Annotated in this window: 99 protein-coding genes; 52 read left to right on the top strand and 47 right to left on the bottom strand. The window is 73.5% G+C overall.

Annotated features, from left to right (window positions below):
* Positions 1–108: 108 nt before the first annotated feature.
* On the bottom strand, positions 109–657 hold the full coding sequence (locus tag ABZ716_RS04965) for a flavin reductase family protein (protein WP_358956567.1): 549 nt from the start codon (positions 655–657) through the stop codon (positions 109–111).
* A gap of 134 nt (positions 658–791) precedes the next feature.
* A complete protein-coding gene (locus ABZ716_RS04960) occupies positions 792–1139 on the bottom strand; it encodes a thioredoxin family protein (protein WP_358956564.1) in 348 nt (115 codons plus the stop codon).
* A gap of 239 nt (positions 1140–1378) precedes the next feature.
* Between ABZ716_RS04960 and ABZ716_RS04955 the strand changes: the two genes are divergently transcribed.
* Positions 1379–2101: a lysophospholipid acyltransferase family protein gene (locus ABZ716_RS04955; RefSeq protein WP_358811653.1), complete on the top strand. Its 723-nt coding sequence runs from the start codon at positions 1379–1381 to the stop codon at positions 2099–2101.
* 10 nt (positions 2102–2111) lie between these two features.
* Here ABZ716_RS04955 and ABZ716_RS04950 read toward each other — a convergent pair whose 3' ends face one another.
* From ABZ716_RS04950 to ABZ716_RS04930, 5 genes are all read right to left on the bottom strand, one after another.
* Positions 2112–2711 carry a transglutaminase family protein gene (locus ABZ716_RS04950; protein ID WP_358956562.1) on the bottom strand — a complete coding sequence of 200 codons (600 nt, stop codon included), beginning with the start codon at positions 2709–2711 and terminating at the stop codon, positions 2112–2114.
* A gap of 101 nt (positions 2712–2812) precedes the next feature.
* Entirely contained in the window at positions 2813–3889 is a 1077-nt protein-coding gene (locus tag ABZ716_RS04945) for a low specificity L-threonine aldolase (RefSeq protein ID WP_358811655.1), read from the bottom strand.
* On the bottom strand, positions 3886–4641 hold the full coding sequence (locus ABZ716_RS04940; protein ID WP_351883808.1) for an SDR family NAD(P)-dependent oxidoreductase: 756 nt from the start codon (positions 4639–4641) through the stop codon (positions 3886–3888). The genes ABZ716_RS04945 and ABZ716_RS04940 overlap by 4 nt, the downstream gene beginning before the upstream one ends.
* Positions 4642–4667: 26 nt before the next feature.
* Positions 4668–6074: a DUF6421 family protein gene (locus tag ABZ716_RS04935; protein WP_358956559.1), complete on the bottom strand. Its 1407-nt coding sequence runs from the start codon at positions 6072–6074 to the stop codon at positions 4668–4670.
* Between the two features lie 149 nt (positions 6075–6223).
* Positions 6224–7351 carry an LLM class flavin-dependent oxidoreductase gene (locus ABZ716_RS04930; protein WP_358956557.1) on the bottom strand — a complete coding sequence of 376 codons (1128 nt, stop codon included), beginning with the start codon at positions 7349–7351 and terminating at the stop codon, positions 6224–6226.
* A gap of 49 nt (positions 7352–7400) precedes the next feature.
* On the opposite strand from ABZ716_RS04930, the gene ABZ716_RS04925 reads away from it, so the two are divergent.
* Both ABZ716_RS04925 and ABZ716_RS04920 read left to right on the top strand, forming a co-directional pair.
* Positions 7401–8039, top strand: a complete 639-nt coding sequence (locus tag ABZ716_RS04925; RefSeq protein WP_358956554.1) for a PadR family transcriptional regulator — start codon at positions 7401–7403, stop codon at positions 8037–8039.
* Positions 8040–8229: 190 nt separating this feature from the next.
* Positions 8230–8922, top strand: coding sequence for a glycerophosphodiester phosphodiesterase family protein (locus ABZ716_RS04920; protein WP_358811659.1), 693 nt, complete (start codon positions 8230–8232; stop codon positions 8920–8922).
* A gap of 51 nt (positions 8923–8973) precedes the next feature.
* Here the strand turns inward: ABZ716_RS04920 and ABZ716_RS04915 are convergent, their stop codons facing one another.
* Complete coding sequence (locus tag ABZ716_RS04915; RefSeq protein ID WP_358811660.1) at positions 8974–9513, bottom strand: N-acetyltransferase; 540 nt, start codon at positions 9511–9513, stop codon at positions 8974–8976.
* Positions 9514–9655: 142 nt separating this feature from the next.
* Here ABZ716_RS04915 and ABZ716_RS04910 point away from each other — a divergent pair, with 142 nt between their 5' ends.
* From ABZ716_RS04910 to ABZ716_RS04900, 3 genes are all read left to right on the top strand, one after another.
* A complete protein-coding gene (locus ABZ716_RS04910; RefSeq protein WP_358956551.1) occupies positions 9656–10213 on the top strand; it encodes a DUF5134 domain-containing protein in 558 nt (185 codons plus the stop codon).
* 111 nt (positions 10214–10324) lie between these two features.
* On the top strand, positions 10325–11260 hold the full coding sequence (locus ABZ716_RS04905) for a M56 family metallopeptidase (protein WP_358956549.1): 936 nt from the start codon (positions 10325–10327) through the stop codon (positions 11258–11260).
* 109 nt (positions 11261–11369) lie between these two features.
* Positions 11370–11993, top strand: coding sequence for a helix-turn-helix domain-containing protein (locus ABZ716_RS04900; protein ID WP_358956547.1), 624 nt, complete (start codon positions 11370–11372; stop codon positions 11991–11993).
* A gap of 35 nt (positions 11994–12028) precedes the next feature.
* Here the strand turns inward: ABZ716_RS04900 and ABZ716_RS04895 are convergent, their stop codons facing one another.
* On the bottom strand, positions 12029–13516 hold the full coding sequence (locus tag ABZ716_RS04895) for a hypothetical protein (protein ID WP_358956544.1): 1488 nt from the start codon (positions 13514–13516) through the stop codon (positions 12029–12031).
* A gap of 79 nt (positions 13517–13595) precedes the next feature.
* Between ABZ716_RS04895 and ABZ716_RS04890 the strand changes: the two genes are divergently transcribed.
* On the top strand, positions 13596–14252 hold the full coding sequence (locus ABZ716_RS04890) for a DUF305 domain-containing protein (RefSeq protein ID WP_358956542.1): 657 nt from the start codon (positions 13596–13598) through the stop codon (positions 14250–14252).
* 54 nt (positions 14253–14306) lie between these two features.
* Positions 14307–15674, top strand: a complete 1368-nt coding sequence (locus ABZ716_RS04885; RefSeq protein WP_358956540.1) for an FAD-dependent oxidoreductase — start codon at positions 14307–14309, stop codon at positions 15672–15674.
* Positions 15675–15676: 2 nt separating this feature from the next.
* Here ABZ716_RS04885 and ABZ716_RS04880 read toward each other — a convergent pair whose 3' ends face one another.
* The gene (locus ABZ716_RS04880) at positions 15677–16033 is read right to left on the bottom strand and encodes a helix-turn-helix domain-containing protein (RefSeq protein ID WP_358811667.1); all 357 of its coding nucleotides are present in this window, start codon (positions 16031–16033) and stop codon (positions 15677–15679) included.
* 125 nt (positions 16034–16158) lie between these two features.
* The gene (locus tag ABZ716_RS04875) at positions 16159–17259 is read right to left on the bottom strand and encodes an NADH:flavin oxidoreductase/NADH oxidase (protein ID WP_358956537.1); all 1101 of its coding nucleotides are present in this window, start codon (positions 17257–17259) and stop codon (positions 16159–16161) included.
* A gap of 226 nt (positions 17260–17485) precedes the next feature.
* Between ABZ716_RS04875 and ABZ716_RS04870 the strand changes: the two genes are divergently transcribed.
* The 6 genes from ABZ716_RS04870 to ABZ716_RS04845 all read left to right on the top strand — a co-directional run bounded on the left by ABZ716_RS04870 (position 17486) and on the right by ABZ716_RS04845 (position 24131).
* Complete coding sequence (locus ABZ716_RS04870) at positions 17486–18574, top strand: exo-alpha-sialidase (RefSeq protein ID WP_358956534.1); 1089 nt, start codon at positions 17486–17488, stop codon at positions 18572–18574.
* Between the two features lie 47 nt (positions 18575–18621).
* Positions 18622–19173, top strand: coding sequence for a GNAT family N-acetyltransferase (locus ABZ716_RS04865; protein ID WP_358956531.1), 552 nt, complete (start codon positions 18622–18624; stop codon positions 19171–19173).
* Between the two features lie 82 nt (positions 19174–19255).
* Positions 19256–20794 (top strand): Y4yA family PLP-dependent enzyme, encoded by a 1539-nt coding sequence (locus tag ABZ716_RS04860; RefSeq protein ID WP_358956528.1) that lies wholly within the window; start codon positions 19256–19258, stop codon positions 20792–20794.
* Positions 20791–22110 carry a pyridoxal-phosphate dependent enzyme gene (locus tag ABZ716_RS04855; RefSeq protein WP_358956525.1) on the top strand — a complete coding sequence of 440 codons (1320 nt, stop codon included), beginning with the start codon at positions 20791–20793 and terminating at the stop codon, positions 22108–22110. Before ABZ716_RS04860 ends, ABZ716_RS04855 begins: the two co-directional genes overlap by 4 nt.
* Entirely contained in the window at positions 22111–23310 is a 1200-nt protein-coding gene (locus ABZ716_RS04850) for an aminotransferase class V-fold PLP-dependent enzyme (protein ID WP_358811673.1), read from the top strand. It abuts the gene before it with no gap.
* A 47-nt stretch (positions 23311–23357) separates the two neighbouring features.
* Positions 23358–24131: a class I SAM-dependent methyltransferase gene (locus tag ABZ716_RS04845; RefSeq protein WP_351883773.1), complete on the top strand. Its 774-nt coding sequence runs from the start codon at positions 23358–23360 to the stop codon at positions 24129–24131.
* Between the two features lie 34 nt (positions 24132–24165).
* On the opposite strand, the gene ABZ716_RS04840 is transcribed toward ABZ716_RS04845, so the two are convergent.
* Positions 24166–24816, bottom strand: a complete 651-nt coding sequence (locus ABZ716_RS04840; protein ID WP_358956522.1) for a hypothetical protein — start codon at positions 24814–24816, stop codon at positions 24166–24168.
* A gap of 70 nt (positions 24817–24886) precedes the next feature.
* Positions 24887–25564: a uracil-DNA glycosylase gene (locus ABZ716_RS04835; RefSeq protein ID WP_358956520.1), complete on the bottom strand. Its 678-nt coding sequence runs from the start codon at positions 25562–25564 to the stop codon at positions 24887–24889.
* Between the two features lie 186 nt (positions 25565–25750).
* Here ABZ716_RS04835 and ABZ716_RS04830 point away from each other — a divergent pair, with 186 nt between their 5' ends.
* On the top strand, positions 25751–26671 hold the full coding sequence (locus tag ABZ716_RS04830) for a hypothetical protein (RefSeq protein ID WP_358811676.1): 921 nt from the start codon (positions 25751–25753) through the stop codon (positions 26669–26671).
* A gap of 77 nt (positions 26672–26748) precedes the next feature.
* On the opposite strand, the gene ABZ716_RS04825 is transcribed toward ABZ716_RS04830, so the two are convergent.
* The 7 genes from ABZ716_RS04825 to ABZ716_RS04795 all read right to left on the bottom strand — a co-directional run bounded on the left by ABZ716_RS04825 (position 26749) and on the right by ABZ716_RS04795 (position 35136).
* A complete protein-coding gene (locus ABZ716_RS04825) occupies positions 26749–27837 on the bottom strand; it encodes a lactonase family protein (protein ID WP_358811677.1) in 1089 nt (362 codons plus the stop codon).
* A gap of 57 nt (positions 27838–27894) precedes the next feature.
* Positions 27895–29034, bottom strand: a complete 1140-nt coding sequence (locus ABZ716_RS04820) for a nitric oxide synthase oxygenase (protein ID WP_358811678.1) — start codon at positions 29032–29034, stop codon at positions 27895–27897.
* A 215-nt stretch (positions 29035–29249) separates the two neighbouring features.
* The gene (locus tag ABZ716_RS04815) at positions 29250–30758 is read right to left on the bottom strand and encodes an FUSC family protein (protein ID WP_358811679.1); all 1509 of its coding nucleotides are present in this window, start codon (positions 30756–30758) and stop codon (positions 29250–29252) included.
* Between the two features lie 276 nt (positions 30759–31034).
* A complete protein-coding gene (locus ABZ716_RS04810) occupies positions 31035–31457 on the bottom strand; it encodes a universal stress protein (protein WP_351883759.1) in 423 nt (140 codons plus the stop codon).
* Positions 31458–31473: 16 nt separating this feature from the next.
* On the bottom strand, positions 31474–33030 hold the full coding sequence (locus ABZ716_RS04805) for an APC family permease (RefSeq protein ID WP_358956518.1): 1557 nt from the start codon (positions 33028–33030) through the stop codon (positions 31474–31476).
* Positions 33031–33105: 75 nt separating this feature from the next.
* Entirely contained in the window at positions 33106–33699 is a 594-nt protein-coding gene (locus tag ABZ716_RS04800) for a histidine phosphatase family protein (RefSeq protein ID WP_358811681.1), read from the bottom strand.
* 9 nt (positions 33700–33708) lie between these two features.
* Positions 33709–35136: a deoxyribodipyrimidine photo-lyase gene (locus ABZ716_RS04795; RefSeq protein WP_358956516.1), complete on the bottom strand. Its 1428-nt coding sequence runs from the start codon at positions 35134–35136 to the stop codon at positions 33709–33711.
* Positions 35137–35214: 78 nt separating this feature from the next.
* Here ABZ716_RS04795 and ABZ716_RS04790 point away from each other — a divergent pair, with 78 nt between their 5' ends.
* Positions 35215–35694, top strand: a complete 480-nt coding sequence (locus ABZ716_RS04790) for an Lrp/AsnC family transcriptional regulator (protein WP_351883751.1) — start codon at positions 35215–35217, stop codon at positions 35692–35694.
* 156 nt (positions 35695–35850) lie between these two features.
* Here the strand turns inward: ABZ716_RS04790 and ABZ716_RS04785 are convergent, their stop codons facing one another.
* Positions 35851–37254 carry an MFS transporter gene (locus ABZ716_RS04785; RefSeq protein ID WP_358957070.1) on the bottom strand — a complete coding sequence of 468 codons (1404 nt, stop codon included), beginning with the start codon at positions 37252–37254 and terminating at the stop codon, positions 35851–35853.
* A 164-nt stretch (positions 37255–37418) separates the two neighbouring features.
* Between ABZ716_RS04785 and ABZ716_RS04780 the strand changes: the two genes are divergently transcribed.
* Positions 37419–38273, top strand: a complete 855-nt coding sequence (locus tag ABZ716_RS04780) for a helix-turn-helix transcriptional regulator (RefSeq protein WP_358956513.1) — start codon at positions 37419–37421, stop codon at positions 38271–38273.
* A gap of 57 nt (positions 38274–38330) precedes the next feature.
* Positions 38331–39440 (top strand): NAD(P)-binding domain-containing protein, encoded by a 1110-nt coding sequence (locus tag ABZ716_RS04775; RefSeq protein WP_358957068.1) that lies wholly within the window; start codon positions 38331–38333, stop codon positions 39438–39440.
* Here the strand turns inward: ABZ716_RS04775 and mltG are convergent.
* Both mltG and ABZ716_RS04765 read right to left on the bottom strand, forming a co-directional pair.
* Positions 39426–40358, bottom strand: coding sequence for an endolytic transglycosylase MltG (mltG, locus tag ABZ716_RS04770; protein ID WP_358956511.1), 933 nt, complete (start codon positions 40356–40358; stop codon positions 39426–39428). The two genes, ABZ716_RS04775 and mltG, sit on opposite strands and share 15 nt — an antisense overlap.
* Positions 40359–40419: 61 nt before the next feature.
* A complete protein-coding gene (locus tag ABZ716_RS04765) occupies positions 40420–42330 on the bottom strand; it encodes an ABC transporter ATP-binding protein (RefSeq protein WP_358956508.1) in 1911 nt (636 codons plus the stop codon).
* Positions 42331–42416: 86 nt separating this feature from the next.
* Between ABZ716_RS04765 and ABZ716_RS04760 the strand changes: the two genes are divergently transcribed.
* From ABZ716_RS04760 to ABZ716_RS04750, 3 genes are all read left to right on the top strand, one after another.
* Positions 42417–42887: a MarR family transcriptional regulator gene (locus ABZ716_RS04760; protein WP_358811686.1), complete on the top strand. Its 471-nt coding sequence runs from the start codon at positions 42417–42419 to the stop codon at positions 42885–42887.
* A 91-nt stretch (positions 42888–42978) separates the two neighbouring features.
* Positions 42979–44808 carry an ABC transporter ATP-binding protein gene (locus ABZ716_RS04755; RefSeq protein WP_358956506.1) on the top strand — a complete coding sequence of 610 codons (1830 nt, stop codon included), beginning with the start codon at positions 42979–42981 and terminating at the stop codon, positions 44806–44808.
* Positions 44805–46586 (top strand): ABC transporter ATP-binding protein, encoded by a 1782-nt coding sequence (locus ABZ716_RS04750; protein ID WP_358956503.1) that lies wholly within the window; start codon positions 44805–44807, stop codon positions 46584–46586. The genes ABZ716_RS04755 and ABZ716_RS04750 overlap by 4 nt, the downstream gene beginning before the upstream one ends.
* 56 nt (positions 46587–46642) lie before the next feature.
* Here the strand turns inward: ABZ716_RS04750 and ABZ716_RS04745 are convergent, their stop codons facing one another.
* Positions 46643–47434 (bottom strand): metal-dependent hydrolase, encoded by a 792-nt coding sequence (locus tag ABZ716_RS04745; protein ID WP_358956501.1) that lies wholly within the window; start codon positions 47432–47434, stop codon positions 46643–46645.
* Positions 47435–47519: 85 nt separating this feature from the next.
* Here ABZ716_RS04745 and ABZ716_RS04740 point away from each other — a divergent pair, with 85 nt between their 5' ends.
* The 3 genes from ABZ716_RS04740 to ABZ716_RS04730 all read left to right on the top strand — a co-directional run bounded on the left by ABZ716_RS04740 (position 47520) and on the right by ABZ716_RS04730 (position 51644).
* Positions 47520–50102, top strand: coding sequence for a DUF3516 domain-containing protein (locus tag ABZ716_RS04740; RefSeq protein ID WP_358811688.1), 2583 nt, complete (start codon positions 47520–47522; stop codon positions 50100–50102).
* A gap of 97 nt (positions 50103–50199) precedes the next feature.
* Positions 50200–51102: an acyl-CoA thioesterase II gene (locus ABZ716_RS04735; protein ID WP_351883731.1), complete on the top strand. Its 903-nt coding sequence runs from the start codon at positions 50200–50202 to the stop codon at positions 51100–51102.
* A 140-nt stretch (positions 51103–51242) separates the two neighbouring features.
* Entirely contained in the window at positions 51243–51644 is a 402-nt protein-coding gene (locus ABZ716_RS04730; protein WP_358956498.1) for a YchJ family protein, read from the top strand.
* Here the strand turns inward: ABZ716_RS04730 and ABZ716_RS04725 are convergent.
* Together ABZ716_RS04725 and ABZ716_RS04720 are read right to left on the bottom strand one after the other, a co-directional pair.
* The gene (locus tag ABZ716_RS04725) at positions 51608–52444 is read right to left on the bottom strand and encodes a DUF6397 family protein (RefSeq protein WP_358956494.1); all 837 of its coding nucleotides are present in this window, start codon (positions 52442–52444) and stop codon (positions 51608–51610) included. The genes ABZ716_RS04730 and ABZ716_RS04725 overlap by 37 nt on opposite strands.
* Before the next feature lie 97 nt (positions 52445–52541).
* Positions 52542–52940 carry a roadblock/LC7 domain-containing protein gene (locus ABZ716_RS04720; protein WP_351883725.1) on the bottom strand — a complete coding sequence of 133 codons (399 nt, stop codon included), beginning with the start codon at positions 52938–52940 and terminating at the stop codon, positions 52542–52544.
* A 341-nt stretch (positions 52941–53281) separates the two neighbouring features.
* Between ABZ716_RS04720 and ABZ716_RS04715 the strand changes: the two genes are divergently transcribed.
* Positions 53282–53881: a methyltransferase domain-containing protein gene (locus tag ABZ716_RS04715; protein ID WP_358811740.1), complete on the top strand. Its 600-nt coding sequence runs from the start codon at positions 53282–53284 to the stop codon at positions 53879–53881.
* A 55-nt stretch (positions 53882–53936) separates the two neighbouring features.
* Here ABZ716_RS04715 and ABZ716_RS04710 read toward each other — a convergent pair whose 3' ends face one another.
* Complete coding sequence (locus ABZ716_RS04710) at positions 53937–54851, bottom strand: oxygenase MpaB family protein (protein WP_358956492.1); 915 nt, start codon at positions 54849–54851, stop codon at positions 53937–53939.
* 134 nt (positions 54852–54985) lie between these two features.
* Here ABZ716_RS04710 and ABZ716_RS04705 point away from each other — a divergent pair, with 134 nt between their 5' ends.
* Positions 54986–55774: a hypothetical protein gene (locus tag ABZ716_RS04705; protein ID WP_358811692.1), complete on the top strand. Its 789-nt coding sequence runs from the start codon at positions 54986–54988 to the stop codon at positions 55772–55774.
* Positions 55775–55924: 150 nt separating this feature from the next.
* Here ABZ716_RS04705 and ABZ716_RS04700 read toward each other — a convergent pair whose 3' ends face one another.
* The gene (locus tag ABZ716_RS04700) at positions 55925–56482 is read right to left on the bottom strand and encodes an MOSC domain-containing protein (RefSeq protein ID WP_358956490.1); all 558 of its coding nucleotides are present in this window, start codon (positions 56480–56482) and stop codon (positions 55925–55927) included.
* Between the two features lie 223 nt (positions 56483–56705).
* Between ABZ716_RS04700 and ABZ716_RS04695 the strand changes: the two genes are divergently transcribed.
* Together ABZ716_RS04695 and ABZ716_RS04690 are read left to right on the top strand one after the other, a co-directional pair.
* Positions 56706–58031, top strand: a complete 1326-nt coding sequence (locus ABZ716_RS04695; protein ID WP_358811694.1) for a GAF domain-containing protein — start codon at positions 56706–56708, stop codon at positions 58029–58031.
* A gap of 56 nt (positions 58032–58087) precedes the next feature.
* Positions 58088–59611 (top strand): aldehyde dehydrogenase family protein, encoded by a 1524-nt coding sequence (locus ABZ716_RS04690; protein ID WP_358811695.1) that lies wholly within the window; start codon positions 58088–58090, stop codon positions 59609–59611.
* 29 nt (positions 59612–59640) lie between these two features.
* On the opposite strand, the gene ABZ716_RS04685 is transcribed toward ABZ716_RS04690, so the two are convergent.
* Positions 59641–60576, bottom strand: coding sequence for a helix-turn-helix domain-containing protein (locus ABZ716_RS04685; RefSeq protein WP_358956488.1), 936 nt, complete (start codon positions 60574–60576; stop codon positions 59641–59643).
* A 127-nt stretch (positions 60577–60703) separates the two neighbouring features.
* Between ABZ716_RS04685 and ABZ716_RS04680 the strand changes: the two genes are divergently transcribed.
* The 3 genes from ABZ716_RS04680 (at position 60704) to ABZ716_RS04670 (ending at position 63177) form a co-directional block, all read left to right on the top strand.
* The gene (locus ABZ716_RS04680) at positions 60704–61738 is read left to right on the top strand and encodes a saccharopine dehydrogenase NADP-binding domain-containing protein (RefSeq protein ID WP_358956485.1); all 1035 of its coding nucleotides are present in this window, start codon (positions 60704–60706) and stop codon (positions 61736–61738) included.
* 145 nt (positions 61739–61883) lie between these two features.
* The gene (locus tag ABZ716_RS04675) at positions 61884–62714 is read left to right on the top strand and encodes an alpha/beta fold hydrolase (protein WP_358956483.1); all 831 of its coding nucleotides are present in this window, start codon (positions 61884–61886) and stop codon (positions 62712–62714) included.
* Between the two features lie 58 nt (positions 62715–62772).
* Positions 62773–63177, top strand: coding sequence for an FKBP-type peptidyl-prolyl cis-trans isomerase (locus ABZ716_RS04670; protein WP_358811699.1), 405 nt, complete (start codon positions 62773–62775; stop codon positions 63175–63177).
* 103 nt (positions 63178–63280) lie between these two features.
* On the opposite strand, the gene xdhC is transcribed toward ABZ716_RS04670, so the two are convergent.
* Genes xdhC through ABZ716_RS04655 form a run of 3 tightly spaced genes read right to left on the bottom strand, consistent with a single transcriptional unit; the run spans position 63281 to position 67945 of the window.
* Positions 63281–64099 (bottom strand): xanthine dehydrogenase accessory protein XdhC, encoded by an 819-nt coding sequence (gene xdhC / locus ABZ716_RS04665; protein ID WP_358956480.1) that lies wholly within the window; start codon positions 64097–64099, stop codon positions 63281–63283.
* Complete coding sequence (gene xdhB, locus ABZ716_RS04660) at positions 64092–66467, bottom strand: xanthine dehydrogenase molybdopterin binding subunit (RefSeq protein WP_358956478.1); 2376 nt, start codon at positions 66465–66467, stop codon at positions 64092–64094. Before xdhB ends, xdhC begins: the two co-directional genes overlap by 8 nt.
* Entirely contained in the window at positions 66464–67945 is a 1482-nt protein-coding gene (locus tag ABZ716_RS04655) for an FAD binding domain-containing protein (protein WP_358811702.1), read from the bottom strand. Before ABZ716_RS04655 ends, xdhB begins: the two co-directional genes overlap by 4 nt.
* A 482-nt stretch (positions 67946–68427) precedes the next feature.
* On the opposite strand from ABZ716_RS04655, the gene ABZ716_RS04650 reads away from it, so the two are divergent.
* Positions 68428–69501, top strand: coding sequence for a BTAD domain-containing putative transcriptional regulator (locus ABZ716_RS04650; protein WP_358956475.1), 1074 nt, complete (start codon positions 68428–68430; stop codon positions 69499–69501).
* Positions 69502–69526: 25 nt separating this feature from the next.
* On the opposite strand, the gene ABZ716_RS04645 is transcribed toward ABZ716_RS04650, so the two are convergent.
* From ABZ716_RS04645 to ABZ716_RS04625, 5 genes are all read right to left on the bottom strand, one after another.
* Positions 69527–70180, bottom strand: coding sequence for a cutinase family protein (locus ABZ716_RS04645; protein ID WP_351883692.1), 654 nt, complete (start codon positions 70178–70180; stop codon positions 69527–69529).
* 85 nt (positions 70181–70265) lie between these two features.
* A complete protein-coding gene (locus ABZ716_RS04640; protein ID WP_358956472.1) occupies positions 70266–71867 on the bottom strand; it encodes an alpha/beta hydrolase in 1602 nt (533 codons plus the stop codon).
* Positions 71868–71879: 12 nt separating this feature from the next.
* Positions 71880–73397 (bottom strand): alpha/beta fold hydrolase, encoded by a 1518-nt coding sequence (locus ABZ716_RS04635; RefSeq protein WP_358956470.1) that lies wholly within the window; start codon positions 73395–73397, stop codon positions 71880–71882.
* A 256-nt stretch (positions 73398–73653) separates the two neighbouring features.
* Positions 73654–75372: an acyl-CoA dehydrogenase family protein gene (locus ABZ716_RS04630; protein WP_358956467.1), complete on the bottom strand. Its 1719-nt coding sequence runs from the start codon at positions 75370–75372 to the stop codon at positions 73654–73656.
* Between the two features lie 51 nt (positions 75373–75423).
* Positions 75424–75993, bottom strand: coding sequence for a PadR family transcriptional regulator (locus ABZ716_RS04625; RefSeq protein WP_358956464.1), 570 nt, complete (start codon positions 75991–75993; stop codon positions 75424–75426).
* Between the two features lie 137 nt (positions 75994–76130).
* On the opposite strand from ABZ716_RS04625, the gene ABZ716_RS04620 reads away from it, so the two are divergent.
* The 5 genes from ABZ716_RS04620 to ABZ716_RS04600 all read left to right on the top strand — a co-directional run bounded on the left by ABZ716_RS04620 (position 76131) and on the right by ABZ716_RS04600 (position 80063).
* Entirely contained in the window at positions 76131–76655 is a 525-nt protein-coding gene (locus tag ABZ716_RS04620) for a GNAT family N-acetyltransferase (protein ID WP_358811707.1), read from the top strand.
* A 139-nt stretch (positions 76656–76794) separates the two neighbouring features.
* Positions 76795–77511, top strand: a complete 717-nt coding sequence (locus ABZ716_RS04615) for a TetR/AcrR family transcriptional regulator (RefSeq protein ID WP_358956461.1) — start codon at positions 76795–76797, stop codon at positions 77509–77511.
* A 42-nt stretch (positions 77512–77553) separates the two neighbouring features.
* Complete coding sequence (locus ABZ716_RS04610; protein WP_358811709.1) at positions 77554–78714, top strand: MAB_1171c family putative transporter; 1161 nt, start codon at positions 77554–77556, stop codon at positions 78712–78714.
* A gap of 303 nt (positions 78715–79017) precedes the next feature.
* On the top strand, positions 79018–79494 hold the full coding sequence (locus ABZ716_RS04605; RefSeq protein WP_358811710.1) for a helix-turn-helix domain-containing protein: 477 nt from the start codon (positions 79018–79020) through the stop codon (positions 79492–79494).
* Complete coding sequence (locus tag ABZ716_RS04600) at positions 79491–80063, top strand: toxin (protein WP_358811711.1); 573 nt, start codon at positions 79491–79493, stop codon at positions 80061–80063. The genes ABZ716_RS04605 and ABZ716_RS04600 overlap by 4 nt, the downstream gene beginning before the upstream one ends.
* 10 nt (positions 80064–80073) lie before the next feature.
* On the opposite strand, the gene ABZ716_RS04595 is transcribed toward ABZ716_RS04600, so the two are convergent.
* Together ABZ716_RS04595 and ABZ716_RS04590 are read right to left on the bottom strand one after the other, a co-directional pair.
* The gene (locus tag ABZ716_RS04595) at positions 80074–83415 is read right to left on the bottom strand and encodes an aminotransferase class I/II-fold pyridoxal phosphate-dependent enzyme (protein ID WP_358956459.1); all 3342 of its coding nucleotides are present in this window, start codon (positions 83413–83415) and stop codon (positions 80074–80076) included.
* Positions 83416–83444: 29 nt separating this feature from the next.
* Positions 83445–84386 (bottom strand): NAD-dependent epimerase/dehydratase family protein, encoded by a 942-nt coding sequence (locus ABZ716_RS04590; RefSeq protein ID WP_358811713.1) that lies wholly within the window; start codon positions 84384–84386, stop codon positions 83445–83447.
* A gap of 265 nt (positions 84387–84651) precedes the next feature.
* Here ABZ716_RS04590 and ABZ716_RS04585 point away from each other — a divergent pair, with 265 nt between their 5' ends.
* The 5 genes from ABZ716_RS04585 (at position 84652) to ABZ716_RS04565 (ending at position 92388) form a co-directional block, all read left to right on the top strand.
* Positions 84652–86160: a peptidoglycan DD-metalloendopeptidase family protein gene (locus ABZ716_RS04585; protein ID WP_358957066.1), complete on the top strand. Its 1509-nt coding sequence runs from the start codon at positions 84652–84654 to the stop codon at positions 86158–86160.
* Positions 86161–86213: 53 nt separating this feature from the next.
* Positions 86214–87641 carry a hypothetical protein gene (locus ABZ716_RS04580; RefSeq protein ID WP_358957063.1) on the top strand — a complete coding sequence of 476 codons (1428 nt, stop codon included), beginning with the start codon at positions 86214–86216 and terminating at the stop codon, positions 87639–87641.
* 132 nt (positions 87642–87773) lie between these two features.
* Positions 87774–88526: a serine/threonine protein kinase gene (locus tag ABZ716_RS04575; RefSeq protein ID WP_358811714.1), complete on the top strand. Its 753-nt coding sequence runs from the start codon at positions 87774–87776 to the stop codon at positions 88524–88526.
* Between the two features lie 5 nt (positions 88527–88531).
* Positions 88532–89944: a serine/threonine-protein kinase gene (locus tag ABZ716_RS04570; RefSeq protein WP_358956456.1), complete on the top strand. Its 1413-nt coding sequence runs from the start codon at positions 88532–88534 to the stop codon at positions 89942–89944.
* A 68-nt stretch (positions 89945–90012) separates the two neighbouring features.
* Positions 90013–92388, top strand: coding sequence for an excinuclease ABC subunit UvrA (locus ABZ716_RS04565; protein ID WP_358956453.1), 2376 nt, complete (start codon positions 90013–90015; stop codon positions 92386–92388).
* Between the two features lie 54 nt (positions 92389–92442).
* Here ABZ716_RS04565 and recQ read toward each other — a convergent pair whose 3' ends face one another.
* Together recQ and ABZ716_RS04555 are read right to left on the bottom strand one after the other, a co-directional pair.
* On the bottom strand, positions 92443–94479 hold the full coding sequence (recQ, locus tag ABZ716_RS04560; RefSeq protein WP_358956451.1) for a DNA helicase RecQ: 2037 nt from the start codon (positions 94477–94479) through the stop codon (positions 92443–92445).
* A gap of 123 nt (positions 94480–94602) precedes the next feature.
* Positions 94603–95028, bottom strand: coding sequence for a transcriptional repressor (locus tag ABZ716_RS04555; RefSeq protein WP_358811718.1), 426 nt, complete (start codon positions 95026–95028; stop codon positions 94603–94605).
* A 155-nt stretch (positions 95029–95183) separates the two neighbouring features.
* On the opposite strand from ABZ716_RS04555, the gene katG reads away from it, so the two are divergent.
* Positions 95184–97415: a catalase/peroxidase HPI gene (gene katG, locus ABZ716_RS04550; protein ID WP_358956449.1), complete on the top strand. Its 2232-nt coding sequence runs from the start codon at positions 95184–95186 to the stop codon at positions 97413–97415.
* Positions 97416–97523: 108 nt separating this feature from the next.
* Here the strand turns inward: katG and ABZ716_RS04545 are convergent, their stop codons facing one another.
* Both ABZ716_RS04545 and ABZ716_RS04540 read right to left on the bottom strand, forming a co-directional pair.
* Positions 97524–97805 carry a metal-sensitive transcriptional regulator gene (locus tag ABZ716_RS04545; protein ID WP_351883656.1) on the bottom strand — a complete coding sequence of 94 codons (282 nt, stop codon included), beginning with the start codon at positions 97803–97805 and terminating at the stop codon, positions 97524–97526.
* 87 nt (positions 97806–97892) lie between these two features.
* Complete coding sequence (locus ABZ716_RS04540) at positions 97893–98861, bottom strand: hypothetical protein (RefSeq protein ID WP_358956447.1); 969 nt, start codon at positions 98859–98861, stop codon at positions 97893–97895.
* Between the two features lie 186 nt (positions 98862–99047).
* Here ABZ716_RS04540 and ABZ716_RS04535 point away from each other — a divergent pair, with 186 nt between their 5' ends.
* From ABZ716_RS04535 to ABZ716_RS04500, 8 genes are all read left to right on the top strand, one after another.
* Positions 99048–99335, top strand: a complete 288-nt coding sequence (locus ABZ716_RS04535) for a cation transporter (protein WP_355965889.1) — start codon at positions 99048–99050, stop codon at positions 99333–99335.
* Positions 99336–99429: 94 nt separating this feature from the next.
* Positions 99430–101691 (top strand): heavy metal translocating P-type ATPase, encoded by a 2262-nt coding sequence (locus tag ABZ716_RS04530; RefSeq protein WP_358811721.1) that lies wholly within the window; start codon positions 99430–99432, stop codon positions 101689–101691.
* A 161-nt stretch (positions 101692–101852) separates the two neighbouring features.
* A complete protein-coding gene (locus ABZ716_RS04525; RefSeq protein ID WP_358811722.1) occupies positions 101853–102248 on the top strand; it encodes a BlaI/MecI/CopY family transcriptional regulator in 396 nt (131 codons plus the stop codon).
* A complete protein-coding gene (locus tag ABZ716_RS04520) occupies positions 102245–103153 on the top strand; it encodes a M56 family metallopeptidase (protein ID WP_358811723.1) in 909 nt (302 codons plus the stop codon). Before ABZ716_RS04525 ends, ABZ716_RS04520 begins: the two co-directional genes overlap by 4 nt.
* 130 nt (positions 103154–103283) lie before the next feature.
* Positions 103284–103763 carry a GNAT family N-acetyltransferase gene (locus tag ABZ716_RS04515; RefSeq protein WP_358956445.1) on the top strand — a complete coding sequence of 160 codons (480 nt, stop codon included), beginning with the start codon at positions 103284–103286 and terminating at the stop codon, positions 103761–103763.
* A 192-nt stretch (positions 103764–103955) separates the two neighbouring features.
* Positions 103956–104861 (top strand): class I SAM-dependent methyltransferase, encoded by a 906-nt coding sequence (locus tag ABZ716_RS04510; RefSeq protein WP_358956443.1) that lies wholly within the window; start codon positions 103956–103958, stop codon positions 104859–104861.
* A 110-nt stretch (positions 104862–104971) separates the two neighbouring features.
* On the top strand, positions 104972–105415 hold the full coding sequence (locus ABZ716_RS04505) for a transcriptional repressor (RefSeq protein ID WP_358956440.1): 444 nt from the start codon (positions 104972–104974) through the stop codon (positions 105413–105415).
* 149 nt (positions 105416–105564) lie between these two features.
* Entirely contained in the window at positions 105565–106617 is a 1053-nt protein-coding gene (locus ABZ716_RS04500) for a LuxR C-terminal-related transcriptional regulator (protein WP_351883639.1), read from the top strand.
* A 322-nt stretch (positions 106618–106939) separates the two neighbouring features.
* Here the strand turns inward: ABZ716_RS04500 and mshA are convergent, their stop codons facing one another.
* Positions 106940–108280: a D-inositol-3-phosphate glycosyltransferase gene (gene mshA / locus ABZ716_RS04495; RefSeq protein ID WP_358956436.1), complete on the bottom strand. Its 1341-nt coding sequence runs from the start codon at positions 108278–108280 to the stop codon at positions 106940–106942.
* Positions 108281–108423: 143 nt separating this feature from the next.
* Positions 108424–109998, bottom strand: a complete 1575-nt coding sequence (locus ABZ716_RS04490) for a class I tRNA ligase family protein (RefSeq protein ID WP_358811729.1) — start codon at positions 109996–109998, stop codon at positions 108424–108426.
* Between the two features lie 311 nt (positions 109999–110309).
* On the opposite strand from ABZ716_RS04490, the gene ABZ716_RS04485 reads away from it, so the two are divergent.
* Complete coding sequence (locus tag ABZ716_RS04485; RefSeq protein ID WP_351883633.1) at positions 110310–111056, top strand: PIG-L deacetylase family protein; 747 nt, start codon at positions 110310–110312, stop codon at positions 111054–111056.
* Between the two features lie 42 nt (positions 111057–111098).
* Here the strand turns inward: ABZ716_RS04485 and ABZ716_RS04480 are convergent, their stop codons facing one another.
* Both ABZ716_RS04480 and ABZ716_RS04475 read right to left on the bottom strand, forming a co-directional pair.
* On the bottom strand, positions 111099–111788 hold the full coding sequence (locus tag ABZ716_RS04480; RefSeq protein WP_358956433.1) for a maleylpyruvate isomerase family mycothiol-dependent enzyme: 690 nt from the start codon (positions 111786–111788) through the stop codon (positions 111099–111101).
* A gap of 14 nt (positions 111789–111802) precedes the next feature.
* A partial coding sequence (locus ABZ716_RS04475; RefSeq protein ID WP_351857368.1) for an adenosylhomocysteinase occupies positions 111803–111896 on the bottom strand: 94 nt, incomplete at its 5' end.

Below are 111896 nucleotides of genomic sequence, written 5' to 3'. Positions count from 1 at the left end.
CTCCGAAAGGAATGTTACTCGTCAGTACACAGTGGGTCTTCCCCGGTGGCAAGGCCGCTGAACTGTGATCTGGCCAACGCCACCCGAACCCGCCCCAGCAGGGACGATTCAGTCGCGCAACGCGTTGAAGCGACCCTGGTGGTACAGCAGGGGCCGGCCCTCTCCGGCCGGGTCCCCGGCCACCGCCTCCGCGATGATCACACGGTGCGCCCCCGCGGGCACCCTCGCCACCACCCGGCACACCAGCCACGCCTGCACCCCGCCGAGCAGCGGCACCCCGTGCGGACCCGGCGCCCAGTCGGTGCCCGGGCCGAAGCGGTCGGCCCCGCTGCGCGCGAAGAGCCCGGCCAGGTCCCGCTGGTGCTCCCCGAGTATGTGGACGCCGAGGTGCTCGCTGTCGCGGACCGCCGGCCAGCTGGAGGCCCCGGTGGCGATGGTGAACGAGAGCAGGGGCGGGTCGGCGGAGACGGAGTTGAGCGAGGTCGCGGTGAAGCCCGCCGGCCGGCCGCCGCTCTCCGCCGTGATCACCGCGACCCCGGCGGCATGCCGGCGGAAGACCGCGCGCAGCAGCTCCGGCGAGCCGGGCAGCGGGGCGCGGCCGGAATCACCGGCGGCGGCGGGGGTGAGTGATGCGGGCGAGGCCGTCGTGGCCGTCATGAGGGGGCCTTCCTTCTGCCGCGGGGATCGCGGGATGCCGCCAGCCTGGCGATCTCCCGTGTACACAGTCAAGCCGCAGCGGTCAGATGTCAGGCGCGTCACGCTGCGTGCGGGTGCGCGCACCGGCGCACCGGTCACACCGCCGCCCCGAGGGCGGCGATCACATCGGCCTTGCGCGGCATCCCGGCGGCCCGCCGCACGATCCGCCCCGCTCCGTCCAGGACGAACACGGTCGGGGTCTTCTCCACGCCCAGGGCCCGTACGAGGGGAAGGTTGCGTTCGGCGTCGATCTCGACGTGGACGACGCCGTCGACCATGCCGGCGACCTCGGCGAGGATCCTGCGGGTGGCCCGGCAGGGCTGGCAGAAAGCGCTGGAGAACTGCACCAGGGTGGCCCGCTCCCCCGGCTCCCGGCCCAGTTCGGCCGCGCCGAGGCGCCCCTGCGCGGCCGCACCCGCGGCGGCCTCCTCGTGCTGCGGCACGCCCTCTCCTGTCTACGCTGTCCCCATGTACGCACCACCCCGGCCGGGGCCGTCGGGCTCTCCCTGTCCGAGCGCCGAAGTCACCCCCGGCATTCCCCGCGTGACGAGGATCTCCTCGTCAGTGGCCCTCTGGGCTGGTCAGCGCGCCGTGTTTCGGGCACGATCCCCAAGGTCGCGTACCTACGTTTCCGTAACTTCCGGCCGGGAGCACTTCCCCAGGCAGAAAGCGGGGTCTTCCCATGGCTGAGCTCGTCTACCCCCCTGTGATCGGCGCCGCGCACACGCTGTTCCGCGCGCTGGACATCCGTATCGACATGAAGGGCACCGAGAACATCCCGCGCAAGGGCGGGGCGGTCCTGGTGTCGAACCACATCGGTTACCTCGACTTCATCTTCGCCGGCCTGGCCGCGCGGCCGCAGAAGCGCCTGGTGCGCTTCATGGCCAAGGAGTCCGTGTTCCGGCACAAGGTGTCGGGTCCGCTGATGCGTGCCATGAAGCACATCCCGGTGGACCGGCAGCAGGGCGAGACCGCCTACGAGCACGCCCTCACCTCGCTGCGGTCGGGCGAGATCATCGGTGTGTTCCCGGAGGCGACGATCTCCCAGTCGTTCACCCTCAAGAGCTTCAAGTCGGGCGCCGCGCGCATGGCGCAGGAGGCCGGGGTACCGCTGATCCCGGTGGCGCTGTGGGGCACCCAGCGGCTGTGGACCAAGGGCCGGCCGAAGAACCTCAAGCGCAGCCACATCCCGGTGACCATGCGGGTCGGCGAGCCCATCGAGGCGGCGAAGGACCAGTACGCGGGGGCCATCACCCGCCGGCTGCGCGAGCGCGTGCAGGAGCTGCTGGAGGCGGCGCAGGCGGCCTACCCGGCCAAGCCGCAGGGTACGGAGGACTCCTGGTGGCTTCCGGCGCACCTCGGCGGCACCGCGCCCACGGCGGCCCAGGTCAAGGAAGCGGGCTGACCCACCACGCTCACAGGGAGTCCGGCAGGTTCCGCCACAGCTCCGGCCGGTCGGCGGACTCCCGCAGGGCCTTGAGCGGGGCGGGGTGCGGGGCGGCGTACACCTCGGCGTAGTCCACCTCGCCCAGCTCAGGGCGTACGGGGAAGGCCAGCCGCTCCCGCTCCAGGCTGAACCGGGCGTCGACCCCGGGCTTGTTGCCGCGCGGATCCACCCGGGCCCACTGCCCGCTGCCGGGCAGCTTCAGCGCGACGAGGCCGTGGACGGCGGCGCCGGAGCCGTCGTCCTCGGTGAGCCGCTGGTAGCACAGCCCCGCGGGGACGCCCCGGGCGCGCAGCAGGGCGACGAGGGCGTGGGACTTGGCGTAGCAGATGCCGTTGCGGGTGGCGAGGACGTCGGAGGCGCGCCAGGAGACCCGCGTATCGCCGGAGTCGGCGGAGTGCGGGATGGTGTCGCGGACGAACGCGTAGGCCGCCTCGGCGTATGAATATGCATCGCCGCTGGCGGTCCAGAGGGCGTCGGAGGTCTCCTGCACCAGGGGGTGCCCATGGTCGATGACCTCGTCGGCGGCCAAGTAGGCGTGGATATCTGTGCTTTCCTGGAGAAGTAGCATGCGCGGCAGCATAGACATGCCCCTGACCGCAGATCAATAGATTTGCGGTCAGGGGCATGAATATTCAGCCCTTCGCGTGCTTCACGAGGATTGGGCGCTCCTCAGCGGGCCAGCTCCTCCTTGAGCGCCTGGAGGAAGCCGTCGACGTCCTCCTCCTGGGTGTCGAAGCTGCACATCCAGCGCACGTCGCCGGCCGCCTCGTCCCAGAAGTAGAAGCGGTAGCGCTCCTGGAGACGGCGCGTCACCTCGTGCGGCAGCCGCGCGAACACCGCGTTGGCCTGCACCGGGTAGAGGATCTCCACCCCGTCGGTCTCGCGCACGCCCGCGGCGAGCCGCTGCGCCATCGCGTTGCCGTGGCGGGCGTTGCGCAGCCACAGGTCCTTGGCCAGCAGGGCTTCGAACTGCACCGAGACGAAGCGCATCTTGGAGGCCAGCTGCATCGACATCTTGCGGATGTGCTTCATCTGCCGGACCGCGTCCGGGTTGAGCACCACTACGGCCTCGCCGAACATCATGCCGTTCTTGGTGCCGCCGTACGACAGCACGTCCACCCCGACCGTGTTGGTGAAGGTGCGCATCGGCACGTCGAGCGAGGCCGCGGCGTTGGCTATCCGGGCGCCGTCGAGGTGCACCTTCATGCCCAGGGAGTGGGCGTGCTCGCAGATGGCCCTGATCTCGTCCGGGGTGTAGACCGTGCCGAGCTCGGTGTTCTGGGTGATCGAGACGACCTGGGGCATGGCCCGGTGCTCGTCCTCGAAGCCCCACGCCTCCTGGTCGATCAGCTCGGGGGTGAGCTTCCCGTCCGGAGTGGGCACGGTCAGCAGCTTGATGCCGGCCATGCGCTCGGGCGCGCCGCCCTCGTCCACGTTGATGTGGGCGGTCTTGGCGCAGATCACCGCGCCCCACCGGTCGGTCATGGCCTGGAGGGCGACGACGTTGGCGCCCGTGCCGTTGAAGACCGGGAAGACTTCGGCGTACGGCCCGAAGTGGCTGCGGAAGACCTTCTGGAGGTGCTCGGTGTACTCGTCGTCGCCGTAGGAGACCTGGTGGCCTTCGTTGGCGAGGGCGATCGCCGCGAGCACCTCCGGGTGGATCCCGGCGTAGTTGTCGCTGGCGAAACCGCGCACGGCCGGGTCGTGGTGGCGGCGGGCGTCGGTCCTGCCGTTGTCGGTCCTCACGGTTGCGGAGTGAGCCACAGACGCTGTCCGTTCACATCGGAGGCGGGCCGCTCCCAGACGCCGGCGATGGCATCGGCCAGCTCCGTGACGTCGGTGAAGCCCGCGAACTTCGCATTGGGACGCTCGGCGCGCATCGCGTCGTGCACCAGTGCCTTGATCACCAGGATCGCAGCTCCGGCGGCCGGACCGTCCTCGCCCCCGATCTTGCGGAAGGAGTCCGCCATGGCCAGGGTCCACGCCTCGGCGGCCGCCTTGCCCGCGTTGTACGCGGCGTTGTTGGCGACCGGCTTGTGCGCGCCGGACTGGCTGATCAGGACGTAGCGTCCGCGGCCACTGCGCACCAGGCCGTCGTGGAAGGCGAGCGACGTGTGCTGGACGGTGCGGACCAGGAGCTTCTCCAGCAGGTCCCAGTCCGCGAGGTCCACGTCGGTGAAGGTCTTGCTGCCGCGCCAGCCGCCGACGAGGTGGACCAGGCCGTCGACCCGGCCGAACTCCTTCTCGGTGCGGTCGGCCCAGGCTCGGGTGGCCTCCAGGTCGAGCAGGTCGACGGTGTCACCGGTGACGGTGGCGCCGCCGTGGGCGTAGCGGGCGGCGTCCACGGACTCCGCGAGGCGTGCCGCGTCGGCGTCGGCCGCCACCACGGTGGCGCCCGCTTCGGCCAGGCGGAGCAGGGCGGCGCGGCCGGCGGGCCCGCCGGCCCCGGCCACCGCCACCACCGCTCCCTGGAGCGGGGCGTTCCCGGAGCCGTTCATCTGTGCAGCCTCCTGAGGGCGAGTGCTCACGCGGCGGTCCGCGAGGCGTCGTCGGCGTTGCGGGGGGTGATGCCCTTGGTCGAGGCGATCACGCCCTTGAGCTTCTTGGCGAGGGCCTCGTAGAACATGCTGAGCGGAAACTCGTCCGGAAGCACGTCGTCCACGAGCTTGCGCGGAGGCTGCGTGAGGTCGAGGGCGTCGGGACCCTTGGCCCACTTCGAGCCCGGGTGCGGGGCGAGGTAGGTGGAGACCAGCTCGTACGCCTTGAACCAGTGGACCAGCTTGGGGCGGTCGATGCCCGCGCGGTACAGGTCCTCGATCTCGGCGCAGAGCTGGTTGGTGACCTGCGGGGCGCGCATCCAGTCGATCTTCAGCTTGTTGTCCGTCCAGCGCACGACGTCGTGCTTGTGGAGGTAGGCGAAGAGCAGCTGGCCGCCGAGCCCGTCGTAGTTGCGGGTGCGGTCGCCGGAGACCGGGAAGCGGAACATCCGGTCGAAGAGGACGGCGTACTGCACGTCACGACCGTGCTCGTTGCCCTCGGACTCCAGCTTCACGGCCTCCTTGAAGGCGGTGAGGTCGCAGCGCAGCTCCTCCAGGCCGTACATCCAGAACGGCTGGCGCTGCTTGATCATGAAGGGGTCGAACGGCAGGTCGCCGTGGCTGTGGGTGCGGTCGTGGACCATGTCCCACAGGACGAACGCCTTCTCGCAGCGCTCCTGGTCCTCGACCATGCGGGCGATGTCCTCGGGCAGCTCGATGCCCAGGATGTCGACGGCGGCCTCGGTGACCTTGCGGTAGCGGGCGGCCTCGCGGTCGCAGAAGATCCCGCCCCAGGTGAAGCGCTCGGGGGCCTCGCGGACGGCGATGGTCTCCGGGAAGAGCACGGCGGAGTTGGTGTCGTAGCCCGGGGTGAAGTCCTCGAAGGTGATGCCGAGGAACAGCGGGTTGTCGTACCGCGTGCGCTCCAGCTCGGCGAGCCACTCGGGCCACACCATCTTCAGCACGACGGCCTCGAAGTTGCGGTCGAGGTTGCCGTTCTGGGTGTACATCGGGAAGACGACGAGGTGCTGGAGGCCGTCCTCGCGCTGCGCGGCCGGGTGGAAGGCCATCAGCGAGTCGAGGAAGTCCGGGACCCCGAAGCCCTGCGCGACCCACTTGCGCAGGTCGGCGACGAGCGCCCGGTGGTACTCGGCGGCGTGCGGCAGCAGCGGAGACAGGGCCTCGACCCCGGCCACGGCACGCTCGACGGCGGCCTCGACCTGGGCGACCGTGGGGGCACCCTCGGCCTCGAAGTCGATCGAACCGTCCTTGGCCTGCCAGGGGCGGATCTCCTCCACGGCGGCCTTGAGCTCGGGCCACGCCGGGTGGTCGACCACCCGCGCCCCGGCGGTTATCACGGCTCCGCCGATGCCCGGCACAAGAGTTTCCGTCATGTCACTTCCTCCACAGGAGAACCTCGCGTCAAGACAGCGTATGTGGCCAAGGCTCTCCTGCTCAAGTGGAAACTCGGGAAATTTTTCTGTAACACCCCCCACTCCACCGAAAGTCTTCCCGTTACTCACGGTGGAATCCACCACTCCGCCTAGTAACCGCTCCCCCGGAAGTGTGGGATGACCTTCTCGCCCCACTGGCGCAGCGTCTCCATGCACACCTCCTGCGGCACGGTGCCCATCTGGACCAGGCACATCACCTCGTCCGCGCCGGCCTGCCGCAGCCGCTCCACGTACGCGATGGCCTCCTCGGCGCTGCCGTAGGCGTGGTCGGCGTGGAAGGTGGCGGTGGAGGTGGGGCGTACGGGGATGTCCTGCTCGTGCAGCCGGGCCACCACCTGCTCGGCGGCCCGGCGCAGCTCCGCCGCCTCGTCGGCACCCGCCACCACCGCCTCGTCCGGGACGCCGGCGCCGCCGTACCAGTACCCGATGGCCTGCGCGAAGAACCGCTGTCCCCGCAGGCCGATCCGGCGGGCCTCCCCGGGGTCGTCGAGCACGATGGTCGGGCAGAGCACGCTGAAGTGGTCGTTGACGACGCGGGACACGAACCGCCCGCCGTCCCGCCCGGCGCGCGCCGCGTCGTAGGCGGCCCGCATCCCCGCGATGGACTCCGGCCCGGCGAATCCCATGACCAGCGCCCCGATGCCCAGCTCGGCGGCCTTCACCAGGGTCTCGCCCCGGCTGCACGCCAGGAACAGCGGCGGGTGCGGGGCCTGCGCCGGGCGGGGAAGGATCGGGTGCGGGTCGATGTCGATCAGCTCGCCGTGGTACTCCAGCTCCTCCTCCTGCCAGGCCCGGCCGATGATCCGCAACGCCTCTTCCACCTCGGCCTCGGTCCGGTCGCGGTCGACCCCGCACAGGGAGGTCTCCTGGAGCGTGCCGCCGCGTCCGGCGCCCAGGTCCAGGCGGCCGCCGGAGAGCAGGTCGAGCATGGCCGCGCGTTCGGCCACGCGTACCGGGTGGTTGAAGCCGAAGGGCATGCACACGACGCCGTGCCCGATGCGTATGGTGTGCGTCCTGGCCGCGACGTAGCTCAGGAAGACCTCCGGTGCGCTCATGTGGGCGTACCACTTCAGCGAGTGGTGCTCGACGGCCCAGATCCGGTCGAATCCCATGCGCTCGGCGAACACCGCCTGCTCGACGCAGTCGCGGACGAGCTGGTGCTCCCGCTCGACGGTGGGGTCGGCCAGCTGAGCTTCGAAGATCACGGAGAATTGCACGATGCCTCCAGAGATGCGTCCCGTGCCCGGTCATGTTTCGATTCGGAGTATGACTAGTAGTCATATCGCGAAGAAGCAAGACCTTCCGCCGACCGCGTGGGCCGTTCTCGGCCTGCTGTCGTTCCCCGGCGAGCGCACCGGGTACGAGCTGAAGAAGTGGGCGGACTCCTCCCTCCGCTTCTTCTACTGGTCACCCGCCATCAGCCAGATCTACGCGGAACTGCGGCGGCTGGAGGAGCTCGGGTACGCCTCCTCCGCCCGGTCCGGGCCGGAGGAGGCCCGCGCCAAGCGCCGGTACACCATCACGGAGGCGGGCCGGACGGCCCTCGCGGGCTGGGCGGCGGACACCGCCGAGGCGGGCCCCCCGGTGCTCAAGCACGGACTGCTGCTGCGGATCTGGCTCGGGCACCTCTCGGAGCCGGAGCTGCTGCGCGCGTTGGTGGCGGACCACCTGGAGCGCACGCGGGACGAACTGGCCGCCGTACGGGAGGCCATGGCGCACGCGGCGGACGTCGCGGAATGGGCGTTCCCCGCGCTCGCCCTGCGCTGGAGCGAACGCCAGCACCTGGCCGAACTGGAGCTGGGGGAGGCATTGCTGGACGACCTCGCGCAGGCGGCCGCGCCGCCCTCGCCCCCGCTGCCGGAGCCCCGGCGTCAAGCCGGCGGGGACGCGCCCACCCCCGGGTGACGCGGCGGGGCCGTCCGGGGCCGCGGCCGGGCCCACGGCCCTGACGGGAAGCGGGCGGAAGGCTTCCGCACGCCCCTGCACGCCCGGTCCCAACGCGCGCGGTCCGCACTAGCATGCGTCCTCACCGGGCGCGGCCGGTCGGGACACCGCGACCGCGCCGGGAGCCGCCGTCGACGGAAGCGAGAGAACCTTGACTTTCCTCACCATCGGTCACCGCGGGGTCATGGGTGTGGAACCGGAGAACACCCTTCGGTCGTTCATCCGGGCGGAACGCTGCGGGATGGACGCCATCGCGCTGGACGTACGCCTCAGCAAGGACGGCGCCCTCGTCGTCCTGCACGACGCCGAGGTGGACCGCACCACGGACGGCGCGGGCGCCGTCGCCGACCTGACCCTCGCCGAACTGCGCGAGCTGGACGCTGGCCAGGGGGAACGGGTACCGGTCCTGGAGGAGGTCCTGGACGCGGTCCGGGTGCCGCTCCAGGTGTCGGTCCAGGACCCGGCCACGGCCGGGGCCCTCGTGGAGCTGCTGCTGCGCGGCGATCTGACCGCCCGGGTGGAGGTGGCCTCCGCCGACGCGCAACTGCTCGCCGAGGTCGCGCGGCGGATCCCCGGCCTGCGCGGCACGCTGCGCGTGGAGCGGCCGGGGGCCGACCCCGCCGAGCTGGTGGCGCTCGCCCGGTCGGCGGGGGCCGCCGCGGTCGCGGCCGACGTGCGCCGGCTCAGCCTGGAGGCGGTGGAGGCGGCGCACGCGGCCGGACTGCGGGTGACGGGCTGGGCGGTCAACAGCCTGGAGCTGCTGCGGCTGGCGCGCGCCCTCCAGCTGGACGGCGCGGCCACGGACTTCCCGGAGGTCCGCAGCACCGGCCGGTTCACGGCCTGAGCGCCTCCCGCCACGCTCCGGCGGTCGTGGCCGCTGCCGGCGCTCCGGCCGTCAGACCGTCTTGACCAGCAGTTCGAAGGCCAGGTCCGAGCGGAGCGGGACGCCGAAGCGCTCGTCACCGTAGGGGAAGGGGCTCAGCTCGCCGGTGCGGCGGTAGCCGCGGCGCTCGTAGTAGGCGATGAGCTCCTCCCGTACGTTCACCACGGTCATCCGCATCTCCGTGACCTTCCAGTCCTCGCGGACCCGGCGCTCGGCCTCGGCCATGACCTCCTTGCCGAGGCCGGCGCCCTGGAGCCCGGGCCGTACGGCGAACATGCCGAAGTAGGCGTGGTCCCCCCGGTGTTCGAGCTGGCAGCAGGCAACGAGCTCGCCCGCGCGCTCGACGACGAGAAGCGTGCTGTCGGGATCCGCGATGATCGCGGCGACCCCGTCCGGGTCGGTGCGCTGGCCGTCCAGGAAGTCGGCCTCCGTCGTCCAGCCGGCCCGGCTCGCGTCCCCGCGGTAGGCGGACTCGACGAGGGCCACCAGGGCCGGCACGTCCTCCTCCACGGCACTGCGGAAGCTCAGGGCTGCGGGCTGGGCGGTGGACATCGGGCGCTCCGTTCGATGCGGCGGCAGATCAGCGGCATATGACATGCCGCCGGACTCGCAGAGAGCCTAACCCGGTCCCGCGTGAAGGGGGTGTGAGCAGGGCATCCCTTCCCCTGACGCCGACGAACCGGGAGGTTCCGCCGTGCACGGATCCGCCACGCCGCTCTCCGCCTCTTCCGCCTCCGCCTGGCTCCTGGTCCTGCTCAGCGCCGTGAGCGGCGCGTACTGCCTGCTGCGGGTACGCAGAGCCGGCCGGCGGACGCGGGGGATGGCCGCCGGTGAGGCCGTGATGGGCTTCGGGATGGCGGCGATGGCCGTGCCCTCGGGGACCGGTCCGTGGGGCCCGCAGATCCTCGTCGCCGTGTGCTGCGGGGCCTCGGTGCACGCGCTGTGGCTGCTGCGCGGCGGGGTGCACCACGCGCACCATCTGGTGGGCACGCTGGCGATGGTGTACATGGCGCTGTCGATGACCGCCGGGCACGGGCACGGCCGGGCCGGGCTTCCGGTGGTGACCGGGGCGCTGCTCCTCTACTACGCCGGGTACGTGCTCCTGGGCGGGGCCCGGCTGGTGACCGCCGGCGGTCCGCTCTCCGTGCCGGCGGGCGAGGCGGGGCCGGGGCCCTCGGGGGCCGGGGAACTCGTCCGGGCCTGCCGACTCGCCATGGGGACGGGGATGTTGGCGATGCTGCTGAGCATGTGACGGGTCCGCCGGGCCGGTGTGTCCGGCGCCCGGCGGCGGCGGAACGTGTCCTGCGTCACCAATGCCTCCGGCCCTACCCGTAGGTAGTGCGGCGCTCATAGGCTGGCGGACATGATGGTCCCCGCCGCCCTTCTGCTGCTCGGCGCCCTGACCGCGTTCCTCGCGCCCCGGCTGCTGGCCCGCGCCCGGTGGCCGGAGCGGGAACCCGTGGTCGCCCTGTGGGTGTGGCAGTGCGTGGTGGCCGCGACCCTGCTGTGCCTGGGGCTGTCGATGCTGCTGAGCGCGGCCGCGGCCTGGCAGGCGGTGCGCGGGCGCCTCTTCGCCGCCGCCCCGCACGGGGTGGTGGACGCGTACGGGCTGGGCGCCGAGGGCGGGGTCTGGGCCGCCGGCACCGCCCTGGCCCTGGCCTGCGGGGGGCTGTGGACCGGGGCCATGCTGACGCGGGAAATCCTGCGGGCGCGCGCCCGGCGGCGCGCCCGGGGGGCCGAACTGCGGCTGCGCGCCCCGCTGCTGCCCGGGGAGGACCCGTCGGCGGCGCGGCTGGTGGTACTGGAGGACCCGCGTCCGCAGGCGTGGTGGCAGCCGGGGCCGTCGCCGCGTCTGGTGGTGACGACGGCGGCGCTGGGCCGGCTCAAGGGCAGCCAGCTGGACGCGGTGCTGGCGCACGAGCAGGGGCACGTCGCGGCCCGGCACGACTGGCTGCTGCACTGCTCACGGGCGCTGGCGCGGGGGTTCCCGCAGGTGCCGGTGTTCGCGGCGTTCGAGGCGGAGATGGACCGGCTGGTGGAACTGGCCGCCGACGACGTGGCCTCCCGCCGCTACGGGCGGCTGACGGTCGCGCTGGCGCTGGTCGGTCTGAACGAGGACCGGGGGGTCTTCGGCCCCGCCTCCGCCCAGGCGCATGTCCCGGACCGGGTACGGCGCCTGCTGTCCGCCACGCCGAGGCTGCCGGCCGGCCGCCGGCTGAGGCTCACGGCGCTGGCCACCCTGCTGCCGGCGGTCCCGCTGGCGGTGGCCTTCGTCCCGGGTCTCAGCGCGCTGGCGTAGTCGTGCAGGGGAGCGGGCGCGTCTGCTCGAGGCGATCCCCCGCGTCGCCCCGAGCAGACGGTTTCGCGCTGAGTATATTGGCTCGAAGCCAGTCAACGCAGGAGTAAGCATGTCCCCGCGCAGCGCATCGGTCAATGAAGAATTGCGCAGACGTTCCCGGGAGCGCCTGCTGCAGGCCACGGTCGAACTGGTCGCCGAGCGCGGCTACGAGGCCACCAAGCTCGCGGACATCGCCGACCGGGCCGGCGCGGCCCGCGGCCTGGTCTCGTACTACTTCCCCGGCAAACGCCAGCTCCTCCAGTCCGCGGTGCACCGGCTGATGCACCTGACCCTGGAGGAGGCCCTGGAGCGCGAGCCCCGTACGGACGACGGCCGGGAGCTGCTGGCGCGGGCGGTGGACGCGATCCTGGGGCTGGCCCATGACCAGCCCCGGCTGATGCGCACGCACATGGCGGGGATCCTCCAGGCGGAGGGCTTCATCCAGTGCCCGGAGCAGCAGCGGCTGGCGCAGCTGCTGCGGGACACCGTCATCCGGTACGGCTCGGCGGACGTGGACACCGACTACCCGATGCTGCGGGCGCTGCTGATGGGCGCGGTGGTGGCGGTCCTGCTGCCGGGGGCGCCGATGCCCGCCGCCCGGCTGCGGGCGGAGCTGTTCCAGCGGTACGGGCTGGAGTGGGAGCGGGGGTTCCCGCCGGACGGCGGACCGCCCGGCGGGACGCTTCCCCTGTGAGCGGGGCCCCCGTGAGGACGGCCCCGTGACGGCGGTCAGTGGTACTCGGGCTGGCTCTGGACGTTGAGCCGGTCCATGCGCACCCGCTTGGCGCCGTCGGTGCGCCGGTCGTCGAGCCTGAGCACGTCCAGGCCCTTGACGATGTCGTTCGAGTAGATGTGCCCGTTGTAGTAGTACGCGGACCAGGAGCCGCCCAGGCCGAGCCGGTCGGTGGTCAGCGGGCCGCGCTCGAAGTAGCCGATCTCCTGGGGGTGGGCCGAGTCGGTGAAGTCCCAGACCGAGACCCCGCCCTGGTACCAGGCTTGGACCATGATGTCGCGGCCGTTGCCGACCGGGACCAGCGAGCCGTTGTGCGCCACGCAGTTCTCGGTGTCGGCCTGGTGGCGCGGGATCTTGAAGTAGCCCCGGAAGACGAGCCTGCGCTGGTCCCCGCGGCCGGTGATGTCGTAGATGCCGTCGGCGCCCCGGTTCGGGCCGGTGGCCTCGTTGCAGGTGGCGGCGCCGCCCCCGCCGAGCTCGTCGGTGAACACCACCTTGTCGGCGCGCTCGTTGAAGGTGGCCGAGTGCCAGAACGCGAAGTTCACGTTGTCCTGGACCCGGTCGATGACCCGGGGGTGCTCGGGCTCGCTGATGTCGAAGAGGATGCCGTCCCCCATGCAGGCGCCGGCGGCCAGGTCCCGGGAGGGCAGCACGGTGATGTCATGGCAGCCGGTGGTCTTGGAGACCCCGGGGTGCTCGGGCGCGCCGGGGTTGCCGCCGTCCGGGAAGAGCACCGGGAAGCCGACCACGGCGGCCCGGGTCGGGTCCTTCCTCGGGACCTTGACCACGGAGATGCCGTCGTGCGGGGGCTGGCAGTCGGGGAACGCCTCGCTGGGCGAGTACGAGGAGACGTAGAGGTAGATGTCGCGGCCGCCCGGGACCAGGGTGTGGGTGTGCGAACCGCAGGCCGTCTCGACGGACTTGATGTACTTGGGGTTCTTCTTGTCCTTGATGTCGAAGACCTTGATGCCCTCCCAGGAGGACTTCTCCGTGGCGGGCTGCGAGACGCTGTTGCAGGAGTCGTCGCTGCGCGAGGAGTCGGTGGACAGGAAGAGCAGGTCTCCGGAGACCGAGACGTCGTTCTGGCCGCCGGGGCACAGGACCTGGGTGACGATCCTGGGCGCCTTGGGGTCGGCGATGTCGTAGATGGTGAAGCCGTCGTAGTTCCCGGCGTAGGCGTAGTCGCCCTGGAACGCCAGGTCCGAGTTGATGCCCTTGAGGCCGGCGTCGGGGATGTTGGCCAGGGGTGTGACGTTGGCGCTGTGCACGATCTCGTCCTGGCCGGGGATCTCCCCGGGGGCGAGTGAGCGACCGGGCGCGAGGTCCGCGCTCTGCCGGGAGCCGGCGCCCGGGGACGCGTCGCCGGGGTCGGGGGTGGCGGCCGCCGGTCCGGCGGCGGCGAGGAGCGTGGTGAGGAGCCCGGCGGCCGCGAGGGCCGCTCCCAGACTCCGGTGGCGCGCTCTGACGGTGTGCAGCAAGGTCACTGTGCCTCCCGTGGGGGCCCGTCGCTCCGTTCCCGGAGGGGGGAAGCGGAACCTGGACCCCGGCAGTATCTTCCTTTCCATGGACATGGCAAATGCGTTACTCGGCCGATTCCTGGGGGCGGCGCTGGCCGCCTCACTCCTCCTCCCCCTCAGCGGCTGCGCCGGCGGCGACGAGCCCCCGCGGAGCTCCACGGACGGCTCGCCGGTGGTCATCGCCCCCGGCAAGCCGGGCGAGGGATCCCGCACCCTCTCCCCCGGCCAGGCCGCCCGGCAGCGGCCGGACGACAGTCCCAATTCCGCCGACCGGGCCTACGTACGGCACATGATCGAGCACCACCGGCAGGCCCTGACGATGAGCGCACTGGCCCCCGAGCGGGCCTCGTCGGACGGGGTCAGACGGCTCGCCGAGCGGATCGCGGCATCGCAGGGGCCCGAGATCGCGGCCATGGAGAAGTGGCAGGCCCGCTACCCGGCCCCGGCCGGCGACCCCGGCGGCCACGACCACGCGACGATGCCCGGCATGGCCACCGAAGCGCAGCTGCGCGAGCTCGCCGACGCCCGCGGCACCGGTTTCGACCGGCTCTTCCTCACGCTGATGACCGCCCACCACGAGGGGGCGGTGACGATGGCGGGCGAGGCGCTGGCCCAGGGGAACAACGGCGCCGTCGAGGAGATGGCGAACGAGGTGGTGGCCGTCCAGAGCGCCGAGATCCACCGGATGCGCGCCATGGGCTGACGGGCGCGGGGGCGGGTGCCATGCTGGGGAGCACCCGCCGGAGGGAGTTCCGCCGTGCTTCGTGTCGCCGTCGTCGGTTCGGGCCCCAGCGGGGTCTACGCCGCTCAGGAACTGGTCGGCCAGCGCGAGGTCCCGGGCGTACGGGTCGACGTGCTGGACCGGCTGCCGGCCCCGTACGGCCTCGTCCGGTACGGGGTGGCCCCCGACCACGAGAAGATCAAGTCGCTGACCGGAAACCTCCGCTCGGTGCTGGAGGACGAGCGGATCCGCTTCCTGGGGAACCTGGAGGTCGGGGAGGCACCGCTGACCACCGCCCGGATGCTGGAGCTGTACCACGCGGTGGTGTACTGCGTGGGCGCCGCCCGGGACCGGACCCTGGGGATCCCGGGCGAGCAGCTGGCCGGGGTGCACTCCGCGACGGCCTTCGTGTCCTGGTACAGCGGGCACCCGGACGCGGGCTCCTTCGACCTGGGCGGGGTCCGCTCCGCCGTGGTCGTCGGCGCGGGGAACGTCGCGGTGGACGTGGCCCGGATCCTGGCCCGGGGCGCCGCGGAGCTGGAGCTCACCGACATGCCGCAGGCGGCGCTGGGCGCGCTGGCGGGCAGCGGGGTGCGGACGGTGGCGATGGTGGCCCGGCGCGGCCCCTCGCAGGCCAGGTTCACCACCAAGGAGCTGCGGGAACTGGGCACCCTCCCCGGGGTCGGCACCCGGGTGGACCCCGCCGAGCTGGCGCTCGACCCGGCGTACGGAGGCCCGGCCCTCGCGGCGGCCCTGCCGGCGGTGGCCCGGCGCAACCTGGAGGTGCTGCGCGGCTGGGCCGAGGGCCCGGTTGTGGGCGGGGAGGGGGGACGGGAGCTCCGTCTGCGGTTCTACCTGCGCCCGGTGGAGGTGCTGGGCGGGCCGGACGGCCGGGTGCGCGGGATGCGCTTCGAGCGGACCGCGCCCGACGGCCGCGGCGGGGTGAGCGGGACGGGCGTGTACGAGGACCTGGAGGCGCAGCTGGTGCTGCGTTCGGTGGGCTACCTGGGCGTCCCGCTGCCCGGCCTGCCCTTCGACGCCGCCACCGGCACCGTGCCGCACGCGGCGGGCCGGGTGGTCCGGGCGGGGCGGGCCTCGGTCGGGGAGTACGTGGCGGGGTGGATCAAACGCGGCCCGACCGGGGTGATCGGCACCAACCGCCCCTGCGCCAAGGAGACGGTCTCCTCCCTGCTCCAGGACGCGGCCGCCCTGGCCCGCCGCGACCTGCCCGGCGACCCCCTGGAGGCCCTCCGGGCGGCGGGCCTGCGCCCGGTGGAGTGGCCGGGCTGGCTGTCGATCGAGGCGGCCGAGGCGGAACTGGGCCGCTCCCTGGGCCGCCGCACGGTCAAGATCCCGGACTGGACGGGCCTCCACACGGCCGCGGGCCTCAACGCCGGCCGCTGACCCTAGGCCGGCAGTGCGCTCCGGCGGGTCTCCTCGGCCGTGGCCGCGGCCAGGAGGGTGTCGAGGAGGCCGGGGAAGAGGGACTGGAGCTCCTCGCGGCGCAGGCCGTTCATCTTGGCCGTGCCGCGGTAGACCTGGCGTACGACGCCGCTCTCGCGCAGGACGCGGAAGTGGTGGGTGGTGGTGGACTTGGTGACCGGGAGGACGAAGTCCGAGCAGGCCAGTTCGGTCTCCCTGGCCGCCAGTTCGCGGACGATGGACAGCCGCAGCGGATCCGAGAGGGCGTGCAGCACCCCCTCCAGGCGGATCTCCTCCGGTGCGGGGTGGGCGAGGGCGCGGGGCGCGTCACGTTCCGTCATGTCCTGCTGCGCTCCTTCGTCTCCCGGCCGGGACGTCGGGCCGGGGTTCCATCGTACGAGAACCCTCGTACGAGCGGCCCGGGTGCGGCGCGGCGCGGGGCTCGGACGCCCCGCACCGCGCACCGTCACCAGGCGCGGTGGTACGGACTCGGAACCGGGAGTTCCGCGCCCAGTTCGGCGGCGGCGCGGCGGGCCCAGAAGGGGTCGCGCAGCAGTTCCCGGCCGAGGAGGACGGCGTCGGCCTCGCCGTTGGCCAGGATCTTCTCGGCCTGTCCGGGCTCGGTGATCAGGCCCACCGCAGCGACCGGCAGGGAGGTCTCGGCCTTGACGCGGGCGGCGAAGGGCACCTGGTAGCCGGGGCCGGCCGGGATCTTCACGTGCGGGGCGAGCCCGCCGGTGGAGACGTCGAGCAGGTCCACGCCGTGCTCCTTGAGCAGGGCCGCGAAGCGGACGGTGTAGTCGGCGGTCCAGCCGTTCTCCTCCAGCCAGTCGGTGGCGGAGATGCGGAAGAGCAGCGGGAGCTCCTCGGGCCACACCGCCCGTACGGCGTCCACGACTTCGAGGGCGAAGCGGGTGCGGTGCTCGAAGGAGCCGCCGTAGGAGTCGGTGCGCCGGTTGCTGTGCGGGGAGAGGAACTCCCCGATGAGGTAGCCATGGGCGCCGTGGATCTCCAGGACCCGGTAGCCCGCGGCGAGGGCGCGCCGGGAGGCGGCCGCGAACTGGCCGGTGACCTCGTGGATCTCCTCGGTCGTGAGGGCGTGCGGCTCCGGGTGGCCCTCGTCGAACGGCACGGCGCTGGGGGCGCTCGGCCGCCAGCCGTGCGCCTCGGGGCCGACCGGGCCGCCGCCGTTCCACGGCTGGCCGGTGGACCCCTTGCGGCCGGCGTGGGCGATCTGGATGCCCGGGACGGCTCCCCGGGAGGTGATGAAGGCGGTGATCCGACGGAGGGCCTCGACCTGGGTGTCGTTCCAGATGCCGAGGTCGTAGGGGGTGATCCGGCCCTCCGGGGAGACGGCGGTGGCCTCCTGGAGGATCAGGCCGGTGCCGCCGGTGGCACGGGCCGCGTAGTGGGCGAAGTGCCACTCCTGCGCCACGCCGGCGTCCGGGCCGGAGGGCTCGGCGCTGTACTGGCACATCGGCGCCATCCAGATCCGGTTCGGGATCGTCACCGAACGCAGGGTGCAGGGCTGGAAGAGGGCGGCGAAGGCGGCGGGTGCGGCACTCATGGGGTTCTCCAGACGTCACCGGACGCGCACCGGGACCGGTGCGGCGCTAAGTACGAGGGAAACCGTACTACGAATTTCCTCGTAGTACGAGAGTTCACGTACAAGCCGTGGCACCGGGTGCCGTCCGGCGGCCTTCGGCCCCGCCTCGGCGGGCGTTGTCAGTGGGCGGGTGCAGACTGGCGGGAAACCTGCTGTATCGGGACAAGGACGTCCGGAGGTGTCGGCCATGACCGACGTGCTGCTGCTCGCGGGGACCCGCAAGGGACTGTTCATCGGCCGGCGCCGGGGCGTCGGCCCCTGGGAGTTCGACGGACCGCATTTCAACGCCCAGGCCGTCTCGGCCGTCGCCATCGACGCCCGGGGCCCGGCCCCCCGGCTGCTGGCCGGCGGGGACAGCTCCCACTGGGGGCCGTCGGTCTTCACCTCCGACGACCTCGGGGCGAGCTGGCAGGAACCGGCCGCGCCTGCGGTGAAGTTCCCCCAGGACACCGGCGCCTCCCTGGAGCGGGTCTGGCAGCTGCACCCGGCCGGCCCGGAGGCCCCCGATGTGGTCTACGCGGGGACGGAGCCCGCCGCCCTGTTCCGCTCCACCGACCGGGGCGAGTCCTTCGAGCTGGTCCGGCCGCTGTGGGAGCACCCGACCCGCTCCGCGTGGGTGCCCGGCGGCGGCGGGGAGGGCCTGCACACGATCATCACCGACCCGGCGGACCCGGCCCGGGTGACGGTGGCCGTCTCCACCGCCGGGGTCTTCCGCACCCGGGACGGCGGCGCGAGCTGGGCCCCGTCCAACCACGGGGTCTCCGCGGTGTTCCTGCCCGATCCGAACCCCGAGTTCGGGCAGTGCGTGCACAAGATCGCCCAGGACGCCGGGAAGCCGGACCGGCTGTACCTCCAGAACCACTGGGGGGTCTACCGCAGCGACGACGCGGGCGGGCGGTGGACGGACATCGGCTCCGGCCTGCCCTCCGACTTCGGCTTCGCCGTCGCCGCCCACCCCCACCTGCCGGACACCGCCTACGTCTTCCCGCTCAACGCCGACTCCGACCGGGTCCCGGCCGGCCACCGCTGCCGCGTCTTCCGCACCCGCGACGCCGGTGCCACCTGGGAACCGCTGGCGAAGGGGCTGCCGGAAGGGGACCACTACGGCACGGTGCTGCGGGACGCCCTGTGCACGGACGACGCCGACCCGGCGGGCGTCTACTTCGGCAACCGCAACGGCGAGCTGTACGCCAGCGACGACGACGGCGACAGCTGGCGGCTCCTGGCCGACCACCTCCCGGACGTGCTCTGCGTACGGGCCGCCGTACTGCGCTGAGCCCCGGCACCCCCCTGCCGGCCGGGGCCGGTGGGAAGCTGGTGGGCATGAGCGCGTACCAGCCCCTGGAGATCCGGCAGTTGACCCGGCCCGAGGAGGCAGGCCCCCAGCTCCGCCGGGAGCTGACCGCCTGCTGGGAGGAGGTGGTCAACTCCGGCGGGGCGGTCGTCGCCGCCGCCTTCCCGCTGCCGCCCGTGAGCCGCTCCCAGGTCGCCGCCGTGGTCGAGGAGCTCGTCCGCGCCCTCGACCCGGACCTCGCCAGGATGCTCGTCGCCACCGCCCGCGGCGCCCTCGCCGGCTGGCTGGTGCTGCGCCGCGACCGCCACCCGCTCGTAGCGCACCGCGCGACGGTCAACCACGTCCAGACCCTCCCGGGTCTGCGCCGCCTCGGCATCGGCTCCGCCCTGATGGAGCGGGTCCGGGACGTCGCACGCGAGGAGATGGGCCTGGAGCGGCTGGAGATCGCCGTCCGGGGCGGCCTGGGGCTGGAGGACTTCTACGGGAAGCTCGGCTGGACGGAAGTGGGCCGCTGGCCGGGCGCGTTGCGGGTCGCGCCCGGCGACGACCGGGACGAGATCCTGATGAGCCTCGTCCTCTGACAAAAATGCCCCGCGGGGGTTACGGTCTTATGACCGTTTGCCGACACCGGTACGCATTCCTCGACGGAGAGGAACAGCTGGGATGAGCAACGACCCCTCGTACGGCGACCCTTCGCACAGCGCCAACGCTCCACAGGGCTCCGGCCCTTCGCACAGCGGCCCCTTGTACCTGGAACCGAGGCTCGCCCCGCGCGCGGCGGCCCTCCTGACGTCCCCGGCACTCCTGCACACCCTCGTCGACGCCCTCGGCTCCCCCCTCAACGTGATCCTGCCCGACCAGATCGCCGACAACGTCCGCGCCTTCCGCGCGGTGTTCGCCCGGCACCGGCTCTCGGGCAGGGTCTTCTACGCGCACAAGGCGAACCGGTCCAGCGCCCTGGTCCGCCGGCTCACCACCACCGGCGCGGCCCTCGACGCCGCCTCGCTCACGGAGTTGCGGCACGCCCTGGGATCCGGCTTCACCGGAGCCGAGGTCATGGCGACCGGCCCGAAGGACCCCGAGTTCCTCTGGCTCGCCGCACGCAGCGGGACGCTGGTCAACGCCGACGGCCCGGACGAGCTGGAGCAGGCGGCGGCCCTCGTACGGGCACACGGACTGCCGCGCCTGCGCGTGCTGGTGCGGCTGTCCGGGTTCGAGGCGCCGGGGGCCCGCAGACTCTCGCGCCGCAGCCGCTTCGGCACTTCCGTGAAGTCCCTGCACCAGCTGCTGGAGGTGCTCGACCGCCACCGGGCCCACCTGGAACCCGTCGGTGTCGGCTACCACCTGGACACCACCAGTGTGGAGGAGAAGGCGGCCGCACTGGAGGGCTGTCTGCACGCCATGGAGGAGTTGCGGGTCCGCGGCTTCCATCCGGAGGCCATCGACGTCGGCGGCGGCTTCGGCGTCAGCTACCTGGCGCACGCCGCCCAGTGGGAGCGCTACACCACCGAGCTCACCCGCGCCGTCGCGGGGGCCCGGCCGCCCCTGGCCTGGGGCGGCCACGGCTACGGCCTGCGCACCGAGAACGGCACCCTGCGCGGCGCACTCGGCCTCTACCCCGCCCACCGCCCCACCGCGGGCCCCGGCTACCTCGACGAGCTCCTGTCGCATCCGGCACCCGGGCTGGGCCGTCCCCTGGGCACCCTGCTGCTGGAGGGCCTCCACCAGCTCTACGCCGAGCCCGGCCGGGCCCTGGCCGACCAGTGCGGGCTCACCCTCGGCAGGGTCCTGGAGGTGCGGCCGTCCGACAGCGGCGGGCCGCCCCTCGTACGCCTCGCGATGAACGCCGGGGACGTCGCGCTGGAGGACCACGGCGTCCTCGTGGACCCGGTGGTCCTGCCCCGTCCGCCGGTCCCGGCGGGCGCGGGGGCTCCGGTGGCGGTGCACCTCATGGGCAACCTCTGCCTGGAGGCCGATCTGATCACCCGCCGGGCCGTGTTCCTGCCCCGGCTGCCGCGCCCCGGCGACCTCCTCGCCTTCGCCAACACGGCCGGCTACTGCATGGACTTCGGCGCGACCCGGGCCCAGGGTCAGCCGCTCGCGCGCAAGGTGGCCGTCCACCGGGAGGGGGACGGCGACTGGCAGTGGTGCCTGGACGAGCAGTACTGGCCGCTCACACGTACGGGGGAAGCGCAGGGATGAGGTACGACAGCATCACCGAGGCCATCGGCGGGACACCGCTGGTCCGTATCGACCCGGCCGTGCACGGCCTGCGCCACATCGACCTCTACGCCAAGCTGGAGATGCTCAACCCCTTCGGCTCGCTGAAGGACCGGGCCGCCTGGAACATGACCCGCGACGAGCTGGCCGGCGCCGCCGAGCGCGGCGAGACGATCGTGGAGCTGTCCAGCGGCAACACCGCCAAGGCCCTGGCCCTGATCGCCGGACTGCACGGGCTCGCGTTCAAGAGCGTCACCAACCGGATGCGCATCCCCGAGGTCAAGGACCTGCTGCTGCTCCTCGGCTCCGAGATCGAGGAGCTGCCCGGCCGCAGCGAATGCCTGGACCCGTCCGACGAGGACGATCCACTGACCCTCTTCCACCGGCAGCTGAACCAGCCCGGCAGCACCCACCTCCACACCGACCAGTACTTCAACGCCCGCAACACCGAGGCGCACGCCACCGGGACCGGTCCGGAGATCATCGCGGACCTCGACGGCCGGGCTCCCGACTGGTTCGTGGCCTGCGTGGGCACGGCCGGCTCCTCCACCGGGGTGGCACGGGCGCTGCGCGGCCACGACCCGGCGGTGCGCGTCGTCGGCCTGGTCGGGGAGAAGTCGGACTTCATCCCGGGCATCCGCACCATCGACGAGGTGCAGGAGGTCGGCATCTTCGACCCGGCGACGTACGACACCCTGGAGCCGGTCTCCTCGGACGAGGCCATCGAGGGGATGCTGACGCTGCTGCGGCGCTGCGGGCTGCTCGCCGGGCCCACCGGCGGGGCCGCGTACTTCGGCGCGGTCCGGCATCTGCGGGAGCTGGACGCCGGGCTGACGGAGCGCCGGACGGCGGTGTTCATCGTCTGCGACCGTGTGGAGAGCTACACCGGCTGGATCCGCCGGAGCCGCCCGGACCTCATGGGGCTGGCGCCCGTGCCGAACTCGGTGGCCACCCTGACGGCGGCCGAGGTGGCCTCGGCCGCCGTCATCGGCGTGGACGAGGCCCGCAAGTGGATCGCGGAGCGGCAGCCGCTGGTGGTGGACCTGCGCGGCCCCTTCGCGTACGGAGCGCTGCACATCGAGGGGTCGGTGAACATCGTGGACGAGCTCTTCGGCGAACTCGTCCGGGGCGGGCTCCCGTTCGGGCGCAGCCGGCCGGTCCTGCTGGCGTGTCCGGTCGGCGAGAAATCGGCCCGGTACGCGGCGCTGCTCACCCGTATGGGCCACCCCGACGTACGCAGCCTGGCCGGCGGGATCATCGCCTGGCGGGACGCCGGTGCTCCCCTGGTGCGTGACTGAGTGGCCGCCCCCGCCGCCGAGCTGGCGGCGCTCGCCGACTGGCAGCGGCCGCTGCGCGCCCAGTTCCCGATCATCGAGGGCCACCCGGACCTGGTCTACCTGGACAGCGCCGCAACCTCCCAGAAGCCGCGCCCGGTCCTGGACGCCGTACACACCTACCTGACCACCTCCAACGCCAACGCGGCCCGCGGCTCCTACCCCTGGGCCAACACCACGACGGCGCTGGTGGAAGGCGCCCGGGAGCGGATCAAGCGCTTCCTGGGCGATCCGGACCCGCAGCGGTCCTCGGTCCACTTCACCAGCGGCACCACGGAGGGGCTGCGGATGGTGGCGCGGGAGTGGCTGCCGGCCCTCCTCGTCGACGGGGACGAGATCGTCGTCCCGTTCGCCGACCACCAGGCGAACCTCTCGCCCTGGCTGGAGGTCCGGGACCTGCTGGCCCGGCGGGGGGTGCGGATACGGGTCCGGGAGCTGCCGTACCAGGCGAGCTCCGGGGACTACGATCCGCGGGCGCTCGCCGCGGTCACCGGCCCCCGGACCCGTTTCGTCGCCGCCACGCACGTCCACCACGTCTACGGGGTCGACATGAACGTGCACCGGATCCGGCAGGTGGTCGGGCCCCAGGTGCCGATCTGCCTGGACGCGGCGCAGAGCATCGGCCACCTGCCGGTGTCGGTGGCCGCCCTCGACGTCGACTTCATGGTGTTCTCCGGGCACAAGGCCATGGCACTGCCGGGGTCGGGCGCGGTCTGGGCCCGCGGGCTGCGCGGCCCCCGCCTGCGGCCCGGCGGCTGGAGCGGCACCCCGAACACGGCCGGGATCGCGAGCCTGGTGGCGGCCCTGGACTGGCTGGAGGCCGCCGGCACCGGGCGGATCGAGCGCTGGACGGTGGCACTGACCGCGCTGCTGACCGACGGCCTCGCCCGGATGGACGCCTACGAGGTGCTCGGCTGCCGTACCAGCCTGACGGCGGGGTCGCGGGTGCAGCGGCGGCGCAGCCTGGTCACCTTCCGGCACCGCGGGATCGACTCCCAGGACCTGGGGTTCATCCTGTTCAGCCATGGCTTCATGGTCCGCACGGACGGCCACTGCCAGGCCGGCCGCGACGCGCGGGAGGGGTCGGTGCGCGTCAGCCTGCACGTCCACAACACCCCGGAGGAGGTACGAGGACTGCTCGCTGCCCTGGCCAGTCTGCAATGATTTCCATGAGCGGGATGTGGCTTCGGTGACGGAGGCAGTGCGGCGGCATGGGCGCGGGTACGGGCAGTGTGAGTACGGGGACGGCGGCGCGCTGGGTGGAGCGCTGGGAGCGCCAGCAGCGGCGGTACGCGGTGGACCGGGAGGAGAGGTTCGCGGTCATCGCCGACCTCGTCGAGTACGTGGCGGGTGCGCGGCCCGCCCCGCTGGTGCTCGACCTGGGCAGCGGCCCCGGCTGCCTGGCCGCCCGGCTCGCCGCCCGGCTGCCGGGCGCGGAGGTGCTCGCGGTGGACGCGGACCCGCTGCTGCTGGAACTGGGCAGCGCCCATTACGGCCGCGCCCTGCGCTATGTCAACGCGCTGATCGGCGAGCCGGGCTGGCTCGGCCGGCTGGGCCTGGACCGCCCCGTGGACGCGGTGGTCTCGACGACCGCCCTCCACTACCTCGGGGAACGGACCCTGCGGCAGGTGTACGGGGAGCTCGCCGGTGCGCTGCGCCCGGGCGGGATCCTGGTCAACGGCGACCACATCAGCCCGGACTCCGCCCGGCTGTCCGAACTCGCCCAGGACGTCGGACGCCGTCACGCCGAGCGGAACGCCGTGTGCGGTCACGAGGAGGACTGGGAGTCCTGGTGGGCGGGCGCGGCCGGCGACCCGGAACTGGCCCCCCTGCTCTCGCGCGACGGCGAGGGCGGGCGGGCCCCCTGCGAGGGCAACGACCTCACGGTGTCGGGCCATGTCGCGCTGCTGCGGGACGCGGGGTTCGCGGACGTCGGCGTGGTCTGGCAGGTCGGCCCGAGCCACGTCCTGGCGGCCGTCCGCTGACCGGGGATCCGCCCGGCCGCCTGCCGCGAGAGGGTCAGACGCGGCTGCACACGTGGATCGCCATGGTGCCGTTCAGCGGCAGGTGCCGGATGCGGAGCTCCTTGCCGTTGTAGGCGGCCTCCAGGCGGCCGGACATGTCGTTGGCGCCCAGCGGGTACCAGGGGAGGATGGCCGAATCCTGGCCCTCCATCCCGTCGGGGACCTTCTCGGCGAAGGACACGTCCGTCCCCTCCCCGCCCCCCTTGGGGCCGTTGACGACCTGGATCTCCAGGCGGCCGCGCCGGTGGCTCCAGTGGCCGTTCCAGGTGGCGGTGGTGTCACCGGTCCAGACGATGCTCCAGGTGCCGTCCGCGGCGACGGTGGCCCTCCCGTCGCTCTTGCGGCCGCCGTCGGGGCCCGGGAGGGTCGAGCGGACCGCCCAGGTGCCCTTGACGAACTCGGCGAAGGCCCGGCCCGCCACCCCGGTGGCGGCCGGGGAGGCGGAGACCGGGGCGGACGGGGCCGTCGACGGCGACGAGGGCGAGGGCGAGGGGGTGCCGGACGGCGACGGGGCGGCCGGAGCGGCCGGGCCCTCCTTGCCGGTGCAGGCCGCCAGGAGCGCGGAGCCGGCTCCGAGCGCCAGGTAGCGCAGCGCGTTGCGCCGGCCGATGATCCGCGCCGCCGCCCGCATACCGTTCACCGTCATCGCCTGGTCCCCCGTGGCCCGTCCCGTACTTGTGGATCTTGGAACGGAGTCTACGGGGAGTTCCGGAGCCCTACGGCAGACGCCAGTCGACGGGCTGGGCGCCCTCACGGAGGAGCAGTTCGTTGGCCCGGCTGAAGGGACGGGAGCCGAAGAAGCCGCGGTCCGCCGACATGGGCGACGGGTGCGCCGACTCGATGGCCGGGAGACTGCCCAGCAGCGGCCGGAGGTTGCGGGCGTCGCGGCCCCAGAGGATGGACACCAGGGGCTTGCCCCGGGCGGCGAGGGCCCGGATGGCCTGGTCGGTGACCTCTTCCCAGCCCTTGCCCCGGTGCGCGCCCGGCTTGCGCGGGGCGGTGGTCAGCGACCGGTTGAGCAGGAGCACGCCCTGCCTCGTCCACGGGGTCAGGTCCCCGTTGGAGGGCCGGGGCAGACCCAGGTCCGTGTGCATCTCCCGGAAGATGTTCTCCAGGCTGCCCGGCACCGGCCGCACCTCGGGGGCGACGGCGAAGCTCAGCCCGATCGCGTGGCCGGGGGTCGGGTAGGGGTCCTGGCCGACGATCAGTACGCGGACGTCGTCGAAGGGCTGCTGGAACGCGCGCAGGACGTTCGCCCCGGCCGGGAGGTAGGTCCGGCCCGCCGCTATCTCGGTACGGAGGAAGTCCCCCATGGCCGCGATGCGGTCCGCGGCGGGTTCCAGGGCCTTCGCCCAGCCCGCTTCGACAATTTCGTTCAAGGGTCGTGGTGCCACGCCGTGTCACTCTACTGGGTCATACTGACAGGGCGTTACCAGCACGTTCCGTCGACAGGCTCTCACTGTCCGTCCGTTGGTCCGGTGGAAGCGTGTAGGACATTCAACGGATAAATGAGGACAGATGCCTCCCGGCCGGGCCCTGCCCGAACACCCGGTTCCGATAAGCCAGTAGCATGCGGCGCCATGAGCTCCCCCACTGGGCCCGCAAACGGCCTGCCCGTACGAATGCCGCGACCCCGCCAGACCGGACGGCACCGCCGGCCCGAGCCCGCGGTGGCGCCCGAGGGCGCGCCCGCGCTGGTGCTCGCCGTGCCCGGTGTCGCCTCGGCCGCCTCCCGGGGGCTGGCCGAGGAGATCATCAGCATCGGCCGCTCCGAGCTGCCCGGTCTGGACGCCCGGATCGGCTACCTGGAGGGTGAGGACACCGAGGGGAGCGAGTTCCCCTCGCTGTCCGGTGTGCTGAGTGCCGTCGCCGAGGAGCGGACCGTGCGCGCCGAGTTCGCCCGCGCCGCCGGCCACGAGGTGCCCGCGCCGACCGGCCCGGACGCCGTGGTGGTGCCCCTGCTGGCCGGTCCGGACGCCGATCTGCTGCGCCGGGTGCGCCAGGCGCTGATGGACTCCTCGGCCGCCGCCGAACTGGCCGACGTACTCGGTCCGCACCCGCTGCTGGCCGAGGGCCTGCACGTGCGGCTCTCGGAGGCCGGTCTGGCCCGCGCCGACCGGGCCAGGCTGTTCACGGTGGCCACCGCCGCCGACGGCATCATCCTGGCCACCACCGGCGGCGAGGAGGCCGTCCAGGCCGCCGGGATCACCGGCATGCTGCTGGCCGCCCGGCTCGCCGTGCCCGTGATGGCGGCCGCCCTGGACCAGGAGGGCTCGGTGGCCGCGGTCGCCGCCGAGCTGCGCGGGGCGGGAGCGGCTCAGCTGGCGCTGGCGCCGTACCTGATCGGCCCCGAGGCGGCCGAGGGGCTGCTGGACACCGGCTGCAAGGAGGCCGACTGCGCCGCCGCCGAGGTGCTCGGGGCGTACCCGGCGCTCGGCAAGCTGGCCGTCGCCCAGTACAGCGCGGCCCTGGGGCTCCAGCTGGGCGCCGCCGCCCAGTAGGGATCCACGCGCCGGGGCCCGTACGGGAAGTTCCGTGCGGGCCCTGACGCGTGCGTACGGGGCGGCCGGCCGGGGAGTCAGCCGAAGACCACGCAGGCCGCCGCGGGGACGGCCACCGACCCGGCGCGGCTCGGGTGCCCGGTCAGCGGGTCCACGTCGAACCAGGTGACGTCCCCCGACCATTCGTTGGCCACGTAGAGCCTGCGCCCGGACGGGTCGGTCACGAGGTCGCGCGGCCAGCTTCCGCCGCAGTCCACGGTGGCGGCCGGCTGCGGCTTCTCCGCCGCGTCGGCGAGCGAGAAGACGGCGAGGGTGTCGATGCCGCGGACGGCCGCCCACAGGAACCTGCCGTCCGGGGAGACCGCGACCACCGAGGGGTAGGCCCGCGCGCCGCCCGGGGCGGCCTCCGGGGCCACCGCGAGCTCCGACACCGGTTCCAGCCGTCCGGCGGCCCCGTTCCAGCGGCAGACCGTCAGCAGGGGCTCCAGCTCGTGCAGGACGTAGACCACCTCGCCGTCGGGGTGGAAGGCGAGGTGGCGCGGGCCCGAGCCGGGGCGCAGCCGGGTCTCGGTGTGGAGGCGGAGGGTCCCGTCGGACGGGTCGAGCGCGCAGACCCGCACCGAGTCGGTGCCGAGGTCCACGCTGAGCACCCAGCGGCCGCTGGGATCGGGCCGCACCTGGTGCGCGTGCGGCCCTTGCTGGCGTTCGGGGTCCGGGCCGCCGCCCTGGTGGGCGAGAACGGCCGGGGGCCCGGCGGGCCGGCCGTCGGCGGCGAGGGGAAGACTGCTGACGCTGCCGGAGGTGTAGTTGGCGGTCAGCAGCCGGCCGGCCGCCAGGCTGAGGTGGGTGGGGCCGGCGGCGCCGACCGGGACGGCGGGCCCGAGCGCCTCCAGCTCCGCCGCACCGGTGCGGAAGGCCAGCGCCGCGCCGGGGTCGGCCTCGCTCACCGCGTACAGCACGCCCGTCGCCGGGTCGAGGGTGAGGCACGAGGGGTTCTCGGGGGTTTTAGTGACCGCCACCGGGGTCAGTGCCCCGGTGGCCGCGTCCACGGCCATGGTGGTGATGCCGCGGCCGCCCCCCGAGGTGAACGAGCCGATGTAGGCGCGCGGCCCCTGCCCGCCCGCCGCGCCCCGCGTACCGCCGAGGCCCTTCCCGTCGTCGCCCACTGCTCGCCCTTCCGCCGTTGCCGCTCCATCGGTGCGGTGCCGACCGTAACAGAAGGTCTAGACCAAATCGCGTCCCTCGGCGCGTTCCCGCGCGCCGTCGTGGTGCACGTACACGGTAGAGCTCGGGCGGTCCTCGTACGTGCGGTGGAAGACCGGCGTGGCGGAACCCGAGATCGGGGGGACGATCCAGGACCAGTCCGCGCCCACGTCCCGCCCCTTGCGCTCCTCGCGGTCCATGTGGCTGAGGAACCGGCGGGATTCGGTGTGGTGGTCGGCGATGGTGACCCCGGCCCGGTCGAAGGAGTCCAGCACGGCCCGGTTCAGCTCGACCAGGGCCCGGTCCTTCCAGAGGGAGCGGTCGCTGGAGACGTCCAGGCCGAGCCGGCGGGCCACGGCCGGGAGGAGGTTGTAGCGGTCGGTGTCGGCGAGGTTGCGGGCGCCTATCTCGGTGCCCATGTACCAGCCGTTGAAGGGGGCGGCCGTGTAGTGGATGCCGCCGATCTCCAGGCACATGTTGGAGATGGCCGGAACCGCGTGCCAGCGCAGCCCCCAGTCCGCCCAGTCGTCCCGGCCGTCGGGGTGGCGGATCGGCACCTCCAGGACGGCGTCGGCCGGGGTGTCGAACCAGCGGGGCTTGTCGTCGACCCCCTGGACCACCAGCGGGAGGAGGTCGAAGGGGGTGCCCCGGCCGCCGGGCCAGCCGAGCGCCAGCAGGGCCTCGGTGAGCGGTCTGTTGCGGGCGTCGCCGACGGTTATCGACGGGTGGTCCCCGTAGCCGGCGTAGCGCACCAGCTGCTCGCTCCAGATCAGCGGACCCGGCCGGCCCGGGGCGTCCGGGGCGAAGACCGTGATCGTGGGCCGGACCCGGCCCCCGTTGGTGGCCTCGCGCAGGTGCTCGAAGCACTCGGCGGCGATGTCCTCTGCGGCGGTGAGCCCGCGCCGGTCGCGGACCCGCAGCGAGTTCCAGTAGAGCCGGCCTATGCAGCGGTTGCTGTTGCGCCAGGCCACCCGTGCCCCGTGGACCAGCTCCTCGGGGGTGTGGCGGTAGGTGCCGGACTCCGCGAGCTCGGCCCGGACGGCGGCGAGCCGGGCGCGCGGATCACCGGCCTGCGGGTTCTCCCGGTGGAAGAGCCGGATGAACTCCTCGGCTTCCTCCCACACCTGAGCGTCGCTCATGTGCTTCTGCAGAATTTCCATTCCGGGCGGTTACCCCCTGTCCGGACAGATCCACCCTGTACGTGCCGGATGCATGTGCAGTGAACAAGCACCCGTTGTACATGCGGCGGGCCGCTGCCGAGTCCCCCGCGCCGAGGGGAACACTCGTCCGAGTGGTCTTCAAGCGTTGGCCTGCGGTGGGGTGGTGGGGTGACGTACCATCCCCGGAATTCCGGGGATGGTACGGCCGCCGCCCTTCAGGCCGTGATGACCAGCGGGGCGCGGGGATCGGTGCGCAGCGGGGTGGCGAGGGCGGCCAGCGCCGTTTCGAGGCCGTGCAGGTGCACCAGGGCCGGTTCTTCGGCTCCGGCGTGCCCGGCGGGAGTGGCGGGGGCGGTGGCGCCGGCCGCGCCCTGCGGGGCGGTGAGCGCCTCCACCGCGGCCTCGACCCGCCAGCAGGCGGCGGCGAGCCGGGCGTCGTGCGATGCCTGGGGGTCGGCGGCGACGCAGACCAGCCCGCGCACCTCGCGGGCGCAGTCGTCGAGCAGGGCCAGGACCTGGCGGGCGCGGGCCTTGCGGGCGCGCAGCGGGCTCAGCGGGTGGACCAGCGGCGCGAGCGCCATCCGGACCCGGGCCAGGAGCAGTTCCAGCTCGGCGGCGTGCGGGGCGGGGTCGGCCTCGGGGTCGCCGGCGAGGCGGTCGAGGGAGGCCGCGGTGGAGGCCCGTACGCAGTGCAGGGCGCGCTGGATCCAGGCGTCGTTGGCGGCGTGCGTGGTGACGGGGAGGATCAGGGTGACGCCGAGGGCCGCGCCCAGCGCGCCGACGGCGGTCTCCTCGAAGCGCAGGAGCAGCAGCCCGGGGTGGAGCACGCCGAGGAGCCCGTACAGCAGCCCGGCCATGACGGTGACGAAGAACATCATCCAGGAGTAGGAGGGGGCGGCCGTGTAGAAGATGCCGAACACGCAGACGGCGACGAGCGCGGCGGTGGGCGCGGGGGCGCCGTGCAGCGGCACCGCGATCAGCAGGCCGGCGGCAATGCCGGTGACGGTGCCCAGGACCCGGCGGAAGCCGCGGACGAGGGTCTCGCCGCGCGAGGCGGTGTTGACGAAGATCCACCAGGCGGTGCCGACGGCCCAGTACCAGCGGTCCTGGGAGAGGATCTGCCCCGCGGCCAGGGCGAAGGCGCAGGCGGCGGTGGCCTGGAACGCCTGGCGGGTGGTGGGCCGGGCGAGGCCGGTGCCGGGCAGCGGCGGCGGGGCGGCGGCCGGGGGCGTACGGCGCTCCAGGGGCCACAGCAGGAACCGGACGGCCCCGGCGGACAGCAGGGCCAGGGCGACGGCCGCGAACAGCTCGGGCAGCTGCGCGGGCCGGGCGTGCAGGAACTGGGTGACGAAGAACATCATGAAGGCGAAGATGCCGAGGGCGTGCCCGCGTGGCCCCCAGCGCCGGGCGTAGACCCCGGCGAAGACCACGGCCAGCCAGGCCGCGTCCCGCACGGGCGGCATCCCGTGCAGGGAGGTGGCCAGCACCAGGACGGGGAAGCCGGCGGCCGGCAGCAGGGCGGTGGTCACCCGCTGCGCGCGGACGTCCGCGTCGAGGACGGTGAACAGCGCGAGCAGCGCCGCGAGGCCGCCGGTGATGGACGCGGTGAGCGAGAGCCCCGCCAGTTGGGCGACGGCGACGGCGAGCCCGGTGCCGATCACCGCGCGCGTCGAGTTCCTCAGTCTGGCGCGCCCCGGATCCGGAGCCGTGAACATCCTCTTCATGGCGGTGTGCCGCCCCCCTCGCAGTGGTGCGCGCCGGCCCGGTGTCCGCCCGGGGGTGGTGGGCGGCGTACGGGCACGGCGAAGGCGCCGCGCTCCGGTCCGGCGTCGTTGCCGGCCGGCGCTGCGCGGCGCCGAAAGTACATGGATACGACACAGATAAGCATCCAGAGGGGCATTGGCTCAAGGCGGCCTCTTCCCACTGGGCCATTGGCCCCGCTTTCCGCGTACATTTCCGGCCACGGGCGGACCAACGGACCGGCTCCGCGCAGGGGGTGGCTAGGCCGTCTCCTCGGTCGGTACGCACAGCACCGGGACCGGGGAGAGGTGCAGCAGCTTGTGCGGGGTGGAGCCGAGGAGGGCGCCGCGGATGGGGCTGTCGCCCCAGGTGCCGACGATGATGACCCGGGCGTGGTGGTGTGCGGCGGCGGCGAGCAGGGCCTGGGCCGGTCTGTCGTCCATGACCTCGACGGTGGAGGGGACCCCGGCCTCGTCGGCGGCCTCGACGGCCCGGGCCAGCGCGCTGCGGCCCGCCTGGAGGACGGCTTCGCGGTGGGCGCGGTACTCCTCCCCCGTGGCGCCGGGGGCGGCGGCGCCGTAGACGAGGACGAGGGGCTCCCCGAAGGCGGTGGCCACCTCCAGGGCGACGCGCAGGGCGCGCTCGGCGCCGGGGGATTCGTCGTAGCCGAGGACCACGGACATCCGGAACTTCCCTCCTTCAGTTCTTCTTCTCGTGCCGCGCGGACCGCTTCGCGGACTGCTTCGCGCCGCGGACGAGGGCCGGGTCGACCACGCCGGGGCGCTCCTGCCAGAACCGGCCGTCGCGGATCCGCCAGTAGCACATGAGCAGGATGCCGACGGCCGCGATGCCGATGCCGATGACCAGGGGCGGGCCGAGTCCGAACCAGGACACCCCGCTGGCCGAGTTCCCCGGGTCGGACATGTCCCCGATGGACTCCACGAGCAGCCAGGCCAGCAGTCCGGCGCCGACCAGCGGGCCGACGCCGATGAGGAGGAGGTTGTGCGCGTTCTCCAGCAGGTGGCGGCGGTAGTAGACGGCGCAGGCCAGGCCGGTGAGCGCGTAGTAGAAGGCGATGAGCAGCGAGAGCGCGGTCAGGGAGTCGAGCAGGGCGTTCTCACTGATCTGGTTGACGGCGAGGTACCAGACGATGGCGATGACGGCCACCCACCAGGTGCTGACGTCCGGAGTGTGGAAGCGGTGGTGGATGTGCGCCAGGTGCGGGGGCAGGGCGTGCCGGCGGGCCATGGACAGGGCGGTGCGGGAGGCCGGGATGATCGTCGTCTGGGTGGAGGCGAGGGCGGAGGTGCAGACGGCGAGGAGCACCATCCAGTCCCAGCCGCCCATCACCTCGTGCGCGAGGACGGCGAAGATCGCCTCCTCCTCGCCGGCGTGCTGGGCGAGGAAGGCCGTCCCGGCGTAGGCGACGATGGCGAAGCCGACGGACAGGTAGGTGACGAGCAGGACCAGGGTGGACCAGATGCCGGCCTTGCCGGGGGCGGTGGCGGAGTCCTCGACCTCCTCGGTGAGGTTGACCGCGGACTCCCAGCCCCAGTAGATGAACACCCCGAGCAGCAGGCCGCCGGTGAGGGCGCTGCCGCCGGCACCGAAGGGGTTGAGCCAGGTGACGGACGGGTGGAGGGCGTCGAGGGTGCTGGTGCCGGCATAGACCCGGTAGAGCGCGACGACCGCGAAGACCAGCAGGAAGAGGACCTGGGCCAGGATGAGGACGTCCTGGAAGTGGGCCGACAGTTCGGTGCCGATGACGCAGACCGCGGTCATCGCGAGGATCACCACGACGGCGAGGGTCTGGCGGACCACGGTGTTGGCGGCCCAGTCGTCCAGGCCGAGGGCCAGCAGACCGAAGTGGACGGCGACGTCGGCGAGGGAGCCGATGACGAGGACGCCGGTCATGGTGATGGCCCAGCCGCCGAGCCAGCCCGCCCAGGGGCCCATCGCGCGGGTCACCCAGGAGAAGGTGGTGCCGCAGTCCTGGTCGACCTTGTTGAGGTAGTAGAAGGCGGCGGCGATGAGCAGCATCGGGACGAAGGAGGCCAGCATCACGCCCGGGGCGTAGATCCCGGCGATGGCAACGATGGGGCCGATGACGGCGGCCAGGGAGTAGGCCGGCGAGGTGGAGTTCAGGCCGATGACGAGCGCGTCGAGGAAGCCGATCGCGCCGGCCTGGAGGGTGTCCTCGCCGGAGGCGGCGTCGGGGAGGGGCTCCTCCGGTCGGCCGCGGTCGCCCTGGTCCATGTACGCATGGTCACGCGCGGGCGGGTGGGGCGCGAGGCGGCGCGGGTCGTCCGGGTGGCGGCCCGCGCCTGCCTTTCAGGGGCGGGTGTTCCAGCCGGCCACCACGGGGAGGCCGTGTTCGGTGGAGAGCTCGCTGACGGTGCCGGTGCGCAGGAGGAAGAGCCGGCCCTCCTCGGGGGGCAGGCCGAGGTAGCGGGCGGTCAGGACGCGCAGGAAGTGGCCGTGGGCGACGAGGACGACGTCACCCCCGCCGGAGCGCAGCACCTCGCCGGCCCGCGCCAGGACCCGGTCGGCGCGGGCTCCGACCTGGGCGGCGTTCTCCCCCGGGTGCGCGGCGTCGCCCGGAGGGACGCCGTCGGTCCACAGCGACCAGTCGGGACGGGTGCGCTGGATCTCGGCGGTGGTGATGCCCTCGTAGCCGCCGTAGTCCCACTCGTGGAGGTCGGGGTCGGGGACCCCGCCGGCCAGTCCGGCGAGTTCCGCCGTGGCCACGGCACGGCTCAGGGGGCTGGTCAGCACCAGGGCGGGATGCCGGTCACGGAAGTAGGGGGCCAGCGAGAGGGCTTGGTCGGCCCCGCGGGCGGTCAGCGGGACGTCGGTGAGCCCGGTGTGCCGCCCGTTGGCGCTCCACGCCGTCTCTCCGTGCCTCACCAGCAGAAGATCACTCATGTCCGGACCCTACGGGGCGCCGCTCGTGCCCGGCGTGCCGGGGCCGTGGAGCGGGGGTGCGTCGCCCTGCCGCGCCCGGTGGAAGCGGGCCTGGGCCTCGGAGAGGTCCACCACCGGGTCGGGGTAGTCGTAGCGGGTCCGCTCGGCGGCGGGCAGCCGCCAGGGCTCGTGGACGCGGGGCGCGGGCAGGGCGGCCAGTTCGGGAACCCAGCGGTGGACGTAACGGCCCTCGGGGTCGTAGCGCAGGCCCTGGCGGACGGGGTTGAGGACCCGGTTGGGCCGGGTGTCGGTGCCGGTGCCGGCCACCCACTGCCAGTTGAGCTGGTTGTTGGCCACGTCCCCGTCCACGAGGAGGTCGAGGAAGTGCCGGGCTCCGGTGCGCCAGTCGGCGTAGAGGGTCTTGGCGAGGAAGCTGGCGGCCAGTAGCCGGCCGCGGTTGTGCATCCAGCCCTCGTGGCGCAGCTGGCGCATGGCCGCGTCGACCACCGGGTAGCCGGTGCGGCCCTCCTTCCATGCCTGGACCTCCTCCTCGGCGGCGGGGCCGGTGCGCCAGCGGTCGTGGCGGGCCCGGTAGTCGCGGGTGGCGGTCGCGGGGCGGGCGGCGAGGACCTGGTGGTGGAAGTCGCGCCAGCACAGCTGCCGGACGAACGCCTCGGCGCCGGGGCCGCCGGCGGCGAGGGCGCGCTGGGCGGCCTCGACGGGCGAGAGGGTGCCGAAGTGCAGGTGCGGTGAGAGGCGGGAGGTGGCGTCGGCGGCGAGGTCGTCGTGGGTGTCCTCGTACCGGGCGAGGCCCGAGCGCAGCCAGCGGGCCAGCAGCCGGCGTGCCTCGTCCTCGCCGCCGGGCGCCAGGCCCGGGGAGGTGCCGGTGACGGCGGACCGGCGGGGCGGCTCCTCGGATCCGATGTCCTCGGGCACGGGGACGCTGCGCGGTGCGGCGGCCACCGGGCGCGGCGGCAGGGCGCTCCAGCGGCGCAGGTACGGGGTGAAGACGGCGAAGTGGTCGGAGCCCCTGCCACTGGGGAGCACGGCTGCGGGAGCCACCGCCGTGATGACCGCGTCGTGGACGTGGAGGGCGCAGCCCTGGGCCCGGAGGGCCTCGCGCAGGCGCCGTTCGCGGGTCTGGGCGTAGCCGCTGACCCCGGCGGCGAGGTGCACCTCGGCCGCGCCGGCCTCGCGGACGAGGGCGCAGACCTCCTCCACCACGTCCCCGGACCGCAGCACGAGACGGCCGCCACGGGCCCGCAGTCCGGTGTCCAGGGCGGCCAGGCAGTCGGCGAGGAAGGCCAGCCGGTTGGGCACGGCGAAGCCGGCGCGCTCGACGGCCCGGTCGCGGACGAAGAGGGGGACCACCCGGTCGCAGGAGGCGAGGGCGGCGCGCAGCGGCGGGTGGTCGTGCAGGCGCAGGTCGCTGGTGTAGAGGACCACGGCGGTCGTCATGGAGTGGGCCCTCCCGCATCGGAATCAGGGGCGATCCGGACTGAACTGCCCATTCGCGACCATTGGTACAGTCCTGCCATGGCCGTGGACGAGCTCGACACCCGGATCCTGCGACTGCTGATCGAGCAGCCGCGTACCAGTGTCCGCGAGTACGCCCGGATCCTCGGCGTGGCGCGCGGGACACTCCAGGCGCGACTGGACCGGCTGGAGCGCACCGGGGTGATCACCGGCAGCGGTCCCGTGCTCTCCCTGGCCGCGCTCGGGCACCCGGTGCTGGCCTTCGTCCACATCGAGGTGACCCAGGGGCACCTGGACGACGTGGGCGAGGCGCTGGCCGCCGTACCGGAGATCATCGAGGCGTTCTCGATCACCGGGGGCGGGGACCTGCTGACCCGGGTCGCCGCCCGGGACAACGCCCATCTGGAGGACGTGATCCAGCGGCTGATCCGGCTCCCGGGGGTGGTCCGCACCCGGACCGAGGTCGCCCTGCGGGAGCGGGTCGCGCACCGGCTGCTGCCGCTGGTCGAATCGGTGGGCCGGGCGGCACGCACCCCCTGAGGGCAGGGCGGGGGCGGGAGGGGCTGGATGCCCTCGGGGCCCGGCGCCGGCCCGGTCGCAGGGCGGCGGCCTGGGGCCGGCGGGGGCTGCGGGGGGCCGGGAGTCCTGGAGGCCAGGGATCCGGGGAGCCGGGGATCCCGGGGCCTGGGGCCTGGGTCAGCGCATGGTGCGCGGGAGGCGGAGGCTGAGGAGGACCGTCAGGGCGATCAGGCCGAGCTGCCCCAGCAGGGTGACCGTGAGGGCCTGCCGCATACCGAGGGCGGCGGTCAGGGCGAGGAAGAGGCTGCCGACGGTCGCCACGCCCAGCGCGAGCGAGGACTGCTGCGTGGTGACCATGACCCCGCTGCCGACTCCGGCCCGGTCCGCCGGGACGTCCGAGAGCATCAGCCGCATCAGCACCGGCAGCTGGAGCCCCTGCCCGAGACCCGCCAGGGCCACCCCGGGGGCGAGGGCCGCGAGGCCCAGGCCGGACCAGCCGTACCACACGGTCGCGGCCAGCAGGCCGATGCCGGCGGCCTGGATGATCCCGCCGGCGGTGACGACCCGGCTGCCGTAGCGCCCCACCAGCCGCGGCCCGGCGAGCGAGGCGGCGAAGAAGGCCACCGCCAGCGGCACCAGCGCCAGCCCCGCCGCCACCGGGCCCATGCGCAGGCCCTGCTGGAGGGCGACCGCGAAGGCGAACATGAACCCGCTGAAGCCGATCGAGAACGGCAGCAGCATCACCAGGCCGCGCCGCAGCGACACCAGCCGCAGCAGGCTCGGCGGCACCAGCGGGGTCCGCCCGAGCCGGTCGGCGCGGCGCTCGGTCAGGTAGAAGGCGACGGCGGCGAGCGGGGAGACGGCCAGCGAGATCCAGGTCCACAGCGGCCACCCGGCCGCCCGGCCCTCCGTCAGCGGCAGCAGCAGGGACACGAGGGTTACGGCCAGCAGCAGCGTTCCGGGTACGTCCACGGACGCCGGGCGGTCGGAGCGGGTCTCCGGGACGGCCCGGACGGCGAGCACCAGCCCGACGAGCACCACGGGCACGTTGACCAGGAACACCGAGCGCCAGCCGGAGCCGGCCACGTCGGCGGCGACCAGGACCCCGCCGAGGATCTGCCCGGCGACCATCGACAGTCCGGCGGTGGCCCCGTACAGGCTCATCGCGCGGGCCCGGCGCGGCCCCTGGGTGGTGGCCTGGATGGTGGCCAGGACCTGCGGCAGCATCAGCGCCGCCGCGGCCCCCTGGGCCACCCGTGCGGCGACCAGCGTCCAGGCGGTGGGAGCCAGGCCGCAGGCCAGGGACGTGACGCCGAAGGCGGCCATGCCGATGAGGAACAGCCGGCGCCGGCCGGCCATGTCCCCGAGGCGGCCGCCCAGCACCAGGAGCACCGAGTAGGCGACGCCGTAGCCGCCGACGACCAGTTCCAGCATGGCCGGACCGGCGGCGAGGTCGGCGTCGATGGCGGGCAGCGCCACATTGACGATGAAGAAGTCGATCAGCGGGAGGGCCGCGCCCAGCAGCACGGTGAACAGGCCGAGGGGCGAGATGCCGGCGGCCTCGGCGACGGGGCTCCCGATGGGGGCTGAAGTGGACGGACGAGTCGGTGTGCGTACGGTCGTTTCGGTCACGGAAGAAGTCACGGAAGAAACGGTCCTCCACCGGTCAGCCTGGTACCAGAGTCTTCTTATCCTGGTACCGGCAGTACCTGGAAACACGCTCCGCGATAGGGCACGCTGGCCCCATGACCACTGTGGCCCCTCCCAGCGACCTCCGCCGGCACGAGCTGGCCGACTTCCTGCGCAGCCGCCGCGAGCGGATCACCCCGGAGCAGGTCGGGCTGGTCCGCGGCCGTCGCAGGCGGACGCCCGGGCTGCGCCGCGAGGAGGTCGCCCAGCTCTCCGCCGTCGGCGTCACCTGGTACACCTGGCTGGAGCAGGCCCGCGAGATCCAGGTGTCCCCGCAGGTGCTGGACGCCGTGGCGCGCGCACTGCTGCTGGACTCCAGCGAGCGCGCCCACCTGTTCGCCCTGGCGGACACCGCCGACCCCGCGCCGGACACGCGGTGCCCGAGCGTGACGCCGGCGCTGCGGGCCATGCTGGACCAGCTGGATCCGATCCCGGCGTGCGTGCAGAACAGCCGGTACGACATCCTCGCGTACAACGCCACGTACGGGCGGCTCCTGTGCGATCTCGACCTGCTGCCCCGGGAGGACCGCAACTGCATGTGGCTGGCGTTCACCAACGCCGACTGGCGGGCCTCCCTCGCCGACATGCCGGAGGTGAACCGGCTGATGGCGGCCAAGTTCCGCGCCTCGATGGCCGGACACCTGGCCGAACCGGCGTGGAAGACGCTGCTGGCCCGCCTGGAGGCGGCCTCGCCGGAGTTCCGGGAGATCTGGGCGCGTCACGAGGTGGTCGGGCTCGGCCGCAACACCAAGTACATCCGCAACGCCCATGTGGGCCTGCTCCGGCTGGAGCACACCAACCTGTGGCTGGGCCCGGCCGCCGGCCCGCGCCTGACGACCTTCGTGCCCCTGGACGAGGAGACCCGGCTGCGGCTGGCCGAACTGCGCGCCCTGTGCCCGGTCGCGGGCTGAGGGCCACCCAGGGGGAAGATCCCGCGGAGCCCGCGAGTTAGTAGAACCGTGAACGACATGGTGCGGGACGCGGTGGACTCGGGCGTGGGCGCGGACGCGGACGCGGAGGTGGACGTCGTGGTCGTGGGAGCCGGGCAGGCCGGGCTGTCCAGCGCCTACCACCTGGCCCGGTCGGGCATCGGGCACGTGGTGCTCGACCACTCCCCCGGGCCCGGCGGGGCCTGGCAGTTCCGCTGGCCCTCGCTCACCTACGGCAAGGTCCACGGGATGCACGCGCTGCCCGGGATGGAGCTGACCGGCGCCGATCCGCTGCGGCCGTCGTCCGAGGTGATCGGGGCGTACTTCGCCGCCTACGAGGAGCGGTTCGCACTGGACGTGCGCCGCCCGGTGGACGTGACGGCCGTGCGCGAGGGCGGCGGGGGACGACTGCTGGTGGAGTCGGCCTCGGGCAGCTGGTCGGCGCGGGCGCTGGTCAACGCCACGGGGACCTGGGACCGGCCGTTCTGGCCCCGTTACCCCGGCCAGGAGCTGTTCCGGGGGCGCCAGCTGCACACCGCGGACTATCCGGGGCCGCAGGAGTTCGCCGGGGCCCGGGTCATCGTGGTGGGCGGGGGCACTTCGGCGGTGCAGCACCTGCTGGAGGTCTCGCAGGTGGCGGCGGAGACCACGTGGGTCACCCGCAGGCCGCCCGTGTTCCGCGAGGGTGGTTTCGGGGAGGCCGAGGGACGGGCGGCGGTGGCGCTGGTCGAGGAGCGGGTGCGCCGGGGGCTGCCGCCGCGGAGCGTGGTCAGCGTGACGGGGCTCGCGCTGAACGAGGCCGTACGGGCGGGGCTGGAGTCCGGGGTGCTGGACCGGCTGCCCGTCTTCGAGCGGATCACCCCGTCCGGGGCCGTCTGGGCGGACGGGCGGCGGGTGGAGGCCGACGTGATCCTGTGGGCCACCGGCTTCCGGCCCGCCGTGGACCACCTGGCACCGCTGCGGCTGCGCGAACCGGGTGGCGGGATCCGGATCGAGGGGACCCGGGCGGTGCGCGACGAGCGCGTCCACCTGGTCGGCTACGGGCCTTCGGCCTCGACCATCGGCGCCAACCGGGCGGGCGGCGCCGCCGTCCGGGAGATCCGCCGGCTGCTGGCCCGACGCCCGTCGGCGGTGTCAGTCCCGGTGTGACGCCCCCGGGCCGGCGGGACGGGGCGGCGGGCCGGCGGCCTGGGCGTGGGCCGGCCTGCCGGGCGGTGGCGCGGCGGGCCCAGCGGTGGCCGCCGCGCGGAGCCGGTTGAACTCCTCGACATGTTTCCTGTGTTCCTCGTACGTGGCCGAGAAACGGGTGTCGCCGGGCTTCACGGTGACGAAGAAGAGCCAGTCACCGGGGGCCGGCGCGACGGCCGCCGCCATGGCCTGGAGTCCGGGGCTGTTGATGGGCGTCGGCGGCAGCCCTTGGTGCTCGTAGGTGTTGAAGGGGTGGTCGATGCGGGTCTCCCGCAGCTTGGTGTCCACGGTGGTGCGGTTCAGGGCGTAGTTGAGGGTGGAGTCCATCTGGAGCGGCATCGACCTCGCCAGCCGGTTGTGGACCACGCGGGCCACCTTGCCCATGTCGGCCGGGTTGTCGGCCTCCGCCTCGATGATGCTGGCGAGGGTGGCGGTCTGGTACGGGGTCATGGCGTGCGCCCGGCCTCCGGCGGCGACCGCCTTGGTGGCGAGCTTCTGGTTCGCCGTCCGCACCATGGTGGCGAGCAGGCCGGCCGGGGTGGTCTTCGAGGTCACCGGGTACGTCGCCGGGAACAGGTAGCCCTCTGGGTTGCCCTTGGCCTCGGCGGGCAGGGGCAGGTCCGCTGTGGCGACGGCCGACGAGGCGGTGCCGGCGGGGAGGTGGAGCTCCTTGTCGATGGCGGCGTAGACCTGCGCGGCGCGCCATCCCTCGGGGATCAGCAGCCGGCGGGGCCTCTCGGGCGCTTCCGCCGGGGACAGCAGGGGGACGAGGAGCGCCGTCCCGAGTCCGATCCCGAGCAGGGCGGTGAGCAGGAGCAGCAGGCGGCCCCGGCGGGTGAGCCGGGAGCGGCGCTGCGGCGGCCGGTGCGCATGGGGCATATCGGCACGCTAGCGCTCACAACGGCCGGTTTCCGGCACCACACCCCTACTGGTCATACGATCACACGTTCACCGGAGCGGGGGCCGGGTCAGCACCCCGGCCGCGTCCGCGCACCGGCGCCTGATCCGGCTTCGGCGCCTCATCCGGCTGGGGTGCCTGGGCAGCGTCCCGGTCCCGGCGGACCAGGGCGGCATAGCGGCCTCCGGCCAGCAGCAGCTCCTCGTGGGTCCCTCGCTCGGCGATGCGGCCGGCATCCAGGACCACGATCTGGTCGGCGTCCCGGATGGTGGAGAGGCGGTGCGCGATCGTGATCGTGGTGCGACCCCGGGAGAGGTTGTCGATGGCCCGCTGCACGGCGTGCTCGGTGCGGGTGTCGAGTGCGCTGGTGGCCTCGTCCAGGATGAGCACCGGCGGGTCCCGCAGGATGGTGCGCGCGATGGCCAGGCGCTGCTTCTCGCCTCCGGAGAAGCGGTAGCCGCGCTCGCCGACCAGGGTGTCGTACCCGTCCGGCAGGGACTCGATGTGGTCGTGGATCTGAGCCGCGCGGGCCGCCTCGGCGATCTCCTCGTCGGTGGCGTCCGGCTTGGCGAACCGCAGGTTGTCGGCGACCGAGGCGTGGAAGAGGTAGGTCTCCTGGGAGACCACGCCTATGGAGCGGGCCAGCGAGTCGAAGTCCAGGTCCCGTACGTCCACGCCGTCGAGGGCGACCCGGCCGCCCGTCACGTCGTAGAGGCGCGGCACCAGGTAGCTGAGGGTGCTCTTCCCGGAGCCGGTCGGGCCGACCACGGCCAGGGAGCCGCCCGCTGGGACGGTGATGTCGATGCCGGTCAGCGTCGGGCCGGACTGGGCCTCGTACGCGAAGTGCACGTCCTCCAGGCGGACCTCGCCCTTGGCGCGGCCCAGCCTGACGGGGTCCTCGCGCTCGGTGATGTCCACCGGCAGGTCGAGGTACTCGAAGATCCGGGCGAAGAGGGCGAGCGAGGTCTGGATCTGCACACCGGTCGACAGCAGGCTCACGGCCGGCCGGAACAGCCCCTGCTGGAGGGTGACGAAGGCGACGAGGGTACCGACCGAGAGGGACGGCGCACCGGTCTGGAGGGCGATGCCCGCGGCCCAGTAGATCAGCGCGGGCATGGCCGCCATCACGATCCCGATCGTGGACATCCGCCAGCGCCCGGCCATGCTGGAGCGCACTTCGAGGCTGACGAGCTTCTCCGACTCCTCGGCGAAGGCGGCGGTGAGGGATTCCGAGCGGCCCATGGTGCGGCCGAGCAGGATGCCGCTGACCGACAGGGATTCGGTGACGGTGGCGGCCATCGCGGCCATCTGCTTCTGCCGCTTGGTGGTGATCTTCTTGCGCTCGCGGCCGACGCGGCGGCTGATCCACACGAAGAGGGGCAGCAGGAGCAGGGAGACCAGGGTGAGCCGCCAGTCGAGCGCCAGCATCGCGACGACGGAGGCGATGACGGCGGTCAGGTTCGACACGAGCGAGGTCGCCGTCGAGGTGACGGTGGCCTGCATGCCGCCGATGTCGTTGGCTATGCGGGACTGCACCTCGCCGGTGCGGGTGCGGGTGAAGAAGGCCAGCGGCATCCGCTGGAGCTGGGCGTAGACGGCGGTGCGCAGGTCATGCATGACGCGCTGGCCGACTGTGGTGGAGATGAGCGTCTGGAGCACGCCGAACACGCTGGTCACGACGGCGGTGAGGATCATGCCGAGGGCCAGCAGGCTGAGCAGCCCGGTCCGGCCCTGGGGGATCGCGACGTCCAGGATCTCCTTGAGCAGGAACGGCGAGGCGACGCCGACCAGGGAGGAGGCGCCGACCAGGGCGCCGACGACGGCGAGCCGGCCGCGGTAGGGCCGGAACAGGCCGAGGATCCGGCGCAGCTCGCGCGGCCGGTCGGCGGGGGCCGGACGGCTGGGGTCGAGCGCTTCGTTCGATGGGGTCCACTTCGGCTCGTCGCTGTGCATGGGCCTCCTTCCGCCGGGGACTCCGATGAGCCTAGCTCATTGTTACCTATACTCACAATGAATGGCGTCCTGCTACTGTTCCCAGTATGAGCACCGGTTCCGACACCGACACCCGTGATTCGACCGACGGCGTCCTCGCCGAGCAGCTGCTGCGTCTCACACGCCGGCTCCACCGCATCCAGAAGCGCCACATGGAGCCGCTCGGGATCACCCCCGCCCAGGGCCGGCTGCTGCGCCTCGTGGCGCACTACGCCGAGGGCCAGCCGCCCCGCATGGCCGACCTGGCCGCGCGCCTGGAGGTCGTACCGCGTGCGGTGACCACCCTCGTCGACGGCCTGGAGGCGGCCGACTGCGTGCGGCGCGTGCCCGACCCCGCCAACCGGCGGGTGATACGGATCGAGCTCACCGAAACCGGCCGCGCCACGCTGCGCCGTCTGCGCAACGCGCGGACCGACGCCGCCGAGGAGATCCTGGCTCCGCTGACCGCCGACCAGCGCGAACTGCTCGGCGGCCTGCTCAACGCGCTCACGGACGTCCCGGTGGAGCGCCGCTGCTGAGACGCTCCCCCGCCTGAAAATCGATTGCCCCGAAGGCGACCGGAAGGCGAACCTTGCGTGGTTTGCACTCACCGAGCCGTCATGGGGTGTCATGCAGATCAGCGATCTTCCCTATCCGGATCCCGGGGTACCCGACGCCCGTTCCGGCCCGCGGTTCCTGTGGTGGCTGGGGCGGGGCCAGCTCGGCGGCCAGGTGCGGAGCCTGGCCTGGGGCATGGTGCACTTCTGCGGCATCGCCGGGCTGCCGTACACGGTGGGCCTGGGTGTCGGGGCGGCCGTCGACCGCGACGGCGGACGGCTGCTGCTGGTCGGCGGGTTGCTGCTGCTCGTCGGGGCCGCCATCGCGGTCGGTGACGTCATGCTCCACCGCACCGCCGTCACCAACTGGATCACCGCCGCCGCGCGGGTGCAGCAGCTGCTCGCCCGGAAGACCGCGGAGCTGGGTTCCGCCCTGACCCGCCAGGTCGCGGCCGGGGAGGTGGTGGCGGTGTCCACGGGAGACGTGGAGAAGATCGGCTGGTTCGTCGAGGCGGTCTCCCGCTTCCTGGCCGCCGCCTTCGCCGTCGTCGCTCTCTGCGTCGGGCTGCTGTTCTACGCGCCCGCCATCGGTGTGGTCGTCGCGGCGGGGGTCCCGGTGCTCGCGCTGTCCGTGCTGCCGCTGCTGCCGAGGGCCACCCGGCGCGCCGACGTCCAGCGCGAGAAGGCGGGCAGGGCCACCGAGCTGGCCTCCGACACCGTGGCGGGCCTGCGGGTGCTGCGCGGGATCGGCGGCGAGGAGCTCTTCCTCGACCGCTACCGGGCGGCCTCGCAGGAGGTCCGCGAGGCCGCCGTGCGCAGTGCCCGGATGTGGGCGCTGATCGCCGCGGTCCAGGTGCTGCTGCCGGGAGCGCTGATGGTGGCGGTGGTCTGGTACGGCTCCGTGCTGGTGGTGGACGAGCGGCTGGCGGTCGGCGAACTCGTCGCCGCGTTCAGCGCGGTGGCCACGATGCTGTACCCGTTGCGGCACTTCGAGGAGATCGCCATGTCGTACTCCTTCTCGCGGCCCTCCGCGCAGCGGGCGGCCAGAGTGCTGTCGCTGACGCGGACGGACGAGGGGGCCGGGCGCGCCGCAGGGGAGCCGGTGGAGGCTCCGGCTCCGGGCGGCGACCTCTACGACCCCGCGACGGGGCTGCTGGTCCCGGCCGGACGGTTCACGGCCGTCGTGTGCGGGGACCCCGACCTGGCGGGCCGGCTCGCGGAGCGGCTGGGCGGGCACGCCGTGCCGTCGGGGGACGACCCGGGCGGTGCCGCGCCCTCGGTACTGCTGGGCGGGGTCGCGCTGGACGACCTCGCGCTGGAGGCGGCGCGCGCACGGGTCCTCGTCCAGGACAAGGATCCCGTCCTGCTGTCGGGGACCCTGCGCGAGCTGTTCGACGTACCGGCGTCAGGAGCCGTCCCGGCCCCGCGGGCCCTGTCCGCGGCGCAGTGCGGGGACGTCCTGGACGCGCTGCTCCAGGCGGCCCCGGACGGGGTGGACGACGCCATGGACGCCCGGATCACCGAACGCGGCCGGTCCCTGTCCGGCGGGCAGCGCCAGCGGCTCGCCCTGGCCCGGTCGCTGGTCGCCGACCCGGAGGTGCTGGTCCTGGACGAGCCGACCTCGGCGGTGGACGCGCACACCGAGGCGCGGATCGCCGACGGGGTCGCCGCCCTGCGCTCTGGGCGCACCACGGTGGTGCTGGCCTCCTCGCCGCTGTTGCTGGACCGTGCGGACCGGGTCGTACTGGTCCACGAGGGCCGGGCCGTGGCGGCGGGCACGCACCGGGAGCTGCTGCGCGACGACCCGCGCTACCGGGCGGTCGTCACCCGGGAGACGGACGCCGAACGGGGGCGGGCCGGGGAGCCCGCCGGGGAACTCACAGGGATCGAGGAATCCGCATGATCGGCGTGGCGCGGCCGGACTACGACCCGGCGGCCCCCGAGACGGCCGCCACCCTGCCCGTGGGCACGCCGGCGACCGTACGGGTCTACGTGCGCGGCCTGCTGCGGCGGCACCGCCGGCCCTTCACGGCTCTGGTCGCCTTCAACGCGGTCGCGGTGGTGGCCTCCATGGCCGGCCCGTACCTGCTGGGCCTGGTGGTGGACGGGCTCTCGGTCGGGGAGCGGGAGCTCCATCTGGGGCGGGTGGCGCTGCTGTTCGCGCTGGCACTGGCCGTCCAGACCTGTTTCGTGCGGCTGGTCCGGCTGCGCGGGGCGATGCTCGGCGAGGAGATGCTGGCCGACCTGCGCGAGGACTTCCTGGTGCGGTCGGTGGGCCTGCCACCGGGTGTCCTGGAGCGCGCCGGTACCGGTGACCTGCTGTCGCGGATCACCACCGATGTCGACCGGCTGGCGAACGCGATGCGCGAGGCGGTGCCGCAGCTGGCCATCGGCGTGGTCTGGGCGGCCCTGCTGTACGGGGCGCTCGCGGTCACCGCGCCGCAGCTGGCGCTGGCCGCGCTGGTGGCCTTGCCGGTGCTGGTCCTCGGCTGCCGCTGGTACTTCCGCCGGGCGCCCTCGGCGTACCGCTCGGAAGCGGCCGGGTACGCGGCGGTCGCGGCGGTCCTGACGGAGACGGTGGACGCGGGGCGCACGGTCGAGGCGCACCGTCTGGGCGCGCGGCGGATCGCGCTGTCGGAGCGGCGGATCCGGGAGTGGACGGCCTGGGAGCGGTACACCCTGTTCCTGCGGACGGTGCTCTTCCCTGTGGTCACCGCCACCTATGTCACGGTCCTCGGCGCGGTGCTGCTGGTTGGCGGGTACTGCGTGCTGCGCGGCTGGATGTCGGTCGGCCAGCTGACCACGGGCGCGCTGCTGGCGCAGATGATGGTCGATCCGATCGGGCTGGTCCTGCGCTGGTACGACGAGCTCCAGGTGGCCCAGGTGTCGTTGGCGCGGCTGGTGGGCGTCCGGGAGATCGAGCCGGATGCGGGGGACGGCGCGGTGGTGCCTCAGGGGCGGGACGTCCGGGCGCAGGAGGTCGGGTTCGGCTACCGGGAGGGCGTGGACGTCCTGCACGAGGTGTCGATGTCCGTGCCGCCGGGCACCCGGATGGCCCTGGTCGGCCCGTCCGGGGCGGGTAAGTCCACGCTGGGCCGGCTGCTGGCGGGCATCTACGCGCCGCGGACCGGGGAGGTCACGCTGGGCGGGGCGCGGCTGTCGCGGATGCCGGCGGAGCGGGTGCGTGAGCACGTGGCGCTGGTGAACCAGGAGCACCACGTGTTCGTGGGCTCGCTGCGGGACAACCTGCGGCTGGCCCGTACGGGGGCGCGGGACGCGGAGCTGTGGGCGGCGCTGGGCGCGGTGGACGCCGACGGCTGGGCGCGGGCCCTGGAGTCGGGACTGGACACGGAGGTGGGCTCGGGCGGCAGCGCGCTGACCCCGGCGCAGGCGCAGCAGATCGCGCTGGCCCGTCTGGTGCTGGCGGACCCGCACACGCTGGTGCTGGACGAGGCGACCTCGCTGCTGGATCCCCGGGCGGCCCGGCATCTGGAGCGGTCGCTGGCGCGGGTGCTGGACGGCCGGACCGTCATCGCGATCGCCCACCGGCTGCACACCGCGCACGACGCGGACGTGATCGCGGTGGTCGAGGACGGCCGGATCGGCGAACTCGGCTCGCACGACGAGCTGGTGGCGGCCGACGGGGCGTACGCGGCGCTGTGGCGGTCCTGGCACGGCTGATCCGCCCGGTGGCGCCGCCGGTCTTCCTGGGTGAAGCCCCGTGAGGGGAAGCCCCGTCAGATGAAGCCGAGTGCCGAGGCGCCGCCCATGCCGCCCAGGAGCATGAACACCGGCATGAGCACCTTCAGCTCCACCCAGCTGCCTGCGCGGAAACGCATCGCCTTCGGCGGGCCGACGGGGTACCAGCGCTTGCCCTTGATCGGCAGTGGCCACAGGAAGGGGCAGCCCGAGACGGTCAGTGCGTCGCCGATGTCGTGGACGAGGGCCCCGAGCAGGATCGGCAGGCCGAGCCAGAGGTACTCCTGCCCGGGGCCGGTGAACAGCCAGCCGGCGCCGTTGCCCGGCTCGTCGAGGACCCCGGCCAGGATCCAGGCACTCGTGGCGCCGAGCAGCCAGACCAGGATGTCGCTGGACATCCGCGCCGCCCGCCACAGCAGGCCCTCGACGGCCAGCACCAGGTGGACGAAGAGGAGCACCAGGACGCCCCAGCGGTCGAAGCTCACCGCGATCGCGGAGGAGCCCGCGCCTATGAGGACCGCCCACAGCCAGGTGTGCGTCAGGGTGCGGTGGCCGCCGCTGCGGCGGGCGTCGCGCGGCGCGCGGGTGGCCTTGTAGACGGCGTACGAGACCTTGTCGACCACCTCGCACAGGCCCCGCGACAGGGGACCGAAGGCTCGGGAGATCGTCGCCGACTTGTGGTCGAGGTCGGGGGCGAGTGCCGCTCCGGCGCAGATCAGCGCGCCGACGACCAGGACGGGCCAGGGCATCGGGTGACCCGCGGCCGCGGTCGCCGCCCCCACCCCCAGCCAGGCCGCCGCCCCGGACAGTGAGTGCGCCGGACCCATCATGCTCGTTTCCCGCCCCGGTCCTGTGGTGGTGGGGCCCCGTCGATGTCTTCGGTCGGGCCGCCTCAGCGGCCCAGGGTACCCGCGGATGATCTTCTTTCCGTCCGCCGGTTCCCTCTTCCGGCGGGAAGCCAGGCAAGATGGGGGCGTGACCCTCATTGATCAGCTCCCGCCGAACGCCGACCCCGACGCCCTCTTCGAGGCTTTCTCCTCGTGGGCGGAGGACCAGGGCATCACCCTGTACCCGGCTCAGGAGGAGGCGCTGATCGAGGTCGTCTCCGGGGCGAACGTCATCCTGTCGACACCGACCGGCTCCGGCAAGAGCCTCGTCGCGGCGGGCGCACACTTCACCGCCCTGGCGCAGGACAAGGTCACCTTCTACACCGCCCCGATCAAGGCGCTGGTGTCGGAGAAGTTCTTCGACCTGTGCAAGCTCTTCGGTACCGAGAACGTCGGCATGCTGACCGGCGACGCCTCCGTGAACGCGGACGCCCCGGTGATCTGCTGCACCGCCGAGGTGCTGGCCTCCATCGCCCTGCGCGACGGCAAGTACGCCGACATCGGGCAGGTCGTGATGGACGAGTTCCACTTCTACGCGGAGCCGGACCGGGGCTGGGCCTGGCAAATCCCGCTGCTGGAGCTGCCGCAGGCGCAGTTCGTCCTGATGTCGGCGACGCTCGGCGACGTGAAGCGGTTCGAGGAGGACCTGACCCGGCGCACCGGCCGCCCGACCTCGGTGGTCCGCTCCGCGAGCCGGCCCGTGCCGCTCTCCTACGAGTACGTGACCACGCCGATCACCGACACCATCACCGAGCTGCTGGAGACCCGGCAGGCGCCGGTCTACATCGTGCACTTCACGCAGGCCCAGGCGGTCGAGCGGGCGCAGTCGCTGATGAGCATCAACATGTGCACCCGCGAGGAGAAGGACAAGATCGCGGAGCTGATCGGCAACTTCCGTTTCACCACGAAGTTCGGCCAGAACCTCTCCCGCTACGTCCGTCACGGCATCGGTGTGCACCACGCGGGGATGCTGCCCAAGTACCGGCGGCTGGTCGAGAAGCTGGCCCAGGCCGGCCTGCTGAAGGTCATCTGCGGCACCGACACCCTCGGCGTGGGCGTCAACGTCCCGATCCGCACGGTGCTGTTCACCGCGCTGACCAAGTACGACGGCAGCCGCGTCCGCACGCTGCGCGCCCGCGAGTTCCACCAGATCGCCGGCCGCGCGGGCCGCGCGGGCTTCGACACGGCCGGGTTCGTGGTCGCGCAGGCCCCCGAGCACGTCATCGAGAACGAGAAGGCCCTCGCCAAGGCCGGCGACGATCCGAAGAAGCGCCGCAAGGTGGTGCGCAAGAAGGCTCCCGAGGGCTTCGTCGCCTGGTCGGACACCACCTTCGAGAAGCTGATCGCCGCCGACCCGGAACCGCTGACCTCCCGCTTCAAGGTCACCAACATCATGCTGCTGTCGGTGATCGCCCGCCCGGGCGACGCCTTCCAGGCGATGCGCAGCCTCCTGGAGGACAACCACGAGCCGCGCAAGGCCCAGCTGCGGCACATCCGCCGCGCCATCGCGATCTACCGGTCGCTGCTGGACGGTGGTGTCGTGGAGAAGCTGGACACCCCGGACTCCGAGGGCCGCACCATCCGGCTCACCGTCGACCTCCAGCAGGACTTCGCGCTGAACCAGCCGCTGTCCACCTTCGCGCTGGCCTCCTTCGAGCTGCTGGACCCGGAGTCCCCCTCCTACGCGCTGGACATGGTCTCCGTCGTCGAGTCCACGCTGGACGACCCGCGCCAGATCCTGGCGGCCCAGCAGAACAAGGAGCGCGGCATCGCCGTCGGCGCGATGAAGGCGGACGGGATCGAGTACGAGGAGCGGATGGAGCGGCTCCAGGACGTCACCTATCCCAAGCCCCTGGAAGAGCTGCTGCTGCACGCCTACGACGTGTACAGCAAGAGCCACCCGTGGGTCCGCGACCACCCCGTCTCCCCGAAGTCGATCATCCGCGACATGTACGAGCGGGCGATGACCTTCACGGAGTTCACCTCCTTCTACGAGCTGGCCCGTACCGAGGGCATCGTGCTGCGCTACCTGGCCAGCGCCTACAAGGCCCTCGACCACACCATCCCCGACGACCTGAAGTCCGAGGACCTCGAGGACCTGATCGCCTGGCTGGGCGAGCTGGTCCGCCAGGTCGACTCCAGCCTGCTCGACGAGTGGGAGCAGCTGGCGAACCCGGAGGTGGAGACGGCGGAGCAGGCCCAGGAGAAGGCCGACCAGGTCAAGCCGGTCACCGCCAACGCCCGCGCCTTCCGCGTCCTGGTCCGCAACGCGATGTTCCGCCGGGTCGAGCTCGCGGCCCTGGACCACGTCGGTCAGCTGGGCGAGCTGGACGCCGAGTCCGGCTGGGACGCCGACGCCTGGGGCGAGGCGATGGACGCGTACTGGGACGAGTACGACGACCTGGGCACCGGCCCCGACGCCCGCGGCCCCAAGCTGCTCCAGATCGAGGAGGACCCGGCGCACGGGCTGTGGCGCGTCCGCCAGACCTTCGCCGACCCGAACGGGGACCATGGCTGGGGCATCAGCGCCGAGGTCGACCTCGCCGCGTCCGACGAGGAGGGCCGGGCCGTCATCCGGGTCACCTCGGTCGGCGAGCTCGGCGCCCTCTGAGCTCCCAGGGACCCCGACCGGAGGGACCCCTGACCCGCACACCGCACGGCCGGGCGGACCCGCCCGGCCCGCCGGACCCGACAGTGGAGACCGCGTGATGACGAACCCCGCCGAGAGACTCGTCGACCTGCTCGACCTGGAGCAGATCGAGGTCAACATCTTCCGGGGGGCCAGCCCCCAGGAGTCCCTCCAGCGCGTCTTCGGCGGGCAGGTGGCCGGCCAGGCCCTGGTCGCGGCCGGCCGGACCACCGAGAGCGACCGGCCGGTCCACTCCCTCCACGCGTACTTCCTGCGCCCGGGGATCCCCGGGGTGCCCATCGTGTACCAGGTGGAACGGGTGCGTGACGGGCGCTCCTTCACCACGCGCCGGGTCACCGCCGTCCAGCAGGGCAAGACCATCTTCAATCTGACCGCCTCCTTCCATCACCCGGAGGAGGGCAGCATCGAGCACCAGCTGCCTCCCCGCCTCGACTTCCCTCACCCGGACGCGCTGCCGAAGGTCGCGGACGAGATCCGCGAGCACCTGGGCGCGCTGCCCGAGGCCCTGGAGCGGATGGCCCGCCGCCAGCCCTTCGACATCCGGTACGTGGACCGGCTCCGCTGGACTCCCGAGGAGCTCAAGGACGCCGATCCGCGCAGCGCGGTGTGGATGCGGGCGGTCGGCCCGCTGGGCGACGACCCGCTCGTCCACACCTGCGCCCTCACCTACGCCAGTGACATGACCCTCCTCGACGCCGTGCGCATCCCCGTGGAGCCGCTCTGGGGCATGCGCGGTTTCGACATGGCCTCCCTGGACCACGCCATGTGGTTCCACCGGCCGTTCCGGGCGGACGAGTGGTTCCTGTACGACCAGGAGTCGCCCATCGCCCACGGCGGACGGGGCCTGGCCCGCGGCCGTATCTACGACCTGGAGGGCAGGCTGCTGGTCTCCGTGGTCCAGGAGGGCCTCTTCCGCCCGTACCCGGCCGAGAAGGCCAGGCCGGCCGTGTCCCCCCAGTAGGTACCGCGGGAGGCCGAGGCCCGTGACCCGTGGCCCGGACCGTTCGGCGGCCTCCGCCGGCCGGCCCGCATCACCCCTCCCCTCCTGTGCCGTCCGTCCCGTCCTGTCCCGCTGGCCTGTCCCGGAGAACTGAGCGCACCATGACCACCCCGGCCCTGCCCTGCCCCTGCGGGCTGCCCGCCCCCTACCCGGAATGCTGCGGCCGCTTCCACTCCGGCGACCGGCAGGCGCCCACCGCCGAGCTGCTGATGCGTTCCCGCTTCAGTGCCTTCGCGGTCGGAGACACCGCCTACCTGCTGCGGTCCTGGCACCCCTCGACCCGGCCGGGCCGGCTCGACCTCGATCCGGGGCAGCGCTGGGAGCGGCTGGAGATCCTCGCCACCGAGCGCGGCGGGATCTTCGAGACCGAGGGGTCGGTGGAGTTCCGCGCCCACTACCGCGAGGGCGGCCACAGCGGATCGCTGCACGAGCACAGCGCCTTCGCCCGCGAGGGCGGCGCCTGGGTCTACGTCGGCCCCCTCTCCCCCGTCGCGTTCGACTGACCCCGGGCCCCGGCCAGGGCGAGGTCCAGGCCGGCGCGGTAGAGGCCGGCCTCCTCCGGCGGCTGCGCCACCAGCAGCGGCCCGGCCACCGCCGCGGCCGCCGGCACCTGCGGGTGCCCGTACGGCGGGGGCGGCGCGAGCGCGGCGAGCACGATTCGCTCCGCCGGGTCGGGAACGGCGGCCAGCACCTCCGCCTCCGGGAGGACGGAGGCCAGCACGGCCGCCCGCTCCCAGGGGTCAGCGGTCCGTCTCAGCAGGAGTCCCACATGCCGCTCCCGCCACCGTCGCGGGCGCAGGTCCGCCCCGGCCGCCATCAGCTCCCGGTCCTCCGGGGAGGCGGGCCCGCTCAGCCTGCCCGGCTCCCGGGCGGCGAACTCCCTTAGCTCCGCCGTCAGGTAGAGCCAGACGAGGGCCCGGTAGCGGTTGACCCGGTAGCCGACGGGGCTGAGGTGCCCACAGCGGGCCAGCCGGGTGAACCGGGTCGGGCCGGTGCCCAGCACCCGCGCCGCGTGGTCCGCCCCGGCCACCGTCTCGACCCGCGCCCGCAGCGCCTCCGGGAACCCCCGCTCCGCCTTGACCCGCTCCAGCTCGGCCCGGCTGTAGCGGGCGGCCCCGCCCGGCGCGCGCGGGCCCCGGCGCACCAGTCCCAGCTGCACGGCCCGCGCGAACTCCCCCCGCCCCAGGCCAAGTTCCGCCGCCGCCCGGAGCCCGTCGAGCAGCGGCTCCGGCCGCGCGTCCACCCGTACGGCACCACCGGCGGTCCCGCCGACGGACGCGTACTTGCCCAGTTCCACCTTCATCACGGCCTCCCCCACATCTCGCGATCCCCCCGAGGCGATCACTCTGTGTAAAGACCGTAACCGAGCGCTACGACATCGCGTCCGCCCTGTGGATAACTCAGCCGCCGGTGATCCGCCGCTCCGTGACGCCCAGGTGCTCCCCCACCCGGTTGACCAGCAGCGTCATCTCGTACGCCACCTGCACGATGTCTGCCTCGGCGGCACTCAGCGCGCACAGGCTGCTGCCGGATCCGGCCGCCACCACGAAGAGGAAGCCCTCGTCGTACTCGACCATCGTCTGGCGCACCTCGCCGGCCCTGAAGTGCCGTCCGGAGCCCTTCGCCAGGCTCTGGAGCCCGGCCGCGACGGCGGCGAGGTGCTCGGAATCCTCCCGCGCCAGGCCCGCGCTCGCCGCCGTCACCAGCCCGTCGTTCGACAGCACCACCGCGTGGCGGACCTGCGGGACCCTGCGTGTCAGATCGTCCAGCAACCAGTCGAGCTGCTTGTCCAGTGCCATGTCCAGCCCCTCCCCGTTGACCCGGCCGACGTGGCCGCGCCCTCCCCGCGTGGTCGTGCCGCCAGCCTTCCCCACCAGGGGCTTTCCGGCAAGAAGGAGGGACGCATGGCACGGAAGATGACTCAAGAGGAATGGCGGTCCTCCCGCCCGCGCCGCGCCCGTGCCGCGCTGGCGCCCGTACGAGCCGGGACGGAAGCGCGCACATCCCTCCGATCCGGTCCGTTCCCGGCAGCGGCCGCCGCGCGTTCAGCGCCGGCGCCGCACCGTCAAGAGACGGAATCTGGCCCTGCACACGGTCTGCCCGGTACGGAATCATGGGGTGCATGAGCACGGTGAACGGTATGAGCGAGAACCACGCGCGGGTACAGGAGTTCTTCGGGGCGCGCGCGGACGCCTGGGACGAGAAGTTCCCGGAGGACGGACCCTCCTTCGCGACGGCCGTCGCCGAGTGCGGGGTCGGTCCCGGGGACCGGGTGCTCGACGCCGGCTGCGGGACCGGGCGGGCGCTGACCCCGCTGCGCGCCGCCGTCGGCCCCTCCGGAACGGTGCTCGGCGTGGACCTCACCGAGCCGATGCTGGCCGCCGCCCGGCGGGCGGGACGCGGGGCGTACGGGACGCTGCTGCGCGCGGACGTGGCCCGGCTGCCGCTGCGCGACGGGGCCCTGGACGCGGTGTTCGCGGCCGGACTGGTCGCGCACCTGCCCGAGCCGGCGGCGAACCTGCGCGAGCTCGCCCGCGTGGTCCGCCCCGGCGGCCGGCTCGCCCTGTTCCACCCGATCGGGCGAGCCGCCCTCGCCGCGCGCCACGGCCGCGAGCTGACCCCGGACGACCTGCGCGCCGAGCACAACCTCGGCCCGCTGCTGTCCGGTTCCGGCTGGGAGATGACCTCGTACGCCGACGAGGACGCCCGCTTCCTCGCCCTGGCGGTCCGCCGCCCCTGAGAAGACCGCTGTACGCCGGCCCGCACGCCGCAGCCCCCGCCGGACCCGGTGAGGGCTACGCCGGGGGCTGGGCGTCCGCTCCGGCCGGGCGGCGCGGGTGGGGCACGGGGCAGCCACGCGCCCCGGGCACCGGGAAGGTACCGAGCTCGCCCACGTCGTAGCCGTGGGGGTAGCCCTTGATCTCCGGGTTCTGGCGTGCGTAGTGCGGGGCCGCCCGCGGGGGCAGCAGCCGCACCGCCCGGCCGCGCAGCCGCAGGGCGCCGTGGACCAGGCGGCTCACGGCCGGGTGCGGGCGCTCGTACCGGAACGCCTTCAGCAGGGGCTCGTCGAGCAGGGCGAGGCTCGCCCCGCGTACGGCGGGAACGAGGGGTGCCGGGTACCAGGAGGCCATCAGGCCCAGGGTGGAGTCGGCGACCGCGCGGCCTCCCTCGTCCCAGCCGAAGTGGGCCTCCTCGTAGGCGTCGAGGGTGGTCTCGAACTCCTCGTAGGAGCCCGGGATGTCCTTGACGCCCAGGTGCCGGCCGAGCTCCGCGTAGTAGTTCGCGCAGGCGCGGCGCTCGTGGTGGGTCAGCGGGCGCCAGCCGTAGGCGTCGATCCAGCGCGCCGGGATCACCACGAACGTGCACAGGACGTAGCGCATGTCGTCGTCGGAGATGTCGTAGCCGCGGTGCATCTGGTTGACGCGGCGGATGGCGGTGCGCGCCGTGTCGTGGTCGAAGCCGTGCTCCACGACCGCGTCGAGGAGCAGCGCGGTGTCGTCGTAGCGTTTCTGGGGACGCTCGGTGAACTCGGCGGTCTCGGCGAGCAGAGCTCCGATGCTGGGGACGGCGTAGGTGCGGAAGAGGGCCAGTTCCAGGGCCCGGGTGAAGTCCCAGGGGAATTCGTAGGTGGCGGTGAGCCGGTAGATGGCGAGGAAGTCCTGGTCGGGGTCGAGCCGGAGGATCTCCTTCAGCCGGTCGTAACGCTGCACCGGTCTCCCTTTCTGTGGCGGGTGCCCAACTCTACGTGCAGGTAGCGGGCTTGAAATTCGCCGCCTGCCGGGTCTCGACGTGCGAGTTACCGGCTGGTTAGGGTGCGCCGACGAGACTGCGATCGGGAGGCCAGGTGTCGGACGAGGAGGGCGGGGGCTCGCTGTACGTGCTGAGTGCCGTGCTGCTGACCCCCACGCAGTTCCCGGCGTTGCTCGGCGACGACTTCCCGGAGGCGTGCGCGCTGCTGGGCCTGGCGCCCGCCGCCGAGGGGTACGGGCTGGTGCTCGGCCAGGACGAGGAGGGCGCCCGCTGGACGGTCGTCGTGGACGACGTCTCGCTGGTGGCCGCCGCCATCGCCTCCTGGGACTGCGGCATGGAGTACGACCTGTCCCCGGACGAGCGGACGATCGTGCTCTCGCTGGCGGGCTGGCCGCTGGAGCTGACCGTGTCCACGCCGGGCCTCCCGGCGCCGCACGACCCGGAGCGGGGCGCGGACGGGACCGGGCGGGTGCCGCTGGCTCCGCCGTCGGCGGACACCTGGGGGCCGGTGCAGCGCCGGCTGGGCGCGGACCAGATCGCCCGGGAATGGGCGGACTGGCACCAGCGCGTGGCGGAGGACGGCGGGGCCGCGGCCGCCGCGCACCCCGGGCTGGCGCGGGCGCTGCGGGAGGCGGACGGCTACACCCGGCAGCCGCCTCCGCCCGGGCGGGTGCGGTCGGCCTTCGCGGGTGAGGGCGTACGGACCCTCCGGGCGGACGGGCCCGGCTGGTCCCTGGTGGCCCGCACCGACGACGCGGCTTTCGTGCTGCTGGACGAGGAGCCGGGCGAGGTGCTGGCGGTGCCCCGCGAGGGCGCGGGCGGACTGCCCGAGCTGTCCGGCCTGCTGGCGTCCCTGGCCCGCGTCGCAGCCCGGCCGGCCTGAACCCGGCCCCCGCCGGACCCGGGGCCGGCTCCGGCCTCGGCTGCCCCGCCAGCCCGCTGCCCCGCTTGACCCCGGCCCGGCTCGTCCCGCCCCTCTCCCGGCCCGCCCGGCGCCTACGCGTCCGTCACGCGCGTGCGGGGTACGGCCGGCTCAGACGCGGTCGAGCGGTATGTGCGGCAGCGGCGGGAGGGTGACCGTGATGGTGTCGCCGGGGCGGACCGTGCCGCCCCGGTGGACCACACCCATGATTCCGGCCTTGCGGACCACCCTGCCCTGCTCGTCCCGGCCGACGACCTGCTTGAGCAGACCGTCCTGGAAGCCGTTGATCTGCGGGCACGGGTTGCGCAGACCCGTCACCTCCACGACCGCCTCCTCCCCGATCCCCAGCAGGGTGCCCGTCGGCAGGGGCAGCAGGTCTATGCCCTCGGTGGTGACGTTCTCCCCCAACTGCCCGGGCTCCACCTGGTATCCGGCCTCCGCGACCTCCTCGAAGAGCTCCCGGTGGATCAGGTGCACCTGGCGGAGATTGGGCTGGGTCGGATCCTGCGCCATGCGCGAGCGGTGCTTGACCGTGACCCCCGCGTGCACGTCGCCCTCGACACCGAGGCCGGTGAGCAGGGTGATGCTCTCCCTGTTGGGCTTGGTGAAGGAGTACACGCCGTTGCTGCTGACCGCCGCGACCTGTGCGGTGGTGTTCATGGTGTCCATCTGGGCTCCCCCCTGCCGCTCTCGGCGGCCGATCCGACGGGTGAGGGCCGCCGGCGCCGGCCCTCACCCGCACAACGCGCGCCGGCGGTGATCCGTTCCCCCGGCACCACCGCCCGAAGCCGCCCGTGGACTGGCCGACGTCGTGCTTGCCGGGGTCCCGGACCGCCGCCCACGATGGGGGCGCTCCGCGTACCGCGGCTCCACGGTCCCTCGGGAGGGTGACATGGGCGTTCCGTCGTTGGCGCTGCCGGGCGGGGCCGACCCCGCCGAACGCACGCGCGTCCTGCGGCGGGCGCACGACGCCTTCACCCGGGACGGGCGGGTCGAGCCGCCGGTACGGGCAGTGATCGCGACGTCCTGGCGGCGCTGCGCGCGGGCCCGGGTCAGCCCCGAGTGCGCTCCCCGGCTGGACCGGCCGGAGGCGGAGCTGCTGGCGTACCGGGAACGGCACCCGCTGGGCCGGGTGATGCCGCTGTTCCGGGACCTCGTCGGAGCGTTCGCGGCGCAGGGGGCGCACCTGCTGGCGGTGTGCGACGCGCGGGGCGGGCTGCTGTGGGTGGAGGGCGAACCGGCCACCCTGCGCCGGGCCGAGGGGCTGGGCTTCGTCCCGGGTTCGCGGTGGGCGGAGTCGGTGATGGGAACCAACGCCCCCGGCACGGCGGTCGCGCTGGGGGAACCCGTACAGGTCTTCGGCGCCGAGCACTTCAGCCGCATCGTGCACCCCTGGACCTGCGCGGCGGCCCCGGTGCGGGACCCGCGTACCGGCCGGGTGCTCGGGGCGGTGGACATCACCGGCGGGGACGGGCTGGCCCACCCCCACTCCCTGGCCTTCGTCCAGGCGGTGGCCCGGGCCGCCGAGGCCCAGCTGGCGCTGCTGCCACCGGAGCCGGACTCCGCCGCCCCCGACACCCTGACCGCGCTCGGCCGGGACGAGGCGCTGCTGGTGCTGGGCGGGCGGCGCCTCACCCTCGGGCGCCGGCACAGCGAGATCCTGGCGCTGCTCGCCCACCACCCCGAGGGCCTGTCCGGGGAGGAACTGGCCTGCTCCCTCTACGAGGACGAGTCGGTGGCGGCGGTGACCCTGCGGGCGGAGATGTCCCGGCTGCGCACGCTGCTGGGCGCCGGGAACCTGCTCTCCCGCCCGTACCGCACCACCGCGCCCCTGGAAGCCGACTTCGCCGCCGTGACCCGGCACCTGGCGGCCGGCGCCGTGTCGGCGGCCCTCACCCGCTACCCGGGCCCCCTGCTGCCGGCCTCCTCGGCCCCGGGCATCGTCCGGCTGCGGCGGCGCATCGAGGACCAGGCCCGGGCGGCGGTGATCGCCCGGGCGGACGTGGGGCTGCTGTCGGACTGGGTGTGCGGCCCGTGGGGCGCGGAGGACCTGGCGGTGTGGCGGGCGCTGGCCGCGGCGCTGCCGCCACGGGACCGGCCCGCCGCGCTGGCCCGCGTACGCTCCCTCGACGCGGAACTGGGCGCGGAAGCGGGAGCGGGACCAGGTGCGGACCCGGGCGCGGGCCGTGCAACGTTCCCGCAACCCGCCCGCCCCTAGCCTCCCTCCCGAGCGCTGTCCGACGGCGGCCGGCGCCCGGCAAGGGGAGGACCACCATGGCTCGTTACGCCGCGCCCGGAACCGAGGGCGCCCTGATGTCCTACGCGTCCCGCTACGACCACTACATCGGCGGCGCGTACGTGCCACCGGCGCGGGGCCGGTACTTCGAGAATCCCTCCCCCGTCACCGGACAGCCCTTCACGGAGGTCGCCCGGGGCACGGCGGAGGACGTGGAGCGGGCCCTGGACGCGGCGCACGCGGCGGCCCCGGCCTGGGGCCGGACGTCCGTCACGGAGCGGGCCGGCATCCTGCTGCGCATCGCGGACCGCATGGAGCAGCACCTGGAGGCGCTGGCGGTCGCGGAGACGTGGGAGAACGGCAAGCCGGTCCGCGAGACCCTCGCCGCCGACCTGCCGCTGGCCGTCGACCAGTTCCGCTACTTCGCGGGGGCGCTGCGCGCGCAGGAGGGCTCGCTCAGCCAGCTGGACGAGGACACCGTCGCGTACCACTTCCATGAGCCGCTGGGCGTGGTCGGGCAGATCATCCCGTGGAACTTCCCGATCCTGATGGCGGTGTGGAAGCTCGCTCCCGCCCTCGCGGCCGGCAACACGGTGGTCCTCAAGCCCGCCGAGCAGACCCCGGCCTCCGTCCACTACTGGCTCGGCCTGGTGGCGGACCTGCTGCCCGCCGGGGTGGTGAACATCGTCAACGGCTTCGGCGAGGAGGCGGGCAAGCCGCTGGCGTCGAGCCCGCGCGTGGCGAAGGTGGCCTTCACCGGGGAGACGGCGACGGGCCGGCTGATCCTGCGGTACGCGGCGGAGCACCTGAAGCCGGTCACCCTCGAACTCGGCGGCAAGAGTCCGAACCTCTTCTTCGACGACATCTGGACGAAGGACGACGAACTGCGCGACAAGGCCCTGGAGGGGTTCACGATGTTCGCGCTGAACCAGGGCGAGGTGTGCACGAGCCCTTCGCGCGCCCTGGTCGAGCGCGGTCGCTACGGCGAGTTCCTGGACGCGGCGGTCGCCCGCACCGAACTGATCGTGCCGGGACACCCGCTGGACACGGACACAATGATCGGCGCGCAGGCGTCGCAGGAACAGCTGAAGAAGGTCCTGTCATACGTGGAGATCGGCCGGCAGGAGGGGGCGAAGATCCTCACGGGCGGCGGCCGCGTCGACCACGGCGGCGACCTGGCGGGCGGCTTCTACGTCCAGCCGACCATCTTCGAGGGAGACAACCGGATGCGGATCTTCCAGGAGGAGATCTTCGGGCCGGTGGTGTCGGTGACCTCGTTCGAGGACTTCGACGACGCGATCCGCATCGCCAACGACACGGCGTACGGGCTGGGCGCGGGCGTCTGGACCCGCGACGTCAACACGGCGTACCGCGCCGGCCGCGCGATCCAGGCGGGCCGCGTCTGGACGAACTGCTACCACGCCTACCCGGCCCACGCCGCTTTCGGCGGCTACAAGCAGTCGGGCATAGGCCGCGAGACCCACAAGATGATGCTGGAGCACTACCAGCAGACGAAGAACATCCTGTGCAGCTACTCCCCCAAGAAGCTCGGCTTCTTCTGAGGGGCGGGGAGGAGTGGCGACGGCGTGCCTCAGGAGCGGAAGGTGCGCCGGTAGGTGTCCGGGGAGATTCCCACGCTGCGGTGGAAGTGGCGGCGGAGAGTGGTGGCCGTGCCCATGCCGGTGGCCTCGGCGATGGTGTCCACGGTGGCGTCGGTGGTCTCCAGGAGCTCCTGGGCGTGGCGGATGCGCTGGCTGTGGAGCCACTGGAGCGGCGTGGTGCCGGTGAGGTGTCTGAAATGGCGGCCGAGGTGGCGTGAGCTCATCCGGGCCTGGCGGGCGAGGTCCTCGACGGTGAGCGGCTGGTCCAGTCGCTCCAGCGCCCAGGGGAAGAGTTCGCGCAGGGGGTGGTTGCCCGGGGCGGGGAGGGGGGTGGAGATGAACTGGGCCTGGCCGCCGTCGCGGTGGGGCGGGATGACCAGGCGTCGGGCGATCTTGTTGGCGTTCGCCGAGCCGTGGTCGAGGCGGACCAGGTGCAGGCACAGGTCCATGGCGGCGGCCTTGCCCGCGGAGGTGAGGACGTCTCCGTTGTCGACGTACAGGACGTCCGGGTCGACCGTGGCCGCCGGGTGGCGGCGCGCCAGCTCCCGCGTGTGCGCCCAGTGGGTGGTGGCGCGCCTGCCGTCGAGCAGTCCGGCCGCGCCCAGGACGAAGGCGCCCGTGCACAGGGAGGCCACGCGGGCGCCGGCCTCGTGGGCGGCGCGTACGGCCTCGACCAGTTCGGAGGGCGGTTCGCGGTCCGTGTCGGCCCAGCCGGGGACGATCACCGTGTCCGCCCGCGCGAGGTGGTCGAGTCCGTGGTCGGGTTCCAGGCGGAAGCGGCCGACGCGCACCGGGCCGTTCCCGCACAGGGAGAAGTCGTACCAGGGGTTCACCACGTGGGTCAGGTCGGACCCGAAGACCTCGACGGCCACGGACAGTTCGTAGTGCAGCATGCCGTCGGTGACGGCCAGCGCGACAGTGGGCATGTCCGAAACTGTACGGGGCATGTCGTTTCCGACGCTCGTGCGGGTGCTGCCCGGCCGAAAGGATGGGGGTGTCAGGCCGCGGCGGATCAACAGCGCAGCGGGCGTTCGAGCGGACGGGAACAGTCTCATGGGGTCAGGTCAGAGGGAGCCGGGTCAGCCGGTGGCGGTCTTCGGCGCGTACGGTCACACGGGCCGGTTCGTGGTCGCGGAGCTGGCCGCGCGCGGCTTCGTCCCGGTGCCGTCCGGGCGCAACGCGAAGGCCCTGGAGGAACTGGCCGAGGAGCACGCGCTGGAGTCGCGGACGGCGTCGGTCGAGGACCCGGCTTCGCTGGACCGGGCTCTGGCGGGAACGGTGGCGGTCATCAACTGCGCCGGCCCCTTCGCCTCCACCACCGGCCCCGTCATCGAGGCGGCGCTGCGCGCGGGGATCCCGTACCTGGACGTGGCCGCCGAGCTGGAGGCCAACCTCGACACCTTCGGCCTCTACCGCGAGCGGGCCCGGGAGGCGGGAGCGGTGATCGTCCCGGCCATGGCCTTCTTCGGCGGTCTCGGCGACCTGCTGGTCACCGCGGCGATGGGCGACTGGGCCGAAGCCGACGAGGCCCACATCGCCTACGCCCTCAGCAGCTGGCACCCCACCCCCGGCACCCGGCTCTCGGGCGCGGTCTCCCGCGAGCGCCGCGGCGACCACCGCCTGCGCTACAGCGGCGGACAGTGGGAGCGCCTCACCGGCCAGGCGCCCACGACGCAATGGGCCTTCCCGGAGCCGATGGGGAGCCGGCAGGTGATCGGGGAGTTCACGATGGCGGACGTCATCACCGTCCCCCAGCACCTGTCCATCCCCGAGGTGACCACCTACATGACCGTCGAGGCGGTCCGTGACGTCGCCGCCCCGCACACCCCGGCCCCGGCCGCCGCCGACGAGAGCGGCCGCTCGGACCAGACCTTCCTCGTGGACGCCGTCGTGCGCGCGGGCGGAGCCGAACGCCGGGTCACGGCCGTCGGCCAGGACATCTACGCCGTCACCGCGCCCCTGGTCGTCGAGGCGCTCGAGCGCGTCCTGACCGGCCGCACCAAGGCCGTCGGCGTCGCCTCCGCGGGCGAGATGTTCGACGCACCCGACTTCCTGCGCGCCCTCGCCCCGCACATCACGCCGGCCTGATCCCGCGGCAGCCGGTCCCGCGAGAGCTCCTCGCCGTCCTCTGAACAGCCGTCTCCGCCATGACCTCGGCGGTAATGGCGCGGCCCGGGGCGCCGGACGAGGATGGTGCCACGCCCCCCGGACCGCCTCAGGAAGGGATTCCCTCATGCCGTACTTCGAGTCCACGGCCGACCGCACCCGCCTCCACTACGTCGACTACGGTCCGGCGAGCGGGCCCGTCATCGTCTTCGTCAACAGCTCCTACTTCAGCACCGAGATGTGGGAGTACCAGATGCTGCCGCTGGCGGACGAGGGGTTCCGGTGCGTGGGGTTCGACCGCAGGGGACACGGCAGGTCCGACGACGTCTGGGGCGGCTTCGACCTCGACACGCTGGCCGGGGACCTGGGCGCCCTGCTCGACCACCTGGACCTGCGCGACGTCACGCTGGTCGGACACTCCCTGGGCTCCGCCGAGGTCATCCGCTATCTGACCCTCAGCGGTGGCGAGCGGGTGGCCCGGATCGCTCTCGTCGCCGGAGTGGCGCCGGGTCCGGCCCGGTCCGCGGACCACCCCGGGGGGCTGGCTCCCGAGCTCGTCCACGCGTTCAACGAAACGTTCCGGCAGGACCGGGCGACGTTCTTCGCCGACGGGGCGGACGCCTTCTTCGCCCGCCACCTCCCGGGTCCCCCGGTGTCGGACGCGTACGTGGCCCACATGGTGCGCCTCTGCCACGGAGCGACCGCGCGCGCCGGGACGGCCCTCAACGAGATCCTGGCCTCGCTGAACCTCGTACCGGAGCTGACGAAGATCGACTGCCCGGTCCTCGTCGTGCACGGGTCCGCCGACGCCTCCGCCCCGCTCCACCTCACGGGCGGCCGCGCGGCCGCCCTGATCCCGGGCGCGGCACTGCACGTGTACGAGAACGCGGGCCACGGGCTGTTCGCGACCCACGCGGACCGCCTCAACGAAGACCTCCGCACCTTCGCCCGCGGCTGAGTCCCCCTGGCACACTCGGAAGGCCCGGGTGTTGTCGACGGAGAGTGATGAGGCTGCGATGAGTGACGTGACGAAGCCCGTGGTCGAGGTTCCGGAGGGGGAGGCCCCTGCCGAGCTGGCCGTTCGGGACCTGGTCGTCGGGGACGGACCCGAGGTGAAGGCGGGCATGGCGGTCAAGGTCCACTACGTCGGCGTGACCTACGCCTCCGGGAAGGAGTTCGACGCCTCATGGGACCGGGGCGAGCCCTTCAAGTTCACGCTGGGCGGCGGCAAGGTCATCAAGGGCTGGGACCGGGGGGTGAGGGGGATGAGGGTCGGCGGCCGGCGCGAGATCATCGTTCCCCCGCGTCTCGGGTACGGGAACCAGTCGCCCTCTCCGCTGATCCCGGCGGGCTCGACGCTGGTCTTCGTGGTGGACCTGCTCGACGTGTACTCCCGCACCACCGGATGGAGCAACGCCTAGCCGGGCCACTCACGGGGCCGCCGACGGCCCCGAGCCGCTCGGGGCCGTCGGCGACGCCGGGGCCGGGCACGCAGCGCTCGCGCGGAGCTGCGCCGGGCGGGGTTCAGCCCCTCTCCCGCTCGAAGGTGCGCAGCAGGTCGGCCGCGACGCCCACCGCGATCACGGCGGGTTCCTTGCCGGTGATCTCCGTCAGGCCGATCGGGGTCTTGATCCGGTCGATGGTGGCCTCGTCGTGGCCGCCCTCGGTGGACAGGCGGTGCCGGAAGCGGCTCCATTTGGCGGCCGAGCCGATCAGGCCGATGGTGCCCAGACCGCTGGTGCGCAGGGCGGCGTCGCACAGGGCGGCGTCCTCCGCGTGGTCATGGGTCATGATCAGCACATGGGTGCCGGGGGCCAGTTCGGCGAGCACCTCCTCGGGGAGCAGCGGTGTGTGGTGGACGTGGACCTGCGCCACCGCGTCGCCGAGCACGGCCAGCCGCTCGTCGGTGAGCTGGCCGGGACGGGTGTCCACCAGGTGCAGGTCCAGGTCGAAGCGGGCCAGGATCCGGGCGAGTTCGAGCCCGACGTGGCCGACGCCGAAGACCGCCACCGCCGGGACCACGGGCAGGGGTTCGAGCAGGACGCTGACGGCTCCGCCGCAGCACTGGACGCCGTGCCGTCCGGTGACCTTGTCGTTGAGGGCGAACTCCATCAGCTCCGGCTCCGCGTCGGGGGTCTCGATGACCTCGCGGGCCCGGTCGATCGCGACGGCCTCGATGTTGCCGCCGCCGATGGAGCCCCAGGTCTCGGTGCGTCCCACGACGAGTTTGGCGCCGGCCTTGCGGGGGGCGTGGCCGCGTACGGTCGCGACGGTCACGAGCGCGCCGGGTTCCCGGCGGGCCCGCAACCGCGCGACCGCGGCCACCCAGGTCAGGTCAGGCATTGCTCAGAGCGGTCGGCGCGGCCGTACCGGTGGACGGTCCGGCGGCGGCGCGGGCGGCTTCGACCGCCCAGTAGACCGCCTCCGGGGTCGCCGGGGAGGCGAGTTCCACACTCACCCCGGCGGGTCCGAAGGCCGCGGCGGCCTGCCGCAGCGCCTCCCGTACCGAGAAGGCGAGCATCAGCGGGGGCTCTCCGACGGCCTTGGAGCCGTAGACGGCGCCTTCCTCGGTGGCGTGCTCCAGCAGCGTGACGTGGAACTCCGCGGGCATCTCCGAGAAGCTGGGCAGCTTGTAGGTGCTGGCGGCCTGGGTGAGCAGCCGTCCGCGGTGCGGCCCGTCGCCGGTGTCCCAGCGCATCTCCTCCAGCGTCAGCCAGCCCGCGCCCTGCACGAAGCCGCCCTCGACCTGGCCGATGTCGATCATCGGGGAGAGGCTGTCGCCGACGTCGTGGACGATGTCCACGCGGCGGATGCGGTAGGCGCCGGTGAACCCGTCGACCTCCACCTCGGCGGCGGCGGCTCCGTGGGCGAAGTACTTGAACGGTGAGCCCCTGAATGCTTTCGCGTCCCAGTGCAGGCCCTCGGTGCGGTAGAAGCCGGCCGCCGACAGCTGGACCCGCTGGAGGTAGGCGGTGCGCACCAGGTCGTCCCAGGCCAGTTCCCGGTCGCCGCCCAGGACGCGGGCGACGCCCTCGACGATGCGCACGTCCGAGGCGCTCGCGCCCAGCTGGGTGCCGGCCACCTCCAGCAGCCGTCCGCGCAGCTGTTCGCAGGCGTTCTTGACGGCCGCGCCGTTGAGGTCCGTCCCGGCGCTGGCGGCGGTGGCGGAGGTGTTGGGCACCTTGTCGGTGCGCGTCGGCGCCAGCCGGACCTTGTGCAGGGGGATGCCCAGGGTGGTCGCGGCGACCTGGAGCATCTTGGTGTGCAGGCCCTGGCCCATCTCGGTGCCGCCGTGGTTGATCAGGACCGAGCCGTCCTTGTAGATCAGCACGAGCGCGCCGCCCTGGTTGAAGGCGGTGAGGTTGAAGGAGATGCCGAACTTGATCCCGGTGAGCGCCAGGGCCCGCTTGGTGTGCGGGTGGGCGGCGTTGAAGGCGGCGATCTCGCGCCGGCGGTCGGCGAGGCCGCCGTTCTCCTTGACCTGCTCCCAGACGGCGGAGATCCGTCCGGGCTGGGTGACGGGCTGCCCGTAGGGGGTGTACTGGCCCTCGCGGTAGAAGTTGCGCTCCCGCAGCTCGGTGGGGTCGAGGCCGAGCAGCGGGGCGCAGCGGCCCATGATGTCCTCGATGACCAGCATGCCCTGGGGGCCGCCGAAGCCGCGGAAGGCGGTGTTGGAGACCTTGTTGGTCCTGGCGATCCGTCCGGCGATGCGGGCGTTGGGGATCCAGTACGTGTTGTCGATGTGGCACAGGGCGCGGGCCACGACCGGCTCGGACAGGTCGAGGCTCCAGCCGCCGTCCGCGGTGAGGGTGGCGTCCAGGGCCCGGATGCGGCCCTCGGTGTCGAAGCCGATCTTCCAGGAGGCGTGGAACCCGTGCCGCTTGCCCGACATGGTCAGGTCCTGGGTGCGGTTGAGCCTGACGCGGACGGGGCGGCGGGTGAGCTTGGCGCCGAGGGCGGCGACGGCGGCGAACCCGTGCGGCTGCATCTCCTTGCCGCCGAAGCCGCCGCCCATCCGCAGACACTGCACGGTGACCTCGTGGCTGTGCAGGCCGAGGACGTGGGCGACGATCTCCTGGGTCTCCGAGGGATGCTGGGTGCTGCTCTGGACGAAGACCTGCCCGGCCTCGTCGACATGGGCCAGGGCGGCGTGGGTCTCGAGGTAGAAGTGCTCCTGCTCGGAGAACTGGAACTCGCCGGTGAACACGTGCGCGGAGTCGGCGAATCCGGCGTCGACGTCACCGGCCAGCATCACGGGGCGGGCCCCGTGGAAGCTGTCGGCCGCGATGGCCTCCGACAGGGTGACCAGGGAGGGCAGTTCGTCGAGCTCCACCTCGACGGCCGCCGCGCCGAGCCGGGCCGCCTCCAGGGTCTCGCCGAGCACCCAGGCGACGGCGTGGCCGTGGAACATGACGGTGTCGGGGAAGAGCGGTTCGTCGTGCTTCATCCCGGCGTCGTTGACTCCGGGCACGTCGTCCCCGGTCAGCACCTGGACCACGCCCGGTACGGCGAGCGCGGGCCCGGTGCGCAGGGCGGTGATCCGGCCGTGCGCCTTCATGACCTGCACGGGGTAGGCGTGCAGGACGTCCTTGGTGCGGTGGATCAGGTCGTCGGTGTAGAGCGCGGCGCCGGTGACGTGCAGGCCGGCGCTCTCGTGCGGCAGGGGCAGCCCGACCACGGGCTTTTCGGGGCGCTGGGACAACTGGCTCATGAAGACACCGCCTCGGTGGTCTGTGCGTACAGCTTGAGCAGGCTCTGGCCGAGCATCGCGGAGCGGTATACGGCGCTGGCGCGGTGGTCGTCCATGGGGGTGCCTTCGGCCCGCATCACGCGGGCCGCGGCCTCGGCGGTCTCCGCCGTCCAGGGCCGGCCCTCCAGGGCGGCCTCGGTGGCGAGGGCGCGGACCGGGGTGGCGGCCACGCCGCCCAGGCCGATGCGGGCCTTGCGGACGATCCCGTCCTGGACGTCGAGGGCGAAGGCGACGGCGACGCTGGAGATGTCGTCGAACCGGCGCTTGGCGATCTTGTGGAAGGCCGTGACCGGGGACAGCGGCAGCGGGATGCGTACCGCCCGGATCAGTTCGCCGGGGCGGCGGACGCTGCTCCGGTAGCCGGTGAAGTACGCGCTGAGCGGCACCTCGCGTTCGCCGTCGGCACCGGCGAGGACCACCGACGCCTCCAGTGCGAGCAGGACCGGCGGGCTGTCGCCGATGGGCGAGCCGGTGCCGAGGTTGCCGCCCAGGGTGGCGCTGTTGCGGATGAGCCGGGAGGCGAACTGCGGGAACAGATCGGCGAGGAGGGGGACGCTGCCGTCGAGGCGGCGTTCGATCTCGGTGAGGGTCTGCGCGGCGCCGATCTCGATGTGGCCGGGGGCCGTGTGCAGGCCGCGCAGTTCGGGCAGCCGGTCCACGGCGATCACGCAGTCGGCGCGCCGGGAGCGGATGTTGACCTCCACGCCCCAGTCGGTGCTGCCTGCGACGACGACCGCCCCGGGCCGCTCGCTCAGCAGGCGCAGCGCTTCGGCCAGGGAGGCCGGTCGCAGGAAGGTCTTGCCGTCGCGGGTGTAGGCGGTGGCGGCCGGCTGCGGCGGGGCCTGCTCGCGGCGCAGGGCGAGCGGGTCGTCCCCGGCGGGGGCGCCGACGGCGAAGGCGGCGTCGCGGATGGGGCGGTAGCCGGTGCAGCGGCAGAGGTTGCCGCTGAGCGCGTGGAGGTCGAAGCCGTTGGGCCCGTGCTCGGCGCCGGTGCCCGCGTCCGCCCCGTTCTCACCGTGCCCGTCGGCGTGGGCGCAGCGGCCGGGGCGGTAGTACTCGGCCGCCATGCTGCACACGAACCCCGGTGTGCAGTAGCCGCATTGGGAGCCGCCGCGGACCGCCATCTCCTCCTGCACGGGGTGCAGGACGGGAGGGGTGCCGGGCGCGCCGGGGGTGGCGAGGCCCTCGGAGGTGATCACCTCCTGGCCGTCGAGCGCCGCGGCCGGGACCAGGCAGGCGTTGACGGCCACCCAGTCGGTGGGCCGGTCCACGCCGGGACGGGCCACCAGCACCGAACAGGCTCCGCATTCGCCTTCCGCGCAGCCCTCCTTGGTGCCCGTGAGGCCGCGCTCGCGCAGGAAGTCGAGCACCGTCGTGTGGGGCGCGGCCGGGGCGAGCGGGGTTTCCTTCCCGTTGACGGTGATCCGCGCCGCTACCATCGCACGGCCTCGTTCCGGGAGATAAAGGGCGCAAATGTCCTAGTCGCCATATGTCTGGAGCTTTCTCGTTCGGTGGCGCAGCGCTAACAGCCCGCGGAGGGCACGTCGGCACGCGACGGCGCGCCGCCAGGCGGTGAGGGAGAACAAGCGGAGCCGGGGCCGCGATCGGGCACACCGGGAGGGAGAGGGGCTGTTCAGCAGCCGTGTGCTACACGGCCGGGGGCCCAGGCGACCTCGTGAGCGGGGCGCAGCGGCGCGGAGAGGGTCGGCATCCGACGTCGCCTCCTTCCCTGAGCTCACGAGTCGGTCGGCCCGAAGCTACGTTGCCGCAGGTTGATCGGTCAAGCAGGTGGGACGGGACGGGGCCCGTTGTCACTCCGGATGGTTCCGGATGGCCGCCCTGTACGCCCGCCCCTACCGTGTCGCCCTGGCGTGCCGGACGACTTCCGCCGGACCGGCCGATCCGCGCACCGGGAGGAACGATGCCGACGACCGCCACCACCCGACGCCCCGCCGCCGCAGAGCTGGACCACCTGGAGCGCGAGGTGCTCTCGGCGGTCGGCTGCGGTCTGCGGGACGAGGAGATCGGCGCTGCGCTCGGCCTCGGCGAGGACGCGGTGGCGGCCCACCTCACGCGGATCCTCGTACGGCTGGGCTTACGCGACCGGGCCGCCGCCATCGTCCACGCCTTCGACGCCGGGCTGGTCCGCCCCGGCCACGGCCCCCGTACACGGCCGGCGCCCCCGCCGCCCGGGACCGCCTCCGGCCGCGGGGCCGGGCCGCAGCTGCGGATCTCCCTGCTCGGGCCGGTGCGGGCCTGGCGGGACGGGCGGCCCCTGCCCCTCGGGCACCTGCGCCAGCAGTCCGTACTGGCGGCGCTGGCGCTGTGCGCGGGGCGCACGCTCGGCCGGCGGCAGCTGCTCGACGGGGTGTGGGGGCCGGAGCAGCCCGATACGAACGTGGTGCCGGTGTACGTCTACCGGCTGCGCAGGGCGCTGCTTTCCGGGCCGGGACCGGAGCGGGTGATCGCGTACGACCGGGGCGGCTACCGGCTGGTCTCCGGCGCGGCCGAGGTGGATCTCGTCCGTCTGGAGGAGCTGGCCGCGGGGATGGGGGCGGCGGACCGGGCGGGCGAGCCGGCGGAGGCGCTGCGCCTGTGCGTGCGGGCGCTGGAGCTGTTCCGCGGGGAGCCCCTGGCCGGGCTGCCCGGGCCGCTCGCCGAGCTGGAACGGCTGCGGCTCACCGAGCGTCAGATCGGCCTCGCCCAGCGCCAGGCGGAGTACCGGCTGCGGCTGGGCCGTTGCCCGGAGGCGGTGAGCGGACTGTTCGCCCTGCTCACGGCGCACCCGCTGCACGAGCCGGCCGCGGAGACGCTGATGCGCGCGCTGTACCGCGCCGGCCGGCAGGCCGAGGCGCTGGCGGTGTTCGAGCGGACCCGCCACCGCCTGGCGCAGGACCTTGGGGTCGCGCCGGGCCCGGTGCTGCGGCGGACGCACCGGATGATCCTGCGCGGGGAGGAGCCGCCGGGCCCCGGCCCCACCGGAGCGGCACGGTGAGGCCGGGGAGCAGCGTCGGCGGTGGTTACGCCGGATACCAGGCGCCGTTGTACCACTGCTCGTTGGCGTCGTCGTTGTGGTGGTCCATGTTGAAGTCCTCGGGGTAGTTCTTCACGTGGTTCTCGGGGTAGGTCCAGATCCCGGCGGACTCGTCGCAGACGTAGTCCCAGTGGCAGATCGTCTTGACGGGGACGTTGCCGAAGAACCGGTCGGCGCCGGCGAGCGGGGCCCCGATGATGCCGCCGAAGGGCACGGCCCCGCCGTTGGCCCCGGGAGGGCCCTGGCGCTTGGGGTCGGCGATCAGGATGGCGTTGACGTTGCCGAAGGTCTGCCAGTTCTCGGTGACCCAGACGTGGACCACTGCGGCGCCCAGGGAGTACCCGGCCATCTTGACGTGCTGCCAGGGGCAGGCGGCGCGCTGGTCGCGGACCAGCCGGTTCAGTTCGTTGACGCCGGCCCGGGTGCTCGCCCCGTTGGGGATCTGGGTGGGGTAGCCGACGTGCTGCTGGATGTTGCCGTAGAAGCCGTCGTTGTTCCACGAGCTGCCCGTGCCGCCGACGACGATCGTGTACGTGCCCTCGCACGAGGCGGCCGGCTGTGCCGCGGCCTCCTGTGCCCCGGTGAGCCCCGCCGTCAGGACGAGCCCGGCCAGGGCGGCCGCGGTCTTCATCGCTCGCATTCCACACTCCTCGTTTCTCCGTGGTGTCCGGACGCGGCCACGGTAGGGAGGAGCGATGAAATCCCGATGACCCCCGACGACCCCGTCAGGAGCCCGTGTCGAAGACCGGGGGCTTGAGGCCCTTGAGGCAGGAGGTGTCCGGGGCGGTCGGGGTGTCGAAGAAGGAGGCGGTGACGGCCTGGGCGCACTTCGACGTCGCGAAGACCACGTGCGGCTCGTACGGGACGGTGACGACGGTGGCCCTGCTCAGGGTGCGGGCGACGTACGGGCCGTTGCCGGCGCCGGTCTGGGCGTCGAACCCGCCCGAGAGGGCGAGGGTGGGGATGTCGCTCGTCGTGACGTCCCGGATCAAGCGCGGCGCCGCCGGGACGTTCCAGGCGTCGCAGTCCTCGCGGAGGAACGCCAGCTGCGGGGCCTGGGCCTGGACCGAGCGGGGGAAGCGGGGGAAGGCTTCCTGGCCCCCGCGCAGGGCCTGGGCCCGGGTCTCGTACGGGGTCCACTCGCTGCAGAAGACCCCGTAGGCGAGCCCGTGGGAGACGCTGCCGACGGCCTGGGGGGCGAGCCTCCAGCCCGCCCACTGCCGGGCGATCCGCTCGGGCTTGCCGTGGGCCAGCTCGTCGAGGGAGCGGGGGACCACGGCGGGGGTGTGGGTGGCGGTGGTCAGCCAGGTCAGCAGGGCTCCGCCGTCCAGGACCACCTTCACCGGCTTCGCCTGGCCGGGGACCGTGACCGTCGTGGTGACCGGCTTGGCCTCCAGCTGCCGGACGAGCCGCTGGAAGGTGGCCGGCAGGTCCGGGTAGCGGCTGTGGCAGGCCGGCTGGTCCGCGCAGGCTTTGAACAGTCCGTCGAAGCCCTGCCGGGCGCTGCTCCAGGCCGCGGCGGAGCCGCCCCGGGAGGGCGGCAGGATGCCGTCGATGCCGACCGACCGGATGCCGTCCGGGTGCAGCCGCATGTACACGAGCGCGAGCTGGGTCCCGTAGGAGATGCCGAAGACGTTCCACTCCTTGAGGCCGAGGGCGGCCCGCAGGTCCGCGTAGTCGGCGGCGCTCTCGGTGTCGTTGTAGGCGCTGAGGTCGGCCCCGGTGGCCGCCAGCTTCTTCCGGCACGCCTTCGTGGCGTCGACGTGCGCGCGGCCGGTGGACGGGGCGTCGTAGACCATGCCGATGACGTGGGCGTTGAACTCGTCGACCCGCGGGCACAGGAGCGCCGGGTCGGCGGAGTACGTGCCCCGCTGGGACATCAGGATCACGTCGCGGTCGCGGTTGAGGCCGCCGTCCACGGCGAGCTTCGCCTCGCCCACGGCGTCGTCACCGGGTCCGCCGGCCAGCCAGACGACCGGGTCCGGCCGCGGGGTCCGCGCGAGCGCCGGGATGACGGCCACGCCGAGCCTGATCGTCCGCCCGCCCGGCCGGGCGCGGTTCTCGGGGACGGTGAGGGTGCCGCAGCGGGCCCCGTCGAGCTCGGCGACGGGCTGCGGGGTCCTGGGGCAGGCGCCCGGCACGTAGCGGGCGTCGCCCGCCGTGCCCGCGACGCTGCCCAGGGGCGCCGGGGTGGGCTCGGCGGAGCCGTGGGCGAGGGCGGGCGCGCCGGACAGGCCGGTGAGGAGCAGGCCGGCCGCCAGGCCGGCGGAGGAGGCGTGCAGCCCCCGAGCCGTGCGGCGACGGCGGGGCGTTCGGGTGCGGGCCATCGGTCCTCCCGGTCACTTCGGGGTGAGGGTGAACGGCGCGGGGGCCAGGCCGGCCACGCAGCCGGTGTCGGGGGCCGTGGGACGGGCGAGGAAGGAGGCGAACACCCGCGCCGCGCATGGCGACTGGGGCACCACCCAGTGCGTGACCCCGGGGATCCGCACGGAGGTCGAGCGGGAGAGCGTACGGGCGGCCTCCCGCGCGAAGCTCGCGCCGGTCTTGGCGTCGAAGGTGCCGGAGAGCAGGAGCACCGGTACGGCGCTCGCGGTGGCGACCCGCTGGCCGGCGGCGCGGTCGGGGACGTTCCAGATCCGGCAGACGTCCTGCTCGAAGGGGAGCTGCGGCGCCTGGGCCAGGACGGTCCGCGGATAGCCGGGGAAGGCCCTGCGGCCCGCGTCCAGCACATCGGACGGCGAGGTTCCGGGCACCCACTCGGCGCAGGCCACGGACTGGGTCAGGCCGTGGGCGGTCATGCCGGTGGCCTGGACGGAGTCGGCCGCGCGGGCCCGCGCGAAGCGCTCCGGGTTTCCGTGGGCGAGCTCGTCGAGGGCCGCGGGGAGGTCGCGGGGCTTGATGGCGTTGGCGACCAGGAGGTTCAGCACCGCTCCCCCGTCGAGGACCACCTTCACGGGTGCTCCGCCCCGTGGCGGGGCGGCGTCGAGCGTCAGGGGCTCCGCCTCCAGCCTGCGCACCTGCTCGGCCAGCGTGGCGGCCGGGTCCGGGTAGCGGCTCTTGCAGGCGGGCTCGGCCGCGCACGCGTCGAGGATGGCGCCGATGCCTTCGCGGGCGCTGGGCCAGCCCCAGGGCAGGATCGCGCTCTGCGGGGGCGTGACGGAGTCCAGGGCCACCGCGCGGATCCCCTCGGGATGGGTGCGCAGGTAGGTGAGGGCCAGGTCGGAGCCGTAGGAGTAGCCGTAGACGTTCCACCGGGCGATACCGAGCGCGGTGCGCAGGGCGGCGAAGTCGGCGGCGTTCTCCAGGGTGTTGTAGGCGCCGAGGTCGGTGCCGTCGGCGGTCAGCCGGTCCCGGCACTGCCGGAACGCCTCCAGCATCAGCTGCTTCGCCCGGGCGGAGTCGTAACCGAGGCCCGGGTAGCGGGCGTTGAAGCGGTCCACTTCGGGGCAGGCCAGGTTCGGCTGGTCGTAGCGGTTGCCGCGCTGGGCCATGACGACCAGGTCGTGGTCCCGGTTGACCCCGGCGTCGACCAGGACCGGGATGTCGTCGAAGGTCTCGCCGCCGGGGCCGCCCGCCATGAAGACCACCGGGTCCGCGGCGGGCTCGGCGGAGGTGGCCGGGATGACCGCCGTGGCCAGCCGGATGGTCCGCGCGCCGGGGCGGGCCCGGTTCTCGGGGACCTCCAGGAAACCGCAGCGGGCCTTGTCCAGCGCGGGCACCGGCTCGGCCGTCTTCGGGCAGGGCCCGGGCACGAACCGGGCGGCGGCGGAGGGGCTGGGGGCGGGGCCGGCCGCGACCGCCGTCAGGCAGAGCAGGGCGGCCGCGGCGGCCGACGCGCCGCGGAGGTGCTTGGCCATGGGATCCCGTTCCTGTGCCCGGGCTGCTGCCCGCGGATCAGGGCCGGCGGGCCGCGGCGCCAGGCGCACCGGGGTCCGGCCGTGATCCGCCGGACGCCCCTTGGCGGGCAGCCCCCGGTGGTCGGGCGGAATGTACGCATCCGACGCTACCGGCTCCCCCGGACGGCCGCATGCGGACCACCCTCGACGGCCGCCGGCCGGGCCCGGGGGTCACCGGGCCCGGCCGGGGCGGGCCGCCGCCCGTCACGACTACGGCTTACGGCGCCATCTCGTAGGCCCCCGAGAGGGCCTCGACGCGCTCCCAGACGCGGGCCGCGCGGGCCTCGTCGACGACCGGGCGGCGTACCGCGCCCAGCGCCCACTCCTGCTGCGCCTGGGTGGCGGAGTCCTTGCCGTGCAGTTCGACGGCGTGGCCGGAGAAGTCGCGGACCAGGACGGAGAACAGCTCGTCGAGGACGTCGCGGTCCAGGTCCGTCAGGCGGGCCTGCTCCAGGATCAGCTGGGCGTGCACCACGAGGGCGAAGAGCTGGCCGACGGAGAGCAGGAAGTCCAGGTCACGGCTCTGCGCCTCGTCCGGGGCGAGGGTGGCGACGAACGCGCACAGGGCGTCGGCCTGCTCGCGGAAGCGGGCGACGTTCGGCACCTCGGCGTAGGCGTCGAAGGCGGGCCGCCAGTCGTGGAAGCGTACGGAGCCCAGTCCGCGGGCCGGGCCCTGCCGGAAGAGGAAGTCGTCGTCGGCCGCGTCGAGACGGGTCGGCACGGGCGGGTAGGCGACCGGCTCCAGCAGGTGGTTGCGCAGGAACTTCAGGATCAGCGCGAGGTTGACGTGGACGGTGCCTTCGAGCTTGGGCAGGCCGCGGATCTCGACGGCGGCGTTGGCGAAGTAGGTGTCCTTCTCGAAGCCCTTGGCGGCGATGACGTCCCACATCAGGTCGATGACCTTCTCGCCCTCCGTGGTGACCTTCATCTTCGTCATCGGGTTGAAGAGGAGGTAGCGGCGGTCCTCGGGACCGGCGGAGCGGAAGTAGTCCACGGCGCGGTCGCTGAACAGCTTCATCCCGACGAGGCGGACGTAGGCGTCGGCCAGCTCGCGGCGCACGTGCGGGAAGGCGGTGACGGGGCGGCCGTAGAGGATGCGGTTGCTCGCGTGGGTGACGGCCTCGTACATCGCGTGCTCGCAGATGCCGATGGAGGCGGTGCAGAGGTTGAACTTGCCGACGTTGACGGTGTTGAGGGCGGCGTCGAAGGCGGCGCGGCCGGTGTGCAGCACGTCCTCGGCGGCGACCGGGTAGCGCTCCAGCCGGAACTCGCTGACGTACTTGGAGGAGTGGACCACGTTCTGGACGAGCCCGTACGCGGGGTGGCGGCTGTCGGCGGCGAAGAAGACGTACCCGTCCGGGCCCTCGACGTCGGTGCGGCGGCCGAAGACCGAGACCAGGCCGGCGGCGTTGCCGTTGCCGATGTAGTACTTGGAGCCGCTCGCCAGGAAGCCGCCGTCGCCGTCGGGCTCCAGCAGCATGTCGGTGGAGTAGATGTCGGCGCCGTGGGTCCGCTCGGACAGGCCGAAGGCGAACACATCGCCCTGGGCCAGAAGTCCGGCGGCGCGGGCGCGGGCGGCTTCGTTGTCGCTCTGCCAGACCGGGCCGAGGCCGAGGATGGTCACCTGCCAGGCGTACCAGTAGTCGAGGCCGTAGAAGCCGAGGATCTCGTTGAGGGCCGCGATCCGGGCGGTGTCCCAGCGCTGGTCCTCACCCGTGGCGGCGGAGGCCGGGGTGAGGAAGGTGGAGAACAGGCCCTCCTTGGCGGCGAAGGCAAGGAAGTCCGCGAGCCAGGCGCGGCTGCGGTAGTCCTCCAGGAGCCTGCGCTTGCCGCGCTCCTCGAACCAGTCGACGGTGGCGCGCAGCAGGCGGCGGGTCTCGGGGTCGAAGTGCGCGGGGTCGTAGGTGCGCGGGTTGAACAGGAGGGGGTCGGCCATGAGGGGTCGCCTTCCGGGAGGGGAGGGAGGGGAGGGGGTGGACGGGTGCGGTCAGGCGGACGGGGACGGCGTCGCGCCGAGCCGGTGCAGGGTGGCGAGGACGTCGTCCAGCCAGGCGACGGTCATCCGCTCGTACGCGATGCCGCCGCGCAGCACGACGTGCTGGAGCTCCTGCCCGGCGTCCAGCGGGACGGGGGCGCCGGGTCCGGTGAAGTCGCGCCGCTCGCCCGCGAGGTAGTGCGCGAGGCGGTCGCTGTGGGCCCGGTGGTGCCGTTCGACCTCGCGGATCAGGGCGGCGGGGTCGTCGAAGGCCGCGCCGCGGATCTTCACGGCGAGTTCGTGGCGCATGCTCTCGGGCTCGATCGGCTCGTGCAGCCACAGGGAGAGGGCGGCGCGGCCCAGGGGGGCGACGGCGTACTCCTTCTTGTCCGGCCGCCCCTGCTGGGGCACCTCGCGGACGGTGAGCAGGCCGTCGGCCGCCATGCGGGCCAGGACGCGGTAGATCTGCTGGTGGCTGGCGGTCCAGAAGTAGCCGATGGACCGGTCGAACCGCCGGGCCAGTTCATAGCCGGAGCCCGGCATCTCCAGGAGCGAGACGAGGATCGCGTGGTCGAGCGCCATGCCCCGATCTTTCTATGCAACTCGTTGCATAGACAAGAGGCACCGCCCGGGTGAGACACGGCTCACCCGGCCCAGGCTGCGGAGCGCCCGGCCCAACTCGTTTGCCCGCCCGGCTCGCAGTGCATAGCGTCGCTGCCATGACGCCCACCCTGCGCACCGAGCGGCTGCTCCTGACGCCCTACGTCCCCGAGGACGAGGCGGATTTCGTGACCCTGTTCCAGGACGGGGACGTCTCCCGGTGGATGGGTGACGGGCCCGTTCCCGAGGAGGAGGACCGGGCCCTGTTCGGCCGGATATTCACGAAGGTCTACGCCCAGGAGCTGTTCGACGTCTGGTCCGTCCGCCGGGACGGGCTGATGGTGGGACACGCGGAGATCAAGCCGACCGACACGGTCGGCGGACACGAGATCATCTACGCACTGGCCCCCTCGGCCTGGGGTGCGGGGCTGGGCACCGAGCTGGCGCGGGCCCTCGTGGACTACGGCTTCGCCACCCTCCGGCTCGCCGAGGTGCACGCCACGGTGGCCGCGGAGAACGGTGCCTCGCTGGCCTTGCTGGAGAGGATCGGCTTCCGGCACGTCCGGGACATCACCGAGGACGACGGCAGCACCACCCGTGTGCTCACCCTGCGCCGGGCGGCCCCGGGCGGTGGCCCGGCCTGATCCGGCGGGCACGGGCCGGGGCGCCGTCACGGCCGGGCAGTGGCCGCCGCGCCGGCCCGTGGCCGGATCGCGTCGGTGGGCCCGGGCCGCTCGCGGCGCACCGGGCACGGCCGTTCGGGCCGGCGGGTACCGTTCCGGCATGGACGTTTCAGCAATCAGTTCGAACGACGACGGTCCGGCGCGGGGGGAGGCGATCAAGGAGGCCGCCCGCCGGCAGCTGGTGGAACGGGGCGCCGCCGCCCTCTCCCTGGAGGACGTGGCCCGCGCTGCCGGGCTCGGTCTCCCCGAGGTCGAGACCGTCTTCCCGCACCGGGACGACCTCCTGACCGCGCTGGTCATCGACGCGTACGACGCCTCGGGCGCCGCCATGGAGCAGGCCGACACGGCCGGCGCTCCGGCGGGGGTCCGGCTGCTGGCCGTCACGCGCGCGCTGCGGCAGTGGTCCTTCGCCCACCCCGGCGAGTTCACCCTGATCTACGGTTCGCCGGTGCCGGGCTACCACGCCCCGCAGGACACCGTCCCGGCCGCCGCGCGGACCCCCGCCGTCCTCGCCGGAATCATCCGGGCGGCACTGGAGGGCGGTGAACTGACCCCGCCGCGGCGCGCGGTACCCGGTCCGCCGCTGCTGCTGCCGGCCGCCGTCGAGGCGTTCGGCGGGGTGCCGCAGGCGCCGTTCTCGGACATCGTCGAGCGCGGCATCGTCCTGTGGAGCACCCTCGTCGGGCTGTTGGTCTTCCAGGTCTTCAGCCGCACGCACGACAGCGTCAAGGACGAGGCCGCGTACTTCGACTACGCGATCGCCGTGGCGGCCGAGAGCATCGGGCTCGACGTCCCGCTGGGCGCACACACCGACTGACCCGTCTGCCGCCCCCGCGGCCCCCCTGCAGGAAACCAGGCATTGAACACCATCAGAACCCTCTGCTTCGTCATCGCGGCGCTCTCCTCGTACGCCGCGCTCATCTACCGCCTGTGCCAGGCGCGGCGCAGCCGGCACGACAGTGCCTACTGGACGCTGATCGCCACACTGGTCCTCCAGTGCTTCACCTTCACCATGGGCGCCGTCGCCATGGCCAGCCACAGCTTCCTGGGCGTCGGCAACCTCGCCATCCTCCTCATGCACCTGTCGGCGGTGGCGTTCTGCGTCGCCGCGCAGATCATCCTGCTGCGGTGGGCGGCGTCCGACGAGGAGGCGTCCCGCAAGACGCGGTACTGGCTGATCACCGGAACCGCGCTCGACGTGCTGCTGACGGCGCTCTTCTTCCTCGCCGACGGCACCGGCCGGCCGTCCTCGGACTTCGACACCGGCAGCGGGCAACCGCTGGTCCTCGTCTACCTCCTGGCCTTCATCGTGTCCCAGGCGGTTCCGTGCGTGACCATCTTCCACCAGTGCGGTTCCTACGCGCGGATGACGGACAACGAGTCGCTGCGGCAGGCGCTGCGGATGCTGCGGGTCTCCGCGGTGGTGCTGTTCCTGTACTGCACGTGCCGGACGGTCAACATCCTCACGGCGGCCGCCGGCGTCGACATCGGCGCCTGGAAGCTGGCCTCGAACCTCTTCAGCGCGGCGGGCATCGTCATCCTGTCGCTGAGCCTGACCAACTCCTCCTGGGGTCCGGCCGCTTCCCGGCTGCTGGCCTGGGGCCGCAGCTACCGCTCGTACCGGGCGCTGTACCCGCTCTGGCGCGACCTCTACGAGTCCTCCCCGGACATCGCGCTGGAGCCGCCGGGTGCCTCGGTCTCGGACCTGGATTACCGGCTGCACCGCAGGGTGGTCGAGATCCGCGACGGGTGGCGGGACCTGCGCCCCTACATCGACCGTACGGGCGTGGGCGGTTCGGCCGTGGACGCGGGCAGGGCGGAGAGCGAGGAGTCGCGGCAGGCGTTCACGGAGGCGGCGCGGATCAAGCGGGCCCTGCTGGCGAAGCAGGCCGGTACGATGCCGCACGACAACAAGGACGCCGGCGACTTCGACGACCGCGACACGGACAACTTCACGGCCGAGGTCGCCTGGCTCACCAAAGTGGCGGCCGCCTACAGTAAACTGGGCACCGCGAGTTGAAGCTCCCGCCCGGTTCGTATCCCCCGTCGAACCGGGCGGGTCTCCCCCGTTCCCCCCGCTGACTACGTCGGGCCGGACGGGTGGCTCCCGCCCGGACTGGCCCGGCCCATCCCCCGAGGGCCGGGCCAGTCCGATTTCACCGCCTGCCAACCCGTCGGACTTCCCCCGTGACGAGTTAGCTGGCAGCTATCGGCGAGACCCAACGTTGGCGGAGTCCCGGCCAATTGTCAACTGACCGCTATTCTGTGAAACTGGCGTATAGCCAAGGGCTATACCGAGGAGGTGACGGGAGGAAGATTCACCATGACCGAGTGCGACGACCGGCCCCTGCTCGCCAGGCGCCTGGACGACCTGTTCAGAACGGTCCGTCCCAAGGGCAAGCACTGGACCAACGCCGAGGTGGCGGAGGAACTGAAGCGTGCCAGCCCCGAACTCAAGGTCGGGGGCGTGTATCTGTCGCAGCTTCGGACGGGGAAGCGCTCCAACCCCTCACCTGACCTCCTGGCGGCCCTGGCCAAGTTCTTCGGCGTCTCGGTCGCCTACTTCTTCGACGACAAGGTCGCCGAGTCCGTCCTCAGCCAGGTCGCCGCCATCGAGGCGCTGCGGCAGTCCGGGGTCCGCGCCGTGGCGATGCGCGCGGCCGGGATGAAGAAGGAGAACCTCCAGGCCATCACGGCCATCATGGACCAGTACCGGCAGATGCAGGGCCTCCCCCCGGTCACCGACGCCCCCGTCACGGACTCCTCCCCCGCAGCCCCCGACCCCTCCGAGCCCGTATGAAGGGCGCCTGGAAGGAGCGGGCCGCCGATCACGACCGGCGCAGCCAGCTCAAGAAGCTCCGCAAGGCCGGTGCCCGGCGGCTCGCCGAACTCGGCCTCCCCGAGGTGACCGACGTCGCGGGACTCTGCCACCACCTCGGCGAGGTGCGCGAGCGGCCGATCATCCTGGTCCCGATGCAGATGCCCTCGTCGCATCCGTGCGGCATGTGGGTCGCCGCCCGCGACGAGGACCTGATCTTCTACGACGCCAACACCACCAGCGCGCATCAGGAGCACATCATCTTGCACGAGCTGGGCCACATCATCTGCTGCCATCGCGGGGCCGGCGGACTGGACGAGGCGGCCGCCCGCCTCCTCTTCCCCGACCTCGACCCCGACCTCGTGCGCGACATGCTCCTGCGCGCCACCTACGACGACGTCCAGGAGCAGGAGGCGGAGATCATCGCCTACCTGCTCGCCCAGCGGATGGAGGGCGCCGAGCCGTCCCCGCCCCCCGCCGGCGAGGCGGACGAGGACGGCGACCCGGGCAAGAGCGCCATGCTCAGCCGTATCGAACGCACCCTGTTCTGACGTGGACCGCTCAGCGCGCGGCGGTGTTCGCCACCTCCTCGGCCAAGGCGGCCACCGCCCGGCGGATGTCCTCCTCGCGGTGCTCGGCGGTGACGAAGAACCGCAGCCGGGAGAGCCCCTCCTCCACCGCCGGGTGGAAGATCGGGTCGGCGGTGACTCCGCGCGCGTAGAGTCCGTCGGCGACGCGCAGGGTACGGGCCGAGTCGCCCAGGATGCACGGCACGATGGGCGTGTGGGCGCTGGAGCCGGTCGCCAGGCCCGCGGCGGCGGCCAGGCCGAGGAAGAGCCCGGAGTTGCGCCGCAGGGCGGCCACCCGCTGCGGCTCCGCCTCGATCACCTCGGCGGCGGCCAGCGCGGCCGCGGCGTTGGGCGGGGTCAGCCCGACGCTGTAGACGAAGCCGGGGAGGGTGTGGCGCAGCCAGCGCACCATACGGGCCGAGCCGCCGAGGTAGCCCCCGCAGCTGGCGAACGCCTTGGACAGGGTGCCCATCCACAGGTCCACGTCGCGGCGGTCGGCCCCGAAGAACTCGCCGACGCCCCGGCCGCGTTCGCCGACGGTGCCGATGCTGTGCGCCTCGTCCACCATCAGCAGCGCGCCGTAACGCTTCTTCAGTTCGATCACGGCGGGCAGGTCGACGAGGTCGCCGTCCATGCTGTACGCGCCCTCGACGGCGATCAGCGCCCGCCGGAACCGGGACCGGTTCAGCCGCAGCAGGTGCTCCAGCTGCTCCGTGTCGTTGTGCGCGAAGGGGCGCCGCGCCGCGCCGGACAGGGCGCAGCCCTGGAGGATGCTGTCGTGGGCGAGGGCGTCGTGGAGGACGAGGTCGCCCGGGCCGACGAGGTGCCCGATCGCGGTGACGTTGGTGGCGTGGCCGCTGACCAGGGTCAGGCAGTCGCCGACGCCGAGGAACTCGGTCAGGGCCCGCTCCAGACGGACGGTCAGGTCCCGTTCACCGGACAGGACCCGGCTGGCGGAGACGGAGGTGCCGTACCGGTCCACGGCCCGGTGGACGGCCTCGCTGACGGCGGGATGCCCGGAGAGGCCCAGGTAGTTGTAGCTGCCGAAGGAGAGGTAGGGGCGGCCGCCGATCACCGTGGTGTCGCGGATGGTGCCCTCGTGGACCCGGAAGTAGGGGAAGGCGGCCCCGGTGCCGGCGAGGGAGTCCAGGAGCTGTTCGAACTTTTCCACCTCCGGGAAGTCGTCCACGGCCGCCGTCCCGGCGGTCCACCGCGGGGCGGGCGGCGGTTCGGGGACGTGGGGGACGGGGGCCCCGGCCCCGGCGCGGTCGGGCCCGACGAGGGAGATCAGGCGGCCGAGGGTGAGCTCCGGGGAGTACATCTCCTCGGTCCGGAATCCGGGCACCCGGCCCGCGATGCGCGTGTCCAGCTCGTGCAGCATCAGGGAGTCGAAGCCCAGGTCCGCGACGAGCCTCTGGTCCTCGCGCAGGTCGGACCGCGGGTAGACGCCGGTGCGCGACACCTCTTCGAGGACGACGGTCGCGGCGCTCGCCCGTTCGGGGCGTTCCTCGCGCGGCCGCGCCGGGGGCGGGTCCGCCGGGGGTACGGGCTCCGGGGCGGCCGTCTCGCGCGCCGACGCGTCCACGATCCAGTGGCGGCGCGGGGCGAGCGGGCTCGGCGGCAGGGTGCACGGCGGGACGCGCGGCCCCGCCGGTACGGGTGTTCCGTCGGACGGCGCGGGGGCGCGGCCCGCCTCCACGTCCTCGGCCGCCCCGGTCAGCCGGGCGACCGCCTCGGCGGCGTCCCGTACCTCCACGGTGAGGCGTTCGGTGAGGGGGGTCCGGCGGGCCAGGGTGTCGACCACCGCGGTCAGCGGCGGGCTCTCCTCGGCGAGGGTACGGGCCAGGTCCCGGGCGTAGCGGGCGAGCCCGGCCCGGTCTCGGGCGCTGAGGGCCAGCACGTACGGTCCTTCCCCGGCCGGTTCCGGGAGGGCCGGCGGGGCGGTGTCCTCCTCGACCACCAGGTGCACCCCGGTACCGCCGAAGCCGAACGCGCTGACGCCGGCCCGGCGCGGACGGCCGTCGCGCGGCCAGGGGACCGGCGCCGTGGGGACGGTGAGCCGGGCGGCGTCGAGGAGGGAGTGCCCGGCGAGCGCGAACGGCGGCTGCGGGGGGATCACCCCGCGCTGGACGGCCAGGACGGACTTGATGAGCCCGGCCAGCCCCGCGGAGTTGAGGGAGTGGCCGACCACCGCCTTGACCGCGCCCAGGTAGGCGGGGGGCGCCTCCGGGCCGCGCAGCTCGCGCAGGACGGAGAGCTCGACGGGGTCGCCCACGGTGGTCCCGGTGCCGTGTGCCTCCAGGTAGCCGACCTCCCCGGGGGCCAGCCGGGCGTCGCGGTAGGCCCGGCGCAGGGCGCGCAGCTGTCCGGCGGCCTGGGGGTGCATCCCGCCCTGGACGGTGCCGTCGTTGGCGGTGCCCACGCCCCGGATCACCGCGTACACCCGGTCGCCGGCCGCGCGTGCGTCGGACAGCGGCCGCAGCACGAGGACGCCGGCGCCCTCGCCGAGGACGAAGCCGTCGGCGTCCGCGCCGAAGGGCAGGCAGCGGCCGCTGCGCGAGAGGGCGCCGATCCGGGACAGCCCGACGAGCAGGTCCGGGGTGACGATCAGCTGGGCGCCGCCCGCGAGGGCGATCCGGCTGCGGCCGGAGCGCAGCGCGTGGACGGCGTTGGCCACGGCCATCAGGCCGCCGGAGCAGGCGGAGTCCAGGGCGTAGCTCTCGCCGTGCAGGTCGAAGACGGAACTGATCGTGTTCGGGCCCATGTTGAGGAGGATCCCGGCGACGGAGGTGCCCTGCATCCCGTCGACGGCGCGGACCGTCTCCCGCCAGCCGGGGTCTTGCGGCCGGGCTCCGAACTCGCCGCCGGCCAGCTGGCGCATACGGATCTGGAGGGTGGTGAGGCCGCGGTAGCCGCTGTCGGTGAGGGCCGTGATCACCGAGGTCTCCTCGCGGTCGAAGCCGTCGGCCTCCCATCCGGCGTCCTGGATCGCCTCGCGGGCGAGGTCGATCAGCAGCCGGTGCTGGGGGTCCATGGCCTTGGCCCGTCGCGGCGGGATGCCGTAGTGGGCCGCGTCGAACCGGTCCACGTCCGGCAGGAGCGCCATGGTGTCGGTGTAGGCGGCCGCGGTGTCGCGGAAGTCCGCGCTGAGGAAGGCGTCGGCGCGCCACCGCGCGTCCGGGATACGGCCGAACTGGGCCCGCGGGTCCGTCAGGAGCCGCCAGTACTCGTTGAGGTCGCGCGCCCCCGGGAACCGGCAGGCCATTCCGACGACGGCTATGTCGTCCCGGCTCGGGTCCGGTCCCCGGTCCTGTCCCGCTCCCCTGGGGTCCACTATGGAATCCATCCCTCTCACTGCGACCGTCACCCGGTGGTGGCCACGCGTGCGCGCCACCAGTCCACCGTCGCCTTGACCTGCTGGTCCAGGGGGGTGGGCCGGGTCGCGAACGCGGTCTCGTAGGCGCTGGAGTCGACCGTGAACGGACGGTCGAACTGGTAGCGGATCTCCTTCAGTTCGCGCAGCAGCGGGGAGAACAGCCCGCCGAGGCCCAGGACCAGGGGCGGCAGTCCGCGTACGGCGACCGGTCCGGTGCCCGCTTCGGCGGCGAGGCGGGCGACCATCTCCCGTACGGACAGGGCCGGTTCGGTGGGGACGTGCCAGGCACGGCCCCAGGCCCGCTCGTCGCCGGCGGCCTCCGCCAGGGCCCTGGCCACGTCGGGCAGGTAGGTCCAGCTGTGCGGGGCGTCCGGGTCGCCGAGCGTGGAGACGGGCCTGCCGCGCAGCAGCGGGGGCATGACGCGCGCCGCCAGGTGGCCGCCGTCGGTGACGCCGGGCCCGAAGAAGTCCGAGGCGCGCACCTCGACGGCCCTGATCCGGCCCTGCTGGTGCAGGTCGAGGGCCTGCTCCCACACGGCGGCGCGTACCCGCCCCTTGGTGCCGGTCGCCGCCAGGGGCAGGTCCTCGGTCAGGGGGCCGTCCACGGGCCCGTAGCCGTAGAGGTTGCCCAGCATGGCGAGTACGGCCCCGGTCTCCTCGGCCGCCGTACACAGGGAGGAGGCCAGTGCCGGCCACTCCTGCGCCCAGCGGTGGTAGGGCGGTGCGCCGCAGCTGTAGAGCGCGGCCGCGCCCCGTACCGCCTCGGTCAGCCGGCCGGTGTCCTTGGCGTCCAGCGCGACGTGCTCGATCCCGGGCTCGGGTTTGCGGCCCGAGGTGGTGACGACCTTCACCGTGTGACCCTGCCCGGCGAGGAGCCGGGCGGTGGCGGCGCCGGCGGGTCCGAAACCTATGACGACATGAGTGTTCACGCACGCACACTAGCGCGAGCGCCCGGACGTCCGGGGCCGGTGCCCCTCGCCGTGGCGGCCGAATCCGCCACCCCTATCCGAAGCGCTCCGGGCCGTCATTCCGCAAGGTTCCGGATCCGCCGGTCACCCGCCCGTTGCTAGCTTCCCGATCGCCGGTGCGCAGGGTTCGCCGGCCCGGCGCGCGCCGCCGGCTCCGCATCCTCGCGCCCAGGAGGCCCCGTTGACCGCGCACCGTCCCGTCCGCAGGAGCGGAGCGATTGTCCGGATCCCGGCGTCCGCGCTGCGCCGGGCCCTGCCCGTGCTGCTCACGGCGGCCGTCGCCCTGCTGCCCGGCCCGGCGGCGGCCGCCCCGGCGGGGGCGGCCGGCTTCGCCGCCGCGTGCCCCACGACCGGGTTCATCTCCCAGGGCCACAGCTCGACGCACAACGGCATCGACATCGCCAACGACTACGGCACCCCGATCTTCGCGGTGGGTGACGGCGAGGTCACCATCTCGGGCTACGACCCCGGCGGCTACGGCCAGTGGATCCGCGTCCTGCACCCCGACGGCACCATCACCGAGTACGGGCACATGTACCAGCGGGACGTGGCCCAGGGCGACCACGTGGTGGCCGGCCAGCGGATCGCCCTGATGGGCAGCGAGGGCAACTCCGAGGGGCCCCACCTGCACCTGCGGGTCTGGGCCGACCCCGGCGCGAGCGTGGGCACCGACCCGGTCCCCTACCTCGCGGAGCGCGGCGTGACGATGCCGTGCACCCCGGGCACGGGCCCGCGGCCGACACCGCTCGACTATCCGGCGGAGTCGGGGCGGGTGGTGTCGGCGCGGTCGGCCGACGGACGGCTGGAAGTCTTCGCCGCCGGCGCCGACGGCATCCACCACGCCTGGCAGACCACCCCCAACGGAGCCTGGTCCGACTGGGAACGACTCGGCGGACCCGGCACGGCCGAACTCGCCATCGGACCCAACGCCGACGGCCGCCTCGAACTCTTCGCCCTCAACGCCGACACCCTCCAGCACCGCTACCAACTCCAGCCCTCAGGCGCCTGGTCCGACTGGGAGGACTTCGGCACCGGCGGCCACACCCTCACCACCGGCACCAACCCAGACGGCCGCCTCGAAGTCTTCGCCTCCGGCCCCAACGGCATCCACCACCGCTACCAGACCGCCCCCAACAGCGGCTGGTCCCCATGGCAACCCACCGGCGGAGGCCCCGCCAACAGCCGCATCGCCATGGAGAAATCACCCGACGGCCGCCTCGAAGTCTTCGCCCTCAACGCCGACACCCTCCAACACCAATACCAGACCACCCCCAACGGCACCTGGTCCGACTGGGAACCCTTCGGCACCGGCGGCCACGACCTCACCCTCGACCACAACCAGGACGGCCGCCTCGAACTCTTCGCCTCCGGCCCCGTCGGCATCTACCACCGCTACCAGACCAGCCCCACCAACTGGTCCCCATGGGAACCCACCGGCGGACCCGCCGACTCCCAACTGACCAGTCACCGCACCGCTGACGGCCGGGTCGAGGTCTTCGCCATCAACGGCACCACCGCCCAGCACCTCTGGCAGACCGGGGTCAACGCCCCCTACGGCCAGTGGGACACCTTCGGCGGCGGGGGAAGCGAAGTCACCGCCACCTCCAACCAGGACGGCCGGATCGAGGTCTTCGGGACCAGCGGCGCCGGCGTCCACCACCGCTGGCAGACCGGGTTCTCGGACTGGTCCGCATGGACCTGGGTCAACGGCACCTCCGGCCCCGCCGTCAACTGAGGAGACCGCACGTGACCACCGTCCGGCGCTCGCGCAGAGCGCCCCACCGCACCATGCTGTCCGCGTTGGCGCCCCTGCTCCTCGCGGCGGGGCTGCTCTCCGCCGCCTCCCCCGCGTACGCCGCGCCGAGCGATCTGTGCGCCCAGGTCGGCTACACCGCCGGCTTCCGCGGCGACGGCCTGGTGACCGCCATCGCCGTCGCCCTCGCGGAGTCCAGCTGCAACCCGGGCGCCTCCAACACCACCGGCAACACCCCCAACACCTCCACCGACCGGGGGCTGTGGCAGATCAACGACCACTGGCACAACGAGGTCTCCGACGCCTGCGCCTACGACGCCCAGTGCAACGCCAACGAGGCGTTCCGCATCTCCTCGCACGGCACCGACTGGCGGCAGTGGTCCACCTACAACGCGGGCGCGCACCTGCGGCACATGGACGAGGCGCAGGCCGCCGTGGACCGGCTGGGCCACCACGAACCCGGTCCGGGTCCCCTGGTCTACCCGGCGGAGTCGGGGCGGGTGGTGTCGGCGCGGTCGGCCGACGGACGGCTGGAAGTCTTCGCCGCCGGCGCCGACGGCATCCACCACGCCTGGCAGACCACCCCCAACGGAGCCTGGTCCGACTGGGAACGACTCGGCGGACCCGGCACAGCCGAACTCGCCATCGGACCCAACGCCGACGGCCGCCTCGAACTCTTCGCCCTCAACGCCGACACCCTCCAGCACCGCTACCAACTCCAGCCCTCAGGCGCCTGGTCCGACTGGGAGAACTTCGGCACCGGCGGCCACACCCTCACCACCGGCACCAACCCAGACGGCCGCCTCGAAGTCTTCGCCTCCGGCCCCAACGGCATCCACCACCGCTACCAGACCGCCCCCAACAGCGGCTGGTCCCCATGGCAACCCACCGGCGGAGGCCCCGCCAACAGCCGCATCGCCATGGAGAAATCACCCGACGGCCGCCTCGAAGTCTTCGCCCTCAACGCCGACACCCTCCAACACCAGTACCAGACCACCCCCAACGGCACCTGGTCCGACTGGGAACCCTTCGGCACCGGCGGCCACGACCTCACCCTCGACCACAACCAGGACGGCCGCCTCGAACTCTTCGCCTCCGGCCCCGTCGGCATCTACCACCGCTACCAGACCAGCCCCACCAACTGGTCCCCATGGGAACCCACCGGCGGACCCGCCGACTCCCAGCTGACGAGTGAGCGTTCGCCGGACGGGCGGGTGGAGGTGTTCGCCATCAACGGGAGCACCGCCCAGCACCTGTGGCAGACCGGGGTCAACGCCCCCTACGGCCAGTGGGAGACCTTCGGCGGCGGGGGGACGGAGATCGTCGGGACGACGAACGCCGACGGCCGCATCGAGGTCTTCGGGACCAGCGGCGCGGGTGTCCACCACCGGTGGCAGACCGGGTTCTCGGACTGGTCCGCATGGAGCTGGGTCAACGGCACCTCCGGGCCTCCGGTCCCCTGACGGCCCCGCCGGACCGCCGGCCCTGGCCCGTGACCCCCGCGCCGAATTGGCCGAAGGGGCACGGGCCAGGGCCGGATCCAGCGGGTAACGTCCCTGTCTGGGCGTCTGTCAACACGCCGGACAGGGGGAATCGTGAGCGGCATTGTCGTCCATCTGCCGGAAGGCGGCGGGGGCGGCGGGGCGGTGACCTTGCGGCTCGGGCCCGGGGAGGTCGCACGGTTCGGGCGCGGTTCCTCACGGACGCCGGTGGAGCTGCGGCTCGACGACGCCGCGGTCTCCCGGCTGGCCGGGGAGATCCGGGTCACCGAGGACCACTGGCAGCTGAGCAACCTCAGTTCCACCCAGAGCTACCTCGTGGAGAACCCGGAGGGTGCCGGCGAGTACCTGCGGGTGCCGCCGCGCCGGGCGGGAGCGCCCATCCCGTTCGAGTTCTCCCGGGTGGTGCTGCCGGCCAGGGCCGGGACGGCGGTCTCCTTCCAGGTGTTCGCCCCCGACCACCTCTACCTGGATCCCCCGGGCCCCGGCGGGCCGCTGACGGGCCGCACGGTGACGGCGTACTCCCTGGACGAGACGGCCACCTACTTCCTGGTGCTCGTGGCACTCTGCGAGCCCTGGCTGCGGGACCGGTCGCCGGTCGCGGTGCCGACGACGCCGGAGGTGGTGGAGCGGCTGCGCGGCCATCCCGCCTGCGGTCGGCTGACGGCGCGGGCGGTCAGCTCGCACATCGACTACCTGGCCGAGGAGAAGCTGCGGATCGGCGCCCCCGGCGAACGGCACAACGGGAAGCGGGACGCCGTGGTCGGACTCGCGCTGAGGTTCGGGATCGTACGGGAGGACCACCTCGCGCTGCTGCCGTCCCGGGCCGGAGCGGCGGCGCGGAGGTAGCCGGTATGACGCGGCTGCGCAGCCCCGGGTCCTCGTGGGGCAGCAGCGGGACGGAACTGCTGCCCCCGGGCCACCGCGTGGGGAAGTGGCTGGTCGGCGAGCCGATCGGGGCCGGCGGCTGGGCGACCGTGTACGCGGGGAGGGCGGCCGGGCCGGGGCAGGGCGCGGAGGTGGCCCTCAAGGTGATGCCGACGGCGGGCCTGGCGCCGCGGCAGGCCCGTACCGTGGCGCAGGCCGCGCGCCGGGAGGTCGAGCTCGGCACCCGGGCTGGGCACCCGCGGCTGGTCCGGCTGCTGGACTACGTGGTCCTCGACGAGCCGGAACGGCCGTCGCTGGACGGGGCGATCGTGCTGGTCATGGAGCGGGCGGCGGGGAGCCTGCGCGACCGGATCGACGCCGGGGTGACGGAGGCCGAGGGCGGCCGGCTGGTCGCCGGGATCTGCGAGGGGCTGGCCCACCTGCACCGCAGCGGCTGGGTGCACGCCGACCTCAAGCCGGAGAACGTGCTGGTCGGCGCGGACGGGGAGGTCAGGCTCTCGGACTTCGGCCTGGCGACGGAGCTGACCGGCACGCACGGGCACGCGGCGCCGATGGGCACCCTCGACTACCTTCCGCCGGAGCGGTGGCGGGCGCCGCTCGGGGAGCTGGGCGTGCAGGTCCGGCCGAGCGCGGACATCTGGGCACTGGGCCTGGTGATCCACGAGGTGTTCGCCTCCGGTGCCCCGCTGTTCCCCGGCGCCACGCCGATGGCGCGGGGCGCCGCCGTGCAGGAGTACGCGGCCGGGCGCGCGCCCCTGCGGATGGACGGCGGGGTCCCGGAGTTCTGGCGGGCGCTGGCCGCCGACTGTCTGGCCCCCACCCATGAGGCGCGGGCCGCGCACACGGCGGAGAGCCTGCTGCGGCGGATCGCCGCCGAGCGGGGCGCGGGCCCGGCTCCCGGGCGCCCGCCGCGGCGGCACCGGGCGGCCCTCCTCGCGGTCGCCGCCTGTGGGGCGTCGGCGGCCGCCGCGCTGTGGCTCCCGGCGGGCGGGACGATCGCGGCGGGCCCCGCGGGCGGTGCGCCGGAGGTGCCCGTGCCGGTGCGGGTGTTCAACGCCGAGCGGGCCTGCCAGGAACGCAGTGACCGGGATCCGCGGTGCAGCCTGGGGCTGGCGGTCGACCCGGGGCGGCCGTACACCGCCGGCAACGTCGTACCGGCCCGGGTGTGGCACTCCGACGTGCTGGAGGCCGACTGCGCGCTGGCGCACGGGCAGCCCGTCATCGACGAGTCGGACTTCCAGTCCACCCTCTGGTACCGGGTGCGGCTGCCGGGCGGAGCCGCCCGGGCCAGTGCCTGGCTGCCGGCGGTACGGACGAAGGACCACCCGGCCCTCCCCGAGTGCCCGGACCGGTCACGATCGGAGAAGCGGCGGCCCTGAGCCCTCGCGTAGCGTGGGACGGCCGGGGCGCCGAGGTACGCCGCGGCCGCGCCGACGAGGGAGAGACGATGAGCAGGGCCACGACGCACACCCGGCCGCCCGCACCGCACGCCGCCGACAGCCACGACATGATCCGTGTGCACGGCGCGCGCGAGAACAACCTCAAGGACGTCACGGTCGAGATCCCCAAGCGGCGGCTGACGGTGTTCACCGGGGTGTCCGGCTCGGGCAAGAGCTCGCTGGTGTTCGACACCGTGGCCGCGGAGTCGCAGCGGCTGATCAACGAGACGTACAGCACCTTCGTCCAGGGCTTCATGCCCGCCGCGGCCCGGCCCGACGTGGACGTGCTGGACGGGCTGACCACGGTGATCGCCGTCGACCAGCAGCGGATGGGCGGCGACCCCCGCTCCACGGTCGGCACCGCCACCGACGCCAACGCCATGCTGCGGATCCTCTTCAGCCGGCTCGGCGACCCGCACATCGGCTCCCCCAAGGCGTACTCCTTCAACGTGGCCTCGATCAGCGGTGCGGGCGCGGTCACGGTGGAGCGGGGCGGGCAGAGCGTGAAGGAGCGGCGCGAGTTCAGCGTCACCGGCGGCATGTGCCCGCGCTGCGAGGGCCGGGGCGCGGTCACCGACCTGGACCTGGCCCAGCTCTTCGACGACTCCAAGTCGCTGAACGAGGGGGCGCTGACCGTCCCCGGCTACAAGCCGGGCGGCTGGAACCACCGGCTCTACAGCGAGTCGGGCCTCTTCGACCCGGACAGGCCGATCCGCTCGTACACCAAGCGGCAGCTGCACGACTTCCTCCACCGCGAGCCGGTCAGGATGAAGATCGCCGGTATCAACATGACGTACGAGGGGCTGATCCCCAGGATCCGCAAGTCGATGCTGGCCAAGGACAAGGAGGCGATGCAGCCGCACATCCGCGAGTTCGTGGAGCGGGCGGTCACCTTCGCCACCTGTCCCGACTGCGAGGGGACGCGGCTCAGCGCGGGCGCGCGGTCCTCGAAGATCAAGGGGATCAGCATCGCCGACGCCTGCGCGATGCAGATCAGCGACCTGGCCAAGTGGGTGAGCGGCCTGGACGAGCCCTCGGTGGCCCCCCTGCGGCAGACCCTCGACTCGTTCGTGGAGATCGGGCTCGGCTACCTGGCGCTGGACCGGGCGGCGGGCACCCTGTCGGGCGGTGAGGCACAGCGCGTCAAGATGATCCGCCACCTCGGCTCCGCGCTCACCGATGTGACGTACGTCTTCGACGAGCCGACCACCGGCCTGCACCCGCACGACATCGAGCGGATGAACGCCCTGTTGCTGCGGCTGCGCGACAAGGGCAACACGGTGCTGGTGGTGGAGCACAAGCCGGAGGTGATCGCGATCGCCGACCACGTCGTCGACCTCGGGCCCGGTGCCGGGGCGGCGGGCGGCACGGTGTGCTTCGAGGGCGGGGTGGAGGGGCTGCGCGCCAGCGGCACCGTCACGGGGCGCCACTTCGACGACCGGGCCGCGCTCAAGGAGTCGGTGCGCGAGCCCTCGGGGGCGCTGGAGATCCGGGGGGCGTCGGCGCACAACCTGCGCGGGGTCGACGTGGACGTCCCGCTGGGGGTGCTCACCGTGGTCACGGGTGTGGCGGGCTCGGGCAAGAGCTCGCTGATCCACGGGTCCGTCCCGGCGTCGGCGGGGGTGGTGTCGGTGGACCAGACGCCGATCCGCGGTTCGCGGCGGAGCAACCCGGCGACGTACACGGGGCTGCTGGAGCCGATCCGCAAGGCGTTCGCCAAGGCCAACGCGGTCAAGCCGGCACTGTTCAGCGCCAACTCCGAGGGGGCCTGCCCCACCTGCAACGGCGCCGGGGTCGTGTACACCGATCTGGCGATGATGGCCGGTGTGGCCACGACCTGCGAGGACTGCGAGGGGAAGCGGTTCGACGCCTCGGTGCTGGAGTACCGGCTCGGCGGCCGGGACATCAGCGAGGTGCTGGAGATGCCGGTGGCGCAGGCGGAGGAGTTCTTCGGCTCGGGTGAGGCGCGCACGCCGGCCGCGCACCGGATCCTGGAGCGGCTGGTGGACGTCGGGCTGGGCTACCTGACCCTGGGACAGCCGCTGACCACGCTGTCGGGCGGTGAGCGGCAGCGGCTGAAGCTGGCCACGCACATGGGCGAGAAGGGCGGGATCTACGTCCTGGACGAGCCGACCGCCGGGCTGCACCTGGCCGATGTGGAGCACCTGCTGGGCCTGCTGGACCGGCTGGTGGACTCCGGCAAGTCGGTGATCGTGATCGAGCACCACCAGGCGGTCATGGCGCACGCCGACTGGATCATCGACCTCGGTCCGGGTGCCGGGCACGACGGCGGCCGGATCGTCTTCGAGGGCACTCCGGCCGCGCTGGTGGCCGACCGGTCCACGCTGACGGGCGAGCACCTGGCGGCGTACGTCGGCGCCTGACCGGCCCGGTCGGTGAGGCGGCCCGGGGGGGGCCGCCTCAGCGCCGGACACCCCCTAGCGCCAGTCGTCCCACGGGGGGTCGATCTCCTCGGGGTCGAAGGGCGGTTCGTCCTCGAACGGGGGCTCCTCCGGGGCGGCGTCGTGGTCCGGCGCGGCGGGCCGGGGTACGGCGGCGGGCGCCGGCGCGGCGGTGGCGGTCGCGGCGGGGGTGGCCGTGGGGGTGGCGCCGTCGGCCCGGCACTCGGCGAGGGCGTCGAGGAGGCCCTCGGCGTACTTGGCGAGCTTGGCCTCGCCGACGCCGCCGATCCCGCCGAGCTCCTCGACCGTGCCGGGCAGCCGCGTCGCGATCTCCCGCAGCGTGGCGTCGTGGAAGACGACGTATGCCGGCACGCCCTGTTCGCGGGCGGTCGCGGCCCGCCAGGCGCGCAGGGCCTCGAAGACCGGCACGGCGGCCGCCGGCAGGTCGACGGGTACGCGGGCGGCCTTGCCCGAGCGGGCCTCCTTGCGGGCGGCGGCCGGCGCCTTCCGCTCCTTGCGCATCGGAACGGTGCGCCGTCCGCCCAGCACCTCGCCGCTGGCCTCGGTGAGGACGAGGGTGCCGTAGTCGCCCTCGACGGCCAGCAGCCGCAGGGCGAGCAGCTGCCGTACGACACCGCGCCACTCCGCGGTGCTCAGGTCGGCGCCGACGCCGAACACCGAGAGCGCGTCGTGGTCGAACTGGATGACCTTGGCGGTCTTCTTGCCCTGGAGGATGTCGATGATCTGGCCGGCGCCGAACTTCTGGCGGCGTTCCTTGGCCAGCCGCCACACCGTGGACAGCAGCTTCTGCGCCGCGACCGTGCCGTCCCAGGACTCGGCGGGGGTCAGGCAGGTGTCGCAGTTGCCGCAGGGACCGCCGTGCTGGCCGAAGTACTCCAGCAGCCGCATCCGGCGGCAGTCGACGGTCTCGCAGAGCGCGAGCATGGCGTCCAGGTGCAGGCCCAGGGAGCGGCGGCGGGCGTCGTCGCCCTCGGAGCCCTCGATGAGCTTGCGCTGCTGGACCACGTCCTGGAGGCCGTACGCGAGCCAGGCCGTGGCGGGTTCGCCGTCGCGGCCGGCGCGGCCGGTCTCCTGGTAGTAGCCCTCCACGGACTTGGGCAGGTCGAGGTGGGCGACGAAGCGCACGTCGGGCTTGTCGATGCCCATGCCGAAGGCGATGGTGGCGACGACCACGACCCCGTCCTCGCGCAGGAAGCGGGACTGGTTGGCGGCGCGGGCGCGGGCGTCCATGCCGGCGTGGTACGGGACGGCGTCGATGCCCTGTTCCACCAGGAAGGCGGCGGTCTTCTCCACGGAGGAGCGGGACAGGCAGTAGACGACACCGGCGTCCCCGTCGTGCTCGGTGCGGATGAGCTCCAGCAGCTGCCGGTTCGCGTTGTCCTTGGGGACGATGCGGTACTGGATGTTGGGCCGGTCGAAGCTGGCGACGAAGTGCCGGGCGTCCTCCAGGCGGAGCCGGGCGGCGATCTCGGCGTGGGTGGCCTCGGTGGCGGTCGCGGTGAGGGCGATCCGCGGCACCTTGGGCCAGCGCTCGTGCAGCATGGACAGGGCGAGGTAGTCGGGCCGGAAGTCGTGGCCCCACTGGGCGACGCAGTGCGCCTCGTCGATGGCGAACAGGGACACCTTGCCCCGGTCGAGCAGGCGCTGGGTGCCCTCGGTGCGCAGCCGCTCGGGGGCCAGGTAGAGCAGGTCCAGCTCGTCCGCGAGGAACGCCTGCTCGACGGCCTGCCGCTCGTAGGGGTCCTGGGTGGAGTTGAGGAACCCGGCCCGGACCCCGAGGGCGGTGAGCGCGTCCACCTGGTCCTGCATCAGGGCGATCAGCGGGGAGATGACGATGCCCGTGCCCTCTCTGACCAGCGCCGGGATCTGGTAGCAGAGCGACTTGCCGCCGCCGGTGGGCATGAGGACGAGGGCGTCGCCGCCGCCGATCAGCTGCTCGATGATCTCCTGCTGCTCACCGCGGAAGGAGCTGTATCCGAAGACGCGGTGGAGCACGCTCAAGGCGTCGGAGACCTCGTCTGAGATCGCGGGGGAAGCGTCCGAAAGGGCCATCCGAGAAGCCTAGCGGCACCCTGGGACACTCCCGTCCCGCCCCCGGCGCCCTGTGGATAATGCGGAGTGGCCGGAAAAGCCGAGTTCGACTGGCCGGAAAATACCGGAAAACGAACTCGACGGTCACTGGAGAACGGGTCGGGAACAGGCCGGACAAAGCCCCCGGTAGGTAACCTCGGCTTTGGACACGGTGAATCCCATTCGTTCCGTTTCCGGGAGGGCGGCCAGCAGGTCACCGGCCGGATGGACGTCGCGGATGGTGCCGCACGACGAGCAGACCAGGTGCTGGTGCGGCCGGCGCGCGTTCGGGTCGTAGCGCTTGGCCCGGCCGTCCGTGGAGACCTCCGCCACCTCGCCGAGGGCCACCAACTCCCCCAGGGCGTTGTAGACGGTGGCCCGGGAGATCTCCGGCAGCAGCCGGGCCGCGCGGGCGTGCACCTCGTCGGCGGTGAGGTGGACGTGGTCCCCGTCCAGCACCTCGGCGACGACGCGGCGCTGCGCGGTCATCCGCCAGCCGCGGCTACGAAGTCGTTCCAGCAGGTCGCTCATCTGGTCACCCATTCCTGGGGAAGCGTTCGTTTGGTGTGCGTCTTGACTTGGAATCCGTCCATCGTAGGATCTGATTTGCCGATAGCCAAGGGACAGGAAAACACTCCAGCGATTTCCGTGACCGCCAAAAGCCCGGTCCGGAAGTGAGGATCCCCATGCCTGAGAACAACGATGCAATCGTCACGGACGCCAAGGCGGAGGGCGCGGGCGGCTGTCCCGTCGCCCACGGCCGCGCCGCGCACCCGACCCAGGGCGGCGGCAACCGCCAGTGGTGGCCGGACTCGCTCAACCTGAAGATCCTCGCGAAGAACCCCGCCGTGGCGAACCCGCTGGGCGAGGACTTCGACTACGCCGCGGCGTTCAAGACCCTCGACCTCCCCGCGGTCAAGCAGGACATCGCGGAGGTCCTGACCACCTCGCAGGACTGGTGGCCCGCCGACTTCGGCCACTACGGCCCCTTCATGGTCCGCATGGCCTGGCACAGCGCGGGCACCTACCGGATCAGCGACGGCCGCGGCGGCGCCGGGGCCGGCCAGCAGCGCTTCGCGCCGCTCAACAGCTGGCCGGACAACGGCAACCTCGACAAGGCCCGCCGCCTGCTGTGGCCGGTGAAGAAGAAGTACGGCCGCAGCCTCTCCTGGGCCGACCTGATGATCCTGGCCGGCAACGTCGCCCTGGAGACGATGGGCTTCGAGACCTTCGGCTTCGGCGGCGGCCGCGCGGACGTCTGGGAGCCCGACGAGGACGTGTACTGGGGCCCGGAGACCACCTGGCTCGGCGACGAGCGCTACACCGGGGACCGCGAGCTGGAGAACCCGCTGGGCGCGGTCCAGATGGGCCTGATCTACGTGAACCCGGAGGGCCCCAACGGCACCCCGGACCCGATCGCCGCCGCCCGCGACATCCGCGAGACCTTCCACCGGATGGCGATGAACGACGAGGAGACCGTCGCCCTCATAGCCGGCGGCCACACCTTCGGCAAGACCCACGGCGCGGGCCCGGCAGAGAGCGTCGGCGAGGCCCCCGAGGGTGCCCCGATGTCGGCCCAGGGCCTCGGCTGGGCGAACTCCTACGGCACCGGCAAGGGCGGGGACGCCATCACCAGCGGTCTGGAGGGCATCTGGACCAATACCCCGACCACCTGGGACAACAGCTTCTTCGACATCCTCTTCGGCTACGAGTGGGAGCTCTTCAAGAGCCCTGCCGGCGCCCACCAGTGGCGGCCGAAGGACGGCGCCGGCGCGGGCACCGTGCCGGACGCGCACGACCCGTCGAAGACCCACGCCCCGACGATGCTGACGACGGACCTGTCGCTGCGCTTCGACCCGGCCTACGAGCAGATCTCGCGGCGCTTCCAGGCCGACCCCGCCGCCTTCGCGGACGCCTTCGCCCGCGCCTGGTACAAGCTGACCCACCGCGACATGGGCCCCGTCGTCCGCTACCTGGGCCCCGAGGTCCCGGCGGAGCAGCTGCTGTGGCAGGACCCGCTGCCGGCCCGGACCCACGAGCCCGTGGGCGCGGCCGAGGTGGCCGAGCTCAAGGCGCAGGTGCTCGCCTCCGGCCTGTCGGTGTCCGAGCTGGTGTCCGCCGCGTGGGCGGCCGCCTCCTCCTTCCGCGGCAGCGACAAGCGCGGCGGCGCCAACGGCGGCCGCATCCGCCTCCAGCCGCAGATCGGCTGGGAGGTCAACGAGCCCGACCGGCTGGCGAACGTGCTGCGGACGCTTGAGGGGATCCGGACGTCCTTCAACGAGGGCCGTACGGACGGCAAGCAGGTCTCGGTGGCCGACCTGGTGGTGCTCGCGGGCGGCGCCGCCGTCGAGAAGGCCGCGAAGGAGGCCGGTTTCGACATCGAGGTGCCCTTCAGCCCGGGCCGGGTGGACGCCTCGCAGGAGCAGACGGACGTGGAGTCCTTCGCGGCGCTGGAGCCGGCGGCCGACGGCTTCCGCAACTACCTCGGCAAGGGCAACCGGCTTCCGGCCGAGTACCTGCTGCTGGACAAGGCGAACCTGCTGACCCTGAGCGCTCCGGAGATGACGGTCCTCGTCGGCGGCCTGCGCGTGCTGGGCGCCAACCACGCGCAGTCCTCGCACGGCGTCTTCACCGACGCCCCCGGGACCCTGACGAACGACTTCTTCGTCAACCTCCTCGACCTGGGCACGACGTGGACGGCGGTCTCCCCGGACGAGACGGCCTTCGAGGGCCGTGACGCCTCGACGGGCGCGGTCAAGTGGACCGGCACCCGGGCCGACCTGGTCTTCGGTTCCAACTCGGAGCTGCGCGCGCTGGCGGAGGTCTACGCGAGCGACGACGCCAAGGAGAAGTTCGTGAAGGACTTCGTCGCGGCGTGGGCCAAGGTCATGGACCTGGACCGGTTCGACCTCGTCTGACCCGTCCGCACGCACCAGACGCACGAAGTCCGGGCCGGCTCCCCCACGGGGGGCCGGCCCGGACCGGTGTGTGCGGCGTACGGGTGCGCGGCGCCGGAGCGCGCCGCGTCAGGCGCGCACCAGGCGGGCGATGGCCCGCGACGCCTCCTCGACCTTGCCGCGGGCCTGGTCCCCGCCCTCGGCGATGGCGTCGGAGACGCAGGAGTGCAGATGGTCCTCCATCATGGTCAGCCCGAAGGACTGCAGGGCCTTGGTGGCGGCGCTGACCTGGGTGAGCACGTCGATGCAGTACGTCCCCTCCTCGACCATGCGCTGGAGGCCGCGCATCTGGCCTTCGATGCGGCGCAGCCGCTTGAGGAGGTCGTCCTTGTGGGAGGTGTAACCGGGCACGGCGATCGCTTCCCTTCATCGGGCCTTCTGTACCCCTGGGGGGTATGTCGACAACGAGGACGGGCCGCGGGATGTTCCGCAGGGCGGTCAGTGGGAGTGACCGCCCGGCTCCTCCCCGGCCGGCTGTGCGGGCTGCGGGGCGGCCGCGGCGGCCCCCTGGTCGCCGCCCGCCCGGACGGTGAAGGCCGCGGTGCGGACCGTGCCCTGGTGCTGGAAGTCCAGGAAGAGCCGGTAGGTGCCGGCACTGGGGGCGGTGGCCGTAAAGGAGACGTCCGGACCGGGGCCGCCCTCGTTGGGGTGGACGTGCAGGTAGGCGAGGTCTCCGTCGCGCAGGGCGACGAGGTGTCCGTACGCCCCGAGGTAGGGCTCCAGGTCGGTGACGGGCCGGCCGTCCTTGCTGACGGTGAGCTTGAGCTCGCCAGGCTTGCCGGGGTCGAGGGTCCCGCCGAGGGCGACCTGGTAGCCGTCGACCTCGGCCGTGCCCGCCACCGGCGGCATCGGGTTCGGCGCGTACGCCCCGGGGACGGTGAGGTCGGCGCCCAGGGTGACGTTCTTCGCCCCCTCGGCCGACGGGGCGAAGTCGGCGAACACCTTGTAGGCGCCCGCGGCGGGCAGGTCCACCGGGGTGGACCAGGTGCCGTCCTGCGCGCGCACCGGGTGCAGGTGGCGGTAGACCGTCAAATCGCGTGAGGCGACGATGAAGTGCAGTTCCTTGCCGTGCTCGGTCTTGTATCCGGTCACCTTGCGCCCGGCGGTGTCCTTCACCGAGAACCTGAGTTCGCCCCGGCCGGGGGCCAGCTGCGGGGTGTCCAGGCTCAGGGTGTAGCCGCCGTCGGAGACCTGGAGGCCGCCGGCCGCCGGAGCCTGGGCCGCCGCCTGGTCGTGGCCGCCGTGTCCGCCCTGCGCGCCCGGGGCCTTCGCCTGCGTCGCGTGGCCCGCGTGCTCCGTCTTCGCCGGCGCGCCCACGGGGCCGACTCCCACCCCGACCCCGTAGGCGGCGCCGAAGGCCGCCGCGAGTGCGGCGGCGAAGGCGGTGATCTTCACTCCGGTGTTCATGCCTGGTCTCCCGTACGACGTAGGTGCCGCGTACAGCGGTTCAATGGATCTCCACCATACCCCCAGGGGGTATCAAGTCAAGCGGGAGAAACTCTTGCGTGCGGATACCTCCCGGGGGTATATCTGGACTCAGCGCAGATACCCCCCAAGGGTATCGGCACCACCTGCACGATCAAGGAGAAGCCCATGTCTTCCTGCTGTTCCCCCGATGGCGCCTGCGCCTCCAACGGTGAGACCACGACCACCGTCGCCGTCGTCGACAGCACCGCCACCGTCTACCGCGTATCCGGCATGAGCTGCGGACACTGCCGGACCGCCATCACCGGGTCCGTCGGCGCGCTCGCCGGGGTCCTCTCGGTGGACGTGGACGTGGACGGCGGCACGGTCACCGTGACCACGGCCGGCGAGCCGGACGACGCCGCGATCGCCGCGGCGGTGGACGACGCCGGCTACGAGCTGACCGGCCGGGCCTGACCCCCGGCCCGGCCCCGACCCACCCGGACACCGGGGCCCGGTCCGTCCACCGGGCCCCGGCACCGACCCCGCGCTCGAACGAGGAGCAGCACTCATGACCACCATCACTCCCGGCGCCGCCCAGGTCGAGCTCGCCATCGGCGGCATGACCTGCGCCTCGTGCGCGGCACGCATCGAGAAGAAGCTCAACCGCATGGACGGTGTCGAGGCGACCGTCAACTACGCCACCGAGAAGGCGAAGGTCACCTTCGACGCCGACATCTCCGTGGCAGACCTGATCGCCACCGTCGAGGCCACCGGCTACACCGCCCACGAGCCCGCGCCGCCCCGCTCCTCCGCCCCCTCCGGCGCCGGGCAGGAGCCGCAGGAGGCGGCCGACGAGCTGGCCCCGCTGCGCCAGCGCCTGACCACGGCCGTGGTGCTGTCGGTGCCGGTCATCGCGATGGCGATGGTCCCGGCGCTCCAGATCGACTTCTGGCAGTGGCTCTCGCTGACCCTCGCCGCGCCCGTGGTCACGTACGCCGCCTGGCCCTTCCACCGTGCGGCCTGGACCAACGCCAAGCACGGCGCGGCCACCATGGACACGCTGATCTCGGTGGGCACGATCGCGGCGTTCCTGTGGTCCCTGTGGGCGCTGTTCTTCGGCACGGCCGGCACCCCCGGGATGCGGCACGCCTTCGAGTTCACCATCGCCCGCTCGGACGGCGCGGGGAACATCTACCTGGAGGCGGCGGCCGGGGTCACCACCTTCATCCTGGCCGGCCGCTACTTCGAGGCGAAGTCCAAGCGCAAGGCCGGCGCCGCCCTCAAGGCGCTGCTGGAACTGGGCGCCAAGGAGGTCACCGTGCTGCGCGGCGGCCAGGAGGTGACCGTTCCCACGGCCGAACTCCAGGTCGGGGACCGCTTCCTGGTCCGTCCGGGCGAGAAGATCGCCACCGACGGCACGGTCGTCGAGGGCTCCTCCGCCGTGGACGCCTCGATGCTCACCGGCGAGTCCGTGCCCGTGGAGGTCTCCGTCGGCGACTCCGTCACCGGCGCCACCCTCAACGCCGGCGGCCGCCTGGTGGTCGAGGCCACCCGGGTCGGCTCCGACACCCAGCTGGCCCGTATGGCCCGCCTGGTCGAGGACGCGCAGAACGGCAAGGCCGCCGCCCAGCGGCTCGCCGACAAGATCTCCGCCGTGTTCGTGCCGGTCGTCATCGCGATCGCGCTGGCCACCCTCGGCTTCTGGCTCGGCACCGGCTCCGGCCTCTCCTCCGCCTTCACCGCGGCCGTCGCCGTACTGATCATCGCCTGCCCCTGCGCCCTGGGCCTGGCCACCCCGACCGCCCTCCTGGTCGGCACCGGCCGCGGCGCCCAGCTCGGCATCCTGATCAAGGGCCCCGAGGTGCTGGAGTCCACCCGCAAGGTCGACACCATCGTCCTGGACAAGACCGGCACCGTCACCACCGGCCAGATGACCCTGCTGCACGTGCACACCGCCGAAGGCACGGACGAGGCGCAGGTGCTGCGCCTGGCCGGAGCCCTGGAGCACGCCTCCGAGCACCCCATCGCCCAGGCCGTCGCCGCCGGCGCCACCGCCCGGGTCGGGGCGCTGCCCGCCCCCGAGGACTTCGCCAACATCCCCGGGCTCGGCGTCCAGGGCGTCGTGGAGGGCCATGCCGTCCTCGTCGGCCGCGGCAAGCTGCTCGCCGAGTGGGCGATGGAGCTGCCCCCGCACCTGGAGCGCGCCAAGTCCGACGCCGAGTCGGCCGGCCGTACCGCGATCGCGGTGGCCTGGGACGGCGAGGCCCGCGCGGTGCTGGAGGTCGCGGACGCCGTCAAGGACACCAGCGCCGAGGCGATCCGCCGGCTGCGCGCCCTGGGCCTGACCCCGATCCTGCTCACCGGCGACAACAAGGCCGTGGCCGAGACGGTGGCCCGCGAGGTGGGCATCGAGGAGGTCATCGCCGAGGTCATGCCGCAGGACAAGGTGGACGTGGTCAAGCGCCTGCAGGCCGAGGGCCGCAGCGTGGCGATGGTCGGCGACGGGGTCAACGACGCGGCCGCCCTCGCCCAGGCCGACCTGGGCCTGGCCATGGGCACCGGCACCGACGCCGCCATCGAGGCGGGCGACCTGACCCTCGTACGCGGCGACCTGCGGTCGGCGGCCGACGCCATCCGGCTCGCCCGCAAGACCCTCGGCACGATCCGCTCGAACCTGTTCTGGGCCTTCGCCTACAACGTGGCCGCCCTGCCGCTCGCCGCGGCCGGACTGCTCAACCCGATGATCGCCGGAGCGGCCATGGCCTTCTCCTCGGTCTTCGTCGTCGGCAACAGCCTGCGCCTGCGCGGCTTCCGGGCCGCCACCGACTGAGCCCCCGGCCGGACCCCGGCCCGCGAGCCCCTCCGCACGAGGACCGTGCGGAGGGGCTCGCGGCGTTCCCTCCCCAGGCCGGCCGCTACCGGGAGGGGGTATGCCCCCGGCGGAAGCGCGGGCCGTACGATGAGCCGCTGCCGAGGGGGAGGGCGACGAACATGCGCGTACGCCGGCTGGGAGAGCTGGAAGCCGAGATCATGGACCGGGTGTGGCAGTGGGAACGGCCCGCCTCCGTCCGGGAGATCGTCGACGACATCAACCGGCGCCGCCCGGTCGCCTACACCACCGTCATGACCGTGGCCGACATCCTGTACCGCAAGGGCTGGCTGAGCCGGGAGAAGTCCGGCCGGGCCTGGATGTACCAGGCGGTGCGCAGCCGCGAGGAGTACACCGCGGCGCTGATGCAGGACGCGCTCGGCGACAGCCAGGACCGCCGGGCCACGCTGCTGCGGTTCGTGGAGCGCATGTCCCACGAGGACGTGGAGGCGCTGGACGAGGCCCTGCGCGCCGCGCGCCCGGACCGCCCGACCGGTGCGGGGGGTGAGGCGCTGTGAACCACCACGTCCTGCCGCCGCTGGGACTGGCCCTGGCGACCGGGCTGTTACTGCCGTGGATGCTGGTCCGCGCCGTGTGGGCGCAGCAGGCGCCCCGGCTGGGCCTGGCCGTGTGGATCCTGTGCGGCTCCCTCTTCGCGGTGTCGACGGCGATGCTGCCGGCGCAGCTGGTGCTGCCCGCGCACACCAGCCACCGGCTGATCGACATGGCCCTGACCCTGGAGCCGCCCTCCACCCGTCGGCTCCTCGACGCCACGCCCCGGGAGGCCCTCGCGGCGCTGGCGGCGCTCGCGGTGCTGGCGGTGCCCGGGACCGGATTCGTACGGGAGCTGCTACGGGCCCGCCGGGCCCGCAGGCGCCACGCCGAACTGCTGCGCCTGGTGGGCCGGTACGACGAACGGCTGGGGGTGACCGTACTGCGGGACCCGCGCCCGGCGGTGTACTGCCTGCCGGGGCGTTCGCGCCGGGTGGTGGTCTCGACCGGGGCCCTGGACGTGCTGGGCGAGCGGGAGCTGGCCGCCGCGCTGGCGCACGAGCGGGCCCACATCGGCGGGCGCCACCATCTGCTGGTGGCGGCGGCGGGGGCGTACGCGTCGGTGTTCCGCCGGCTTCCGCTGGCCCGGATCGGCGGGCGGACGGTGCCGCTGCTGCTGGAGATGGCCGCCGACGACCGGGCGCTGCGACGCTGTTCGAGCGATGCGCTGGCCGCGGCGCTCTACGCGCTGGCCACCGGGCACGCGCCGCACAAGGCGTTCGCGGCGGGCGGTCCGTCGGCGGCGGTGCGGATGCGCCGCATCCTCGGGCCGCGCCGGACGGGGCGTCCGGTGCTGCGCGGTCTGTGCGCGGTAGCGGTGGCAGCGGCGGCCATCCTTCCCCTGGTCGCCCTGTGTTGTTGGACCAGTTGAAAGGCTGATCGTGCAACCGGGCTATTTACTAAGCCAATTCGTAGATTTCCCCCCGACCCCGGCCACTCGAATTGGCCGCTATTGTGGGCGCGTGCGGTCAGGGACCGGTACGGCGAGAGGTGGGGGATACATGCTGCTGGCTGACGTGCGGACGGCAGCTCCGGGTGACGCGGCGGCGATTTCCCGGCTCCTCGCCGAGGCCCTGCGCGAGGACTACGCCGGCCTCCTCGGGGAAATGCGCGTGAGCCGGCTGGTGGCGGACCATTGCTCGCTTCCCCGCATTCGAGCGGAAATTGGAATTCCCGGCGGAGCGCCCGCCTGGCTCGGCTGGCTCGTCGCCGCCGACGCGGACGGGACCGTCGTCGGAGCCGTCTCGGGCGGGGTCCCGCTTCCCGCCGAGGGCGAGGTCTACGCCCTGTGCACCGCCCCGGACCGCCGGCGGCGGGGCGTCGGCACGGCCCTCCTGGCGGCCGCCGGCGAGCGGATGCGGGCGCAGGGGGCGGCGTCCCAGCGGATCACGCTGCCCGCCGAAGGGGCCCCGGCGCTGCCGTTCTTCACCCACCACGGGTTCACCGCGCTCAGCCCGGTGCGGCTGGGCCGCTCCCTCTGACGCTCTGACGCCGCCCCCCTCCTCCTCCTTGACGCAAGCCGTGGCAGATCCACGCCATCGCGTGTTCACGCAGCCCCCGGCGCTGGCTTCGGCCGAGGCCCGCGGGACAGGATGGGAGCCAGCGGCGCGGTCCCCCGGCGGCACGGGTGCCACGCCCCGGACGGCTGGACCGAGCGAGCCCCTGGAGGAGCGATGCACACACCGAGCGGCACTTCCCTGCCCGTCATGCCGGTCGTGCCCGCCGCGTTCGCACCGGTCCCGCCGTCCGCACCGGCGGGTGCCCGTCTCCCCGTCTTCGAGGGGACGGCCGTGGTGCCCCCGGCGGACTACCTGCCCGGCCTGGAGTCGGCCGCTCCGGCCGACGAGGACGCCGGCTGGCTGCACGACGCGCTGCTGGGCCCGTACAGCGCGGACATCGTCGGCTATCTGAGCCTCGCCCGGCGCTGCGGCGGTCCGGTCCTGGACCTGGGGTGCGGCGCGGGGCGGCTGGCGGTGCCGTTCGCCCGGCAGGGGTTCCGGGTGGAGGCGGTGGACCGGGACGCGGCGAGCCTGGAGCGGCTGCGGGCCTGGGGCCGGCGGATCGGGCCGCAGGTCTCGCGGCTGCTGGTCACCACCCGGGCCGATCTGGCGGAGCTGCGGCTGCGGGGGAGGTACCGGCTGGTCCTGCTGGCCGGGACGATGATCGCGGCCGTACCGCCGCACGCCCGCCCCGGTCTGCTGCGGGAGATCGCCGCGCGTCTGGAGCCGGGCGGGGCGCTGGCCTTCGACTACACCGCCCACGGACCGCGCGGGCTCTCCGAGGAGCCCGACCGCACCTGGGCGTTCCAGGTGCCCCGCTTCGACGGGGTCGAGGAGTGGACGGTGGCCCGGCAGGTCTTCGGCCTGGACGCGATGAGCGAGCGGATCACGTACCACTCGGTGCGCACGGGCAAGGTGCGGACGGAGCGGGTGGCCCGGACCACCGACAAGTGGATCGTCGACCCGGAGTGCCTGGCCGCCGAGCTGGACGCGGCGGGGCTGCGGGTGGAACGGCGACGTGCGCACCGGCTGGATGAGCGGACGGAGAGCGTCCTGCTGGTGTGCCGGTCGGCGGCCTGACGCGCCGCCGGACCCGTCCGCATCCTCCCCCGCTCTCCCGCTTGAGAGGGACTCGCAAGAGGTACGATGTTCCCAAAGGTTTGAGTGGACCAGATGGCGGTGGTGGCGCAGTGAGGACTGTCGTGGAGGAGCCGGCCGGCCGCGAGGCGGTGATCCAGCGCCTCCGCGATGTCGGGCTGCGGGTGACGGGGCCCCGCCTGGAGGTGCTCCAGGTCCTGGCGGCGGGCGGCCACATGGACGTCGAATCCATCACGGCGGCCGCCCGCGAGCGGCTCGGCACCCTCACCAGTCAGGCCGTCTACGAGATGCTGCGGCACTTCCTGGAGACCGGCCTGGCCGCGAAGTTCGACCGCCCGGGTCTGCCCGCCGTGTTCGAGATCGCCGGCCCTCCCCACCAGCACGCGCTGTGCCTGCGCTGCGGGCGGGTGGAGAACGTCGAGGCCGAGGTTCCGGAGCCGGCCGGTGACGCGCTGAGCGCCTGGCGGATGGACGGGGGTGCGGAGGTCGTCTTCAAGGGACTGTGCCCCGACTGCCGCGACACGACCGGGGACTGACCCCGTATCTCCTCGGCGCCGGGTGAAGGCGCGCACCTCAGAGGTCCCTTGTGACCCCCGTCACATCCGAAACAGGGGGGCGTCGGCTCTCGCGTTGGCATGTGCCAAAGTGTGACTGTCGATTCGTAAGACGAGGGGGTCGCTGCGCGATGGCAACGGGCGATAGCAGGGACGGCATCCAGTCGGCCGACAAGGTGCTGGCCCTCTATCAGGAGCTGCGCCTGCGCGGGGTGTCCAACCTCAACGACGCCTTCGAGGAGCTCGCGCTGCCGCCGGAGGAGCGCGAGAGGTGGCGCGCCGAGCTGATCGAGCTCGGACTCATCGTGCCCACCGGCACCACGCACGCCACCCGCGCCGACCTCCAGTCCGGCGCCTGGCAGCCGGGCCCGGACGCGGTCGCGGCCGTGGACCCGGAGATCGCCCTGCTGCGGATGCTCCAGCGGGAACGGGAGCGGCTGCGCGAGCACCTCGACGAGTCGGACCGCGCCTACAGCGCCCTGGAGACGCTGGTCGGAAGGTTCCTGCGGCCCGGGTCGCTGGGCGGTTCCGAGGTCGAGGTGGAGATCCTCGACGACTACGGGCGGATCCAGCAGGTGCTGGAGGACATCACGGATGTCATCCAGCACGATCTGACGTCCATGCACGTGACCGCCCTGGTGCGGGAGGTGGCGGAACGGGTGCTGAGCCGGGACCGCCGGCAGATCGACAACGGCGTGCGGATCCGCGCCATTTACCACCAGCGGATCACCACCTCTCCGGAGGCGGTGGAAATGCTCCGGCGCCGGATCGAGGCCGGGGTGGAAATCCGCCTCTCCCCCGCCGTACCGATGAACATGATCATCGCGGACCAGCAGTTCGCCGTGCTGCCCGTCCACCCCGACGACCGCTCCGCCGGCGCCATCCTGGCCCGCGGCCCGGCCCTCGTCCGCTCGTATCTGGCGCTGTACGAGCACTGCTGGCACGCAGCCACCCCGTACGGCGACGACGTCGCGCCGGAGGTCGGCGGCGACGGACTGTCGGAACAGCAGCGGGCCGCCCTGAAAATGCTGGCTTCGGGAATGAAGGACGAAAAGGTCGCCCGGACCCTCGGGGTTTCCCTGCGGACGGTGAGCCGCATGCTGTCCGAGCTGATGCAGGAAATGGGGGCGTCCAGCCGTTTCGAGGCGGGAGTGCGCGCCCAGCGGCTCGGCTGGCTGGACTAGGCGCGGGAATAAGAAAACCCCGCGACCGCCCGGAAGGGCGGTCGCGGGGTGGTGTCCGCCCGCTTGACCGGCGGTTCAGTCCCAGCCGTTGCCGTTGGTACGGACCGCACAGAGAGGACGGACGGGGGCAGTGTGCGCTGCGGACATGATTCCTCCAGGAATTACCAAAGGTCGATTTCCGTCTCCGTGGATCCGTGCCGCCGGTATTCCTTCGAAGACTTCTCCATTGTCGTACGGATTCCCGGGGCGGGCCAGTTCCCTATAGCGCACCTGAGGCGGATCTGAAGGAGTTCATGGAGACGTTACACTCGCGCACCTTTGGTCAGCCCAAAAGAGCTGCTAGGGTGGAATTCCGGCCTTCTCGACCCTCCAGGGGAGAGGCGTCGGCGAGGCAGGAGCGTGCCGCCGCTCCTGCCTCACCCCTGTCCGCGCCCGGTCGCGCGCCTTCCTCCCGCAGCACGTCGCGGTAGACCTCCAGGGTCGCGGCCGCCGCGCTCCCCCAGCTCATGCTCCGGGCGTGCGCCACCGCCGCCCGGCCCATCACCGCCGCCTCCGCCGGGTGTCCGGCGAACCAGAGCAGCCGACGCGCGTACCGCTCCGGGTCGTTGCCGCGCACCAGAAACCCCGTCAGCCCATCCCGTACCGCGGTCGGCAGCCCGCCGACCGCCGAGGCCAGGACCGGGGTCCCGCACGCCTGGGCCTCCAGCGCGACCAGCCCGAAGGACTCGCTGCGCGAGGGCACCAGCAGCACGTCCGCCGCCCGGTACCACAGCGCCAGCTCCTCCTGCCGCACGGGCGGGTGGTGGCGCAGCACGTCCGAGACACCCAGCGCGCGGGCCAGTTCCCATGCCTCGCCACGCGGCCCGGCGCCGGAGTCGCCGCCCACCACCGGCACGAGGGTCCGCTGCCGCAGGTGCGGGGCCAGCTCCAGGAGTCCGGCGATCGCGCGGACCATCACGTCCGGGCCCTTGAGGGGCTGGATGCGGCCCGCGTACAGCGGGATGAACGCGTCGGCCGGCAGTCCCAGGCGGGCCCGCGCGTCCGCCCGGCCCCGGCCGGGGCCGAAGGTGCCCAGGTCCACTCCCGGACGGACGATCTGCGTCCGGCGCTCGTCCGCCCCGTACAGCTCGCGCAACGCCCGGGCTTCGTCCCCGGTGTTGGCGATCAGCCGGTCGGCGGAGCCGACGACCTGGTGCTCGCCGCGGATCCGCAGCTCCGGTTCCGGGCTGTCACCCTCGGCGAGGGCCGCGTTCTTGACCCGGGCCAGGGTGTGGGCGGTGTGCACGAAGGGGATCCGCCAGCCGGCGGCCGCGATGCGGCCGGCCTGGCCGGAGAGCCAGTAGTGCGAGTGGACGAGGTCGTAGCGCCGCTCCTCCTTGAGCAGCGCCAGCGAGAACGGCACCACCAGGGCGGGCATGTCCTCCTTGGGCAACGGCGCGCGCGGGCCGGCCTCCAGGTGGCGCACCCGGACCCCGGGGCCGAGGCTGGCCGGGTCCGGGTGCTCCTCGCCCCGGCAGCGGGTGAACAGGTCCACCTCGACGCCCAGTTCGGCGAGGGCGCGGGAGAGCTGGACCATGTAGACGTTCATGCCGCCCGCGTCCCCGGTGCCGGGCTGGTGCAGTGGTGAGGTGTGGACGCTGAGCATGGCGACGCGCAGGGACACGTGGAACTCCAACGGGGAGAGGCCGCGCGCCCCGCCGCGCCGGGTGACCGGCGCGCGGTCACGCGGCGAAGGAGGGTGGTCGTCTCACGGTGGTGCGGGAGGCGGGCCGCCGTGTGGGGGTCGGCGGCACGGCCGGGGGCCGGTCAGAAGCCGAAGACCGGGCCGGAGGTCGGGGCCAGCCGGGTGCCCGGGGCCGGCGGGACGAGGACCGCCGCCGACACCGGCCCGCCCGGCTCCGCCTGGAGGGCGGCGGCCAGCCGGTCCGCGCCCTCCGGCATCACCGGCCGCGCCCACGCGCCGAGGGCCCGGGCCACGGCCAGCTGAGCGGCGAGGGCCGGCAGGTGGCGGCTGTCCGCCGTGGGGCGGTGCGCCTGGTGCGCGTTGACATGGCCGAAGTCGGCCACGGAGCGCACCATCTCGTCGAGCAGGGCGACGGCCCTGCGGGGGTCGAAGGACTCCGGCGCGTACGCCTCGCGCAGGTCCTCCACCCCGCGCAGCAGCCTCCGTTCGAGCACCTCCCAGCCCGCGCCGCCCGGCAGGGCCGCCGGGGCCAGCCCCGCGCTCTCCTCACGGACCGCCGCGAACAGCCGGGCCAGCCAGCTGTTCCAGCTGTCGTCGAGCTCCCGGCGGGCGGCGGCGAGCCGCTCGGGGCGGAACTCGGTGCGGCGGCCCAGCGGGCGGGCCTGGAGGACGTGCCGGCGCAGCGTGTCGGATCCGTACTCGGTGATCAGGTCCAGGGCCCACGCCTTCTGGCCGGAGCCCCAGACCAGGGCCTCGTCCTGGACGACGTACGCCTCGTTGACGCAGAAGTGCTGCGGCAGCTTGACGCCTTGGGCGAAGAGCAGGACGGGCAGCAGCACGGCGTGGCAGAAGGCGTGGCCGAAGCCGCAGAAGTGGATGGCCCGTTCGGGCAGGGCCTGGTCGCCGTAGCCGAACAGGTGCATCGCGGCGGCCTCGAAGCAGCCGTCGATCCGGTGCTCGGGGAAGCCCTCGACGGGGACGGGCAGCCCCCACTCGGCGGGGTGGGCCACCGCGATGTCGGGCAGCCCGTCCTCGACGAGGGACTCGCAGAGCGCGGCCAGGCGCGGGGGCAGGCCGGTGGTGGCCCAGTACTCGGCGAGGGCCTCCCGGTGCGGCTCCAGCGGGATGAACAGGCGGCGGCAGCGCCGGGGCACGGCCGCGGAGCCGCACTGGGCGCAGCGGGGCTCCAGCAGGTCGCCGCCGTCGTTGGGGCGGGCGCACTCGTGGCACATGCCGCCTTCGCTGGAGGCCGGGCAGTGCGGGCAGGTGCCGGTGACGTGGGCTCCGTGGAGCCAGCGCTCGCAGGACTCGCAGTACGGGGTGAGACGGGTCCGGGCGGCGATGACGCCGTCGGCGTGCAGGCGCCGGAAGAGGTCCGCGAGCCAGCGTCCGTAGCCCTTGTCCTGGCGGGGGCGCACGACGTGGTCGAACTCCACGCCCGAGCGCAGCCAGTCCGAGGTGATCGCGGCGCGGTAGCCCTCCGCGACCTCCTCCGGCTTGCGGCCCGCGCGCAGGGCGCGGGCGTGTACGGAGCTGTTGTGGTCGGCGGTGCCCGTGGTGAACAGGACGGGCTCGCCCTCGGCCCTGAGGTAGCGCGACAGGACGTCCGCCGCGACGTAGGGACCGGCGAGGTGGCCGACGTGCAGTTCGCCGTGGGTGGCCGGTGGGGTCGCGGTGATCCATACGGGGGTGCTCATGGGACCTCCTTGACGGTGTGGTGCGCGGTACGCAGCGGGGCTCGGACCGGGATGGGTCGGAGCGGCGGGCCGCTGCCCGGCCGCCGGGAGCCCGGGGTGCCGTACCAGCGTGACAGAGAAACGGACCGCACGGTCTGCTATGCGGGTGCGCGTTCACGCCGTTGCGTGGATACGCCAGGAGTTGCCGCTGTCCTCGCGCGGAGCCGCCCGCACCCCGTGGTGAGGTCCTCCCGTGGCGTAGAGGTGACATGTCGCGAGTACGCCAAAGGGGCCGCCTTGCGGGCCACGGCCGGGCCCAACAGGCTGATCTCATGGAACACTTCGCGACCCATCACATTGACCGCAGCGCACCGGAATCCCTGCTGGTCGTGGCCGCGCACCCGGACGACATCGAGTTCTGCGTCAGCGGGACGGTCATGCGGTGGATCGCGCAGGGCACGAAGCGCGTGACGTACTGCATCGTCACGGACGGCGGCGCCGGCGGCTACGACGACCGCCTCCCCCGCCAGGCCATGGGCGACCTCCGCCGGGCCGAGCAGGTCCATTCGGCCAAGCGCAGCGGCGTCGACGACGTCCGCTTCCTGGGCTACCCCGACAGTTACGTCGAGCCCAGCGTGGAGCTGCGCCGCGACCTGTGCCGGGTGATCCGGGAGGTCCGTCCGCAGCGGGCCGTCATCCCCAGCCCCGAGATCAACTGGTCCCGCATAGCCGACCTCCACCCCGACCACCGTGCGGTGGGCGACGCCGCCCTCCGGGCGGTCTACCCCGAGGCGCGCAACCCCTTCGCCCATCCGTCGCTGCTCAAGGAGGAGGGGCTGGAGCCGTGGATCGTGCCCGAGCTGTGGCTGATGACCGGCCCGACCCCGAACCAGTACGTCGACGTCACCCCGGTCTTCGACCAGAAGGTGGAGGCGCTGCGCATCCACACCTCGCAGACCGCCCACTTCGACGATCTGGCGGGGCTGCTGCGGCGGTGGCTGGGCGAGCACGCGCGGGCGGCGGGGCTGCCCGCCGGGCGGATGGCGGAGGCGTTCCAGGTCGTGCGGATCGACGGCTGAGGGCCGCCCGGGCCTGATCGGCCCGGGCGGTTCCCCGGGGGCTCACCGGTAGACGAGCAGTTCCGCTTCGGTCGCGCCCGCCAGTTCGTAGCGGGTGGCGACCAGGGGGCGGCCCGAGTAGATCCGGATCAGCGTCGCCGCGTCTCCGCTGAACCGGGCCGGGGGCCGGCCGTCCACCTCGTTGCCCAGTTCCAGCGCCCCGGTGTGACCGTCGATATCGGCGATCAGCCGGGGCGTTTCGCGTCGCCGGCTGGCGACGCTCAGCAGGGGCAGGGCGAGCGCCAGGCTGTCCCCCGCGTACGCGCCCGGCGCCCCGAGCGCCTCGCGGACGTCGCCCGCGTGGATCCACTCCCCCAGCGCCACCGTGTCCAGCGTGCCGTCACCGGCGGCGATGGCGGCTCCGGCTTCGGTGAACCCGCGCTCCAGCTCGTCGATGATCCGGCCCACCGGCCAGTCCGCGCGCTCGGCGACGTCGGCGGCGTTGGCCTCGGGGAGGAAGACCCCCTCCTCCAGCCGGCCCTCGACGATCCGTACGAGGGCGGCCCCGCAGTGCGCGAGGACGTCCCGGACGGTCCAGCCGGGGCAGGCGGTGCGCAGCCCGTACGCGGCAGGCGGTGTGCGGCGCAACAGCGGGATCAGCGCGTCGCGTTCGGTGCGCAGCAGCAGATCCGGCAGCCACGGGTCCCGCACACCGCCGGCGGCGTCCGCAGCGGTCTCCTTGATGGTGTCCACGGCGTCCCCGGGGATCAGTAGCGGTAGTGGTCGGGCTTGTACGGGCCCTCGACCTTGACGCCGATGTACGCGGCCTGCTCCGGGCGCAGGGTGGTGAGCTTGACGCCG

Origin of the sequence: Streptomyces sp. NPDC006687 (assembly GCF_040636215.1) — a bacterium.
Classification (GTDB): Bacteria; Actinomycetota; Actinomycetes; order Streptomycetales; family Streptomycetaceae; genus Streptomyces.
The sequence above is the reverse complement of the archived record's forward strand: the minus strand, read 5'-3'. Positions and strand labels throughout refer to the sequence as shown.

What these genes read in the sequence shown, in the direction of transcription:
- ABZ716_RS04965 (WP_358956567.1), bottom strand. Translation starts at nt 657, where the DNA reads ATGACGGCCACGACGGCCTCGCCCGCATCACTCACCCCCGCCGCCGCC.
- ABZ716_RS04955 (WP_358811653.1), top strand. Translation starts at nt 1,379, where the DNA reads ATGGCTGAGCTCGTCTACCCCCCTGTGATCGGCGCCGCGCACACGCTG.
- ABZ716_RS04950 (WP_358956562.1), bottom strand. Translation starts at nt 2,711, where the DNA reads ATGCTACTTCTCCAGGAAAGCACAGATATCCACGCCTACTTGGCCGCC.
- ABZ716_RS04940 (WP_351883808.1), bottom strand. Translation starts at nt 4,641, where the DNA reads ATGAACGGCTCCGGGAACGCCCCGCTCCAGGGAGCGGTGGTGGCGGTG.
- ABZ716_RS04935 (WP_358956559.1), bottom strand. Translation starts at nt 6,074, where the DNA reads ATGACGGAAACTCTTGTGCCGGGCATCGGCGGAGCCGTGATAACCGCC.
- ABZ716_RS04925 (WP_358956554.1), top strand. Translation starts at nt 7,401, where the DNA reads ATGACTAGTAGTCATATCGCGAAGAAGCAAGACCTTCCGCCGACCGCG.
- ABZ716_RS04915 (WP_358811660.1), bottom strand. Translation starts at nt 9,513, where the DNA reads ATGTCCACCGCCCAGCCCGCAGCCCTGAGCTTCCGCAGTGCCGTGGAG.
- ABZ716_RS04905 (WP_358956549.1), top strand. Translation starts at nt 10,325, where the DNA reads ATGATGGTCCCCGCCGCCCTTCTGCTGCTCGGCGCCCTGACCGCGTTC.
- ABZ716_RS04900 (WP_358956547.1), top strand. Translation starts at nt 11,370, where the DNA reads ATGTCCCCGCGCAGCGCATCGGTCAATGAAGAATTGCGCAGACGTTCC.
- ABZ716_RS04890 (WP_358956542.1), top strand. Translation starts at nt 13,596, where the DNA reads ATGGACATGGCAAATGCGTTACTCGGCCGATTCCTGGGGGCGGCGCTG.
- ABZ716_RS04880 (WP_358811667.1), bottom strand. Translation starts at nt 16,033, where the DNA reads ATGACGGAACGTGACGCGCCCCGCGCCCTCGCCCACCCCGCACCGGAG.
- ABZ716_RS04875 (WP_358956537.1), bottom strand. Translation starts at nt 17,259, where the DNA reads ATGAGTGCCGCACCCGCCGCCTTCGCCGCCCTCTTCCAGCCCTGCACC.
- ABZ716_RS04870 (WP_358956534.1), top strand. Translation starts at nt 17,486, where the DNA reads ATGACCGACGTGCTGCTGCTCGCGGGGACCCGCAAGGGACTGTTCATC.
- ABZ716_RS04865 (WP_358956531.1), top strand. Translation starts at nt 18,622, where the DNA reads ATGAGCGCGTACCAGCCCCTGGAGATCCGGCAGTTGACCCGGCCCGAG.
- ABZ716_RS04860 (WP_358956528.1), top strand. Translation starts at nt 19,256, where the DNA reads ATGAGCAACGACCCCTCGTACGGCGACCCTTCGCACAGCGCCAACGCT.
- ABZ716_RS04855 (WP_358956525.1), top strand. Translation starts at nt 20,791, where the DNA reads ATGAGGTACGACAGCATCACCGAGGCCATCGGCGGGACACCGCTGGTC.
- ABZ716_RS04845 (WP_351883773.1), top strand. Translation starts at nt 23,358, where the DNA reads ATGGGCGCGGGTACGGGCAGTGTGAGTACGGGGACGGCGGCGCGCTGG.
- ABZ716_RS04840 (WP_358956522.1), bottom strand. Translation starts at nt 24,816, where the DNA reads ATGACGGTGAACGGTATGCGGGCGGCGGCGCGGATCATCGGCCGGCGC.
- ABZ716_RS04830 (WP_358811676.1), top strand. Translation starts at nt 25,751, where the DNA reads ATGAGCTCCCCCACTGGGCCCGCAAACGGCCTGCCCGTACGAATGCCG.
- ABZ716_RS04820 (WP_358811678.1), bottom strand. Translation starts at nt 29,034, where the DNA reads ATGGAAATTCTGCAGAAGCACATGAGCGACGCTCAGGTGTGGGAGGAA.
- ABZ716_RS04815 (WP_358811679.1), bottom strand. Translation starts at nt 30,758, where the DNA reads ATGAAGAGGATGTTCACGGCTCCGGATCCGGGGCGCGCCAGACTGAGG.
- ABZ716_RS04810 (WP_351883759.1), bottom strand. Translation starts at nt 31,457, where the DNA reads ATGTCCGTGGTCCTCGGCTACGACGAATCCCCCGGCGCCGAGCGCGCC.
- ABZ716_RS04805 (WP_358956518.1), bottom strand. Translation starts at nt 33,030, where the DNA reads ATGGACCAGGGCGACCGCGGCCGACCGGAGGAGCCCCTCCCCGACGCC.
- ABZ716_RS04800 (WP_358811681.1), bottom strand. Translation starts at nt 33,699, where the DNA reads ATGAGTGATCTTCTGCTGGTGAGGCACGGAGAGACGGCGTGGAGCGCC.
- ABZ716_RS04795 (WP_358956516.1), bottom strand. Translation starts at nt 35,136, where the DNA reads ATGACGACCGCCGTGGTCCTCTACACCAGCGACCTGCGCCTGCACGAC.
- ABZ716_RS04790 (WP_351883751.1), top strand. Translation starts at nt 35,215, where the DNA reads ATGGCCGTGGACGAGCTCGACACCCGGATCCTGCGACTGCTGATCGAG.
- ABZ716_RS04780 (WP_358956513.1), top strand. Translation starts at nt 37,419, where the DNA reads ATGACCACTGTGGCCCCTCCCAGCGACCTCCGCCGGCACGAGCTGGCC.
- ABZ716_RS04775 (WP_358957068.1), top strand. Translation starts at nt 38,331, where the DNA reads ATGGTGCGGGACGCGGTGGACTCGGGCGTGGGCGCGGACGCGGACGCG.
- mltG (WP_358956511.1), bottom strand. Translation starts at nt 40,358, where the DNA reads ATGCCCCATGCGCACCGGCCGCCGCAGCGCCGCTCCCGGCTCACCCGC.
- ABZ716_RS04765 (WP_358956508.1), bottom strand. Translation starts at nt 42,330, where the DNA reads ATGCACAGCGACGAGCCGAAGTGGACCCCATCGAACGAAGCGCTCGAC.
- ABZ716_RS04760 (WP_358811686.1), top strand. Translation starts at nt 42,417, where the DNA reads ATGAGCACCGGTTCCGACACCGACACCCGTGATTCGACCGACGGCGTC.
- ABZ716_RS04755 (WP_358956506.1), top strand. Translation starts at nt 42,979, where the DNA reads ATGCAGATCAGCGATCTTCCCTATCCGGATCCCGGGGTACCCGACGCC.
- ABZ716_RS04750 (WP_358956503.1), top strand. Translation starts at nt 44,805, where the DNA reads ATGATCGGCGTGGCGCGGCCGGACTACGACCCGGCGGCCCCCGAGACG.
- ABZ716_RS04745 (WP_358956501.1), bottom strand. Translation starts at nt 47,434, where the DNA reads ATGATGGGTCCGGCGCACTCACTGTCCGGGGCGGCGGCCTGGCTGGGG.
- ABZ716_RS04740 (WP_358811688.1), top strand. Translation starts at nt 47,520, where the DNA reads ATGATCTTCTTTCCGTCCGCCGGTTCCCTCTTCCGGCGGGAAGCCAGG.
- ABZ716_RS04735 (WP_351883731.1), top strand. Translation starts at nt 50,200, where the DNA reads ATGACGAACCCCGCCGAGAGACTCGTCGACCTGCTCGACCTGGAGCAG.
- ABZ716_RS04730 (WP_358956498.1), top strand. Translation starts at nt 51,243, where the DNA reads ATGACCACCCCGGCCCTGCCCTGCCCCTGCGGGCTGCCCGCCCCCTAC.
- ABZ716_RS04725 (WP_358956494.1), bottom strand. Translation starts at nt 52,444, where the DNA reads ATGAAGGTGGAACTGGGCAAGTACGCGTCCGTCGGCGGGACCGCCGGT.
- ABZ716_RS04720 (WP_351883725.1), bottom strand. Translation starts at nt 52,940, where the DNA reads ATGGCACTGGACAAGCAGCTCGACTGGTTGCTGGACGATCTGACACGC.
- ABZ716_RS04715 (WP_358811740.1), top strand. Translation starts at nt 53,282, where the DNA reads ATGAGCGAGAACCACGCGCGGGTACAGGAGTTCTTCGGGGCGCGCGCG.
- ABZ716_RS04700 (WP_358956490.1), bottom strand. Translation starts at nt 56,482, where the DNA reads ATGGACACCATGAACACCACCGCACAGGTCGCGGCGGTCAGCAGCAAC.
- ABZ716_RS04695 (WP_358811694.1), top strand. Translation starts at nt 56,706, where the DNA reads ATGGGCGTTCCGTCGTTGGCGCTGCCGGGCGGGGCCGACCCCGCCGAA.
- ABZ716_RS04690 (WP_358811695.1), top strand. Translation starts at nt 58,088, where the DNA reads ATGGCTCGTTACGCCGCGCCCGGAACCGAGGGCGCCCTGATGTCCTAC.
- ABZ716_RS04685 (WP_358956488.1), bottom strand. Translation starts at nt 60,576, where the DNA reads ATGCCCACTGTCGCGCTGGCCGTCACCGACGGCATGCTGCACTACGAA.
- ABZ716_RS04680 (WP_358956485.1), top strand. Translation starts at nt 60,704, where the DNA reads ATGGGGTCAGGTCAGAGGGAGCCGGGTCAGCCGGTGGCGGTCTTCGGC.
- ABZ716_RS04675 (WP_358956483.1), top strand. Translation starts at nt 61,884, where the DNA reads ATGCCGTACTTCGAGTCCACGGCCGACCGCACCCGCCTCCACTACGTC.
- ABZ716_RS04670 (WP_358811699.1), top strand. Translation starts at nt 62,773, where the DNA reads ATGAGTGACGTGACGAAGCCCGTGGTCGAGGTTCCGGAGGGGGAGGCC.
- xdhC (WP_358956480.1), bottom strand. Translation starts at nt 64,099, where the DNA reads ATGCCTGACCTGACCTGGGTGGCCGCGGTCGCGCGGTTGCGGGCCCGC.
- xdhB (WP_358956478.1), bottom strand. Translation starts at nt 66,467, where the DNA reads ATGAGCCAGTTGTCCCAGCGCCCCGAAAAGCCCGTGGTCGGGCTGCCC.
- ABZ716_RS04655 (WP_358811702.1), bottom strand. Translation starts at nt 67,945, where the DNA reads ATGGTAGCGGCGCGGATCACCGTCAACGGGAAGGAAACCCCGCTCGCC.
- ABZ716_RS04650 (WP_358956475.1), top strand. Translation starts at nt 68,428, where the DNA reads ATGCCGACGACCGCCACCACCCGACGCCCCGCCGCCGCAGAGCTGGAC.
- ABZ716_RS04645 (WP_351883692.1), bottom strand. Translation starts at nt 70,180, where the DNA reads ATGCGAGCGATGAAGACCGCGGCCGCCCTGGCCGGGCTCGTCCTGACG.
- ABZ716_RS04640 (WP_358956472.1), bottom strand. Translation starts at nt 71,867, where the DNA reads ATGGCCCGCACCCGAACGCCCCGCCGTCGCCGCACGGCTCGGGGGCTG.
- ABZ716_RS04635 (WP_358956470.1), bottom strand. Translation starts at nt 73,397, where the DNA reads ATGGCCAAGCACCTCCGCGGCGCGTCGGCCGCCGCGGCCGCCCTGCTC.
- ABZ716_RS04630 (WP_358956467.1), bottom strand. Translation starts at nt 75,372, where the DNA reads ATGGCCGACCCCCTCCTGTTCAACCCGCGCACCTACGACCCCGCGCAC.
- ABZ716_RS04625 (WP_358956464.1), bottom strand. Translation starts at nt 75,993, where the DNA reads ATGGCGCTCGACCACGCGATCCTCGTCTCGCTCCTGGAGATGCCGGGC.
- ABZ716_RS04620 (WP_358811707.1), top strand. Translation starts at nt 76,131, where the DNA reads ATGACGCCCACCCTGCGCACCGAGCGGCTGCTCCTGACGCCCTACGTC.
- ABZ716_RS04615 (WP_358956461.1), top strand. Translation starts at nt 76,795, where the DNA reads ATGGACGTTTCAGCAATCAGTTCGAACGACGACGGTCCGGCGCGGGGG.
- ABZ716_RS04605 (WP_358811710.1), top strand. Translation starts at nt 79,018, where the DNA reads ATGACCGAGTGCGACGACCGGCCCCTGCTCGCCAGGCGCCTGGACGAC.
- ABZ716_RS04600 (WP_358811711.1), top strand. Translation starts at nt 79,491, where the DNA reads ATGAAGGGCGCCTGGAAGGAGCGGGCCGCCGATCACGACCGGCGCAGC.
- ABZ716_RS04580 (WP_358957063.1), top strand. Translation starts at nt 86,214, where the DNA reads ATGCTGTCCGCGTTGGCGCCCCTGCTCCTCGCGGCGGGGCTGCTCTCC.
- ABZ716_RS04570 (WP_358956456.1), top strand. Translation starts at nt 88,532, where the DNA reads ATGACGCGGCTGCGCAGCCCCGGGTCCTCGTGGGGCAGCAGCGGGACG.
- ABZ716_RS04565 (WP_358956453.1), top strand. Translation starts at nt 90,013, where the DNA reads ATGAGCAGGGCCACGACGCACACCCGGCCGCCCGCACCGCACGCCGCC.
- recQ (WP_358956451.1), bottom strand. Translation starts at nt 94,479, where the DNA reads ATGGCCCTTTCGGACGCTTCCCCCGCGATCTCAGACGAGGTCTCCGAC.
- ABZ716_RS04555 (WP_358811718.1), bottom strand. Translation starts at nt 95,028, where the DNA reads ATGAGCGACCTGCTGGAACGACTTCGTAGCCGCGGCTGGCGGATGACC.
- katG (WP_358956449.1), top strand. Translation starts at nt 95,184, where the DNA reads ATGCCTGAGAACAACGATGCAATCGTCACGGACGCCAAGGCGGAGGGC.
- ABZ716_RS04540 (WP_358956447.1), bottom strand. Translation starts at nt 98,861, where the DNA reads ATGAACACCGGAGTGAAGATCACCGCCTTCGCCGCCGCACTCGCGGCG.
- ABZ716_RS04535 (WP_355965889.1), top strand. Translation starts at nt 99,048, where the DNA reads ATGTCTTCCTGCTGTTCCCCCGATGGCGCCTGCGCCTCCAACGGTGAG.
- ABZ716_RS04530 (WP_358811721.1), top strand. Translation starts at nt 99,430, where the DNA reads ATGACCACCATCACTCCCGGCGCCGCCCAGGTCGAGCTCGCCATCGGC.
- ABZ716_RS04525 (WP_358811722.1), top strand. Translation starts at nt 101,853, where the DNA reads ATGCGCGTACGCCGGCTGGGAGAGCTGGAAGCCGAGATCATGGACCGG.
- ABZ716_RS04515 (WP_358956445.1), top strand. Translation starts at nt 103,284, where the DNA reads ATGCTGCTGGCTGACGTGCGGACGGCAGCTCCGGGTGACGCGGCGGCG.
- ABZ716_RS04510 (WP_358956443.1), top strand. Translation starts at nt 103,956, where the DNA reads ATGCACACACCGAGCGGCACTTCCCTGCCCGTCATGCCGGTCGTGCCC.
- ABZ716_RS04500 (WP_351883639.1), top strand. Translation starts at nt 105,565, where the DNA reads ATGGCAACGGGCGATAGCAGGGACGGCATCCAGTCGGCCGACAAGGTG.
- ABZ716_RS04490 (WP_358811729.1), bottom strand. Translation starts at nt 109,998, where the DNA reads ATGAGCACCCCCGTATGGATCACCGCGACCCCACCGGCCACCCACGGC.
- ABZ716_RS04485 (WP_351883633.1), top strand. Translation starts at nt 110,310, where the DNA reads ATGGAACACTTCGCGACCCATCACATTGACCGCAGCGCACCGGAATCC.